The organism is Azoarcus olearius (assembly GCF_001682385.1).
Taxonomy (GTDB): domain Bacteria; phylum Pseudomonadota; class Gammaproteobacteria; order Burkholderiales; family Rhodocyclaceae; genus Azoarcus; species Azoarcus olearius.
The window spans coordinates 2771863-2886316 of record NZ_CP016210.1 but is presented as its reverse complement, the minus strand read 5'-3'; the positions used below and the strand labels follow the sequence as shown (position 1 = coordinate 2886316).

The following is a 114454-nucleotide window of genomic DNA, read 5'->3' as shown; positions in this document are numbered from 1 at the left end:
GCAATGCACCGGATCGTGCCGGTCGCGCAGGTGCCAGATCGCGTACATCGGTAGCGGTGGCGCGGTGAGCGGCAGTTCGCAGCTGGCGAAGTCGCGCATCAGGCTGCTGCGCAGCAGGCCGGGGACGGTGGCGAGCAGGGCGCTGCCGCGCAGGAAGGACGGGATGCCGGCGAAGCCGGGGACGGTGGCGACGAAGCGGCGTTCGATGCCGCGGGTGGCGAGGCCCTGGTCGAAATCCAGTGCTCGGCGGGGCTCATACACCACGGTGACGTGCTCGGCGGCGAGGTAGTCGGCCAGCGAGGCGGGCGCCTCGCGTACCGCGGCGTCGTAGAACACCCGGTAGCTGTCCTCGAACAGGCGCTTGTGCAGGATGTCGCCGGCGTCCGGCGGGCGCGGCGAGATCACGAGGTGGCAGTGGGCATCGCGCAGCATTTCCGGCGTGGGGATGTCGGAGGGGATCACCCTTAGCGCCACGCCGGGCGCGGCGGCGCGCAGGCGGGCGAGCAGGCGCGGCAGCAGCAGGTCGCGCTGGAAGTCGTTGGCGGCGATGGTGAAGGTGGTGCGGAGCGACGCGGGGTCGAAGGCCGGGGCGGCGGCGAAGCGGCGCATGTCTTCCAGCAGCACCCGCGCCTGCACCGCCAGCGCTTCGGCGCGCGCGGTGGCGACGATGCCGCGCCCCGATTTGACGAACAACGGGTCGCCGACGATGGCGCGCAGCTTGCCGAGCAGGTGCGACACGGCGGACTGGGTGACGCCCAGGCGTTCGGCGGCGCGGGTGATCGAGCCTTCCTCCGTTACCGCGATCAGCAGCGCCAGCAGATGGCCGTCGAGATGGGTGTGGTCGGGCGTGGGCGAGGGCGCCGCCGCGGCAGATCGATCGAATTTGCTCATGATTGGAATGAGTTTCCCTGTGTTTATCCGTGAAGTCCAGCCGCCGATACTGATAACCCTACTCACAACAAGGACGAGGAGAGGCGGATGGCCACCCGGCAGAAACGCGAGATTCCCGGCACGTCGATCTTCGACGGCGAACTGGCGCAGAAGGGCTACGCGCTCAACAAGATGTGCTTCTCGTTCAACAGCGCGGACAACCGCGCCGAGTTCCAGCGCGACGAGGCGGCCTACTGCCGCAAGTTCGGGCTCAACGACGAACAGGAAACCGCGATCCGCACGCGCAATGTGCTCGGCCTGCTGGCCGCGGGCGGCAACGTGTATTACCTGGCGAAGTTCGCCGGCATTCTGGGACTCGACGTGCAGGACCTGGGCGCCGCCCAGACCGGCATGACCAAGGAAGCGTTCAAGGCCATGCTCGTGGCCGCGGGGAAATAAGACATGGCAAAGATCGTAGGCAGCATCACCACTTCGCACGTCCCGGCCATCGGCCGCGCCCTCGCCGGCAAGCTGCAGGACGACCCGTACTGGAAGCCTTTCTTCGACGGCTTTCCGCCCGTGCATGCGTGGCTGGAGAAGGTGAAGCCGGACGTGGCGGTCGTGCTGTACAACGACCACGGCCTCAACTTCTTCCTCGACAAGATGCCCACCTTCGCGGTGGGCGCGGCCCCGCAGTACCACAACGCCGATGAAGGCTGGGGCATTCCCACGCTGCCGCCCTATCAAGGCGATCCCGCGCTGTCGTGGCAGCTGATCGAAGACCTGGTGGCGCGCGAGTTCGATATCACCACCTGCCAGGAAATGCTGGTGGACCACGCGTTTTCGCTGCCGCTGAAGCTGCTGTGGCCGGCGTCCGAAAGCTGCCCGGTGCGCACCGTGCCGGTCTGCATCAACACCGTGCAGTACCCGCTGCCCTCGGCGCGGCGCTGCTACAAGCTGGGCAAGGCCATCGGCGAGGCGATTGCCGGCTGGGATGACGACCTGCGCGTAGTGATCATCGGCACCGGCGGGCTGTCGCATCAGCTCGATGGGGAGCGCGCCGGCTTCATCAACAAGGACTTCGACCTCGCCTTCATGGAAAGCCTGATCGCCGACCCCGAGTGGGCGACGCAGTTCTCGATGGAAGAACTGGTGGAGAAGACCGGCACGCAGGGCGTGGAACTGCTGATGTGGCTGGCCGCGCGGGCCGCGCTGCCGGGCGCGGTGCGCAAGGTGCACGCCAACTACCACATCCCCATCTCCAACACCGCGGCGGGGCTGATGGTGATCGAAACGGTAGCCTGAGCGCCGCCGTCCGCTTCCCCTCGTGCCGCCCCGCGCGGCACTCCCGGGCCGGCTCCACCTGTGGGGCCGGCCTTTCTTATGGTGTTGTCGCGGAGAACGGCGATATCAGCAGCCCAGCTATTTCGATCTGCTATAGCTGATAGTGTGACCGAAGTCTTCTACATCACTGGCGGACGCGGCAGACTGTCCTCGGTGTGAAATCGGGTTCGAGAGTCCGGCGTCCGACCGGGCCGAACCCCGTCAGTCAAACGAGGAGACGCTGATGAAAGTCCGTAACCTGGCGCTGGGCATTGCCGCCGCCATGCTGGTTCCTGCCGCCGCCCATGCGCAGGAGGTTGTCCTGAAGGTGGCGCACTTCCTGCCGCCGGTGTCGCCCGCGCACACCAAGTTCATCACCCCCTGGTGCGACAAGGTCGCCGCGGAGTCGCAGGGCAAGATCAAGTGTCAGCTCTACCCGGCGATGCAGCTCGGCGGCACCCCGCCGCAACTGCTCAACCAGGTGCGCGACGGCGTGGCCGACATCGTGTGGACGCTGCCGGGCTACACCCCGGGCCGCTTCCCGGTCTCCGAAGTGTTCGAACTGCCCTTTGTCGCCACCACGCCAGAAGCCACCTCGCGCGCGCTGTGGGACTTCGTGCAGAAGAACGCGATGAGCGAATTCGCCGGCATGAAGCCGCTGGCCACCTGGGTGCCGGGGCCTTACGTCTTCCACTTCCGCGACAAGCAGGTGAAGACGCTGGAAGACCTGAAGGGCATGAAGGTGCGTGCGCCGTCGCGCCTGGGCAACCGCATGCTGACCGCGCTGGGCGCCACGCCGGTGGGGATGCCGGTGCCGCAGATGGCCGAAAGCCTCTCCAAGGGCGTGATCGAGGCGGGCATGATCCCGTGGGAAGTGGTGCCCTCGACCAAGACCCACGAGCTGACCCGCTTCCACGCCGAAGCCTCCGACCAGAACGCCATCCTCACCTCGACGATGGTGTTCGTGATGAACCAGAAGAAGTACGACAGCCTGCCGCCCGAGCTGAAGAAGGTCATCGACAACAACAGCGGGCGTGAAGTGTCGGCCTGGGTGTCCACCCAGTTCAAGGACGCCGACACCGCCGGCCGCGAAGCCACCGCCGCCCGTGGCAACACCATCTACGCCATCGCCCCGGCCGAACTCGCCCGCTGGCGTACCGCCACCAAGGAAGTGGACGACGAGTGGATGAAGGAAGTGGCCGCCAAGGGCGTCGACGGCAAGAAGATGTACGACGAGGCGGTTGGCCTTGTGAAGCAGTATTCAAAGTAAGGACGCGCCGGCGTCCTGCTGGGCACCGGGGTGCCGCGAATCGGATCCCCGGTGCCAATCCAAGTTTCCTGAATCTGTTCTGGAGTCCTTCATGGCTGAGTCCTTGGAGCAGCCCCTCGTCGTTCCGGCGGGACCCGTCGGCAAGACCGTGGAGGTGGCGTGCGCCACGCTCGCGGTGCTTGGCGGCGCCATCTTCATCATCGAGTCGGTGATGTCTGTTGTCAGCATCATCGGCCGTTCCCTCTTCAAGATGCCGGTGCCCGGCGACTACGAGCTGGTGCAGATGATGTCCGCGATGGGCATCGCGATGTGCCTGCCCTACTGCCAGCTGCGCAAGGGCCATGTGTTCGTCGATTTCTTCACGCTGTGGGCGCCCGCCGGCTTGAAGCGCGCCCTCGACGCGATCGCCGCGCTGCTGCTCGCGGCCTCGTCCTTCTTTCTCGCGTGGCGGGTGTGGGACGGGATGCTGGAGATGCGCGAGTACGGCGAAACCTCGATGGTGATCGCGCTGCCGGTGTGGTGGGGCTACATCCCGGTGGTGCCGTCCTTCGTGCTGCTCGGCATTGCCGCGCTGCAGACCTTCATGCTTGAACTGACTTCGGAGACCCGGTCATGACCGGAACCACGATCGGCCTGACGATGGGCGTGGTGATGATGGGCATGCTGGCCCTGCGGGTGCAGATCGGCATCGCCATGTTCCTCACCGGTGCCATCGGCTACGTGTGGGTATCGGGCTGGGACCCGCTGCTCGCGTATCTGAAGAACGCGCCCTATGGCCGCTTCTCGCTGTACGACCTGTCGGTGGTGCCGCTCTTCCTGCTGATGGGCCAGTTCGCCACCCACGGCGGGCTCTCGCGCGCACTGTTCAAGGCGGGTAACGCCTTCATCGGCCACTGGAAAGGCGGCATGGCGATGGCGGGTGTCGGCGCCTGCGCCGGCTTCGGTGCGATCTGCGGTTCGTCGCTTGCGACTGCGGCGACGATGTCGCACGTGGTGATGCCGGAGTTGAAGCGCCACCAGTACAAGGCCAGTCTTGCCGGGGGGGCGCTGGCGGCTGGCGGCACGCTCGGAATCCTGATCCCGCCATCGGTACCGCTGGTGATCTACGCGATCCTCGCCGAACAAAACATCGCCAAGCTGTTCCTGGCCGCTTTCGTGCCCGGCATCCTGGCCGCGGTGGGCTACATGGTGGTGATCGGCATCGTCACGCGGCTCGACCCGGAAGCGGGCGGCCCCGGCAGCCCCAGGCACAGCTGGCGCGAGCGCATCTCCACGGTGATCGACACCTGGCCGGTGTTGCTGATCTTCATGGTCGTGATCGGCGGAATCTACAGTGGACTCTTCACGCCGACCGAAGCGGCCGCGGTGGGCGTCATCGCCACCGGCATCGCGGCGTGGAAGTCCGGCGGGCTCAAGGGCGAAGGGCTGATGCAGTGCATCTACGGCACGGCCACCGGCACCGGCATGATGTTCCTGATCCTGCTCGGCGCGGACATGCTCAACTCCTTCATGGCGGTCAGCCAGATGCCGGCCGAAGCCGCGGCGTGGGTGGAGAGCATGGGCTTCGGTCCCTTCACGGTGCTGTTCGCGATCATCGCCATCTACCTGCTGCTGGGCTGCGTGATGGACAGCCTGTCGATGATCCTGCTGACCGTGCCGATCTTCCTGCCGATCATCCTGGGTATGGACTACTGGGGCCTCGGCCTGGAGGAGAAGGCGATCTGGTTCGGCATGCTCGCGCTGGTGGTGATGGAGGTGGGCCTGATCACGCCGCCGGTGGGGATGAACGTCTATATCATCAGCTCGATGAACAAGGACATCCCGATGGCCACGATCTTCCGCGGCGTGATGCCCTTCCTCGCCTCAGACATCGCCCGCATCTTCATGCTGGTGTTCTTCCCCAGCATCTCGCTGGTGGCGTTGCGCGTGTTCAGCTAGCCGCGCGGCGCGCAGGAGGATGGGAAAAAAAAAGGGCGGTGCCTGCGGGTGCCGCCCTTTTTGTTTGCGCAGGCGGCACAGGCGGAAGCGCGGCTCCGGCGAGAGGCTCAGCTTGCCGGTGGCTCCACCGCCTGTTCCTGCGCGGTCGATTCCCCAAACCGCTCGAACACCAACTGCCGCAGCCAGCGGTTGGCCGGGTCGCGGTGGTAGCGGCCGTGCCAGAAGAGGTTGATTGCGATCTCCGGCAGCTTGGCCGGATGCGGCACCGACACCAGGCCGAAGGGTTCCACGCAGCGGGCGGCGAAGCGTTCCGGCACGGTGGCGATCATGTCGGTGCTCTGCAGGATGTGGCCGACCGCGATGAAGTGCGGCACCGTCAGCCGCACCCGGCGCTGGATGCCGGCGCGCTCCAGCATCGCGTCCACCTGGCTGTGGCCGGTGCCGCCGGACACCACCACCACATGGTCCAGCGCCGAGAAGTTCTCCAGCGTCAGCGGCAGTGTCACCGCCGGGTGCTGTTTGCGGAACATGCAGACGTAGCGCTGGTGGAACAGCCGGCGCTGGTAGAAGCCCGCCTGCAGATTGGGCAGCAGGCCGATGGCGAGATCCACCGTGCCGGCCTCCATTTCGTCGCGCAGCGTGGCGCCGCTGTTGCGCACGGTGCTGATGCGCACGCCGGGCGCGATCTCGGCCAGCGCGTCCATCAGCACCGGCAGGAAGTAGATCTCGCCGATGTCGGTGACCGCCAGCGTGAAGCTGCGCTGGCTGGTGGCGGGGTCGAAGCGGGCCTGCTGGTTGAGTGCGCCGTGCAGGGTGCCGAGCGCGTAGGCCACCGGTTCGGCCAGTTGCAGCGCGAAGGGCGTCGGTTCCATGCCGCGGCCGGTGCGCACGAAGAGTTCGTCGCCGAGCATCGCGCGCAGGCGCTTGAGCGCGTTGCTAACCGCCGGCTGGGTGAGGCCGAGGGTGTCGGCCACGCCGGACACCCGGCGCTCGGTCAGCAACTGGTTGAAGACCACCAGCAGGTTGAGGTCGATGTCGCGCAGTTCCATGTTTCGCAGTATTCAGGTTGGTGATGTGACGTATTCAATCTATTTTATGGATGTATAACACGCCTCGATCCATGATGGCGCCCATCGAACGTTTCATCACCGGGGCCAGCAATGGAACTGCATGTACAGCCGATCGACCGCAAGCTGAACTTCGAGATCGGTGCCAACCTGCTGGAGGTGCTGCGCAACGCCGAGGTGCCGATCTCCTACAGCTGCATGTCCGGTCGCTGCGGCACCTGCCGCTGCGAGGTGCGGGCCGGCGAGGTGCTGGACGCCGGCCCGGCAGCCGGGCGCAGCGGGCGCAACGGCCAGAGCGGCGTGCTCGCCTGTCAGGCGGTGCTCACCAGCGACTGCGTAATCGAAATCCCCGAGCCGGACGAGGTGGTGGTGCACCCGGCCCGCATCGTCAAGGCCACCGTCGCCGCGATCGAGGCCCCCACCCACGACATCCGCCGCCTGCGCCTGAAGCTCGCCAAGCCGCTGGACTTCTCGCCCGGCCAGTACGCCAGCCTGCAATTCACCCCGGAGCACATCCGGCCGTATTCGATGGCCGGGCTGGCGGGCGACGACGAGCAGGAGCTCCAGGTGCGGCGGGTCGAAGGCGGCCGCGTCAGCGCCTGGATCTTCGAGCAGTTGAAGGTGGGCGACGCGCTGCGGGTGTCCGGCCCGCTCGGCACCGCCTACCTGCGCCGCAAGCACGCGGGGCCGATGCTGTGTGTGGGCGGCGGCACCGGGCTGGCGCCTGTGCTCTCCATCGTGCGCGGCGCGCTCGAATCCGGCATGAAAAACCCCACCCACCTCTACTTCGGCGTGCGCAGCCCGCGCGACCTCTACGACGCCGACCGGCTGCAGTCGCTCGCCGACGCATACGACAACCTGACGGTGCACATCGTGGTCGCTACCGGCAACACCGATGCATCGCTGCGCAGCGGCTTGGTGACCGACGCGATTGCAGCCGACCACCGCAGTCTTGCCGGCTGGCGCGCCTACCTGTGCGGCGCGCCAGCGATGGTGGAGGCAGTGGGCTTGCTGGCGAACCGGCTGGGGATTGCGCCGAATCACGTGCATGCGGATGCGTTTTATCCGGCGGCGTGGTGAGGGTGGGTTTCAGTGATTGGACGGCAGGATTAGGTGACGCGTGCGCTCGGAGCGAGGGCTTTTGCTCCCTCCCCTTCGAGGGGGTGAGGACGGGGTTTCGGCGAACATCGCTCGCCGCCGGTCGAACGACGGTGCCCCTGGCACCGGCTACCGGGTTGGCCCGTTTTGCCCCCTCCCCTTCAAGGGGAGGGTTGGGGTGGGGATGGGGTTTCGCTCAGCAGTCGACGCCTTAACCCCATCCCCCTCCTAACCAGTAGTCTCGGCTTCGCCTCGCCGCTCCGCCGGCGGCATCGAGCAGTGCTCGATGAAACCCCGGCTACGCCCCCCTTGAAGGGGGAGGGATCACCCCCGGCTAGCAGTCTCTGCGCTCACCCAAGGACACAAAGCACCAAAACACAAACGAGGAGACACCCATGACCACACCATCCACCGTATTCCCCACCGGCGTCAGCTGGGAAACCGCCGGCACCAGCCGCATCCCCTTCAAGGTCTACACCGACGAGGAAGTCCACAAGCAGGAACTCGAACGCTTCTTCTACAAGGGCCACTGGAGCTACGTTGGCCTGGAGGCGGAGATCCCTGAGCCCGGCGACTTCAAGCGCACGGTGGTGGGCGAGCGGTCGGTGATCATGGTGCGCGACGCCGAGGGCGGCATCCGCGTGGTGGAGAACGTCTGTGCCCACCGCGGCATGCGCTTCTGCCGCGAGCGCCACGGCAACCGCAAGGAATTCGTCTGTCCCTACCACCAGTGGAACTACACGCTGAAGGGCGACCTGCAGGGCGTGCCTTTCCGGCGCGGCGTGAAGCAGGATGGCAAGGTCAATGGCGGCATGCCGGCGGACTTCAAGGTGGAGGACCACGGTCTCACCCAGCTCAAGGTGGCCACCCGCGGCGGCGTGGTGTTTGCCTCTTTCGACCACGAGGTCGAGCCGCTGGAGGACTACATCGGCCCGACCATCCTCCAGTACTTCGACCGCCTCTTCAACGGCCGCAAGCTGCGCATCCTCGGCTACAACCGGCAGCGCATTCCTGGCAACTGGAAGCTGATGCAGGAGAACATCAAGGACCCGTACCACCCCGGTTTGCTGCACACCTGGTTCGTCACCTTCGGGCTCTGGCGTGCCGACAACAAGTCCGAACTCAAGATGGACGCGCACGGCCGCCATGCGGCGATGATCTCGACGCGCGGGCAGGGCGGCAAGGCGGCGCAGGTGACCCAGGTGCCGAGCTTCAAGGAGAGCATGCAGCTGAACGACCCGCGCTTCCTCGACATCGTGCCCGAGCCCTGGTGGAACGGCCCGACCGCGGTGATGACCACGCTGTTCCCGAGCGTGATCCTGCAGCAGCAGGTCAACAGCGTCTCCACCCGCCACATCCAGCCCGACGGCCATGGTTCCTTCGACTTCGTGTGGACCCACTTCGCCTTCGAGGACGATGACGACGAGATGCTGCAGCGCCGCCTGCGCCAGGCCAACCTTTTCGGCCCGGCCGGCTTCGTCTCCGCCGATGACGGCGAGGTCATCGAGTTCTCGCAGGAAGGTTTCGAGCAGAAGCCCTTCCACCGCGCGCTGGCCGAACTCGGCGGCCGCGCGGTCGACCTCCACACCGACCACATGGTCACCGAAACGCTGATCCGCGGCATGTACGGCTACTGGCGCCGGGTGATGGAGGAGGGCGGCGGGCCCGGCGGAAGCACACCGCAGGCTGGCGGTGCGGAGGTGTCCCAATGAGCAGCAACGCGATCGAAATGAACTTCGCCGACTGGTTCGAACTGACCAATCTCTACGCCGACTACGCCCGCGCGGTCGATTCCGGCGACTGGGACCTGTGGCCGGAGTTCTTTACCGAGGACTGCCTCTACCGCCTGGTGCCGCGCGAAAACCACGAACGCGGCTTTCCGCTGGCAACGCTGTCCTTCGACAGCAAGGGCATGCTCAAGGACCGCGTCTACGGCATCCGCGAAACCCTGTTCCACGACCCCTACTACCAGCGCCACGTCACCGGCGCGCCGGTGGTGCGCAAGGTGGAAGCCGTGGCCGGCAGCGTGCGTTGGCACTGCGAAGCCAACTACGCGGTATTCCGCACCAAGCTCTCGGAAGTGAGCACGGTGTTCAACGTCGGCCGCTATCTCGACGTCGTGGAGCGCACCCCGGCCGGCCTCAAGTTCGCCGAGCGCATCTGCGTGTACGACAGCGAGATGATCCCCAACTCCATCATCTATCCCATCTGAACGAAGCCTGACGCCGGCGGCCCGCGGGCTGCCGGCGCGGAGGAGACGACATGAGCAACATCGAATGGATTGCCGCCGCCGAACTGGACGCGGTGCCGCAGGACGACGTGATCGGCGTCGAGATCGGCGGGCGCGACATCGCGCTCTACAGCGTCGATGGCGAGATCTACGCCAGCGACAACATCTGCACCCATGGCCACGCCCGCCTGTGCGACGGCTTTCTCGACGGCCACGAGATCGAATGCCCGCTGCATCAGGGCAAGTTCGACGTGCGCTCGGGCAAGGCGCTGTGCGCGCCGCTCACCGAGGACATCCGCTGCTATCCGGTGAAGATCGAGGACGGCCGCGTTTTCCTCGCGCTCGCGTGAACGCCGCTGCGGCGTCGATTTGATTTCGTTACCCGCGCCGTCGCGGGGCTGAATCCGCGGTCGGGCCGGGAGCCGGTCCGGCACGCGGGCATAACGGAATCGAAGCGATGAAGCGCAAGGCCGCGGGGAAAGGCGGCAGGCAGGACGGGACGAAGGCGGTAGCGGACGCAGCGGCGCCGTCGCGTCTGGCGTGGTGGCCTTGCCGGTGTCGACGATGCGGGTTTCGCTGGAACCGAGGAAGGGCTCGACATCCTGGCGCAGGCGCTCCGGGGTATCCAGCTGTTGTCTGGCGATGGTGGCTGGTTGGCCAATTCCTGCAGCGCCTTTGCCGGGTACCGCCGGATGCGGCTGCCGGCGCCGCTGGAAATTCCGCAATTCCACTCCAGGGACGTTTGGGCGGCCGATCGAGGCCCTGTCTTAAGCCCTTCCGGTGCGGACGCGTCCCCTGCATTGCCGGTCCGTCTGCTGTCTTCGGGGGTAAACCTGATTGTGCTTCGGCGGTCGCTGCCTTTTGCACGACGCGGTCGGCGGCAGCAGGTCTGACGGTCGTCGTTGACCGTAGATTTATTATCACTAGATAATAAAAATCATTCTCAACTGTACTACACAGCCAGCCAGACTGTTGCCGGTCCGCCAGCCAGATTGCCGGGTTTTCCGGCCTTCCTTTCGGAGGCTCCCATGCACACCGTCACTTCATCCGGTTCGATCGCCGACCTCTACCGCAATCATCACGGCTGGCTGCACGGTCTGTTGCGCCGGCGGCTCGGCAACGCTTGCGATGCGGCCGATCTGGCTCACGATGCCTTTCTGCGCCTGATTGCCAAACCGCGTCAGTTCGACAGTGCGGAGGGGGCGAGGGCCTACCTCAGCACCGTGGCCAAGGGTTTGTGCGTCGATTTGTGGCGCCGCCGCGAAGTCGAGCAGGCCTGGCTGGAGGCATTGTCCGCCCAACCGGAAGCGGTGGTGCCTTCGGCCGAGCACTGCGCTGTCATCCTCGAGACCCTGTACGAGATTGACGCAATGCTCGCCCGCCTGCCGGTGAAGGCGGCCCACGCCTTCGTGATGGCGATGGCCTATGGCATGACGGACAAGGAAGTGGCGGGCGAGCTTGGCGTTTCCGATCGCATGGTGCGCAAGTACATGAGCCAGGCCATGTTGCACTGCATGGAGTTGCAGCTGCGTCACGAACTGGAACTGCAGCCACAGCGGACCCCGGCGCTGTCGGAGGGGTGAGGTGAAACCAGGATCATGGTCTGTGTGCGTGCGGCGCCTGGGAGGGGCATTCCCGGGCTTGCGGCGGTTTGGTGGCGAATGACATGGACATCGACGACCCGCAGCCCACTGCCGCTGACGCCGCGATCGCCATTCCGTCGCACGAGGTCATGCAGCAGGCCGCCGAATGGTTCGCGCTGCTTCGATCTGGTGCGGCGACGGGGCAGGACCATGCTGCATGGCAGCATTGGCTCGATTGCAGCAGCGAGCATCGCGGTGCCTGGCAGTACGTCGAAACAATCAGCCGCCGCTTCAATCCGCTGCGTGCCGGGACAGACCCGCGGCCGGCGGTGACAGCCCTCCAGACGCTCGGTACAAAGCGCAGGCAGCGCCGCCAATGGCTCAACGGCATGGCCGCGCTGGCAGGCGTGGGACTGTTGGGTGGTGTGATGTGGCGTCAGACGCCGGCCGGCAGCGTCCTGGCCTGGGCTGCGGATTACCGCAGTGCAAGGGGCGAGATCCGCGACATCGTCCTGGCCGACCAGACTCGCATCTGGCTGAATACGGCGAGCGCATTCAATGTCGACTACCGGCCGGACGTCCGCCGGGTGCGGCTGCTGGCTGGCGAAATGCTGATCAAGACCGCAGCCGACCGCATGAGACCCTTCGCTGCCGAAACCTGTCATGGGACCCTGCGTGCCTTGGGTACGCGATTCGCGGTACGTCTCATCGAGGAGAACACCTTTCTCGCGGTTTATGAAGGCGCCGTCGAGCTGCGGACGGCGGATACCGGCAGAACGCGCGTGATCGCGGCCGGAGAGCAGGTCCGCTTCACCGCTACGGAAATCGCCACCCCCGAGCCGGCCAGCCGCGCACGCGAGGCATGGGCACAGGGGGTGCTGCTGGCCGAGGACATTTCCTTGCGCGAACTGGTAGCGGAACTCGGCCGCTATCGCACCGGCCATCTTGGCGTTTCTCCCGAGGTTGCCGGACTGCGCGTGCTGGGCGGTTACCCGCTGCAGGATACGGACAAGGCACTGGCTATGCTGGAGCGCGTGCTGCCGATCGAGGTCCGGCGCACTTTGCCTTGGTGGGTCAGCATCGAAGCGCGGCGGGAGTGACGGTCGGCGCTGCGGCGATGATCTGACATTTTTTCGGAATGGGTTCCGGTTTTTGCACGCTCGTTCGATTCACGGGATGAAACATCGTCCTGTCGATCAACCTGCCGAGAGAACCCTCAGTGAAGTCCACCGTCGTCCCCGCCGTCACCCCCGTCCAGGCGCATCGATTTATCGCTCGCCGCCTGGAGCTGATCGTCCGTGCCGTCTTCGCCGGCATTCTGCTGAGCCCCGCGGCGCAGATGCCTGCGGCGCAGGCGCAGCAGTCGTCCGCCGCCGTGCGCAGCTACAGTATTCCGGCCGGGCCGCTGACGGTGGTGCTGACGCGCTTCGTCGGCGAATCCGGCATTTTCCTCGCCGGGATGGCCGAACTGGCCCAGGGCAAGGCCAGCCCCGGTCTGCAGGGGGCTTACTCGGTCGGGTCGGGGCTGCAGGCGCTGCTTGCCGGCACCGGCCTCGAGGCCGTCGCATCGCCCAATGGCGAGTATGTGCTGCGCAGGCTTGCCGCGCCTTCGGGGGCAGACATGGTGCTGCCGGCCGTCACCGTGGCTGCGGCTGCAGCCAGCCAGGTTACCGAAGGGACGGGGGCGTATACGGTGAGGTCGGCGAGTACCGCGACCCGGCTGGATTTGTCGCCGCGCGAAACGCCGCAGTCGCTCAGCGTGGTGACCCGCGCCGTGATGGACGACTTCAGCCTGACCAGCGTCAACGACATGCTGGCCACGGCAACCGGCGTCAATGTCGAGCTGGTCGAACCCGACCGGACCTACTTCTCGGTGCGGGGTTTCGAGGTGTCCAATTTCCTTGTCGATGGCATCGGCCTGCCTTTTGCCACTGGCGATCAACTGGGCGATCTCGATACCGCGCCCTACGATCGTGTCGAGATCCTGCGCGGCGCCAATGGTCTGCTCGCAGCCACCGGCAATCCGTCCGGCACCATCAATTTCGTGCGCAAGCGGCCGACGGATCAACTGCAGGCCTCAGCCGCATTGACGCTGGGGTCGTGGAGCAACAGACGCATCGATGGCGACGTCGCGGGGCCGCTCAACGAGTCGGGTTCGCTGCGTGGCCGTCTGATCGCCGCCGCGCAGAAGAAGGATTCTTACCTCGACCGCTACTCGCTGGAAAAGAACGTGTTTTCGGTTGTGCTCGAGGCCGATCTCGCGCCGGACACTTTGCTGACCTTCGGTCATGCGGAGCAGCACAACAGGCCCAAGGGCACGATGTGGGGTGCATTGCCGCTTTACTACACCGACGGTACGCCGACCGACTACTCGACCTCGGCCAGCGTCGGTACGGACTGGACCTACTGGAATACCGACGACATCCACACTTTCGTCGAGTTGAGGCAGAACCTCGCCGATGGCTGGCAGGCAAAGGGAACGGTGATCCGGCGCGAGCTGAAGTCGGACGGAAAACTCCTTTATCTCAGCGGCGTGGCCGATCGCACCACGGGCGCAGGCCTGACGAGCTGGCCGTCGGAATACGATCACACCGAACGTCAATGGGGGAGCGATCTGCATGTGTCCGGCCCCTTCACCCTGGGGGGGCGACGTCATGAACTGGTGCTCGGCGTCAATTGGGCGGAGAGCAAGAACCGTCTGCACTCCAGGGATGACGACACCGGCCTGCCGCTCACCGAGTATGAAGCACTGGCCGGCCACTTCCCGGAGCCGGCTTTCGACGCCGGCCTGACCGGGGCCGCCGCCTTCACCAACCGGCGCAGCAGTCTCTACGCGACCGCCCGCTTCAACCTTACCGATGATCTGAAACTGATCACCGGTGCCAGCGTCACCCGGGCCACCAGCTCTGGCATGCAGTACGGTGTCGTCCACGACTACCGCGAAACCCGGACCACGCCCTACCTCGGCGTGGTCTACGACCTCGACGACCGGCATAGCGTCTATGCCAGCTACGCCGGCATCTTCAGCCCGCAGCACCAGATCGAGCAGAGCGGCAGCGTGATGAGTCCGATCGAAGGGCGCAATGTCGAGATCGGCGCCAAGGGTGAATGGTTCGACCAGCGCTTGAACGGCAGCGTGGCGCTCTTCCGTACCAAGCAGGACAACACCGCCGAGTATGCCGGCTTTGCCAACGGCAGGTCGTATTACAGCGGCGTGGATGCAACGACCACCGGCTTCGAACTGGATTTGTCCGGGCGGGTGACGTCGATCTGGGATATCAGCGCCGGTTACACCCAGTTCCGGCTCGAGGACGAAGACGGCCACGACGTCCGCACCTACGTGCCGCGGCGAACCCTGCGGCTGACCTCCACGGTCAGGATTCCCTTCGTCCCCGGCCTGAAGCTCGGCGCCAACCTGAAATGGCAGGACGACATCCATCGGGACCAGGGCGGCGGCATCGTCACGAAGCAGAAGAGCTACGCCTTGCTCGATCTGATGGCCAGCTACGAGATCGACAAGCACTTCAACCTGATCGCCAAAGTCGGCAACGTCACCGACGAGAAATACCTGAACAGCCTGCTCTGGGCCCAGAGCTACTACGGCGCACCGCTGAACGGCAGCGTGACGCTGCAGTGGAAGTACTGAATCCGGTTTCCAGGCTTGCCGCGGCGGGCGGGGGCGGTTTCTCCCGTCCGCCAAAGGCGGCCTGCGTCCTCGATATCGAAGTGGCACAGTCAAGGGAGTCTTCTAATGACCAGGGATGCGATACACGATTTCGTTGCCATCGGGCTAGGGCCGTTCAATCTGAGCCTGGCCTGCCTGACCGAACCGCTGTCCGATCTGGATGGCGTCTTTCTCGAACGCAATATGGAGTTCAACTGGCATCCGGGCATCCTGATCGACGGGACCACCTTGCAGAATCCCTTCCTGGCCGACCTGGTGAGCCTGGCCGATCCATGCAGCCGCTTCAGCTTTCTGAACTACTGCAAGGAGGAAGGCCGGATCTATGCGTTCTACATCCGGGAGAACTATTACCTGGACCGTACCGAATACAACCGCTATTGCCGATGGGTGGTGTCCCGGCTGTCGAACATCCGCTTTCAGCATGATGTCCGCGAGATCAGGTACGACAAGGAGCAGGCGTGCTATGTGGTGGAGGGCGTCCGGGGCGAGAGCCGCCTGCCGTTCTCGCTGCGTTGCCGCCGGCTGGTGGTCGGTGTCGGCACCTTGCCGGCCTTGCCGCCCTGCTGCGGCGACCGAGGGCACCGTTACCTGCATACGGCCGACTACCTGGACAACAAGCAGGCGCTGCTCCAGCGGCGTTCCATCACCATCGTTGGCAGCGGACAAAGTGCCGCGGAAGTCTATTACGACCTGCTCAAGGCATCCGACGCCCATGACTACAGCCTGACCTGGCTGACGCGCTCGCCCGGCTTCTTCCAGATGGAGAATACCAAGCTCACGCTGGAGATGATTTCTCCGGATTACATCGACTACTTCTATCACCTGCCGGAGGGCAAACGGGAAGCCCTGCTCGGCACCCAGGGCAGCCTCTACAAGGGCGTCAACGCCAGCCTGATCAATCAGATCTACGACCTGCTTGACGACAAGCGCAAACGGGGCACGCTGCGCTCGCATCTGGTCTCGAATTGCGAAGTCCGCGAATGCCGTTACGACCTCAATGACGACAGCTATGACATACGCTTTCGTCAGGTCGACCATGAAGAAGACTATCGCTACCGCAGCGACAGCGTGATCTTCGCCACCGGTTACGAGCACCGTGTACCGGCCCTCATCGACGGCATCCGCGACCGCATCCGTTGGGATGCCAACGGGCGTTACCGGCTGGCGCACAACTACACCGCCGATTTCAATGGCAACGAGATATTCGTGCAGAACGGCGGGTTGCACACGCATGGTCTGACCAATATCGACATCGGCATGAGTTGCCACCGCAACGCCTACATCATCCGCGAGATGACCGGCATCGATTACTACAAGCTGGAGCAACGGATAGCGATACAGGATTTTGCGGTGCCGGAAGGCGCAGGCTTCGTCAGGCTCTCCGAAGCCGGCAGCCTATGAGCCTCAAATTCAACATCATCCTGATGACCGCCTTCGCCGTCATCAGCGATGCCGTCCTGATTCCCTTCTATCCCCAGTTCTTTCTGGGGCGATACGGCGTGGAGAGTGCGGTGCACGTCGGCGCCTATGTTGCCGCCATCTCGATCGCGGTGATGTGCACCTTGCCGTTCTGGGCGCGCCTGAGCCGGCGGGTGGAGCCCCTGCATCTGCTGGTCTATACCCAGTTCGCCGCGGGCTGCTTCAGCGTGCTGAGCTTGTGGGCGCAGGGCGTGGCGGCCTATTGGGTCCTGTCCATGCTGATGTTCATATGCAAGAGCAGCTACCTGCTGATGTATCCCTACCTGATGCGGCTCGAGCCGCCCGAGAAGCACGCGGGAACGATAGGCCTGTTGTCGGTGGTGGTGCATTTCGGCGCCATCTCCGGAGCGGTGGTCGGTGGCTTCGTGATGGAAACCTGGGGACCGTCCGGCAGCATCCTGGCGATGGCGGCGGGGGATTTCTTCCAGATGGCAGTGTGCTTCCACCTGATCCGCAGCGGCCGGATGGTCCGCGTCAACGCGGCGGCAGCGCCTGCGGAAGAGGCGGTCGCTGTCGCGTGGTTCAGGAAACTGCGCATACGGCTTTCCATCCTCCGGTTGGCACTCGTCATGCTGGTTTTCGATGCGGGGGTCTATCTGGTCAGGCCCTTCTTCGCGGTCTATTGGCAGCAGGTCTCCGGTCAGGACAGCGAACTGCTCGCGGGCGCGGCATTCGCCATTCCGGGCGCGGTCGCGGTGCTGGCGCTGTTCATCAACGCCCGTATCCGCGCCAGTGGCGGACGCTTGCCGAACCATACCTCGGGCAATCTGCTGCTCGGCATCGCGGGCTTGCTGCTGCAGGCAGCGCCGCATGTGGAATTGATCGTGATCGGCCGCTGCCTGTACGGCTGGGCGGTGTTCCAGATCGTCGTCAAGCTGGACGTGTTCCTGTTTCGCATGAGTACGCCGCAGCACTATGCGCAGGACTACAGCATTACCAACTTCTTCCAGAATCTGGGCGTCTTGCTGTCGTCATTTGCCGCGGGGGCGGTTGTCGAGCGTTACGGCCTGTCGGTGCCCTTTGTGCTGGGGGCAATCGCCTTTGCGCTCGCTGCCGTGCTCGCCCGCCTGCTCCTTGCGGCGCCTGCCGCCGAGCCGCAGGAAGCGTCCGTCACCGTCCGGGAGGTGCCTGCCCGTGCCGATTGAGACCCCGCATCGCAGGAGCGACTTCCCCGGTATCCATCGCCAGGAGGGGCCGTTCGCGTTTCGACTGCTGCGGATCCCGGAAGACATCCCGATGCTGCATGACTGGTTCACGCGGGATTACGCACGCTTCTGGCTCATGCAGGACAAGGGGGAAGACGAAATCCGGCAAATCTACCAGGACCTGATGAGCTCCGGCCAAGCCACGGCCTATATCGGCCTGTACGTCGGTCAGCCAGCCTTCCTGATCGAATGCTATGACCCGCGCTACGACCGGGTTGCCCAGCACTACCCGGTGAAGCCCGGCGATCTCGGCATGCATCTCTTCATGGGGCCGGCAAAGGAACGGATTGCCGGCTTCACCCTGGCGGCTTTCAAGGCATTGATGCGCTTCATGTTCGTTCATCTGGACGCGCAGCGGATCGTGGTTGAACCGGATGTCGACAACCACAAGATCCACGCCCTGAATCAAGCCGTTGGCTTCACCTGTCATCGCACGGTTGTTTTCGCAGAAAAACTAGCCGGTCTTGCCTTCTGCACCAGGTCGGATTTTGAGAACGCCACGCAGACCCTTCTCGAGGAAGCCCTTTCATGAACGCCGCCATTCCCCAGCCGCTGCTGAAGCAACCTATCGAAGCCACGCTGCACCTGACGCCGGAGGCTTGGGCTGAAGCCAATCGTCGGCTGATACGCAAGGCACTGTCCGAATTCGCCCACGAAGTGATCATCGAGCCCGAGCGGCTGGCCGGTGCCGGTGCAGGAGGCTTCCAGCCATACCAGATTCACTCCGATGATGGCAGCACGCGCTACCGGTTCCAGGCACGGGTGCTGGCCTTGCGCCACTGGCACATTCCGGCGGAGTCCATCCAGCGACTGGTGGACGACGAGTTGCAGGTGCTCGATGCCCTGCAGTTCATCATTGATGTGCGCGGACGGCTCGGCATCAAGGAAGAATTGCTGCCGGTCTATCTCGACGAGATCAGCAGTACGCTCTATGGCGCGGCCTACAAGTACATGAAGGCCGACGCGCCGAGCGCGGCGGCGTTGGCGGACACCGAGGATTTCCAGCGCATCGAGACCGCCATGACCGAGGGGCACCCCGGATTCGTCGCGAATAACGGACGGCTGGGTTTTGGCGCCCTGGATTACCAGGCCTATGCGCCGGAAGCCGGGTCGCCGTTCCGGATCGTCTGGCTGGCAGTGCATAAGGAGAATGCCAGCTTCGCCAGCCTGTCCGATCTGAGCTACCGGCAACTGATCGATGAAGAGCTTGGACGGCCCACCGTCGAACGCTTCGGCGCGATCGTCTCCGGCCTGGGTGAGAACGCGGACGACTACTTCTTCATGCCGGCGCACCCGTGGCAGTGGTTCAACAAGCTGTCCATCGTCTTTGCGTCCTACGTCGCCCGGCGCAAGATCATCTGCCTCGGTCACGGGGACGACGACTATCTGGCCCAGCAGTCGATCCGCACCTTCTTCAACGTCAGCGACCGCAGCAAGCGCTACGTCAAGACCTCGCTGTCCATCCTGAACATGGGGTTCATGCGGGGTCTGTCGCCGTACTACATGTCCGGCACCCCGGCCATCAACGAGTACATCAAGGGCGTGATCGACAACGACGCCTATCTCCGGCGCAATGGCTTCAACATTCTGCGCGAGGTGGCTTCGCTCGGCTTCCGGAATTACTACTACGAAGCCGCCATCGAAGCCGACAGCCAGTACAAGAAGATGTTCTCGGCATTGTGGCGCGAAAGTCCGCTAGCGCTGCTCCAGCCGGGCGAGCGGCTGATGACGATGGCAGCGTTGCTGCATGTCGACCGGAACGGTGCGGCGCTGCTGCCCGAATTGATCCGCCGCTCGGAACTGGGCGTGGTGGAATGGCTGAAGCGCTATCTCGACGCCTATCTGGCGCCTCTGGTGCATTGCTTCTATATGCACGATCTGGTGTTCATGCCGCATGGGGAAAACCTGATCATGGTGCTGTCGGACCATGCGCCGGTGCGGGTGTTGATGAAGGACATCGCGGAGGAGTCCGCCATTCTGGATGTCTCGGCCAGGGATCGACTGCCCGCGGCGGTGCGAAGACTTGCTGTCGATGTACCCGACCGGGTGAAGCTGCTGGCCATCTTCATCGACGTCTTCGATGGCTTTTTCCGCTACCTGAACGAAATTCTCGTCGACAACGCCTGCTGCGGCGAAGAGACGTTCTGGGAACTGGTGGCGGCGTGCATCGCCGGGTATCAGCGCGCTCATCCGGAGCTGGCAGAGAAATACCGTGCGTACGATCTCTTCGCGCCCGAGTTCCTGCATTCCTGCCTCAACCGTCTGCAATTGAGCAATAACCTGCAGATGATCAATCTCGCCGACCCGGCTGCCAATCTGAAAATGGCAGGAAATCTGCACAATCCCATCGCCCGGTTTCGGCCGTGACCCGGTTTCGCATTTTCGGATAGATACTACGGGAGGCCGGAACCATGTCCGACATCGGCAATCGCGCAATGCTTGCGCGCGCGGCGTCACAGCTGCCCGTCGAATGCTATTTCGACGAAAAGCTCTTCGAACTGGAAAAGAGGCTGTTGTTCGATGCAGGGCCGGGCTACGTCGGCCATGAGCTGATGGTGCCGGAACTGTACGACTACCGTTCGCAGGAATGGAACGACCACGCATGCCTGATCGTGCGCCAGGCGGACGGCATCTACGAGATGTCCAACGTCTGCCGTCACCGTCAGGCCATCATGTTGCAGGGAGCGGGCAATGCGGACAGGCTGGTCTGCCCGATCCATCGTTGGAGCTACGGTACCGACGGCCGTCTGGTCGTCGCACCGTATTTTCCGGCGAATCCCTGCCTCGACCTGAGCCGGCGCAAGCTGGAGTGCTGGAAGGGATTGCTGTTCAGGGGGCCGCGTTCCGCGAAGGCCGATCTTGCCGGAATGTCCATGGCCGCGGAGTTCGATTTCACCGGCTACCGGCTGCACCATGTCGAACTGCGTGGGTGCAACTACAACTGGAAAACCTTCATCGAGATCTATCTCGAGGATTACCACGTCGTTCCGTTTCATCCCGGGCTTGGCCGCTTCGTGACCTGCGACGACCTGACCTGGCAGTTTGGCGAATGGTATTCGGTCCAGCGCGTCGGCATCACCGCATTGGACAGACCGGGTTCGGCCACCTATGGCGACTGGCACAAGGCGGTGCTCGACTACTCCGCCGGCCAGACACCACGGCATGGCGCGATCTGGCTGACCTACTTTCCCAACATCATGGTCGAGTGGTATCCCCACGTGCTGGTTGTGTCGACCTTGATTCCGCAGGGCGTCGCCCGGACGCTCAACGTGGTCGAGTTCTACTACCCGGAGGACATCGCGCTGTTCAAACCGGAATTCGCCCGCGCGGAGCAGGCCGCGTACATGGAAACCGGCATCGAGGATGACGACATCGGCGAGCGCATGGATCGTGGCCGGCGGGCCTTGATGCTGCAGGGGCGCAGTGAAATCGGGCCCTACCAGTCGCCGATGGAAGACGGCATGCAGCATTTTCACGAGTTCTACCGACGCTTGATGAGCGGGCATATCTGACATCGCCGCCGCTGAGGGCTGGTACGACCTTTCTTGAACTTCTACGCGATGCGCTTCTTTCTCGTCCGCATGCACCGGTACGCCGGCCTCCCGATGGCCGGTTTCCTGTTCGTCACCGCCTTACGGGGGTCGTCATTTCCCGGGATCACGAACTCGACGTCGAGGGCAGGGCGGGCGCGGGCGCATTGCCGGCAGGCGTGGCCGTGGTCGGGCGCGGACGGTATCCTTCCGACTTTCCACCCGCGGACGGCGTGGCCGGCCGCGTTCCGTTCCGATGCAGAGCACCATCTTGCAGCCCAGCCCTTTGCACGTGCTGTCCATCGTCCCGCCGATGACGCAGCTCAATACGCCTTACCCGTCCACCGCCTATCTCACCGGCTTCCTGCGTTCGCGCGGCATCCACGCGGAGCAGGAGGATCTTGCGCTGGCGCTGGTGCTGCGGCTGTTCTCGCGTGACGGCCTCGCCGCGGTGCGTGCCGCGGTGGAGGCGATGCCGGCGAAGCAGCGCACGCCGATGGCCGCCGGCTTTCTGGAACACTTCGAGCGTTACCACTACACCATCGCGCCGGTCATCGCCTTCCTGCAGGGGCGGGATTCCACCGTGGCGCACCGCATCTGCTCGCGCACCTTCCTGCCGGAAGGGCCGCGCTTCGATGCGCTCGATGTCTATTACGACCCGGAAGGTGGGGACCCGCTGGCCTGGGCGTTTGGCTCGCTGGGCCTGCAGGACCGCGCCCGCCACCTCGCCACGCTCTATCTCAACGACCTCGCCGACGTGCTGCGCGAGGCGGTGGATGCGCGCTTCGAATTCGTCCGCTACGCCGAATCGCTGGCGCGCAGCCAGCCCAGCTTCGAACCGCTGGCGCGCGCGCTCGCGGCGCCGCCGACGCTGGTCGACACGCTGCTGATCGAGCTGGCTGTGGCGGCCATCGAGCGCCACCGCCCGCAGCTGGTGCTGCTGTCGGTGCCGTTTCCCGGCTCGGTGTATGGGGCCTTCCGCATCGCCCAGGCGATCAAGGCCCGCGATCCCTCCATCGCGGTGGCGCTGGGCGGCGGCTTCGTGAATACCGAACTGCGCGAGCTGAAGGACGCGCGGGTGTTCGACTACTTCGACTATGTGACGCTGGACGATGGCGAACGTCCGGTGCTGGCGCTGATCGACCATCTGCAGGGCGGGCGTTCAACGTCGCGCCTGGTGCGCACCTTCGTGCGCGACGCCGACAGCGGCGAGGTCCGCTACGTGAATTTCCCCGAGCCGGACGTCCCCTTCGACGAGGTCGGCACGCCCACCTGGGACGGCCTGCCGCTGGACCGCTATCTGTCCATCCTCGACATGCTCAACCCGATGCACCGGCTGTGGTCGGACGGGCGCTGGAACAAGCTCACCGTAGCGCACGGTTGCTACTGGAAGAAGTGCAGCTTTTGCGACATCAGCCTCGACTATATCTCGCGTTATGAGGGCGCCGCCGCCAGCGTGCTGGTGGACCGCATCGAGGCCATCATCGCCGAGACCGGCCAGACCGGCTTCCACTTCGTCGATGAGGCGGCGCCGCCCAAGGCGCTGCGCGCGCTGGCCGAGGAACTGCTGCGCCGCGGCGTGGCGATTTCGTGGTGGGGCAACATCCGCTTCGAGAAGTCCTTCACCCCGGAGTTGTGCCAGCTGTTGGCCGACAGCGGCTGCATCGCGATTTCCGGCGGGCTGGAGGTGGCCTCCGACCGCTTGCTGAAGCTGATGAAGAAGGGCGTGTCGGTGGATCAGGTAGCGCGCGTCACCCACGCCTTCGCCGAAGCCGACGTGCTGGTCCATGCCTACCTGATGTACGGCTTTCCGACCCAGACGGTGCACGACACGGTGGACGCGCTGGAATACGTGCGCCAGCTGTTCGAGGCCGGCTGCATCCAGTCCGGCTTCTTCCACCGCTTCGCCTGCACGGTGCATTCCCCGGTGGGCAAGAACCCGGACGAATACGGCGTGCGCCTGCTGCCGCTGCCGCCGGTGAGTTTCGCCAAGAACGATGTCGAATTCGTCGACCCGACCGGCGTGGATCACGACGCGCTCGGTGCTGCGCTCAACAAGGCGCTGTACAACTACATGCACGGCATCGGGCTGGATACCGATGTGCGCAACTGGTTTGCCGACAAGGTGCCGCGGCCGCGGGTGGCGCGGCAGTTCATCGCGCGCGCGCTCGCCCAGCAGTAAGCGCCGCCATCGCAACCCCGCTCAATTCAAGCAAGCGATATCCATGAAGATCAATCTCCTTCCCCTCGGCGCCCGCTTCCTGCTCAAGGGCCGCATCCACACCAAGGTCGGGCCGATGACCGCGTCCGATGAAGCGGGGGCCGTCAGCTTCATCCCCAAGCATGCGGTCCTGCAACCTGTGCCGGGTGAGGCACCGCCGGTGCTGCTGGAGGAGTCGCCGAAGGGACTGGACGCGGCGAAGGTGAGGGCGGCTTTCGAGGCCTACCACCAGACCGCGCTGAAGTTGACCGACGCGGCGGGGAAAGCGGCGCTGGAAGAGGCACGCAGGCGCTTTATTGCCGGCATCTGCTGAGAGCCGGCAGGCGCGCGGGGAGGGTTCCCGGCAGCCCGCTTTGGGACTGCCGGGAATGCGTGCACGAAACGCCGCACGCGGAAAGGAGATGCGCAGGGCGCTCCTGCGACCGGGGCGCCCGCGTCAGGACTGCATCAGCGTTGCTGGTTCTGACCGCGTTGCTGGTTTTGATCCTGCTTGGTCTGCTGCTGCTCGGGCTGTTGCTGGTTGGGTTGTTGCTGCTGGCCGGGCTGTTGCTGCTGCCGCCCCGGCTGTTGCTGCTGGGGTTGCTGCTCACGCTGCTGCTTCTGGTCTTGTTGCTGGTTATTTTGCTGGTTCGGCATGATCGTCTCCTCAGGGCAATAGCGCTGGCTGTGCTGCCATCGCTTTGGGAGAGAAGCATTCGGTGTTCCCGGGGAAAGACAGGGGGCGGGCCGGCTGGTGAAGGAAATGTCGTGCAATGGTGCGGCGCTGTGTAAAGAAATTGCACGCTCGTGCCGCGCCGCAGTCCGTTGCAGCGGAAGCCGCCGGCCGCGGCGGCGCCGCGGATTTCCAGTGATCGGCTAGCGGCCCAGCGCGTAGAACTCCGCATTGGGTCGCATGCTGGTCACGTTGGCCAGACGATTGGACATGCCGAAAAACGCGGAGATGCCGGCGATGTCCCAGATGTCCTCTTCGGTGAAGCCGTGGGTTTTCAGCGTGTCGAAATCGGCCTCGCCGACCAGATGCGCGGATTGCGAGACGCGCATCGCGAAATCCAGCATGGCTTTCTGGCGGTCGGTGATATCTGCCTTGCGGTAATTCGTGGCGATCTGATCGGCGATGAGCGGATTCTTGGCGCGGATGCGCAGGATGGCGCCGTGCGCGATCACGCAGTATTGGCATTGATTGGCGCCGCTCGTTGCCACCACGATCATTTCCCGCTCGGCCTTGGTCAGATTGCCCGGCTTTTCCATCAAGGCGTTGTGATAGGCAAAGAACGCGCGAAATTCGTCCGGCCGATGGGCGAGGGTCAGGAAGACGTTGGGAATGAAGCCTGACTTTTCCTGCACCGCCATGATGCGCTCGCGAATGTCGGCAGGCATGTCCTCCAGCCGGGGAACCGGAAAGCGGCTGACGGGGGCTTGGCGGGTCTGCTCCATGTTTCACTCCTCTGCGTGACAAGAATAAATGGACTTGAATGGGCGCTTTCGCGTCGTAGGTATTTAGACCGAGCGTCTAGTCGAGCTTAAAAAAAGGTCAGGCGGGCGGCAAACCCGCAAAGAAGAAATCGGCAAAAACGTCGAGCGGCGCGGCGGATTGCTCGAGCTTGGCGCGCAGCACCGCACCCTCCCAGCCGATCCAGAAGAAGGCGGCGAGTTGTGGCGGATTCGCGCAGGGGGACAGTTCTCCGGCCTGCTGGGCTGCCATCAGACAGGTGGAAAAACGCGTCTGCCAGTCTTCGAAGGTCTCTTTCAGGCTGGCGCGGAAGCTTTCGGGCAGCGCGCCCATTTCCTGCCCGAGGTTTCCGATCAGGCAGCCGCGGCGGTAGGCGTGCCGCGCCATGCCGTCTTTCGCATCGGCGACGAAGGCGCGCAGGCGATCGAGCGGCGAAAGCGCGTCGTTCAGCAGGTGGCGGTCCAGCTTCCTCGCGAAAAACTCGCCATAGCGCTGGATGAGTTCCAGGCCGAAGGATTCCTTGCTGTCGAAGTAATGGTAGAACGAGCCCTTGGGCACGTTTACCCGACCCAGGATTTCCTCGATGCCGGTGGCTGAGAACCCCTTTTCGGTGAGCACTTCCAGGCCCGCACGCAACAGCAATTCACGTGTTCCGATCAGGTCTTCCCGCTGCTTCGGGGGCCTGCCGCGGCGACGGGGGGTAAGGGGCGGCGCATCCATGACGAGATATTGGACTGACTGTCTCGTAAAAACAATCCTTCCCGCGCGCAGCGCATTGTGCCTGCAACGGAGCGGCGGAAACGGAGGCGCCCCCGTGGCCGCCGCTTACTCCGCTTGGAAGCGGCAGGGCATGCCCGTCATGGTGCCGGGCTGGTCGTCGCCCGCTGCGGGGGCGGCGCGGTTCAGCCCGTCACGCCGCGGCGCACCATCTCCACCATCGCGTCGGCAATGTCGCGCGGGCTGCGGCGTCCTTCGCGATACCACAGGTAGATCCAGTTCATGCCGCCGAGCAGGAACAGGCGCAGCAGTGTGCGGTCGGTGCCGGGGGCAACCGGCAGCGCCTTGATGAGGTCACGGAACACTTCCTCGTAGGCTTCGCGGTAGGGCTGGATCTTGGCCAGCAGTTCCTGGTTGCCGGTGAAGGAGAGGCTGTGGCCGGTGATGCGGTCGATCGGCGAGCCTTCGACGATGCCGCTGACGTGTACCTCGCACGCCCGCCGCAGGCGGTCCCACGGATCGCTGCCTTCTTCCGCCGCCGCCTTCACACGCCCCAGCACGCGCTGGAAGCCTTCGCGATGCACCGCCAGGTACAGCTCGTCCTTGGACGGAAAGTAGTGATAGACCGAGCCGGGCAGCAGGCCCACCTTGCGCGCGATGTCGCGGATGGAACTGCGGTCGTAGCCCTGCTCGGAGAACAGTTCGGCGGCGGCGGTCAGGATCACCTGGCGTCGCTCCACCGGCTCGCCGCCGCTGTCGCCGCCAGGCTCGCCGCCGCTGTCGTTGGCGGTTTCACCGCGCGCCAGCCGCGCGCTGAGTTCGCCGCGCTCGAGCAGGCGGCGCTGGTTCTCGGTCAGCACCTCGACGCCGTCACCGGCTTCGTCGGCCAGCGCCTGCAGGCGTTTCACCGCGGTTTCCAGGCCGTGCTTCTGCCAGATGTAGCGCACGCCCGAGGCGGAAATCTGCAGCCCGTCGAGGCGCAGGCGCTCGGCCACCGCGGCCTGGCCGAGTTCCGGTTCGCTGCGGGCGAGTTCGAGGATGCGGCTTTCGACATCGCGATTGTCGTCGGGGGCAGGGGTGCGGGAGAGCGCCTGGTTCATGGTCGATCTGCGAAGTTGGGCCGGCTGTGCGCGGCGTTCGGGGCGGAATCATAGCGAGCGCGGGACGTCGCCGCAGCGCAGGCTTACCCGTAACATAGAACTAACTAATCAATTGAACAAGTGTTTGACAAGCTAGTTTGACGAGGCTACAGTGCAGTCACACCGGCAAGTGCCGGACCGATCGCCAAGAGTGGCACAAGCCGCCGTACCGGTCGGGACGCTGAAGACGTCGAATCAGGAGGAGTCGCAGATGGTCACCCTTTCCCGCCGCCCCGGCGCATTCCGCGCCGCGCCCCATTCCCCACTCGTGCACTGCGCCGTCGCCGGCGCACGCCGCGGCAGCTTCGGCGCGCCCGCGCGCTGAGTTTGCGGCCGGCGTTTCGCCGGTCGTTGTTCACGATCATCGACATCCCGGCCGTGACCGGGAGGGCAGGGGTACGCCATGGATTTTCAGATAGCGCTGTTGCTTGGCCAGGACGGCATCACCAACGGAGCGATCTACGCGCTGCTGGCACTGGCGCTGGTGCTGGTGTTTGCGGTGACGCGGGTGATCTTCATCCCGCAAGGGGAGTTCGTTGCCTACGGGGCGTTGACGCTGGCGATGCTGCAGGCGGGCGCGGTGCCGGCGACGGTGTGGCTGCTGGCCGGGCTGGGTGCGGTGGCGGCGGTGCTGGACGGGCGCGGCGCGCTGCAGTCGGGTAACGCGAAGAAGCTGCCCGGCATCGTCGGCTGGAACCTTGCCTATCCGCTGGCGCTCGCGGGCGTGCTGATGGCGCTGCCGGTCAAGGAGCTGCCGCTGGCGGTGCAGGTGCTGCTCGCGCTCGCGGTGGTGGTGCCGATGGGCCCCTACCTGTACCGCGTGGTGTATCAGCCGATCGCCGCCGCGCCGGTGCTGATCCTGCTGATCGTCTCGGTCGCGGTGCACGTCGGCATGGTCGGCCTCGGCCTGCTCTTCTTCGGCGCCGAAGGCCAGCGCACCCCGGCGTTCTCGGATGCGCGCTTCGAAGTCGGCCCGCTGCTGGTGTCCGGCCAGACGATCTGGGTGATCGTCGCCTCGATCGCGCTGATCGCCGCGCTGTACCAGTTCTTCGAGCGCACGCTGTACGGCAAGGCGCTGCGCGCGACCGCGATCAACCGCGTCGGCGCCCAGCTGATGGGCATCTCGCCCGCGCTCGCCGGCAAGCTCACCTTCGTGCTCGCCGCCTTCATCGGCGCGCTGTCGGGCGTGCTGATCGCCCCGATCACCACCATCTACTACGACACCGGCTTCCTGATCGGCCTGAAGGGGTTCGTCGCCGCCATCATCGGCGGGCTCGGCAGCTACCCGATCGCCGCCATCGGCGCCGTGCTGGTGGGGCTGCTCGAAGCCTTCTCCTCGTTCTGGGCCAGCGCCTACAAGGAAGTGATCGTCTTCACGCTGATCATCCCGGTGCTGCTGTGGCGCTCGCTCACCAGCCATCACCTGGAGGAAGAAGAATGACCGCCCGTCTTCCGATCGAGCCGTCGTCCGCGACCCCCTCCGCCTCCACCCCGGGAGCCTCCACCATGCTTTCGCCCCGCCTCGTGCTCGGCGTCTTTCTCGCGCTGCTGGCCGTGGCCCCGCTGGTGCTGCCGCCGTTCTACGTGACGCTCTTGAACTACATCGGTCTGTACGCCATGGTCGCGCTCGGCCTGGTGCTCTTGACCGGCGTCGGCGGCCTCACCAGCTTCGGCCAGGCCGCCTTCGTGGGGCTGGGCGCCTACACCACGGCGCTGCTGTGCACCGCCACCGATCTGCCCGCCTGGCTCGCCTGGGCGGGCGGCTCACCCTGGCTCGCGCTGGTCGTCGGCCTCGCCTTCACCGCCGTGGTGGCGGTGGTGCTCGGTTCGCTCACCCTCAAGCTCTCCGGCCACTACCTGCCGCTGGGCACCATCGCCTGGGGGATTTCGCTGTACTTCCTCTTCGGCACCATGGAAAGCCTGGGCGGCCACACCGGCCTCACCGGCATTCCGCCGATCTCGATCTTCGGATGGGTGCTCGACCAGGGCGAAGAGATCTACTACCTCATCTGGGTCTTCCTGCTCGCCGCGGTCTTCACCACCCAGAACCTGCTCGATTCCCGCGAAGGCCGCGCGATCCGCGCCTTGAAGGGCGGCATGGTGATGGCCGAAGCGATGGGCGTCGATACCTCGCGCTCGCGCATGATCATCTTCGTGATCGCCGCGCTGCACGCCTGCGCCTCGGGCTGGCTCTACGCCCACATGCAGCGCTTCGTCAATCCGACCCCGTTCGGGCTGCACATCGGCATCGAGTACCTCTTCATGGCGGTGGTCGGCGGCGCCGGTCACGTCTGGGGCGCGCTGGTCGGCGCCGGCGTCATCACCGTGTTGAAGCAGTGGCTGCAGGACCTCCTGCCGCGCCTCTTCGGCCAGTCGGGCAACTTCGAAGTCATCGTCTTCGGCCTGATGATGGTGATCGTGCTGCAACGCGCCCGCGACGGCCTGTGGCCCATCCTCACCAAGCTGGTGCCGGTCAAGGCCAGGCGCAAGACGCTGGACGCCGCCGCCAAGGAACTGCCGCGCCGCGAACTCCCGGGCAAAGGCGAGCTGATCCTCGAAGCGAAGAACGTCACCCGCAAGTTCGGCGGGCTCATCGCCAACAACAACATGAGCCTGGAAGTGAAGGCGGGCGAGATCCTCGCGCTGATCGGCCCCAACGGCGCGGGCAAGAGCACCATGTTCAACCAGATCTCGGGCGTCGACACCCCGACCTCGGGCGAGGTCCTCTTCCGCGGCAAGCCGGTGGCCGGTCACGACTCGCGCGAGATCGCACGGATGGGCATGAGCCGCAGCTTCCAGCACGTGAAGCTGCTCCCGACCATGAGTGTGCTCGAGAACGTCGCCATCGGCGGCCACCTGCGCGGCGACAAGGGCGTGCTCAGCGCCGCCTGGCGCATGGACCGCGAAGAAGAAGCGCGCCTGCTCGCAGAAGCCGCCCGCCAGATCGAACGCGTGGGCTTGGCCGAACACATGTTCGACGAAGCCGGCAGCCTCGCGCTCGGCCAGCAGCGCATCCTCGAGATCGCAAGAGCGCTCTGCTCCGACCCCTGCCTGCTGCTGCTCGATGAGCCCGCCGCGGGGCTGCGCTTCAAGGAGAAGGAAGCGCTCGGCGAGCTGCTGAAGAAACTCAAAGCCGAAGGCATGGCGATCCTCTTGGTCGAACACGACATGGACTTCGTGATGGGGCTGGTCGATCGGGTGGTGGTGATGGAGTTCGGCGAGAAGATCGCCGAGGGCCTGCCCGAAGACGTGCAGAAGGATCCGAAGGTGCTCGAAGCCTACCTGGGCGGGGTGGAGTGATGGCGAACGAAACGAAGAACAAGGTGCTGGAGATCCAGGACCTGTGCGTGGCTTACGGCAAGGTCGAAGCCTTGACCAACGCCAACCTCACCGTGGGCGAAGGCCAGATCGTCACCGTGATCGGCCCCAACGGCGCGGGCAAGACGACGATGCTCTCCGCGATCATGGGGGTGCTCAACTCCAAGGGCAAAGTCGCTTTCGACGGCAGCATCGAAGCGGTGCCGGAAGTCGAACGCATGGTCGCGCGCGGCATGAACCTCGTGCCCGAGAAGCGCGAACTCTTCGGCGAGATGACCGTGGAAGACAACCTCACGCTGGGCGCCTTCCAGCGCTACCGCATGGGCAAGCGCGACCACGGGCAGACGATGGAAGAGGTGTATCACCTCTTCCCGCGCCTCAAAGAACGCCGCAGCCAGCTCGCCGGCACGCTCTCCGGCGGCGAGCGCCAGATGCTGGCGGTGGGCCGCGCGCTGATGGCCAAGCCCAAGCTCTTGATGCTGGACGAACCGAGCCTGGGCCTGGCGCCGCTGATCGTGCGGGAAATCTTCCGGATCATCGCGGAGCTGAGAAAGCGCGGCGTGTCGATCCTGCTGGTGGAACAGAACGCACGGGCGGCGTTGCAGGTGGCGGACTACGCGTATGTGCTCGAGACCGGGCAGATCGCGATGGAAGGGCCGGCGGCGCAGCTGAAGGACGACCCGCGGGTGATCGAGGCGTATCTGGGGTTGGGGGGGAAGCATCAGGAGATGCTGGCGACTTGAGGGCGGCACTTGAGCGAAAGGGTTTTGTCCCTCCCCCTTCAAGGGGGAGGTTAGGAGGGGGATGGGTTGGGCTGCCGCCTGACCCCATCCCCACCCCAGCCCTCCCATTGAAGGGGAGGGGGCAAATCAGGCCAGCCCAGGAGTCTTCGCTTCGCTCCGCCGCTCCGGCGGCGCAGAGCGATGCTCTGCGAAACCCCGCCTACGCCCCCTTGAAGGGGAGGGGGAAAACCGCTCACCCCCTCCATACAAGAACGAATGCAGGCCAGGCAGTAGAAGGAAACAGCAGCAACACCACAAGAACGGCACTCATGCCGTCGGCGGTAGAGGTGAAAGCAGGCCGGACTGCGGTCCGGCATCCATCCTTAGGAGGAATCATGAAGTTCAAGAAACTTGCAGTGGCAGTCTCGGTGGCATCCCTGTTCTCCATGCCGGCCTGGGCCGACATCAACGTGGGGATCACCGTGTCCGCCACCGGTCCCGCGTCCGCGCTTGGCGCGCCGCAGAAGAACACCGTTGCGCTGCTGCCGGCCACCATTGCCGGTGAGAAAGTGAACTGGATCGTCCTCGACGACGCCACCGACCCGACCCAGGCCTCCAAGAACGCCAAGAAGCTGGCCGAGGAAGACAAGGTCGACGTCATCATCGGTTCCTCCACCGTGTCCAACACCATCGCGGTGACCGAGGTTGCGGTCGAGTCCAAGACCCCGCTGCTGGCCCTCGGCCCGGTGGCGACGCTGCCGCCGGAGAAGGATCACTGGGTGTTCCGCATGCCGCAGCACAACCGCATCATGGCCGGCGCCATTGCAGAGGACATGGCGGCCAACGGCGTCAAGAGCATCGGCGTGATCGGCTTTGCCGACCCCTACGGCGAGAGCTTCATGGCCGAAATGAAGAAGGCGGCCGATGCCAAGAACATCCCGCTGACGGTGACCGAGAAGTTCAACCGCGCCGACACCTCGGTGATGGGCCAGGCGATGAAGCTGATCGCCGCCAAGCCGGACGCGATCCTGATCGTCTCTTCGGGCACGCCGTCGGCGCTGCCGCATTCGACGCTGGTCGAGCGTGGCTACAAGGGCCGCATCTACCAGACCCACGGTGCCATCGGCCGCGACGTGCTGCGCGTGGGCGGCAAGGCGCTGGAAGGCGGCATCTTCGTCACCGGCCCGATCGTGGTCGGCGACCAGCTGCCGGATGCGCATCCGATGAAGGCGGCCATCACCGACTACGTCAAGAGCTACGAGGCCAAGTACGGCGCCGGCACCGTGGGCCCGCAGGGCGCTCACCTGTATGACGCCTATCTGATCCTGAACAACGCCGTGCCGACCGCCAAGGCCAAGGCCAAGCCGGGTACGCCGGAGTTCCGCGCCGCGCTGCGCGACGCCATCGAAGGCACCAAGAACGTGGTGGGTGTGCACGGTGTGTACAACATGAGCGCGACCGACCACTTCGGCCACGACAACCGCGCGCGCGTGCTGGTGAAGGTGGAAAACGGCGCCTACAAGCTGATGCGCGCCGAGTAAGACGACAGGCAAGGGAACGGGGAATCCTATGGAAACGGTGATTCGTGACGTTGGCCGGATGTTTGCCAAGCCGGTCGTCAATGTCGAAACGCGCGGCGATGGTTCGCGCATCCTGCGGTCCGGGATTCCGCTTCCCGACACCTATGCCCGCTGCGTCGGCGAGTGGGTGGAGAAGTGGGGCAAGGAAACGCCCGACCAGCTCTTCCTCGCCGAACGCGATGCGGTCAGCGGCGAGTGGCGCAAGATCACCTGGGGCGAGACCCGCCGCCGGGTGATCGGCATCGCCACCTGGCTGCTCGGCCAGAAGCTGTCGGCCGAGCGGCCGGTGGTGATCCTGTCGGACAACTCGATCGAGCACGCGCTGCTGATGCTGGCGGCGATGCACGTCGGCGTGCCGGTCAGCTCGATCTCGCCGGGCAACTCGCTGATGTCCAGGGACCACGCCAAGCTCAAGGGCAACATCGAGCTGCTGCGTCCGGGGGTGATCTTTGCCGATCCGGTGGAGAAGTTCGCCCCGGCGCTGGCGGCGATCCGCGAATTGCATGACGGCGTGGTGATCGCCGGCCGCAACAGCCAACCCACCGCGGGCACCGTGCCCTTCGCCGAAATCGAAGTGGCGCCGGACGAGGCGGCGGTGATGGCGGCGTTCAACGCGATCACTCCCGACACCATCGCCAAGTTCCTGTTCACCTCCGGTTCGGTCGGCGTGCCCAAGGCGGTGATCAACACCCAGCGCATGATGTGCTCCAACCAGCTCGCCAAGGAGCTGGTGTGGCCCTTCCTCAGGGAAAACCGGCCGGTGCTGGTGGAGTGGCTGCCGTGGAGCCACACCTTCGGCAGCAACCACAACCTCAACATGATCTTGCGCTGGGGCGGCACCATCTGGATCGACGATGGCAAGCCGACGCCGGCAGGTCTCGACAAGACCGTGAAGAATCTCAAGGAGATTTCGCCCACGGTGTATTTCAACGTGCCGCGCGCCTACGACATGCTGGTGCCGCTGCTGCGCGAGGACAAGCAGTTGCGCGAGACCTTCTTCGCGCGCCTCAACCTGATCTTCTACGCCGGGGCCGCGCTGCCGCACCACCTGTGGGAAGGCCTGGAGGATCTCTCCGAGCAGACCACCGGCCACAAGGTGACCATGGTGTCGTCGTGGGGCTCGACCGAGACCGCGCCGATGTGCACCGACTGCCACTTCGAGGCCGAGCGCCCGGGCGTGATCGGTGTGCCGGTGCCGGGCACGGCGCTCAAGCTGGTGCCCTCCGCCGACAAGCTGGAAGTGCGGGTGAAAGGCCCGAACATCTTCCCCGGCTACTGGAAGCAGCCCGACATCACCGCCAAGTCCTTCGATGAGGAGGGCTATTACATGATCGGCGACGCCGTCGAATTCCTCGACGAGCGTTTCCCGGAGAAGGGGCTGCTGTTCGACGGCCGCGTCGGCGAGGACTTCAAGCTTCTCACCGGCACCTGGGTGCATGTCGGCTCGCTGCGGGTGGCGGGCATCGACGCGATGAAGCCGGTGGCGCAGGACATCGTGGTGACCGGCCACGACCGCGACGAGATCGGCTTCCTGGTGTTCCCCAACATTCCGGAGTGCCGGACGCTGTGCCCGGACCTGCCGCCGGACGCCGACATCATCGACCTGCTGCTGAACCCGGCGGTGCGCCAGCGCGTGCGCCAGGGCATGGCGCTGATGAAGCAGATCGGCGGCGGCTCCTCCACCTATCCCTCGCGCGCGCTGCTGATGGCCGAACCGCCGTCGGTGGAGGCGGGCGAGATCACCGACAAGGGCTACATCAACCAGCGCATGGTGCTCAACCGCCGTGCCGACCTGGTCGAGTACCTGTACCAGGACGTGGTGGACAAGACGGTGATCACCGTCCATTCCGCCATCTGAGCCCCCCGAGGAAAACGAGAATGAGCGAACAACTGGTCAAGACTTCGTATGGCGACAGCGAGGCAGGGGACAACATCTACACCATCACCCTGGCGCGCCCGGAGAAGCGCAACGCGGTGAGCGACCGCCTGCTGGCCGCACTCGAAGCCGCCCTGATCGCCACGCCGGAAGGCACCCGCGCGATCATCCTGGCGGGCGAGGGCGAGCACTTCTGCGCCGGGCTGGACCTCGCGGAGCACCAGCACCGCGAGCCCTTCGGCGTGATGCTGCATTCGCGCGGCTGGCACCGCATCTTCGACCGCATCCAGAACGGTGGCATCCCGGTCATCGCCGCGATGCAGGGCGCGGTGATCGGCGGCGGGCTGGAACTGGCGACCGCCACCCATGTGCGCGTCTCCGAACCCAACACGATCTACCAACTGCCCGAAGGCCGCCACGGCATCTTCGTCGGCGGCGGCGCCTCGGTGCGGGTGGCCAAGATCATCGGCCCCGGCCGCATGTGCGAAATGATGCTGACCGGCCGCATCCTCGACGCCGACGAAGGCCTGCGCCTTGGCCTCGCGCACTACCTGGTCGGCCCCGGCGAAGCATTGGCGAAGGCGCAACAACTCGCCCGCCGCATCGCCGAGAACGCGCCGATGGCCAACTGGGCGATGGTGTCCGCCATCTCCCGCATCGACAACATGGCCACCGACGACGGCTTCTTCGTCGAATCGCTGACCGCCGCACTGACCCAGACCAGCCCCGAAGTCGCCGAGCGTATCGGCCACTTCCTCACCCGCAAAGGCAAGGGACCGCAAAAATGAGCAATCCGTACTCCGCCTCCGAAGCCGCCGCGCTGACGACGTCCTACGACGACATCTGGCTGGTGGCCGGCCAGCGCACCCCGTTCGCCGACTACAACGGCGTGCTGCGCGACGTCTCGCCCACCGACCTCGGCATCTACGCCGCGCGCGCGCTGTTCGAGAAGAGCGGCATCCCGGCTTCCGCCATCCAGGCCATCGTCGCCGGCAACATGGCGCAGGCGAGTTTCGACGCCTACTTCATGCCGCGCCAGATCGGTCTGTATTCCGGCGTCAATCCCAACGTGCCGGCGGTGCTGGTGCAGCGCCTGTGCGGCACCGGCTTCGAGGCCATCCTGACCGCCGCCGACCAGATCAAGCTCGGCAAGGCCAAGGTGGCGCTGGCGGTCGGCACCGAGTCGATGTCGCGCAACCCGGTGGCCGCCTACACCCACCGCGCCGGCTTCCGCATGGGCCAGGTGGATTTCCGCGACTTCCTGTGGGAAGCGACCAAGGACACGTCCTTCGGCGGCAGCATGGGTGACACCGCCGAGAACCTCGCCAAGCGCTACGGCATCAGCCGCGAGGAAGTCGACCGCTTCGCCGAGCTGAGCTTCTCGCGCGCGGTGGCGGGCTGGGAATCCGGCTACTTCGACGACGAAGTGAGCGCGGTGGTGAATAGCAAGTGGGATCTGGAAGGCTACAACAGCCGCGGCCTCAAGCTTGCCGACCGTGCCGAGCGCTGCGAGCGCGACGGCCATGTGCGCGCCACCTCTTTCGAAACCCTGCAGAAGCTCAAACCCGCCTTCGGCGGCGTGCAGACCGGCGGCAACAGCTCGGCCATCGTCGATGGCGCGGCGGCGGTGATCGTCGCCCACGGCGACTGGGTGCGGGCGAACGGCGTCAAGCCGCTGGCGCGCATCGTCGCCGGCGCCGCGGTCGCGGTGCCGCCGGAAATCATGGGCATCGGCCCGGCCCCGGCCATCCGCGCTGCGGCGAGGACCGCCGGCCTCACCGTCGGCGACCTCGGCCGCATCGAGATCAATGAAGCCTTCGGCGCCCAGTACCTCGCGTGCCAGCGCGAACTGGGTTTCGACACCGAGCGCGGCAATGTCCACGGCGGCGCAATCGCCATCGGCCACCCGCTGGGGGCCTCGGGCGTGCGTCTGACCACGACCGTGGCGCGCGAGCTGAAGGAAGCCGGGGCGCAGTTCGGCGTGTCGTCGGCCTGCGCCGGCGGCGGGCAGGGCGTGGCGATCGTGGTGGAGAACGCGGGCTGAGAGACGGGCAACCGAATAGGCGACCGCGGTTCTGTTCCTCCCCCTTCAAGGGGGGCGTAGCCAGGGTTTCGGCAAGCACTGCTTGCCGCCGGCGGAGCGGCGAGGCGAAGCCGAGACTACCGGCTAGGAGGGGGATGGGGTTAGAGCGGGCGGAAGCGTATGAAACCCCCATCCCCACCCCAGCCCGGGAGTCTCCGCTTCGCTACGCCGCTCCGGCGGCGCAGAGCGGCGCTCTGCGAAACCCCGCCTGCGCCCCCTTGAAGGGGAGGGGGCAGCACCGGCGGCTCTGCCGGACCCGTATTCCCCTTACTCGCAAGTCGCTCTGGCTCACCCCACGAAACCCCTTGCCTTCCCCTCGACCCAACCGAACACACAGGAAACCGCACATGAAATTCGACAACAACACCTTCATCGTCACCGGCGGTGCCTCCGGCCTGGGCGAAGCCACCGTGCGTGCCTTCCACGCCCAGGGCGCCAAGGTCGTGATCGCCGATCTCAATGTCGACCAGGGCGAAAAGCTCGCCGCCGAACTCGGCGAGCGTACCGTCTTCTGCCGCACCAACGTCGCCGACGAGGCCGATGCCAAGGCGGCGGTCGACACCGCGCTGACGCGCTTCGGCGGCCTGCAGGGGCTGGTGAACTGCGCCGGTGTCGGCACCGCCGGCAAGGTGCTGCCCAAGGACGGCGTGATGCCGCTGGGCGACTTCGCGCGCTGCATCCAGATCAACCTGATCGGCTCCTTCAACATGATCCGGCTGGCGTCGGAAGCCATGAGCAAGGGCGAGCCGCAGGCCGACGGCGAGCGCGGCGTCATCATCAACACCGCCTCGGTCGCCGCCTACGACGGCCAGATCGGCCAGGCAGCGTACTCGGCCTCCAAGGGCGGCATCGTCTCGATGACGCTGCCGATCGCGCGCGAACTGGCGCGCTTCGGCATCCGCGTGATGACCATCGCCCCGGGCCTCTTCATCACCCCGATGATGCGCGGCCTGCCGCCGGAAGTGCAGAAGTCGCTCGGCGAAGCCACGCCCTTCCCGCAGCGCCTCGGCGAGCCGGCCGAGTTCGCCAAGCTCGCCGTCAGCATCGTCGACAACGTCATGCTCAACGGCGAAACCATCCGCCTCGACGGCGCCGTGCGCCTCGCGCCCCGCTAACCCACACACGACACGACCATGGCCCGCAGCAACATCTACCGCATGCGCATCGCCTTCTCCGATTGCGATCCGGCGGAAATCGTCTTCTTCGCCAACTACTTCAAGTGGTTCGATACCGCCAGCCGCGAGTTCTTCACCGCCTGCGGCGTGCCCAGCTGGCGCGACACCAAGGCCCAGCGCGGCATCATCGGCACGCCGCTGGTGGACGTGCAGGGCAAGTTCATGAACTCCGCCACCTACGGCGAGGACATCGAGATCGAGTCCCTGGTGGAGACCTGGAACAACAAGAGCTTCGTGATGCGCCACGTCGCGCGGCGCGGTGACACGGTGCTGTGTGAGGGGCGGGAAGTGCGGGTGTTCGCGATCCAGGACCCGGAGAACCCGCTGCGGATCAAGGCGGTGCCGATTCCGGAGGATATTCGGGCGGCGTGTGAGTAGGGGTGGAATGCGGGCGGTGTGAGGCTGGTTTCGGAGGGCCCGGATTGGCTGCAGGCTCCGCGGTTTCGCTCCCTCCCCTTCAAGGGGGTGAAGCAGGGGTTTCGGCAAGCACTGCTTGTCGCCTGCTGAACGACGGAGCGAAGCGCAGGCTCCCGGGTTGGGGTGGGGATGGGGTTGGCTGCAGCGCTGAACCCAACCCCATCCCCCTCCTAGCCAAGTAGTCTCGGCTTCGCCTCGCCGCTCCGCCGGCGGCAAGCAGTGCTTGCCGAAACCCCGGTTACGCCCCCTTGAAAGGGGAGGAACAACCCCCCTTTCCGCCCTTCCGCGACAGCGCAGCTGAAGCCCCCACCCGAACACCAAAAAAGCACCACAAGGAGACCCTCACCATGTTCGACTACACCGCCCCCCTGCGGGACATGCAGTTCATCCTGAAGGAGCTCGCCGGGCTCGACGCAGTCGGCGCGTTGCCCGGCTGCGAGGAAGCCTCGCCCGATCTGGTTGCCGCCATCCTCGAAGAAGCCGGCAAGTTCGCCGCCGGCGTGCTGGCCCCGATCAACCGTCAGGGTGACGAGCAGGGGTGCAGGCTGGAGGACGGCAAGGTGATTGCGCCGGACGGCTGGCAGGAGGCCTACACCCAGTTCAGCGAATCCGGCTGGATCGGGCTGTCGCTGCCCACCGAGTTCGGCGGCCAGGGCCTGCCCAAGCTGGTGTCCACGCCGGTGTGGGAGATGTGGTTCTCCACCAACATGGCCTTCACCATGCTGCCGCAGTTGAACGTCGGTCAGGCCGAGGCACTGCTGATCGCCGCTACCGACGAGCAGAAGCAGACCTGGCTGCACAAGGTGGTGAGCGGCGAGTGGGGCAGCACGATGAACCTCACCGAACCGCAGGCCGGCTCCGACCTCGCCGCCACCCGCGCGCGCGCCGAACCCGCGGCCGACGGCAGCTATCGCCTGTTCGGCCAGAAGATCTTCATCTCCTACGGCGAACACGAACTCACCCCCAACATCGTGCACCTGGTGCTGGCCCGTCTGCCGGACGCGCCGGCCGGGGTGAAGGGGTTGTCGCTGTTCATCGTGCCGAAGTATCTGGTGAATGCCGACGGCAGCCTGGGCGACAGGAATGACGTGCGCTGCATCTCCATCGAACACAAGATGGGCATCCACGGCAGTCCCACCTGCACCATGAGCTACGGCGACAACGGCGGGGCGGTCGGCTACCTGGTGGGGCAGCCCAACCGCGGGCTGGAAACCATGTTCATCATGATGAACGAGGCCCGCTTCGGCGTCGGCGTGCAGGGCGCGGGGCTGGCCGAGCGCGCCTACCAGTTCGCCCTCGGCTACGCCCGCGACCGCGTGCAGGGCCGCGACGCGGTGAGCGGCGAGGCCGGCAAGCCCATCCTCCACCACCCCGACGTCAAGCGCATGCTGCTCGGCATGCGGGCACGGGTGATGGCGATGCGCGCCTTGCTCTACACCGCCGCCGGCTGGTTCGACTTCGCCCACCACAGCGCCGACAAGGCAGTGGCCGACAAGTACCGCCGCTATGTCGACCTGCTGATGCCGGTGGCCAAGGGCTGGTGCACCGAGGTGGGCAACGACGTCTGCGACGAGGCCATCCAGGTCTTCGGCGGCATGGGCTTCGTCGAGGAGACCGGCATCGCCCAGTTCTTCCGCGACGCCCGCATCATCACCATCTACGAAGGCACCACCGGCATCCAGGCCAATGACCTGATCGGCCGCAAGATCCTGCGCGAGAACGGCGCCACCCTGCGCGAGCTGATCGCCGACCTGAGCGCCACCGTGCTGGCGCTGCGCGAGGACGAGCAGCTGGCCGACATCGCCGACGCCTTCGCCGAGACCATCGACGCGCTCGAAACCGCCGCCGACTGGGTGCTCGCCAATGGCAAGGACCGTCTGGCCGACGTGCTCGCCGGCGCGGTGCCCTTCCTCTACCTGCTCGGCACGGTGGTGGGCGGCTGGCAGCTCGCCCGCGCCGCGCAGGCCGCGCGCCGGCGGCTGGTGGAAGGCGAGGGCGACGCCGCCTATCACGCCAGCCTGATCGAACTCGCGCGCTTCTACCTGGCGACGGTCGGCCCGCAGGCAGCGGCCAACGCCGCCACCGTGGGCGAGGCGGGCGGTGCGCTGACCCGCTTCGACGACAGCGCTTTCTGATGGACGCGAAGGAAGCCGGCGTGCAGACCGCGCACTTCGCCTCGCTCGACGCACTGTCGCGTGCCGTGGGCCGCGAGGTCGCGGTCGGCCGCTGGCTGACGCTGGGTCAGCACCGCATCGACGGCTTCGCCGAAGTGACCGGCGACCACCAGTGGATTCATGTGGATGTGGAGCGGGCGCGGACCGAGTCGCCCTTCGGCGGCACGATCGCCCACGGCTTCCTGGTGATCTCGGCGGCGGCGGCGTCGATGCTGGAGGTGGTCCAGGTCGACGGTGCCGGCATGGCGATGATCTATGGGCTGAACCGGGTGCGCTTCGTCGCCCCCGCGGTGGCCGGAAGCCGGGTGCGGGCCCGTATCGTGCTGGACCAATGGACCCCGCGCGCCGAGGGCGGGCAGGCGGATTGGTCGGTGACGGTGGAAGGTGAGGGCGGCGGCAAGCCGGTGGCGGTGTTTGATTTGATTGTGCGGTATGTGGGGGAGGGCTTTCCGTCCCTCCCCCTTCAAGGGGGAGGGGGCGGAGCCGCTGTCTAGCGCCCTATGGTTTGTTGCCTGGTTTAAACGAGAAACGACAAATGAAGATCCTCGTACCCGTAAAACGCGTGGTTGATTACAACGTGAAAGTCCGCGTGAAGGCGGATGGCAGCGGTGTCGATCTGGCCAATGTGAAGATGAGCATGAACCCGTTCGACGAGATCGCGGTTGAAGAAGCGGTGCGTCTGAAGGAAGCGGGCGTGGCGACCGAGGTGGTCGCGGTGAGCTGCGGCGTGGCGGCCTGCCAGGAGACGCTGCGTGCGGCGATGGCGATCGGCGCGGACCGCGGCATTCTGGTGGAAACCGATGTGGAGCTGCAGCCGCTCGCTGTGGCGAAGCTGCTGAAGGCGCTCGCCGACAAGGAAGAGCCGACGCTGGTGATCCTCGGCAAGCAGGCGATCGACGACGACTCCAACCAGACCGGCCAGATGCTGGCGGCGCTCAAGGGCTGGCCGCAGGCGACCTTCGCCTCCAAGCTGACCCTGGCGGCTGGCAAGGCCACCGTCACCCGCGAAATCGACGGCGGTCTCGAAACGGTGGCGATCAGCCTGCCGGCGGTGGTGACCACCGACCTGCGCCTGAACGAGCCGCGCTACGCGACGCTGCCCAACATCATGAAGGCGAAGAAGAAGCCGCTCGACACGGTGAAGCCGGCCGATCTGGGCGTCGATGTCGCGCCGCGTCTCGCCACGCTGAAAGTGACCGAGCCGCCCAAGCGCAGCGCCGGGGTGCGGGTCGCCGATGTGGCCCAGCTGGTCGACAAACTGAAGAACGAAGCGAAGGTGCTCTGATGGCCATTCTTGTCCTTGCCGAACACGACAACCACACCCTCAAGGCCGCCACGCTCAACACGGTGACGGCCGCCGCCAAGATCGGCGGTGACATCCATGTTCTCGTCGCGGGCAGCAACTGCGCCGGCGCGGCCGAAGCCGCTGCCAAGGTGGCGGGCGTCGCCAAGGTGCTGGTGGCCGACGCCCCGCATCTGGACGCCCAGCTCGCCGAGAACGTGAGCGTGCTGCTGCAGACGCTCGCGCCGGCCTACAGCCACGTGCTCGCGCCGTCGACTTCCGCCGGCAAGAACACGCTGCCGCGCGTGGCCGCGCTGCTCGACGTCGCGCAGATCAGCGACATCGTCGGTGTGGAAGCGGCCGACACCTTCGTGCGCCCGATCTACGCCGGCAACGCGCTGGCCACCGTCAAGAGCGCCGACGCGGTCAAGGTCATCACCGTGCGCACCACCGCGTTCGAAGCAGCAGGCGAGGGCGGTAGTGCCGCGATCGAAGCAGTCGCCACCGGCGCGGATGCCGGCCAGTCCAACCTCGTCGGGCGCGAGATCACCAAGAGCGCGCGTCCCGAACTCGGCGCCGCCAAGATCATCGTCTCGGGCGGTCGCGGCCTGGGCAGCGGCGAGAACTACACCACGCTGCTCGAACCGCTCGCCGACAAGCTCGGCGCCGCGCTCGGCGCGAGCCGCGCGGCGGTCGATGCGGGCTACGTGCCCAACGACTACCAGGTCGGCCAGACCGGCAAGATCGTCGCGCCGCAGCTCTACATCGCGGTCGGCATCTCGGGTGCCATCCAGCACCTGGCCGGCATGAAGGACTCCAAGGTGATCGTGGCGATCAACAAGGACCCCGAAGCGCCGATCTTCCAGGTGGCCGACTATGGACTGGTGGGTGACCTGTTCGAGGTGGTACCGGCGCTGACCGCGGCCTGAGCCGGGCGCGTCAGGACGACGGGGCAGGAGCCGCCGCAGCGGGTTCTCCCCGGACTCCGGCAACCCGTCCGCAGCGGCGCGTTGCACGGCGCACTGCCGCCGCGGCCCCTACGCCGTTCAAAGATTCCCCCGGTGGGCGAAGTCTCCTCTTTCTCTCGCGTCCGCCGGTTCCATACCCGCCGACTGCCTTGCAGTTGCGCGGGTATCTTTTTTGGGGGGGGGCACAAAAGACCCTGCGGTGATCACGGGTTGGGGTAGGCGGACGGAAAGTTTTGGTCCAAAGTACGGGCCTTCCGCCCATTTTGTGCACAGCCGCAATGACCACCGTCGTTCCCGTCGGCCAACTGGCCCAACATCTGCAGGACTCCGATGCCGCGCTGGTGGTGGTGTCCTTCTGCGCCGCCTGGTGCGGCACCTGCCGCGAATTCCGTCCGTTGCTCGAAACGCTCGCCGCCGCCGAGCCGCAGGCGGTGTTCTCGTGGGCGGACGTGGAGGACGACGCGGCGCTGGCAGGCGATATCGACGTCGAGAACTTTCCCACGCTGGCGATCTTCCGCGCCGGGCAGCCGCTGTATTTCGGCGTCACGCTGCCGCAGCCGCAGGTGGTGGCGCAGTTGCTGCGGGTGGCGGCCACCGCCTCGGCGCCGCTGGCGAGCATTCCGGAGGAGCTGACGGAGTTTGCCGACCAGCTCTTCGGCGAGCGTTGAGGGGGCGGCCTGTGGCGGGCGCCGGCTTGCGGGCGGCCGGTGACGCGGCGAGTTTGCGAAGCCGGGATCGGCGGAGGCGCGCCCAGTGAACGCGCTGCTCGTGCAACACGGCCCGATGCTGTGGGTGTTCGGTCTGCTCGCCGCCTGCGTGGCGTGCTTCGTCGCCAACCGGCCGCGCATGGACGTGGTCGCGCTGATCGCGCTCGTGGGGCTGGTGCTGGGCGGCACGCTGAGCGTCGGCGAAGCCCTGGCCGGCTTTGCCGAACCCAGCGTGATCCTGATCGCGGCCTTCTTCGTCATCGGTGGCGCGCTGGTCCATACCGGGGTGGCCTATCGCGTGGGTGACTGGCTGGTGGCGCGCGCCGGCAACAGCGAAACACGGCTGCTGGTGCTGCTGATGCTGGCCGTGGCCGGGCTGGGCTCGGTAATGAGTTCGACCGGGGTCGTCGCCATCTTCATCCCGGTGGCGGTGGGCATCGCCGCGCGCCTTCAGGTTCCGGCGGCGCGGTTGATGATGCCGCTCGCGTTCGCCGCGCTGATCAGCGGCATGCTGACGCTGGTCGGTACGCCGCCCAACATGGTGGTCAGCGGCGAACTCGTGCGCTTTGGCGCCGCCGGCTTCGCCTTCTTCGACTTCACCCCGCTCGGCGCGCTCATCCTCGCCTGCGGCATCGGCTACATGCTGCTGGCGCGGCGCTGGCTGGGCGGCGGCGCCACCGCGGCCGCGAGATCCCGCCCGCGCCGGCGCCTGCGCGAACTTGCCCAGCATTACCGCCTGCTCGACCGCGCGCGGCGCCTGCGGGTGAACGACGATTCGCCGATGATAGGCCGCACGCTCGGCGAGCTGCAGTTGCGCGCGCGCTATGGCGCCAACGTGATCGCGATCGAGCGCGAGCGCCAGTTCGGCCAGCAGATGCTGACCACCGCGGCCAACCGCGAAATCCTCGCCGGCGACGTGCTGCTGGTCGATTTCGCCCGGCCCGACCTCGACATTGCGTCCTTCGTCGCCGAAATGCGCCTGCAGGAGCGCGCCTTCCGCAACGACTACTTCACCGACCTGTCGCGCGAACTCGGCCTGGCCGAGGTCGTGGTGCCGCCGGAGTCGGCGTTGATCGGCAAGTCCATCCTCGACCTGCGGATGCGCTCGCAGCGCGGCATCAACGTAATGGGGCTGCGCCGCAACGGCCAGCCGGTGGAAGACGTGCTGAACGAGAAGCTGCGGCTGGGTGACACGCTGCTGATCGCGGGTAGCTGGAAGTCGATCCGCCTGCTGCACACCCAGGCGCACGATTTCCTGGTGCTGACGCTACCGGCCGAGATCGACGAAGCAGCGCCGGCGGCGCGTCGTGCCCCGCATGCCTTGCTGTGCCTGGCGCTGACGGTGGGCTTGATGATCAGCGGCGTCGTGCCCAACGTCATCGCGGCGCTGATCGGCTGCCTGCTGCTGGGCGCGCTGCGCTGCATCGACATGGACACCGCCTACCGCAGCATCCACTGGCAAAGCCTGATCCTCATCGTCGGGATGTTGCCCTTCGCCACCGCGCTGCAGAAGACCGGCGGCATTGCCTGGATTGTCGACGGCCTGCTCGGGCTCACCGGCGAGGCCTCGCCGCGCGCATTGCTGGCACTGGTGTTCGGGCTGACTGCGGTGGTCGGGCTGTTCATCTCGAATACCGCCACCGCGGTGCTGATGGCGCCGATCGCGATCGGCCTTGCGCAGCAGCTCGGCCTCTCGCCGCAGCCCTTCGGCATGACGGTGGCGCTGGCGGCGTCCGCAGCCTTCATGACGCCGGTGTCGTCGCCGGTGAACACCCTGGTGATCGGCCCCGGCAACTACCGCTTCGGCGACTTCGTGCGGATCGGGGTGCCATTCGCGCTGCTGGTCGGCGTGCTGTGCGTGGCGCTGGTGCCGCTGCTGTTTCCGTTCTGAGCCCCCGCGCAAGGGCCGGCCGCGAGATGGGCTGCGACATTCCACGCCCGGCGGATTGTCACGAACGACACAGTCGCCAACCTGTATCCCAGGAAAATGAGGGGCTTAGCGCTGGCGCGAAAATTGAATCCGCTGCCAGCCGTGCTCATACGCTAGGGAGGCGCCATGTCTGAAATCATCCAGTTTCCGCGTCAGGATGCCGGCAAAAGCTCGGACCTCGAAGCCGTCATCGACAAGGCACTGAAAACCATCCCGGAGAAAGACCGGGAAAAGATCCGCTTCGACCTCATCAAGACGGTCGACAGCTATGACGCCTTCTTCACCGAGTGGTCGCTGAGCCTGCCGGCGGAAGGCGACGAGACGCTGAAGAAGCAGATCTATGACATCGCGCATCAGGAACACGACCGGAAGATGCGCATGCTGGCCGACATCATCCGGCTCAAGATCCAGGTGCTGGTCGCGCAGTATCACCAGCGGCGCTATTGATCCTGGACGTCCGCCGCGGATGTTCCCCGGCCCCCGGTGAACACGGAGGTCCGCCATCACGCTGGCGGTGTTCTCAGCGTCCGCCCTGGCCTGATTTGGTCCCGACACGCTGCCTTGTTTGCATAAATTGAACGTCGTACAATTTTGTTCGTCGTTCAGTTAAAGGTGCGTGCCCATGTCCGAACTTCCTCCCGACCGCCGCAGCCGCAAGCGCCAGCAGACCGCCGACCATCTCGTCGGCATCGCCTTCGAACTGTTTGCCCGCCATGGCTACGGCAATGTCACGATGGAGCAGATCGCCGCCGCGGCGGACGTGGCCAAAGGCACGCTCTACAACCACTTCCCCGTTAAAGAAGCGCTGGTACGCCACCGCTTCCACATGGATTTCGGCGCCGTGCTGCCGGAGCTGCTGGCCCGGCTGCAGATGCTGCCCGACTGCGCCTCCCGGCTGCGCGAGTTCGTGCGCCTGAACGCGAGCTACTTCGAGCAGCACCGCGAATACGTCGGACCCTACCTGCGCTACCGGCTCGGCCAACCCATCAACCTGCCCGCCGCCGAGGGACGCAGCGGGTTGGATCGCGTCTATGCGCAGCTGCTGGAAGCCGGCCAGGCGCGCGGCGAGATCCGGCGCGATCTGCCGCTGGCCCACCTCACCGGCTATCTGGTGTTCCTGCATCTGGCCTGCATGGTGGCGTGGGTACAGAAACCCGGTAGTTCGCTGGCGCAGGAGTTCGACACCATGCTCGACCTCTTCCTGACCGGCGCGCTGGCGGAGGTGTCGCGATGAGCGCCGTGCCGCTGCTGATGGATCTGCCCGACGCGGCCGGCCTGACCGCGCTCGCCGGCGGAAAAGGCGCCGGGCTGGGGCTGCTGGCGCGCTACGGCCTGCCGGTGCCTGCCGGGGCGGTGCTGACCACCGCCGCCTACCACCGCGCCGCGGCGGAAACCGGGCTGGCGCTGTTGCCGGATGGCAGCGATGGCGGCGCGCTCGGCGCCCGCCGCGCCGCGCTGCTGCGCGCGCCGCTGCCGGACGCGGTGGCGTACGCGCTGGAGCAGGCGGTGCGCGAGCGCGGCTGGACGGACCTTCCGCTTGCGGTGCGCTCGTCCGCCCCGCAGGAGGATTCCGGCAGCGCGTCCTTCGCCGGCATCCACCACAGCGTGCTCAACGTGGTCGGCGCGGCCGCGCTGGCCGATGCGGTGCGCGAGGTGTGGGCTTCGTTATGGACGCCGCAGGCCGCCGCCTACCGGGCGCGTTTCGGTATCCCGGAGGGCGAGGCCGCGATGGCGGTGGTGGTGATGCCGCTGCTGCCGGCACGGGCCTCCGGCGTTGCCTTCAGCTGCGACCCGGCGAGCGGACGCGAGGACCTTTATGTGATCGAGGCGGTGCACGGCCTGGGTGAAGCGCTGGTCGGCGGACTGGTGGCGGGCGAGCGCACCGTGCTGCAGGAAGACCCGGTGAGCGGCGGGTTTGCCGTGCAGCGCCGCGACGGGGGCGGGCAGGCCGTGCGCGTGCTCCCGGCGCAAGGCGGCGGCACCCGGCGCGAGCCCCTGACGCCGCAGGCTGCGCCGGCGCTGGACGACGCACGCGCCTGCGAGCTTGCGGCGCTGGTGCGCGACGCCGCCCATGCACTCGATTTCGGCGCCCCCTGGTACGACCTGGAGTGGGCTTGGGACGGCGCGAAGTTCTGGCTGCTGCAGGCGCGCCCGGTGACCGCGCGGCCGTGGCACACCTATCCCGCGCTCGCGGGGCAAAACGCGATCTGGTCCAACGGCAACACCCGCGACGTGGTGCCGCTACCGATGCAGGCGATGGACTGGGCGGTGAGCCGCGGGCTGGTCGACCTGTTGCTGGAGGCCGGCTACCGCAGCGCGGGCTTCCCGCTGCTCGCCGGGGCGCGTCGCGCCCGCTTGTTCAACGGCCGGCTCTATCTCAACGCCGCGTTCATCCAGTGGGAAGGCTACGACGGGTTCGGGGTGAGCCCGGCGGCGATGAACCGCCTGCTCGGCGGCCACCACCCGGAGATCCGCGTTACGCCGCGCGACTGGCGGGCACGCCTGAAGGGCCTGGCCTACATGCTGCGCTACCTGGTGCGAACCCCGGCACTGCGCCGGCGCGGCCGCGAGCAGGCGCGGGCCGCGTTCGATATCTGCCGGCGCTGGCGGGCCGAGGACCTGCGCGCGCTGTCGGACGCCGAACTCGCGACCCGGCTTGCCTCCGCCTTTCCGCATGTGCAGGCGCAGGATGGCCTGTTGCTGCTGCAGGGCTCGTCCGGCGGCAATCTGCACATGTTGCTGGAGCTGGTGGAGCGCTACCTGCCGGGCCAGGGCCACAGCCTGGTCGCGGCGCTGATGGCCGGTGGCGAGGGCAGCGTCAGCGCGCGCCAGGGTTACGAGCTGATGGCGATCGCGCGCCGCGCGATGGCGGACCCGCGGGTGTCGGCCTGGCTGCAGGCCGGGGCGCCCTACGACTTCGCCGCGCTGCCGGCGGACGCGCCGTTCCGCACCGAGTTCGCGCGCTTTCTCGATACCTACGGTCACCGCAGCGTGCACGAATCCTATGTGCGCTCGCCGCGCTGGCGCGAGGAGCCGGCCTATCTGCTCGATTCCCTGCCGGCGCTGGCGGCGGTGGACCACGCGGCGCTGGTGCGCCGCCAGCGCGAAGCGGCCGCCGCCGCGTGGGCGCAGCTTGCCGCGGCGCTGCCGCGCAGCCGCCGGGGCTGGGCGCGGCAGTGGCTGAAGGCCGCGCGCGACGAAACGCCGGATCGCGAGTTGGCGCGCAGCGCCATGACGGCCTACGGTGAAGTGGCGCGCCTGCGCCTGCTCGAAGTCGGTCGCCGGATGCAGGCGGAGGGCATGCTGGAGCGCCCCGAGCATGCTTTCGACCTGCTGCCGTGGGAGATGGAGGCCGCGCTGCACCGTCGCCTTGCCCCCGCAGCTTTCCGCGAACGGGTGGCCGAGCGCCGGCACCGCTTTGCCGAATGGGAGCGGCATTGCGCGGCGGACGTGATCGAGGAGGGCAGCGCCCCGCCGGCGCCGGTGGAAGGCGTCGACGCAAGCGCGGCGGCCGGCGGCTGGCGCGGCATCGCGGTCGGCACCGGGCATGTGGAAGGGATCGCGCGGCTGATCGACCATCCGGCGGAAGGCGCGCGCCTGGGGGCGGGCGAAATCCTCGTCGCGCCCGCCACCGATCCCGGCTGGACGCCGCTCTTCCTGCGGGCGGGCGGCCTCGTGATGGAGACCGGCGGCTATCTGTCGCACGGCGCGATCGTCGCGCGCGAATTCGGCATCCCCGCGGTGGTCAATCTGCCGGGCATCCGCAGCGTGCTGCAGGACGGCCAGCGCATCCGCGTGGATGGGCGCAGCGGACGGGTGGAGGTGTTGGCGTGAAGACGGGGAGAGGGCCATGGAGATGAAGCGCATCAGTGCCGGCAAGCTGCGGGCGATCGGCTACGACGCGCGCCAGCGCGTGTTGCGGGTCGAACTCGACGATGGCAGCGCGATCGAGTACGCCGCGGTCGGCGAGGAGGTGTGGCGGCGCCTGTCGGGCTCCGGCTCGGCGTGGAGTTATTACCGCGACAACATCGAAGAGGAATTCGCCGGCAAGCGGGTGGCGGCCAAGGCGTCGCCGAAGGTGAATCCGCTGGACGATCTCTTCAAGTAGCGGGCGGGCCATCAGCGGGCATCGCCCGGCACGTGATGAGCGACCGCGTAGAAGCGCGTCTGCCGCGCATCGCCAGAATCGCTGCTTTCGTGCCGCAGTGCTGGCAATCCCACGTGGCCGGCAGGGTATGATTACCCGGGCTGAGCCATAACAAGGAATACCTCCGTGGGTGAACCGCTCCGGCAGGCGGCTGCGACACCGCCCCGCCGTACCCTCCTGGTCGTAGATGACACGCCGCAGAATCTCGCGGTGCTCGGCGAAGTGCTGAAATCGCACTATCAGGTGCGTGCAGTCAATTCGGGCGAACGCGCGCTTCGTGCCGCCCATACCGAGCCGCGTCCGGACCTCATCCTGCTCGACGTGATGATGCCGGAGATGGACGGCTACGAAGTGCTGCGCCATCTGCGCGAAGACCCTGCCACCCGTGCCACGCCGGTGATCTTCATCACCGCGATGACCGGCTCCGACGACGAGATGCGCGGGCTGGAACTGGGCGCGGTCGATTACATCACCAAGCCGTTCAACCCCTCCATCGTGCTGGCGCGCGTGCGCACCCAGCTGGAACTGAAGGAGGCCCGCGACCGCCTGGCGCGCGAGAACGAGTGGCTGGAGGCCGAAGTGCACCGGCGCATGCGCGAGAACCTGCTGATCCAGGATCTCAACGTGCGTGCGCTCGCCTGTCTGGCCGAGGCGCGCGACAACGAAACCGGCAACCACATCATCCGCACGCAGTTCTACGTAAAGGTGCTCGCCACCCGGCTTCTGCCCAATCCGCGCTTCACCGCCGCGCTGTCCGGCGGACGGCTGGACATCACCGTGAAGGCGGCGCCCCTGCACGACATCGGCAAGGTCGGCATTCCGGACGCGATCCTGCTCAAGCCCGGCCGGCTCACGCCGGAAGAGTTCGAGATCATGAAGACGCACCCGGTCATCGGCGCGGAGGCGATCGAGCGCGCGATGGACCAGGCCCTGGGCGGGGCGGACCGCGACGCGGCCTCGCTGGCCGGCGGTGCGTTCGCGTTTCTCGAGATCGCGCGCGAAATCTCGCTCGGCCACCACGAGAAATGGGACGGCAGCGGCTACCCGGCCGGGCTCGCGGGCGATGCGATTCCGGTGTCGGCCCGGCTGATGGCGCTGGCCGACGTGTTCGACGCGCTGATCAGCCGCCGCGTCTACAAGGCACCGATGAGCCTCGACGAGGCGACCCGCATCATCGTCGAAGGCCGGGGCCGCCATTTCGACCCCGAGATCGTCGACGCCTTTCTCGAATGCAAGGATCAATTTGCCGAAATCGCCGCCCGCTATGTCGATGAAGAGTAAGTTCCGCCTGTTTCACGCCGCGCTGGCGGCGACCCTCGCGCTGAGCGGCGCGCTGCCGCTTGCCGTGCACGCCGGCGACATGCCCGCACCCGCGGCGCCGGCCTTCGTCGAGCGCATTGCCACGCGCGACACGCTGCAGCAACTGCGCGGTGGCGGCTACGTGCTGTATCTGCGTCACGGCTACACCGACAACTCCCGGCCCGACCGCATGCCCGAGGTCGACCTCAACGACTGCTCCACGCAGCGTCCGCTGTCGGCAGAAGGGAAGAAGCTGTCCGAAGGCATCGGCGACGCGATGCGCAAGGCCCGGATACCCATTGGCGAGATGCACATCAGCCCGCTGTGCCGCGTGCGCGACACCGTGAGCGCGGCGTTTCCGCGCTTCCCCGCCCAGATCGACATGCAGCTGATGTACACCGCCAACCTCACCACCGAGCAGAAGGCCCCGATCATCGCCAATACCCGGCGGCTGCTGTCCGCGCCGGTGCCGGCCCGCAGCAACCGCATGCTGGTCGCGCACGGCCCCAATCTGATGGATCTGATCGGCTATTTCCCCAAGGAAGGCACACTGGTGGTGTTCCGGCCTGCGGGCGAAAGCGGCTTCGAATACATTGCCAGCGTGCCGCCGGGGCTGTGGCCCGAACTGCTGCGCTGAACCGAGAGGCCGGAAGGATGCCCGCGGACAAGCGTCGCGTTTCCCACTACCTCTACGTCCTCTTCCTGCCGGTCTTCGTCGTCAGCCTGCTCGCCGGGATCGTCAATCTCGGCTCGTGGGAGCACCTGCGCGACGAGCTGCGCGAGACCAATGCGCAGCAGGCCGAAGAGATCGGGCGTCTCGCGCAGGCGGTGGAATTCGACCGCGAGATCGGCCGCATCCAGCGCACGGTGTCCCGCACGCTGGAGTCCGCCGCCGCCCACCAGCTCTCCGAAGCCGAGGTCTATCGCGTCCACACCGAGGTGGTGAATCGCCTCGCGGCGCTCGAGCGCCAGTTGCCGGTGCTGGAGCAACTGGCGAATTCGCAGCTCGGCGTCTCCGGGCTGCGCGTCGAGTTCGATACCTACCGCAACGCCATCATCCAGGCCACCGACCTTGCCGCGATCGACCCGCCGGGGGCGATGCGCCAGGCCTACCGCGCCTCCCAGTCCTACCTCGAACTGTCCGAACGCACCGGGGAGATGGCCGAGCGCGTGGTGAGCGCCACCGGGCGCCGCACCGCCGGGCAGTACCAGATATTCAACCAGCACGCCGCGCGTATCGCGCTGGTGGGCGGCGGGCTGGTGGCGGCCTTGCTGCTGATCTGGTTCGTGTTCACGCGCTGGCTCAGCCGCCAGGTCGCCACGCTGACCGACACCCTGCAGGCGCTGGCCGGGGGCAATACCTCGCCGCCGACGCTGGCGGCGGTCAGTCGTATCAGCCACAGCGCGCGCAGCGTGCTGCAGGAAATCGCCGCCACCACGCTCGCCTTCCGCGACGCTGTTCTGGCGCGCCGCGCGGGCGAAGCAGCACTGGCCAAGGAGCGCCAGCTGCTGGAAAAGCGCATGCAGGAACTGTCCTGCCTGTACGACGTGTTCCGCCTGACCGAAGGCGAGGCGCCGGACGACGACGCCTGGCTGCAGGCGGTGGCGACGCGGCTGTCGGGCGCCATGCGCTATCCGGAGCGGGCCGCGGCCTGCATCGGCGACGCCGCGGCGCATTACGGCAACCCCGCGGTGTTCGAGCAGCCGGGCGCGCTGATCCTGGAAGTCGATGGCGCCGGCCGGCGCTTGCGGCTCGGCATCGCCTATCTGCAGCCGCTGCCGGCCGAAGCCGGCGAGCCCTTCCTGGCCGAGGAACGCAGCCTCGTGGAAGCGGCCGCGCTGCGCATCGGCAGCGCCTTGCAGCGCCGCCGCATCCTCGCCACCGAGCGCGATACCCAGGCCTTGCTGAAGGCCGTGGTGGCCGAAGCGCCCTACGCGATCGAGCTGATCCGTGCCGACGACCTGAACTACGTCGAAGTGAACGCCGCGGCCTGCCGCCTGCTGGGCTACAGCCGCGAGGAAATGCTGGGCATGAACCTGCGCGACGTGCAGGGGCGGCTGACGCCGGCGGCCTTCCAGGCCCGCATCGACCTCGTCCGCGAGCATGGCGGGGCGCGCTTCGAGAACCGCCGCCGCTGCAAGGACGGACGCCTGCTCGACGTCACGGTGGACGTCACCATCATCCGCCAGGACGGCGTGGACTACCTGGTCGACATCTGGAGCGACGTCACCGCGCAGAAGGCGGCCGAGGCCGAGATCCGCATGCTGTCGATGGCGGTGGACCAGAGCCCCAACACCGTGCTGATCACCGACCTCGACGCCAACACGGTGTATGTGAACGACGCCTTCTCGCGCAACAACGGCTACAGCCGCGAGGAAATCCTCGGCCAGAACCCGCGCCTGCTGATGTCCGGCAAGACGCCGCGCACCACCTATGAAGCGATGTGGCGCGCGCTGGGCGCCGGCGAGCCGTGGAAGGGTGAATTCATCAACCGGCGCAAGAACGGCAACGAACGCATCAAGGCCGTCACCATCGTGCCGCTGCGCGACGACGACGGCTGCGTGTGCAACTACGTGGCGGTGATGGAGGACATCACCGAGCGCCGCCGCATCGAGGAGCAGTTGCGCAAGCTGTCGCTTGCGGTGGACCAGAGCCCGGAAGCCATCGTCATCACCGACCTCGACGCGCGCATCGAGTATGTGAACCAGGCTTTCGTGCACCAGACCGGCTTCAGCGCCGAAGAGGCGCTCGGGCTCAACCCCGCGGTGCTGAAATCCGGCCGCACCCCCGAGGCGACCTACCGCGAGATGTGGGCGCGGCTGGTGCAGGGAGAATCGTGGCAGGGCGAGCTGTACAACCGGCGCAAGGACGGCAGCGAGTACGTCGAACTGGCCAACATCACCCCGGTACGCCAGCCCGATGGCGCGGTGACGCACTATCTGGCGATCAAGGAAGACATCACCGAGAAGAAGCGCACCGCCGAAGAGCTGGAGGCCTATCGCACCCGCCTCGAACAGCTCGTCGCCAGCCGCACCGAGGCGCTGCGGCTGGCCATCGAGCACCAGCAGGCGATCTTCGACACCGCCACCTCCGGCATCGCGCTGATCAAGGACCGCGTGCTGATCCGCTGCAACCGCCGCCTGCATGACATTTTCGGCTGGTCAGACGGCGAGATGGTGGGCAAGTCCACCGCGATCTGGTACGTGGATGACACCGCCTATGCCTTGGGCGGCGACGCGGTGTACAACCGCCTGTGGCAAGGCGAGGCCGTGTGCCGCGAGCAGGAGCTGATGCGACGTGACGGCAGCCTGTTCTGGGCGCGCCTCACCGGCAAGGCGGTGGACATCCACGACCGCAGCAAGGGCACCGTGTGGGTGATCGACGACATCACCACCGAACGCGAGGCTTTCCAGACCGTGCGCAATGCGCAGAAGCTCGCCGAGGACGCGGCGCGCGCCAAGGCCAACTTCCTCGCCAACATGAGCCACGAGATCCGCACGCCGATGAACGCGGTGATCGGCATGACGCATCTGGTGCTCAATACTGACCTCACGCGCCAGCAGCGCGACTACCTGAAGAAGATCCAGGGCTCCAGCCAGCACCTGCTCGGGATCATCAACGACATCCTCGACCTGTCGAAAATCGAGGCCGGCAAGATGGCGGTCGAGCACATCGAGTTCGACCTCGACACCGTGCTGGAAAACGTCACCGGGCTGATCTCCGAAAAGGCCACCGGCAAGGGGCTGGAGCTGATCATCGACGTGGGCAAGACGGTGCCGCGCAGCCTGGTGGGCGACCCCCTGCGGCTCGGCCAGGTGCTGATCAACTACGCCAACAACGCGGTCAAGTTCACCGAGCGGGGCAGCATCGTCATCCGCTGCGACCTCGCCGAAACGGCCGAACGCGACGTCGTGCTGCGCTTCTCCGTCACCGACACCGGCATCGGCATCGAGGCCGAGCAGATTCCCCGCTTGTTCCAGACCTTCGAACAGGCCGACAACTCCACCACGCGCAAGTACGGCGGCACCGGCCTCGGGCTGGCGATCTCCCGCGAACTCGCCCACATGATGGGCGGCGAGGCGGGCGTGGACAGCGAATACGGCAAGGGCTCCACGTTCTGGTTCACCGCAAGGCTGGCGCGCGGCAGCGGCAGCGACCGCAGCCTGGTGCCGGACGCCGATCTGCGCGGGCGCAAGGTGCTGGTGGTCGATGACAACGACCTCGCGCGCGAGGTCATCGGCGACCTGCTGCGCAGCATGAGCTTCGCCGTCTCCACCGCGTCCTCGGGGCTGGAGGCGCTGGACGAAATCCAGCGCGCCAATGCGGCCGGCACGCCCTACGAGGTGGTGTTCCTCGACTGGCAGATGCCCGGCATCGACGGCGTCGAAACCGCGCGCCGCATCAAACGCGCGCTGGCCGCGAGTTCGCCGCGCCTGCTGATGGTGACCGCCTACGGCCGCGACGAGGTGATGAAATCGGCGGCCGACGCCGGCATCCACGACCTGCTGATCAAGCCTGTCACCGCCTCGCTGCTGTTCGACACCCTGATGCGCGCCCTCGGCCGCGCCCGTGGCGACGATGCCCAGGTGCCGGGCGACGCGCTGCGCGGCGCGGACCTCGACGCCATCGCCGGCGCCCGCATCCTGCTGGTGGAGGACAACGACCTCAACCAGGAAGTGGCGGTGGGGTTGCTGGCGGGGGCTGGCTTCGTGGTGGAAGTGGCGGAGAACGGCGCGGTGGCGCTGGACCTGCTTCAGGCGGGCGGGCCTGGCTGCTACGACCTGGTGCTGATGGACATGCAGATGCCGGTGATGGACGGCGTGACCGCCACCGGCGAGATCCGCCGGCTGCCGGGATTCGACACCCTGCCCATTGTCGCGATGACTGCCAATGCGATGGCCAGCGACCGTGAGAAGTGCCTTGCCGCCGGCATGGACGACCACCTCGCCAAACCGATCGACCCGCCCGCGCTGTGGGCCGCGCTGCGGCACTGGATCACGCCCGGCAAGCGTCAGCCCGCCGCGTTGCCGGCGGCCTTGCCGGCCCCGGACGAGGAGGGGGCCGACGTGGTGATTCCCGCCATCCACGGCATCGACCTCGCCCTGGGCTTGCGCAACGCAATGGGCCGCAAGGCGCTGTTCCGCTCGCTGCTGCGCAAGTTCGTCGCCGGCCAGGGTGGTTTCGGCGCGGCGATGGAGGCCGCGCGCGAGTCCGGCGACACGGTGACCGCGGTCCGCTTGGCGCATACGCTGAAAGGCACTGCGGCGCAGATCGGCGCCGGCGAAGTGCAGGCGCTGGCCCAGCAACTGGAGGCTGCGCTCGACCACCGCGAAGGGGAAGACGTGGTCGCGCTGCGGGTGAAGGCGGTGTGCGCCAGCCTGGAACCTCTGGTGCGCTCGATCCAGCGCGCGCTGCCGGCCGAAACCGCCGACCCCCTCCACGCGGGCGAGGCGCCCGATCCCGCCGCGCTGCAGGCCCTGCTGCCAGTCCTGATCGCCCAGTTGGAGCGCGACGATTTCGACTGCGGCACCACCGTCGCCGCCAACGAGGCCGCGTTGCGGGCGTTGCTGGGCGGCGGCTTCCAGCGCTTCGCTGACGCGGTGGAGAACTTCGATTTCGGCGCCGCGCTGGAAGTCCTGCGCGCGGCCACGCCCGCGGCGGGGCTGACGCTTGCCGCGAACGAGGTGGATCAGCGCCAGTAACGCGGATAGCTGCCGCGCTGACGCAGGTTGTTGACCGCGAGTGCCACCACGACGATCAGCACCGAGCCGGCCAGCACCGGCGTCAGCAGGAAGCCGGCGCCGGCATGGCTGGCGAGCACCACCAACGGATCGGCGCCGGCGGGAGCGTGGACTGTGCGGCTCAACTGCATCAGCGCCAGTGCCACCCCCACCGCCACCCCGGCCGCCAGCCAGCCGTCTCCCATCGTATGCAGCACCACCAGCCCGACCGCGCTTGCCACCAGGTGGCCGCCGACGATGCTGCGCGGCTGCGCCAGCGGGCTGTCGGGCAGGCCGAAGGCGAGCACGCAGCTCGCCCCGAAGGGCGCCATTTGCCAGGGGTAACCGGAGAGCTGGGTGAGCCAGCCGGTGAGCGCGATCGCGACGATGGCGCCGGACATCGACGTCAGCACGAAGGCCGGCGAAGGGGCGGCCGGGGCGGCGGAACGGGCGAGGCGGGCGAGCAGGGACATGAGCTTCTCCGGAGGGTGGCAGGGGGCGGGAAAGAAAGTACACCGATCTGTATACAAAACTAAACCGATCTGTGTACTTTTGTCTACCGATCGGTTTACTTCGCCCGCCGCGCCCACCATACTGGAGCCATCACCCCTATCCCGATTGCCCATGACCAAGCAGGAACACCTGGTCGACAGCGCCATGCAGCTCTTTTACCGCCAGGGCTTCCACGCCACCGGCGTGGACCAGTTGAGCAAGGAAGGCGAGGTCACCAAACGCACGCTCTACCGCTACTTCCCCACCAAGGAGGCGCTGGTGCGCGCGGCGCTGGAACACCGCGACACCCTCTTCATGGCGCGCATGCGCGCCGCGCTGGAGGCGAGGCCGCTGCCGGAACGGCCGGCCGCATACGTCGAGTTCGTCCTGGCGTGGACGCAGGAACCGGATTTTCACGGCTGCGCCTTCATCAACGCCGCGGCGGAGTATCCCGCGGCCAGCGACGAGGCCCACGCGGTGGCGGCGGCGCACAAGCAAGCGATCCGGGCCTACCTCGAGCGCATCTGCAGCGAGGCGGCTCTGGCCGATCCGCAGGCGGCCGCCCGACAGCTCTTCTTGCTCGGCGAAGGACTGACCGTCGCGGCCCAGGTTGCCGGATACGACGAAGGGCTGGCGGAGACGGCTCGCGCGATGGCGGTCGCGCTCGGCCCGGGCTGACGATTGCTGGGACCGTCCGGGCCCCGGCGCAGGGCGAGCGCTGCGCTCCTACTGCGATAGAAATAGGACGGCGGGAATGTGATATACCTCCCGGCTTCCTTCATACCGGTGGCAAGCATGGTCAAAACTGCGCATACGCATCCCGTCGTGTTCGGAACCGAGGACATTCTCCGCAGCCTGTGCGACTCCGTCGCCAAGGTGCTGACGGTCGCCACCGGCAGCCGGATCCACTACGCGAGCATGGTCCAGCGCATCCACAAGACCTGCCTGAAGCCGGATATCGGCTGCTTCGTGCTGTTCGACGGCGGCTTTTCCGGGTTGGTGGTCATCAACTTCTCGGCCGCTGCTGCAATGGAGTTGTACGAGCAGTACATGCTCAACATGGGGATGGGGCGCGAGGGCCTCGCCACCGCCTTCACCTCGGACGAGGTGGGCAACGTGATGGGCGAGCTGATGAACCAGAGCGTGGGCGACTTCACCGGCAAGATCTCGCGCGAGCTGCAGACCCAGATCACCCAGAACCAGCCCAAGATGCTGGCGCTGACCAAGCAGGTGATGCTGAGCGTGGACACCCACCTCGATCGCCCGGAGGCACGCCGGGTCAGTTTCTACACCGGCCGCAACAACATCTTCTATCTCGAACTGGCGATCGACCGCACCGAGTTCATCCAGCTCAACGAGTTCGCCGCCGACGAAGCGCCCGATCCCGATGCGCTGATCGAGCAGGCCCATGCGGCCGGCGCGGGCACCGCTGACAATGCGGCGCCGGCGGAGGCCGCCGCCGATGACGACGCCGACGCGCTGTTGAAATCGCTCGGGATGTAATCCGCGGGTCAAGCCGGGGGCTGCGCGGTGCGTAGCCGGGGCGCGAGGCGTGGATGGCTTTCCTCGCCGAAGCGCCACAGCAGCGCGCCGGAACCCGCCATCGCGATCGCGACGAACCAGAACGCGGCTTCCAGCCCGCCGCCCAGGTGGGTGACCAACCCCAGCGCGACGCCGCCGATGGCGTAACCCAGATCGCGCCAGAAGCGGTAGATGCCGATGGCCGAGCCTCGCCACGCCGGCGCCGCGAGGTCCGCGACCGCGGCCGACAGGTTGGGATAGAGCAGCGCCATGCCGGCCCCGGTGACCGCGGCCGCAATCGTCCAGGCGGCGAGGCCGTGGGCGAGCGCCATCAGCGCCACGCCGCCCGCGCAGATCCACATCCCCCACACGTTGGGCGGCTGGCGGCCGATGCGGTCGGACAACTTGCCGGTGAAGATCTGCGCGCATCCCCACACGACGCCGTAGGTGCCCACGATCCAGCCGATCTGACGCAGCGGCAGACCGCGCTGGAACAGCAGCGCCGGCAGGCAGGCCCATACCAGCGCGTCGACGAATTTCTCCACCAGCCCGGCCTGGCTGAGCGCGGCGAGGCGGCGGTCGCGCCATGACACCTTCAGGAAGATTTCGCGCGTGCCCGGCACGGGTCCGGCAGGGCCGGCGGCGCCGTGGGCCCAGGGCAGCGTTTCGGTGACGCGATGGCCCAGCAGCAAGGCGAGGGCGATCACCGCAAGCCCGAAGCCGAGCAGGGTTTCGCGCACCGGGGCGAGTTCGGCGAGGTAGGCGGTGGCGAGGCCGGCCAGCGCCACGCCGAGGTAGCCGGCGAGTTCGTTGAGGCCGACGGTCAGGCCGCGCTCGTCGGCGCGGGTGAGGTCCAGCGCGGCGGTCTGGGTCATCGACCAGGCCAGGCCCTGGTTGATGCCGAGCAGTAGCATCGCGGCGACGATCCAGTTCCAGCCGGGGGCGTACCAGACCAGCAGCGGGATCGGCAGCGCGATCCACCACCCCAGCAGCAGCACCCGGCGCCGGCCGATGCGTTCCGAAAGCCGCCCGGCGACGAAGTTCATCGCGCCCTTGACGACCCCGAAGGCGACCAGGAAGGCCGCCAGCAGGCCGAAGGCGTCGCGCGCCACGCCGAATTCGGACTCCGCCAGCGCCGGAATCACGGTGCGCGTCATGCCCAGCGTCAAGCCCACGAACAGGACCTGCAGCAGCCACTGGCCAACGCGCGGTGCATGGAGGGCAAGCCCATGTTCGCGGGTGGAGGCGGGCGGGGTGTCCATCACAGCACGTCGAGCGGAATTTTCAGGAAGCGCTTGCCGCTGGCGTCCGGCGGCGGCAATTCGCCGGCGCGGATGTTCACCTGGATGGCGGGCGCGATCAGCGCGGGCAGTCCCAGCGTGGCATCGCGCGCGCGCCGCCTGGCGGCGAATTCCGCCTCGCCGATGCCGTCGCGCACATGGATGTTGGCAGCGCGCTGCGCGCCCACCGTGGTTTCGCACGCGGCGGCCCGACCGGGCGGCGGGTAGTCGTGGCACAGGAACAGCCGGGTTGCGGGCGGCAGCGACAGCAGGCGCCGGATCGAGCGGTACAACAGCGCCGGATCGCCGCCCGGGAAGTCGCAGCGCGCGGTGCCGACGTCGGGCATGAACAGGGTGTCGCCGACGAACACCGCATCGTCGCCGATGCGGTAGGCGAGGTCGGCCGGTGTGTGGCCGGGCACCTGCATCGCCACCGCGGGCAGGCTGCCGATGAAAAAGCGCTCGCCGTCTTCGAACAGGTGGTCGAACTGGCTGCCGTCGATGCGGAATTCCGGTTCCAGGCTGAAGGCCTCGCGGAAGGTGGACTGCACCTCGCCGATCCGCGCGCTGATGCCGATGCGCCCGCCGCTGCGGCGCCGCAGGTAGGCCGCCGCGGACAGATGGTCGGCATGGGCGTGGGTTTCGAGCAGCCACTGCACGCGCAGCCGGTGCGCTTCGACGAAGGCCAGGATGCGGTCGGCGGCGGTGGTGGAGGTGCGGCCGGAGGCAGCGTCGTAGCCGAGCACCGAGTCGATGATGGCGCAGTCGGCGCCGTCGGTCTCGAACACCACGTAGCTGAAGGTGGCCGAGGCGGGATCGAAGAAGGCTTCGGTGCGGAGCATGGGTGGGGGTGTCCTTTCAGACGAAGTGGCGGGCGAACAGTGCGGCGGCAACCGCCAGCACGGTCCAGGCGAAGATGCGCTGCAGCCACTGCCACGGCAGCCTGGCCGCGGTCAGCCGCCCGGCAAACATGCCGCCCGCGGTGCCCGCGATGAAGGCCCAGGCGGAGGGCGCGAGGCTCGCTCCGGCGGCGAGCGAACCCGCAACGGTGGCGCTGCTGACGAGCGCGATGACCGCGAGCGAGGTTGCTGCGCTTGCCTGCATCGTCAGATCGCTGAACTGGCGGAACGCGGGCACGATCAGGAAACCACCGCCGACGCCCAGCATGCCGGTGAAGAGTCCCGCCGTGGCACCGATGCCGGCGAGCGTGGCGGAGCAGCGCAGATTCCAGCGGAAGCGCCCGGTCAGCCGGTTGATCATGCAGTTGTGCTCCGCGTGGGCGTCGTCGGCGGCGCGGCCGGCCGCGCCCGCCTGGCGCAGCATCCGCACCGCGATCACCACCATCACCGCGCAGAACGCGACGATCAGGACGCGCACCGGCAGATGGTGCGCGAGCCACATGCCGAGTGGCGCACACAGGGCGCCGACCGCGGCCATCAGCGCCGCTGCGCGGTAGCGCACCAGGCCGCGCCGCAGTCCGGCAATGCAGCCCATGGCGGCAGCGCCGCCAACCGCGACCAGCGCAATCGGCGCGGCCTCGGGCAGGCTGAGGCCGAGGCCGAGCACCAGCGCCGGGACGGCCAGTACGCCGCCGCCGGCGCCGGTGAGGCCGAGCACCGCGCCCACGGCGGCGCCGAGCGTGAAACCAAGCAGCATCGTGAGGTATCCAGGGGGAAGGCAGGGCCTTCCAGCCCGCGGCGCAACCGCCGGCCGGCCGGAACGCGTCGGGCTCAGTAGCTCTTGTAGGGCAGGAACTTGCCCGACAGCACCACGTTCACGCGGTCGCCCTTGGGGTCGGATTCGCGCTGGATGTCCATCGAGAAGTCGATCGCACTCATGATGCCGTCGCCGAATTCCTCGTGGATCAGCTCCTTGATGGTGCTGCCATACACGCTGACGACTTCGTACCAGCGGTAGATCAGCGGATCGGTCGGCACGGCGGTGGGCAGCGAGCCCTTGTAGGGCACGATCTGCAGCCAGGCGATGGCTTCGTCGGACAGCTCGAAGAGCTTGCCGATGGTTTCGGCCTGGGCCTTGTCGAAAGTCATCTGGCCGAGGCAGCCGGCCGTGGTCCATTCCTTGGACAGGCCGATCGCTTCGGCCACCTGCGACCACTTGATGCCCTTGCGGACCTTGGCGGACAGGATCATAGCGGTGACTTCGCTGCGGTTCGAGATCATGGGATTCTCCGGTTTTCTCGTGGTGGGGATGGGATGGGGTGGGGCGCGGCCTCAGGCCACCGCGCTGATCGGGGTCTGGGTGCGGCGGTCGCTGGCGCAGCCGGTTTCGTCGTCGCATTCGGTGATGCCAGGGCGGACGACGTGGGTGACCGCCAGCTCGCTGAGCTTTCCCGACAGATCGCCGCCTGCGACCGCCTGCTGGATGGTCTTCGAGCGATGCACGAGGAAATCCACCAGGTGATTGCGGATGCAGTAGAACTGCGGGTCGTGGTGCATGGTTTCGCGGCTGCGCTCGCGCGGCAGCGTGTTCACCACGATCTCCGCGATGCGCGCCTTGGGGCCGTTGCTCATCAGGAAGATGCGGTCCGCCAGCAGGATGGCTTCGTCCACGTCGTGGGTGATCATGAACACGGTCTGATGCGTGGCGACGCAGATCTTCAGCAACTCGTCCTGGATCACGCCGCGGGTCAGCGCGTCGAGCGCGCCGAAGGGCTCGTCCATCAGCAGCATCTTGGGTTCGACGGCGAAGGCGCGGGCGATGCCGACGCGCTGCTTCATGCCGCCCGAGAGTTCGGACGGCTTCTTCTTCGCCGCGTGCGACAGGCCGACCATCTCGATGAAGCGTGCGCCGTGCGCGGCGACCTGCTTGCGCGACCAGTCGGGATGGCGCGAGCGCACCGCGAAGGCGATGTTCTCCTCCACGGTCAGCCACGGCAGCAGCGCGTGGCTCTGGAACACCACGCCGCGGTCCAGGCTGGGGCCGGCGACTTCGCGGCCGTCCATCACCACGGCGCCGCCACTGGCTTCCTCCAGCCCGGCCAGCACGTTGAGGATGGTGCTCTTGCCGCAGCCCGAGTGGCCGATGATGCAGATGAACTCGCCGCGCTCGATGTCGAAGCTCACGTTTTCGAACACCGGCGGCTGATCGGCCCGGTAGCGCTTGGAGAGCCCATCCACCTCGACGAAGGCGTGGGTGCCGGCGGGGCGGGAGCCGGTGCGCGGGAGGTCCTTATTCGGCATACGTCACCTTCTTCTGCAATTGGGCAAACATCAGGTCCAGCGCCATGCCGACCACGCCGATGACGAGCACCGCGAAGATCACGTTGGCAAGCGACAGGTTGTTCCATTCGTTCCACACGAAGTAGCCGATGCCGGTGCCGCCGATCAGCATCTCGGCCGCCACGATCACCAGCCAGGCGATGCCCATGGAGATCCGCATGCCGGTGATGATGGTGGGCGCGGCGGCGGGCAGGATCACCTCGAAGGCCTTGCGCAGCGGGCTCACTTCCAGCGTGCGGGCGACGTTGAGCCAGTCGCGGCGCACGTTGGCGACCCCGAACGCGGTGTTGATCAGCATCGGCCAGATCGAGCAGATGAAGATCACGAAGATGCCGGACACCGAGGAGTCCTTGATCGTGTAGAGCGCGATCGGCATCCACGCCAGCGGCGAGATCGGCTTCAGCACCTGGATGAACGGGTCGAGCGCCTTGTGCAGCAGCGGCGACATGCCGATCACGAAGCCCAGCGGGATCGCCACCGCCATCGCCAGCAGGTAGCCGAGGCCGACCCGCATCAGCGAATGCGCGAGCTGGATGCCGATGCCCTTGTCGTTGGGGCCGTTGTCGTAGAAGGGGTCGCGCAGGTGTTCCAGCGCGTGCGCGGCGAACTGCGACGGCGTGGGAAAGCCGTCGTTCTTGTGCGCCGCCGCCTGTCCCGTCGTCGGCAGGCCCATCAGCGCGGCGTATTCGGCTTCTTCGGCCGTCATCACCGCGGCCGCCTGGGGCGCGTGGCGGGGCGTGGTGCCGAGCTGCCAGATGCCGAGCAGCGCCGCGAACAGGAAGGCCGACAGCATCGCCGCGCGTAGTCTGAAGGAGGCTTTCATCGCCGTGCTCCTCAGGCCTGCTCGTGCTTGATGGCGAAGCTGTCGGCGTAGGCCTTGGCCTTCGCCGGGTCGAACTCGCGCCCCATGATGCTGAACTTGCGATAGCCGCTGGCCGCCGCTTCGGCCGGGATGTCCTGCCCCAGCTCCTTCATGCGGGCGCGCGCGTCGGTCAGCAGGAAGACCTGCTCGGCCAGCGCCTTGTAATCGACCTCGCCCTTCACATAGCCCCAGCGCTTCATCTGGGTCAGCATCCAGGTCGCCATCGAATACCACGGCATCGGATCGAAGTCGGCGCGCTCCGGCTCGTTGCGCACGTTGCCCAGGCCATCGGCAAAGCGGCCGCTCAGCGCCTGCAGGATCACCGTCTCGGGCTGGTTCAGGTAGTTGGGCGCGGCGATCGCCTTGGCGATTTCGGCGCGGTTCTCGCGCTTGCGGGCGCTGGCGGCGGCGTTGAGGATGGCGCGGTAGAGCGCGGCGAAGCTGTTGGGGTTCTGCTCGATGAAGCCCTGCGCCACGCCGAACGAGCAGCACGGATGGCCGTTCCAGATGTCCTTCGACAGGATGTGGATGAAGCCGATCTGGTCATAGACCGCACGCTGGTTGAAGGGGTCCGGCCCGAGGAAGCCGTCGATGTTGCCGGCGCGCAGGTTGGCGATCATCTCGGCCGGCGGGGTCACACGCAGCTGCACGTCGCGGTCGGGGTCGAGGCCGTGCTCCGCCAGGTAGTAGCGCAGCAGGAAGTTGTGCATCGAGAACTCGAACGGGATCGCGAACTTGAAGCCCTTCCAGTTCTTCGGGTCGCGGTTGTCCTTGTGCTTCATCGCCAGCGTGATCGCCTGGCCATTGACGTTCTGGATGGTGGCCACGCGCATCGGCTGCGCGGCAGAACCCAGCCCCATCGAGATCGCCAGCGGCATCGGCGCGAGGAAGTGGGATGCGTCCAGCTCGCGGTTGAGCATCTGGTCGCGCACCAGGGCCCAGCCGGCGGTCTTGCTCAGCGTGACGTTGAGCCCCTGTTCCTTATAGAAGCCCATCGGGTCGGCCATGATCAGCGGCGTGGCGCAGTTGATCGGGATGAAGCCGATCTTGAGGTCCTTCTTCTCCAGCGGCCCGACCTTGTCGAGCGCCATCGCCTGCAGGTCGGAAATCGGCATCACGCTGGCGATCGCCGCCACCGCGGCCTGGGCGCCCACCGCCTGCAGGAAGCGGCGGCGCGTGGCGTCGTGCGGGAACAGTGCCTTCACCGCCGCGGCTTCCACAAAGTCGGCCGACAGCGTTTCCGCCGCCTCGCCGCGCCGCGCGCGTGCCGCCGCGGCTGCGGCATCGTGTTCGTGCTGGCTGCCGTGCTGGCCGCAGGAGCAGCCGCCCAGCTTGGAATCGGCGGCGTAGGGGCGGTACAGGTTTTCGTCTCTCATGGTCTGGGCACCTATCTCTCTGAAGGGGGGATTCGTGTCGTCTGCTGCGCGTGTTCTGGGTTTCTCAGGCGGCCAGGCGCTGGCGGGCCTTGCCGACTTCCAGCCGCGCGACCGGCTGGCCGCGGTGCCATTGCTGCATGTGCAGGTAGTCGTCGCGCGCCTCGAGCACCTTCCAGTCGCCGCCGTTGCAGGGCTGGCCGTGCAGCGCGATCGGCAGCGAGCGGGTCTTGAGCCGGATCACCGGCTGCTGGTGGGCGTAGCCGGCATGGGGGCGCCCGAGCACCGCGTGGGCGATGACCTCGGCCTGGCGCGCGATGGGCTCGATGAAGCGGCAGGGCGCGCCTTCCATGCTGATGCAGTCGCCCAGCGCATAGACATCCTCGGCGCTGGTGCGCAGGCTGCGCGGATCCACGACGATGCCGCGTTCGAAAGCCAGGCCGGCGCCGCGGGCGAGACGGCCGTCGGTGACGAGGCCGGTGGCGGCGACGATCTCGTCCACCTCCAGCTGCAGCCCTTGCTCGGTCCGGAGCTGCTTGCTGCCGTCGGCCGCGGCGCGCACCTCGGCCACGCGGGCGCCGCCGACGAAGCACACGCCCTGGGCTTCCAGCGCCTGACGCAGGCGATCCGTGGCCGGCGCCGGTAGCAGCGCGGCCAGCGGTGCATCATTGACGTCGAGCAGGGTGACGGCGTGCCCGGCGCGGGCGAAATCCTCGGCCAGCTCGCAGCCGACCATGCCGGCGCCGACGATGGCGACGCGGCGGGCGCTGCCGTCCAGGCAGTTGCGCAGACCGGACCAGCCGGCAAGGTCGTTCACCCGCCAGCACAGTTCGGCCGGAAGGCTGGGCGGCAGCGCGGGGCGGGCGCCCTGCGCCAGCACCAGCCGGGTGTAGGGCAGCGTGCCGCGGGTGGTGCGCAATTGATGCAGCGCCGGCGAAAGGCCGACCACGTAGGTTTCGGGCAGCAGGCGCACGCCGAGCCGGCGCGCGGCTGCGGCGGCGGATTCGCGTACCAATCCGGCGCGGTCGTCGCCCCGGCTGAGTGCGATCGACAGTTCCGGCTTGTGGTACCGGTCCGCCGCGCAGGCGCTGATCAGCGTAATCGGCACGGCGGGGTCCAGCGCGCGCAGCGCCTCGGCGGCAGACCAGCCGGCGGTGCCGGCACCGACGATGACGACGCCCGGCGTGCGCGCCGGCGCGCTCGCCACCATGGGCGGCTGCGCCGCGAGCACCGGTTCGTAGGGTTCGAAGTCGGCCTTGACCACGCCGCACAGCGGGCAGACCCAGTCGTCCGGGATGTCCGCGAAGCGGGTGCCGGGGGCGATGCCGCTGTCGGGGTCGCCTTTCTCCTCGTCATAGACGAGGCCGCAGGCGCGGCAGAGGAATTGTTTCCAGGGGGTGTTGGCGCGGGCGTTCATGCGGGCATGGCCTCCGCCGACAGTCGGGCCATTTCCCAGCGCAGGTGCTTGATCGCCGGCGTGACGATGGCGATGAAGTGCGCCTCGCGGATGCGGCGCTGGGGGGCGGAGTTCATCAGGTAGCCGCGCGCGCCCTGGTGCATCAGCGCCGACTGCGAGGCGCGCAGCGCGAACTCGGCGCCCTGGGTGCGGGCGTCGAGCACGTCAAGCAGGTAGTCCTTGCTGCCGTCGTAGGGGGTGAGCGCGAGCCGGGCCACGCGGGCGCCGAGTTCGTCGAACTCGGCCTGCAGTTCGTCCGGGCGGTCGTGCAGGTATTGATTCACATGGCCGAGCACCGGCTCGACCTCGCGCATCGAGGCGATGCTGCCTTCTGCGACGCCCACCGCCATGCCCGCCTGCAGCAGCACGAAGGCGGCGCGGATGCGGGCGATGAAGGGGCGCGCGGGGTCGGCGATCAGGCTGTCCTCGCCGACGAAGTAGCCGTCGAGCCGCACGCCCCAGGTGCTGGTGCCTTCCATGCCCGAAAACGCCGGGCACGGGCGCAGCACCACTTCATCGGTGAAACGCAGCAGGAACATGATCTCGTGCGACAGGCTGCCGTCGTCGCGATACACCCCGGCGATCGCACCGCAATACTGGCCGCGGGCGATGTGGCTGACCCAGGGCAGCGCGCCGCTGACGCGGTAGCCGCCCGGCACGCGGGTGGCGCGCAGCAGCATCTTCTCGATGCCGGCCAGCGCCTTCATCGGGTTGGACAGCGCGGTGCCGCCGAAGGTACGGCCGGCAACATGGTCGTCGAGCGCGCCACCGGTCAGGGCCGGGTTGCCCGACTGTTCCATGTACAGGCCGCAGACATCGTGGCACCAGGTGAGGAAGCCGGTAGCGCCGCAACTGCGGCTGATGACCCGCATGGCGTCGAGCGCGAGCCCGAAGCGGCGGCCGTTGCGCTCCAGGTGGGCGCCGAACGCGCCTGCCTTGCCGAGCGACGCCATGATGTCGAGCGGGTAGTGCCCTTCATGGTCGATGCGATAGGCCGCATCGGCCAGAGGGCCGTCGGCGATGGCCGCGACCTGCTCCATCACCCGGTCGTCGGACCAGGTCGGATCGAAGGTCGCGGGATGGGCTGCTGCAGTCTTCATGGCGTTCTCCGCGTGGGCAGGGTGTTCGGCGCGGGCGGCGCTCAGTCGGCCAGTTCGATGCTGAACGGGATGGGGTTGCGCATCGTGTTGGCGACCGGGGAGTAGAAGTTGGCGTGCTGGACGATTTCGTTCAGCTGCTCGCGGGTGGCTTCACCCTCGATGACGACCTTGACGCGGATCTCCTGGAAGCCCATTTCCTCCGGCTTGCGCTCCGCGCCGCCGGCGCCCCACGCTGCGGTGTTGCCGATGTCTGCTTCGAGGAAGACTTCGAGGCGGGACAGCTTGATCTGGCGGTAGGTGGCGACCGCGGTGATGCCGACGCTGAGGCAGCCGCCGAGTGCGGACAGCACGATTTCGCCCGGTGCGGGCGCGGTGTTCTCACCGAACAGGTGCAGGGGTTCGTCGACGATCACCGGGTTGTGGATGCCGACGTAGCTCCACGAGCGGAACTGGCCCTGCATCACGGTGTGCACCTTGTTGGTGCCGCGGCGCTCCGGGTTGTCGCGCCCGGCGGCGGCAAACTTCAACAGCCCGTCGCGGTCGATCGGGCGCAGGTAGGTGGTGGCGGTGGTGGTGCTCAAGACGTTCTCCTCAGGGAAAGTGGGGCGGCGCTTCCGCTTGCCGCTCTCGGTCCATCGCAATCACGATGGACTCGCAGTCCCTTCAGCAACGCCTGTGCCAGTCGTGCGTAGTGCTTCTTAAGATGTTGTTATGAATTGGAAAAATGAAGGTTTGTGCGATATCGGACGCAGCGCGGGCCGAATTGCGGGTGTCTCCACATTGTTAACAATGTAAACAATGTGGAGACATTTTCAGGGTCAAGGAAGCTCAGGCGCCGTCTGCATCCAGCACCAGCTTCTGCCACCGGTAGGCGAACTGGCGGCCCGTCAGCCCGAGCATCTGGGCCGCGCGCGACTTGTTGCCGCCGCACTGCGCCACCGCCTCGCGCAGCGCCTCGGCGCTGTGCGAGTGGGCAGGCACGTAGGGGCGGACCACCGCAGCGCCGAACGGCACGGCCGCCGCAGGAACCGGCGCCGCGAGGGCTGGTGATGCATCCGGTGTCGCGGCAGCTTCGCGCCCGGGCATGAAGCGCTCGATGTCGCGTGCGCTCAGGATGGGCTTTTCGGCCAGCAGCACGATGCGCTCGATCAGGTTGGACAGCTCGCGGATGTTGCCCGGCCACGGATGCGCCTCCAGCCGGGAGAAGGCGTCGGGCAGCAGGTTGACGTTGCGCTGGTTGGCCTGGTTGGTGCGGCTGAGGAAGTGCAGCGCGAGCGCGCGGATGTCTTCCTTGCGTTCGGCCAGCGAGGGCAGACGGATCGGGATGACGTTGAGGCGGTAGTAGAGGTCTTGGCGGAACAGTCCGCGCGCCACCTCCATTTCGAGGTCGCGGTTGGTCGCCGCCACCAGGCGCACGTCGATGCGGATCTCGCGTTTGCCGCCCAGTCGGGTGATCGTGCCCTCCTGCAGCGTGCGCAGCAGCTTGCCCTGCATCGGCAACGGCAGTTCGCCGATCTCGTCGAGGAAGATGGTGCCCTGGTTGGCCTGCTCGAACATCCCTTCGCGGCTGTTGCTGGCGCCGGTGAACGCACCGCGTTCGTAGCCGAACAGCTCGGACTCGAACAGCGTGTCGGGTATCGCGGCGCAATTGACCTTGATGAAGGGCTTGTCGCGGCGCGGGCTGGCGAGGTGCAGTGCGCGCGCGAACAGTTCCTTGCCGGTGCCGGATTCGCCCAGCAGCAGCACGCTGGCGGTGGCGTCGGACACCTTTTCCAGTTCGGATATGGCGCGCAGCAGCGGGGCGGAGGTGCCGATGATGCCGTAGCGCGCGGTCTCGTGTTCCAGCGCGTGCATCAGGATCTCGTTCTGCTCCTCCAGCTCGCGCGTCTTCGCTTCCAGCATCGCGTGCAGCTGCAGCAGCTGGCCGATCAGCGTGGCGAGGATGCGCAGCAGCGACAGGTCGTCCGCGATCGCGCGGTTGCGGCGGCGGATGCGGTGGCAGGCGAGCACGCCGACCGTCCGCTGCTCGATGCGGATCGGCAGCGCGATGAAGGCCACCGGGCCGGGCGGCAGCTTGTCGCGTTCCACCGCGCGCGCGAGGAAGTTCTCGTCGCGGTCGATGTCCTGCACGATCACGAGCTGGCCGTGCTTGAGCACGCGGCCGGTGACGCCTTCGCCAGGGCGGTACTGGCCGCGCGCGATTTCCGCGCGGGTCAGCCCGTAGGCGTAGCGGATGCGGCACAGCTCGCCATTGTCGTCGAGCAGCACGACGCGGCCGCGGTTGAGGCCGAGCAGTTCCGACATCAGGTGCAGGATCTCGCGCAGCACCACGTCGGGCGACAGGCTCTTGCCGACCAGGCCCATCACCTGCTGCATCAGCAGCATTTCCTGTTCGCGCCAGAAGGCGGGCGAACCCTCGTTATCGGTCACGGCGGGGGTGGGCGTACTCATGGGGCGTGTTTACCACGCCGGGTGCAAGGGGCCAACAGGGCGCGGGGCGCGATGCCCTGACCGGCACCGCGCCCCGCTGCCGGTCAGGGCAGCAGGAACACGCTCTGCTCGGTCACCGCGGTGGGCGGACCGTCGAGCGCCTCGATGTCGAAGCGGATCGGCTGCGCGCCGGACTTGCCGGGTTCGGGCCGGGCGGCCACCGTCAGCGGCACGGGCAACACGCTGCCGCTGGCGACCTGGAAGGTGTCGTTACCGGTGAGGCGGGCGCCGGCGGGGCCCTCCACCCGGATGCGGAAGGCGCGCGGTTCTTCCAGCATGTTCACCAGCTTCAGCGTGTAGGTGTTCTCGATGCTGCCGTCCGCGGCTTCCTGCAGCAGCGCGTGGCGGTCGCGCAGCACGTCCACCTGCAGCGGCACGCGGTGCGCGAGCATCCAGGCGCCGAGTAGCGAGAACACCACCAGCGTGGCGAGATAGACCTGCGCGCGCGGCCGGCGTAGGCCGTCGAACAGGGTGGGGGCCGGGGTGGCGCGCGGCGCGGCGAGTTCGCGTTCCGAGGCGAAGCGGATCAGTCCGGCCGGCGCGCCGACGCGCTCCATCACGTCGTCGCAGGCATCGGCGCACAGGCCGCAGTTGATGCACTGGTATTGCAGGCCGTCGCGGATGTCGATGCCCGTGGGGCAGACCTGCACGCACAGGCTGCAATCCACGCAGTCGCCGCGTCCGGCGGTGGGCCGGCCGGCGAGGGCGGGCGCGGCGACGGCGGCAGGCGCACCCGCGGTCGCCATCCGTGCGGCGGCCGTGCCGCGCTGGCGGCGGGGTTCGCCGCGGCGGCCGTCGTAGCTGATCGTGCGGGTGTCGGCGTCGAACATCACGCCCTGGAAGCGCGAGTAGGGGCACATGTGCATGCACACCATCTCGCGCGCGAAGCCGGCCTGCAGGTAGGCGAAGGCGGCGTAGAAGAACACCCAGAAACCTTCCCAAGGGCCGAGTTCGCCGGGGCCCAGGTTGAACAGCAGCTCACGGATCGGGGTGAAGTAGCCCACGAAGCTGATCCCGGTCCACAGCGCGATCGCGCCCCAGATGGCGTGCTTGGTGCCCTTGATCGCCAACTTGCGCGCGCTGGGCGGCGCCTGGTCCAGCCGCATGCGCGCCAGATGGTCGCCTTCGACCTTCGCCTCCACCCAGCGGAAGATCGCGGTATAGACGGTCTGCGGACAGGCGAAGCCGCAGAACAGCCGGCCGGCGAGCGCGGTGACGAGGAACAGCCCGGCCGCGGCGACGATCAACAGCAGCGCCAGCAGCAGTGCGTCCTGCGGCCACAGCACCAGCCCGAAGAGGTAGAACTTGCGCTCGGCGATGTCGAACAGCAGCGCTTGGCGGCCGTCCCACTGCAGCCAGCAGGCGCCGTAGAAGATCAGCTGGGTGAGCCACACCATGGCCCAGCGCCAGGTGTTGAAGCGGCCGTGGGTGGTGCGCGGGTGGATCTGTCCGGTGTTGCGGTAGAACTCGATGCGGGCGCCCTGGGCCCGGGTGGAAGGGGTGTGCATGGAGAGCATCCTCGCCGCGGCCCGCAGCGCGTCTGAATGGCGGTGTTCGGGGCGGCGGGAGGAGTAGACCACTGCGCCTGAGTGGGTAACAGTCTCAGTCTGTCGTGTTTTTGAGCATAACAGTTGGGGGCGAGGAGGCCGCGGCTGGACGGGCCGCCGGGCGTTGCCGGCTCCAACTGCGGCGGTGGTGCCAGCCGCTAGAATCGAGGTCACGCCTTTACATAGACGCCATGAATATCCAATCGGTAGACCTCAATCTGCTCAAGATTTTCGAGGCGGTATATCTGGAGCGCAATGTCAGCCGCGCAGCGGTCCGGCTGGAACTGACGCAGCCGTCCGTCAGCCACGGCCTGACCCGTCTGCGACTGCTGTTCGGCGATCCGCTGTTCGTACGGACCCGTTCGGGGGTGGAGCCCACGGTCGTGGCCGACCGCATCGCCGGCCCGGTGCAGCAGGCGCTGCGCGTGCTGCAGACCACCCTGGACGAGCATGCGCACTTCGAACCCGCCAGCTCCGGCCGTACCTTCCGCCTGCACATGAGCGACTTCGGCGAGGTGATCTTCCTGCCGAAGCTGATGCGCGCATTGCTGGAGCGCGCGCCCGGCGTACGCATCGAAACGCGGCAACTGGGCGGAGTGGAGCTTGCCGCTGCGCTCGACAGTGGCCAGATCGATCTCGCGATTGGTTATCTGCCCGTCCTCGACCAGGGCTTCGAGTGTCGCCATCTGCTGGCCGACGAATATGCGGTCATCGCGCCCCGTCACCTGATCCCGTCCGGTGGCAAGGGGGAAAACGCCTTCAACGGACTCGACTTCATCGCCGTGACCTCGCATCCGCAGACGCTGGCCATCCTGCGCGAATGCGGCCTGCTCGAGCGGGTGAAGCTGTGGGTGCCGCATTTCATGGTGGTGCCGGCGATCCTTGCCGAGCGCAACTTCGCAGCCGTCGCCCCGCGCGAGGTGGTGCATGCCTTCCGCCCGCGCAGTCGCGTGCGCAGCTTTCCCTTGCCCGCGCTGCAACGCGGTATGGACGTCAATCTGTACTGGAACCGGCGCTATACCGGCGACCCCGGACATGCCTGGATGCGCGAACTGGTTGCCGACCTGTTCGACCGCGAGCGCAAATAGCCGCATCCTCCGATGAGGAGGACGCCCGGCGGCGTTCCGCCATTATCGACGCCATCTATATCTCACGTATCGCCTGCTGAATTGCCGCTCCCCGCCTGCGCTCCTAAGGTGACGACCAACCGACACCGGTATCACCCAGGAGAGGAGACGAATGTACACAACGGGTACGGCATTTCTCGAGGCGCTCCACGAGCGTGGCGTCCGCCATCTGTTTGCCAACCTGGGCAGCGACCATCCCGCCATCGTCGAGAGCATGGAGGAGGCGAAGGCCGCATCGCGCGAGGTGCCCGCGCTCATCACCTGTCCCAACGAGATGGTGGCGCTCAGTGCGGCCCAGGGGTACGCCCAGGTCACCGGTCAGCCGCAGGCCGTGCTGGTCCATGTGGAGTGCGGCACGCAGGCGCTCGCGGGTGCAGTGCATAACGTCGCCAAGGCGAGGGTGCCGGTGCTGATCTTTGCCGGCGCGTCGCCCTTCACCCAGGAAGGCGAGTTGCGCGGCAGCCGCAACGAGTTCATCCAGTGGATACAGGATGTGCATGATCAGCGCGGCATCGTGCGCGGCTACACCCGCTACGACAACGAGATCCGCACCGGCCGCAACGTCAAGCAACTGGTCTATCGCGCGATGCAGATTGCCTGCAGCGACCCGAAGGGGGCGGCCTACCTGACCGGGGCGCGCGAGGTCATGGAAGAGGAAGTGCCGCGGGTCGAGCTCGACGCCGGGCAGTGGCAGGCGATCGCCCCCTGCGCGCTGCCGGAGCAGGGGCTGCAGGCGCTGATCGCGGATCTCGCGGCCGCCCGTCATCCGGTGGTGGTGACGTCCTTCCTCGGCCGCAGCGCCGCCGCGGTGGCGGAGCTGGTGAAGCTGGTGGAGCGGCTCGCGATTCCGGTCATCGAGTCGGTGCCGTCCTATGTGAACATTCCGGCCGATCACCCGATGTACCTCGGCAACCAATGGAATGCGCCGCGCCAGAACGAAACCCTGGCCGCAGCCGACCTGGTGCTCGTAATCGACAGCGACGTGCCCTGGATTCCGCTCGTGAACCGTCCGAGCGAGGATGCGCGCGTGTATTACATCGACGTGGATCCGCTCAAGGAGCAGATGCCGCTGTGGTACATCCCGTCGCGTCAGGTATTCCGCGCGGATGCGGCCACGGCGCTGGCCCAGATCAACGCCGGTCTCGCCGGGGTGGCGCTCGATGCCGATCTGGTGGCGGCGCGGCGGGAGCGGGTCACGGCGCTGCATCGCCGGCGCGACGAACTGCTGAGGGCGCGCGAGGTGGCGGGCGAAACCATCACCCCGGCCTATCTTGCCGCCTGCGTGCGCGACTTCATCGATGACGACACCATCGTCTGCAACGAAGGCATCTCGAACTACGAAGCCATCATCGACCACCTCGGCATGCGCCGCCCCGGCAGCATGATCGCCAGCGGCGGCGGCTCGCTGGGCTGGAACGGCGGCGCGGCCATCGGCGTGAAGCTGGCCCACCCGGACAAGACGGTGGTCGCGATGTGTGGTGACGGCAGCTACATGTTCACCGTCCCCTCCAGCGTGCACTGGATGGCGCGCCGCTATGCCACGCCCTTTGTCCAGATCGTGTTCAACAACGGCGGCTGGAAGTCCCCCAAGTTATCGACCCTGGCGGTGCATCCGGACGGCTACGCCAGCCGTTCGTCCGACCTGGGTGTGAGTTTCGACCCGCCCGCCGATTACGCCGGTATCGCCGCCGCGGCCGGCGGTGCCCTGGCGCTCAGGGTGTCGCGCCCCGAGGCGCTGCGGGACGCCCTGGCCCAGGCCTTCGCCGCCGTCCGTGGCGGCCGCTCCGCCGTGCTGGATGTTCAGCTCGACCCCCTGTAGTCCCCGTCGGGTGCAGACGCCCGACCCAACAAATCAGACAGGAGACATCAACATGCATACGCTCATGGATCACGCAGTCTGGCAGGACAAGCTCATGTGCGACGGATGGCGCGCGAGCGAAGCCCGGGCGGCGGTGACCGACAAGGCGACTGGCGAGCAGATCGGCAGCATCGGGGTGGCCGACGCGGAGTCGGTGGTGCGCGCCGCGGCCCTTGCGCGCGCCGCCCAACCGGCGTGGCACGCCATGCCCTACGAGGATAGGGCGGCCATCTTCCGCAAGGCGGCGCGGCTGGTCGAAGAGCAGTGGGAGGAACTGGCCACCTGGATCGTGCGCGAATGCGGGGCCATCCGTCCCAAGGCCGACGTCGAACTGAAGGCGGCGGTCGGCATCCTGTACGAGGCGGCCGGCATGCTCACCGAGCCGCAGGGGCTGCTGCTGCCGAGCAATCCGGGGCGCATGAGCTTCGCGCGGCGCTTGCCCCATGGCGTGGTGGGCGTGATCGCTCCCTTCAATTTCCCGCTCATCCTGGCCATACGCGCGGTGGCGCCGGCCCTGGCCACCGGCAACGCGGTGGTGCTCAAGCCGGACCTCCGCACCGCGGTGTCGGGCGGCGTGTTGATCGCCCGCATCTTCGAGGAGGCGGGCTTGCCGCCGGGCGTGTTGCACATGCTGCCGGGCGGGGCGGATGCGGGCGGTGCGCTGTGCACCGATCCCAACATCGCCATGGTGGCATTCACCGGGTCCACCCGCGTCGGCCGCACGGTCGGCGAATTGTGCGGACGCCACCTCAAGAAGGTTTCGCTCGAACTCGGCGGCAAGAATTCGCTGATCGTGCTCGACGACGCGGACCTCGATCTCGCCGCCGGCTGCGCGGCGTTCGGCGCCTGGTTGCACCAGGGCCAGATCTGCATGGCCACCGGCCGCATCCTGGCGCATGAGTCGATCGCCGAACAGCTGCTTGCGAAGCTGGCCGAAAAGGCCGACCACCTGCCGGTGGGCGACCCCGCCAGCGGCCGCGTGGCGCTCGGGCCGATCATCAGCGACGGGCAGTTGCGCCAGATCGATGCCGTCGTGAAGGACAGCGTGGCCGCTGGCGCCAGGCTGTGTGCCGGCGGCACCTACGACCAGCTGTTCTACCGGCCCACCGTGCTGGGCGGGGTGAAGCCGGGCATGCGTGCGTTCGAGGAGGAGATCTTCGGGCCGGTGGCCTGCGTCACCACCTTCCGCGACGAGGACGAAGCCGTGGCCCTGGCCAACGCCACCGAATACGGCCTCTCGGCCGCGGTGATCTCGCGTTCGACCGGACGGGCGCTGGCGCTCGGCAATCGCCTCAATACCGGCCTGCTCCACATCAACGATCAGACCGTGGCGGACGAGCCCCATGTCCCATTCGGCGGCCGGGCTGCCTCGGGCAACGGCGGCCGCGTGGGCGGGCCGGCCAATTGGGAAGAGTTCACCCAGTGGCAGTGGGTCACCGTCAAGGATACGCCGCCGGCCTATCCCTTCTGATTCCGCATCGGCCGCCCGCGCCCGCCCGATGGCAGGCCGCGGGCCGTACAGGAACACCGGCCCCGATCGAACGTGGCCGGCATAACGCGAGGAGACAAAAAAATGAACTTCAAACGCAATGCAGTCGCGCTGGCCACGCTCTGGGGCAGTCTGGCAGGTGCCGCGGTCGCTGCAGACGAGGTGGTGCTGAAGGTGCACCACTTCCTGCCGCCCAGCGCCACGGCGCACAAGAACTTCATCGAGCCCTGGTGCGCGAAGATCGCGGCCGAGTCGGCCGGCCGGCTCAAATGCCAAATCTATCCGGCGATGTCGCTGGGTGGAACGCCGCCTCAGCTGTTCGACCAGGCCAAGGACGGCATCGCGGACATCGTATGGACGGTGCCCGGCTACCAGGGCGGCCGTTTCCCGGTCACCGAACTGTTCGAACTGCCGTTCATCACCCGCAGCGCCGAGCGCAGCAGCCCGGTGGTGTGGAACATCCTCACCAAGTACGCGGGCGATGAATACAAGCCGGTGAAGCCGCTCATCTTCCACGTCCATGACGGCGCGCAACTGCACACCACCAGCAAGCCGATCAAGGTGCTCGCGGATTTTCAGGGGATGAAGCTGCGTGCGCCGACCCGCCAGTCGACCCGGCTGTTGAAGGAACTGGGGGCGACGCCGATCGGCATGCCGGCGCCGCAGGTCACCGAGGCCCTGTCCAAGGGCGTGGTCGACGGCGCCATGCTGCCGTGGGAGGTGGTGCCGCCGCTGAAAGTGCATGAGGTGGTCAAGTTCCACACCGAAACCGACGAGTCGATGCCGATGCTGTCGAACACGGTTTTCGTGTTCGCGATGAACCCGGCCCGTTATGAAAAGCTGCCGCCGGAGCTGAAGAAGGTGATCGATGCGAACAGCGGGGTCGAAGCCTCCGCATGGGTCGGCAAGGTGTTTGACGAAGCACGCGTGGTGGGCAGGAAGCAGGCGCAGGAGCGCGGCAACGTGATGTACGAGGTGCCGGCGACCGAGCGGACGGGCTGGTTGGTGGCCGGCGAGCGGGTGGCGGCGCAATGGGTGGAGGAAACGGCGGCCAAGGGCTTGCCGGCGAAGGACATCCTGGCCGAGGCCAAGGCCGCGATCAACGCGCGCCAGGGGCACTGAGCGGTCCGGCGCACCGCCGGCCGCGGGCAGCCCACGGTCGGCGATGCGGCGGATGTTCCCCGCGCAACGCTGTTGGAGAAAACATGACGAATCACGACACGGCGGCAGACACGGTGCCGCGCGTCCTGATGCTTGGGGCGGGGGCAATGGGTTCCCTGTTCGGCGGCTTGCTGGCCGAGGTCGGCGTGCCAGTCACGCTGGTGGATATCAACGCGACGCACCTCGCCGCCATCCGCCGCGATGGCCTGCGACTGGTGACCGATAGCGGCGAGCGGCGGGTGCGGCTCGATGCCTGTCGCCCGGACGACGTGCACGAGACGCCCGACCTGATCGTGGTGTTCACGAAGGCCATGCACACCGATGCCGCGCTGGACGGCATACGGCGCTGGATCGGACCGGAAACGCGCATCCTCAGCCTGCAGAACGGTCTGGGCAACGGCGAGCGGATCTGCGCGCATGCGGCGGCAGATCGTGTGGCGATCGGGATGACCACCTGCCCGGCCGACCTGTGCGGTCCCGGCCATGTCGAATCGCACGGCCAGGGAAAAATCCGCTTCACCCGCTTGGACGGCGGTCAGGACGACGCCCTCGAGCGCCTTGCAGCCCTGTTGCGTCGCGCGGGCCTCGACTGCGCGATCGATCCGATGGTAAACACCGCGATCTGGGAAAAGGTCGCCTTCAACGCGGCCTTGAACAGCATCTGCACGGTGAGCGCCTGTCCGGTCGACGCCATCGGCCGCACGCCGGGGGCGCAAGCCCTAGCGCTGGACATCGTGGATGAAGTCCTCGCGGTGGCGCGTGCCGAGGGGCTTGCGGTCGATGCGGACCGGGTCCGCGCAAGCGTGCTGCATGCCATCGGTCATCATGTCGGCCACAAGCCGTCGATGTTGCAGGACGTGCTTGCCGGGCGGCCCACCGAGATCGAGGCCATCAACGGGGCGGTCGTGGCACGGGCCGGGTTGCGGGGCATCGCGACGCCGGCGACCCGAGCCTTGCTGGCCCTGGTCAGGCTCGTCGAGGCTGGTCGCAGTACGCCCTCGGCCTGACCGGCCGAGATCCCCACGCTTTTGAATGAAGAATGAATGGATATCGATGACTTGCGCCGGCAGGCGCGGCGCTTCCTGCCCCGGTTCGTATTCGATTTTCTGGAGGGCGGGGCAGGGGATGAAACCTGTCTGCAGGAGAACCTCGCCGCGCTGCGCAACATCAGGCTGTGGCCGAGCGTGCTGCGCGACACCTCCGGGATCGATACCTCGATCGAAGTATTCGGTGAGCGCTGGCGCCTGCCATTTGCCGTCGCGCCGACCGGGTTTAACGGACTGCTCCGGCCCGACGGCGACATCCTGATCGCGCGCGCAGCGGCGCGCGCCGGCGTTCCCTTTAGTCTGTCCACCGCATCCAATACGCGCCTCGAGGAGGTGGCAAGGCAGGCGGATGGGCTCCGCTGGTTGCAGCTGTACGTGATGGGCGACCGTTCGATCGCGGAGCAGATCATGCGGCGCGGTTGGGACGCCGGCTACCGGGTACTGGTGCTGACGGTGGATGTGCCTGTAAACGGGTATCGGAAGCGCGATATCCGCAACGGTTTCCGGCTGCCGTTCCGGCCGGGCCTGATGACCGCCCTCGATCTCGCCCGTCATCCGCGCTGGATATTGCAGTTCGCGGGGCGGCGGTTCCCGAATTTCGCCAACCTCAGCGAACACCCGGATACCGCGGCTTCGGCCCAGGTGCAGGCCGCACTGCTCAATCGCACGATGGACAGGACGCTGGCGTGGGAGAGCCTGAGCTGGGTACGGGCCCACTGGAAGGGGCCGGTCGTGGTCAAGGGCGTGCTGCACCCGGACGACGCCGCGCGGGCGGTCGCCGAAGGCGCGGACGGCATCGTGGTGTCCAACCACGGCGGCCGGCAGCTGCAGTCGGCCCCCGCCGCGATCGAGGCCCTGCCGCTGGTGGTCGAGCGCGTCGATGGCGCGGTTCCCGTGTTCGTGGATGGCGGATTCCGCTCCGGCGAGGATGTGGCGAAGGCGCTCGGCAGAGGGGCGAAGGCGGTGTTCCTCGGTCGTCCCGTTCTGTACGGTCTGGCCGCCGCCGGCGAGGCCGGCGTGGACCGGGTGTTCGACTGGCTGCGGGAGGACCTGGAACGGACCATGATCCTGATGGGACGACGGCGCATTGACGAACTGGCCACCGGGTGGCGACCGTGAGGTGGGTTGCGAAGGCCGGCCCCAGGTCGAACGGAAATGGGTCGATCAGGGTGAAATCCACCGCCTAGACTCAAGGAGTCCGACACTTCCCGGGAGCAGCGGCCATGGCGATGCAGATTTTTGTGAATCTCGCGGTCAAGGACCTTCAGCGCACGATCGCGTTCTTCGAGCGGCTGGGTTTCGGCTTCGATGCGCGCTTCACCGACGACAACGCCACCTGCATGGTGGTGAGCGACGGGATCTACGTGATGCTGCTGGTCGAGCCTTTCTTCCAGACCTTCACCCCGCGTCCGGTGGCCGATGCGCGCGCCACCACCGAGGTGCTGATGTGCCTGGGGGTGGAGAGCCGCGCGCGGGTGGATGAGCTGGTGGCCGCCGCGGTGGCCGGCGGCGGGCGCACGCTGAAGCCGGCGAAGGACCACGGCTTCATGTACGAGCACGGCTTTGAAGACCTGGACGGGCACCTGTGGGAACTGGTGTACATGGAGCCGGAGGGGGAGAGCGCCGCTCCGGCCGCGTGAATCCGCCGCTTCAGCGCGCCAGTTCTCCCAGCCGGCGCATCGCGCGCTCGATCTCCCCGCTCCACGGGTGGCCGAAGTTGAGGCGGATGAAGTTGGCGTACTCGCGCCCGGCGGAAAAGATCGGCCCCGGCGCGATGCTGATGCCTTCGTCCAGCGCGCGCCGGTGCAGCGCCAGCGCGTCGGTGCCGGCGGGCAGCTCCACCCACGAGAAGTAGCCGCCGCGCGGTCGGGTCAGCCGCGTGCCGGCGGGGAAATGGCGCTCCACCGCCGCCGCGAGCGCCGCCTCCTGGATTTCCAGCGCGCTGCGCAGGCGGCGCAGGTGGGCGTCGAACGCGCCCTGGCGCAGGAAGTCGGCGATCGCGATCTGTACCGGAATGGTGGTCGCGAGGCTGGCCGACAGCTTCAGCCGCTGCACCTTCTGCGCGTAGCGCCCGGCCGCGACCCAGCCCAGCCGGTAGCCTGGCGCGAGGCTCTTGGAAAAACCCGATACGTGCAGCACCAGCCCGTCGTCGTCCAGCGCCTTGGTCGGCAGCGGCGGCTGGCGGTCGAAATGCAGCTCGGCATAGGTGTCGTCCTCGATCAGCGGCACTTGATGGCGGCGCAGCAGGTCGAGCAGCGCCGGACGCGACGCGTCGGGCACGCAGGCGCCGGTGGGATGCTGGAAGTTCAGCATCAGCATGCAGGCCTTCACCGGCTGGGTGGCGAGCGCGGCCTCCAGCGCCGGCAGGTCGACGCCGTCGCGCGGGTGGGTGGGCAGCTCGATCACCTTGAGGCCGCGGCGCTCGATCATCTGCAGGATGGCGTGAAAGGTGGGCGACTCGATGGCCACCAGGTCGCCCGGCTGGGTGGTGGCCTCAAGCGACAGGTTGAGCGCTTCCATCGCACCCGAGGTCACGACGATCTCGCCGGGCGAGACGGTGGCGCCGGCGGCGAGATAGCGCAGCGCGATCTGGCGGCGCAGCTCGTCGTTGCCGGGCGGCAGGTCGGTGACGGTGGCGCGCGGGTCCATGTGGCGCGCCGCGGCCGCCAGGCAGCGCGCCAGCTTGTCGAGCGGAAACAGCGCCGGGCTGGCGAAGCTGGAACCGAGCGGCACCACCGCCGGGTCCTTCACCGCGTCGAGGATCTCGAAGATGAAGTCGCTCACCGCCAGCGCGCGGCTGGCGGCCTGCGGCCGACTCATGTCCGGCTCGGCCAGCGTGCCCACCGGGCGGCTGCGCACGTAGTAGCCGGACTGCGGCCGCGCCTCGATCAGCCCGCGGCTCTCCAGCAGGTAATACGCGCGCAGCACGGTGGATGGGCTGAGCCGCTGCGCCTCGCACGCGCGCCGCACCGAGGGCAGCCGTTCCCCGGCGCGCAGCACGCCGTCGCGGATGCGCTGTTCGATGTCGAGGACGAGGCGGTCGTAAAGCTTCATGAGGCGGGGCGTGGAACGGCGGCGGGAGCGGCGAGGGTAGCGCAGCCGGCAGCGGATTGCAGGGGTGCGCGCGGCGGCGGTGGGGCGGATCGCGATCGACCGCCACGGATGCCGCGGCGGCAAACGCCTGCCGGAGCCTCGGGGCCGCGGCCCGGCGGACCTAGTACGCGCTCCGCGCCGGGCGGTCGTGCGGGATGGCGGGCTGCTCGCGGGGGCGCGCGAGCGGGCGCGGTTCCGCCCGCGGCAGCCGGGTCCGCTCCACCAGCGTTGCGCGTTCGCGCGCCGCGGCCGGCGGGCGGATGTCGAACAGTGCGGCGAGGTTCGCGTCCGGCGCGTGGCGCGGGCGCAGCGCCGAGGCGGGGCCGGTCAGCAGCGGGGTGACGCCGGGGCCGTGGCCGCTCACCGTGCTGTCGCCGTGCACGATCACGCCGATGGTGACCCGGCCCGTGCGGTACAGCGGGCCGCGGCGGGTGTCGGCGTCGATGATCGCGACGAGGTCGCCGAAACGCAGGCTGCCCAGGCGGTAGCGCGCACGCGTCGCGGCATCTGCGAGCTGGATGTCGTAGTCGCCACGCCACGCGGTGTTCTTGCCCAGGCCGGAGCCCATCAGCCGTGCCGGTACCAGGTGGGTTACCGGCACCCGCAATGCGCCGTCGCGCGTGTCCAGTCCCCAGCGCCGCAGCAGCGCGGGGGCGCAGTTCAGCACCTCCACGCAGGGGTGCTCCGGCAGGCGCAGGCCGAGGCCGCAGGAGACGATCTGCACGCGGTCGCCGATGCGCAGGCGCTGCAGCACCGCGGTGGGAAAATCCACCAGCACATGGTTGATGCCCCCGTGCTTGCCGGTGACCAGCCCGCGGCGGCCGGCGCAGGGGCCGCTGACCACCTCGGCGAGGTTGCCGACGCAGGCATAGGTCATCAGCGCGGTGTTGGGGCCGTCGCGCGGGCCCACCACTTCGCGGCTGTTGTTGTGCAATGCCACGCCGGGCTCGATGTGGTCGCCCGCCAGTCCCACGCAGAGGTCGCCGATGCGGCGGTTGAGCACGATGCCGCCGGTGCCCGGCAGTACGCGCGGGGTGCCGTCGTAGCCCACCCGGTAGGCGCTGGCGCGGCCCACCGGATGGGCGATCTGGCCGAGCACGCTGACCGCGACCAACTCGTCGCCGTTGATGCGCGGGCCGCGCGCGGCGGAGGGGGCGGGGCGGGTGCTCATCGCCAGCCTCCCCCCGCGAGAAAGGGCTGGCCGCCGCGCAGGCGCTGGTTCATCACCTCGGCGCGATAGGTCTCGAAATCGACCGCGGCGGCGTCCTGGCCGAGCGCGCGCGCGGTGTTGCGCACCACCGCGGCGGCGCTGTGCAGCAGCGCAAGGCGGCCCGGCAGCGAGGGCGGCAGCCCGCCCAGCTGGAAGACCACCCGGATGCGGCGCGGCAGGCCGGGGCGGGCACCGCTGCCGCCCAGTTCGTCGCGCTGGCGGCGCAGGCTTTCGATGTCGGCCTGCACGCGGCGCGCGAGCGCGCTCGCATCGAGCCGCCCGCCGCGCATCACGCCCGGCAGGTGCACGTACTTGCTCTCGACCACGCTGCGCGGCGCGCCGCTCGCCGGGCCGAGGTTGAAGCGCGGCAGCACGTCGGGCCGGGTGCTGTCGCGGCGCGCGGGCAGGGTGCGGAATTCGACCCGCACGTCCGCGCCCTGGCGGCGCCCGCGGCGCCCGAGGCAGAAGCGCTGGCCGAGCACCATCTGTGCGCACATGCCGCGCGCGTTGTTGAGCCGCACCGGGTCCACCGGCAGGCCGCGGCGGGCGAGGTTTTCCAGCTGGGCGGCCTGCGCGCAGCGCGCCCGCATGCGGGCGTTGTCGGCCGGGGTGCAGGCGTTGCGCCATGCCGGGTCGGCGTCGTCGGCACGGCCCCAGGCGCGCACCAGGTCTTCGATGACGTGGTCGCTGAAAGCATCGACGCTGCGGGCGAGGGCGGGGCGCATGGCGAACTCCTGCGGCGGTCAGACGTAGTACCACCAGCCGCGCGCGGCGTCCCACGGGTCGGGCGGCGCGGCCGGGGCGGGCGCGGCGGGGGCTTCGGCGATGGCGAGGGTGGCGGTGGCGTAGCCGGCCAGGTCCGCGTCGCCGTAGCCGGCGTCGTGGTCGCCCGCTTCGGGCCCGGCGGGGTAGCTTGCGAGGCCGGGGTGAAGGCCGGGGTAGGGGCTGCCCTCCGCAGGCGCGGCGGGGCGGCCGCCGGGGTCGTCCGCGCCGTCGAAAGCGGGCAGCAGCGCGTCGGCCGGTTGCGGCAGGCTCAGATGCAGCGCCACCAGCCGCGGCAGTTGCTGGGCCACGCCGGCCAGCCCGGCGGCGGCGAGCGCGTCGCGCAGCAGCGCGCGTTCGTGGGCGAACAGCGATTCCGCCGGCATCGGCTGCAGGGCGTTGACGGTGGCGCCGATGCGGCCCAGCGCCTGCACCGGCCACGGCGCCGCGTCGCCCACTTCGGCGGTCAGCACCAGCGCGCCATCGAGCGCGGCCGATACCGCCAGGGTGTCGAGGCTGGTTTCGAGCGGGTCCCAGGCCGGCGGCCAGGCAAGACGGCCGACGCTGGCAGGCGGATTGCGCCGCAACGCGGCTTCGGCCAGCGCCTCGTAGCGGCGCAGCAGGCCCGCATCGGCTGCGTCCTGCAACTGGGAGTCGGCCAGTTTGTCGCCGATCCAGCGAAAGCGCCACGAGCCGGCGTCGGTCACGTCGCGCAGCGCGATCCACGCGCGCAGCACCGGCGCCAGCGGCTGCAGCGGCGCCTGTGCGGCGGGCGCGGCGGCCAGCCGCGGCAGCAGCAGCTCGCTGGCGTCGATCAACTGCCAGAAGGCGCGCGTCAGCCAGGGTTCCACCACCTGCGCCAGCCGCAGCGCGAACATCAGGCCGAAGGGCGAGCCGAGCACCAGCGCGGGATCGAGCACGCAGGTGAGCTTCTTCCTGCGCACCGTCACCTGGAAGTCGTCCGCGCCCATGGCTGCCTCCGCCGGTTTACACGCTGGCCGGCTGCGGCACGCCGAGCACGCCGCGCAGCGCCGGCGTCACGCCGGGGAAACCGCGGCCTTCGGGCGTCATCCGGTAGGCGGCCAGCCAGGCTTCGGCATGCGCCCCCATCGGCCGCACCACGCTCTGGAACAGGATGGGGTCGATCGCGGTGCGGAAGTCGTTGTCGGCGACGAACTGCAGGATGCGGCGCCCGCTCTCCGCCATCTTGGCGCGCTGCGAGGGCTCGGCGACCCCGCCGAGGTAGCGGTTGGAGACAATCTCGATGACGTCCCACTTGGTGTTGGCGTCGAAGGCCTTCTTGATGTCGGGTGCGTCCAGCAACTGCAGCACCGACTTGAGGTAGTGCCCGGCCTCCATCGCCAGCGCGAAGATGTTGCCGTAGGTGGAGCGGTCGAGGGCGTAGCGCAGGTCCAGCCCGATGCGCTGCACGGTGGCGACGCTGCCGAAGGGGCGCTGGTCGATCAGTTGCCCGCCGCGGATCACCTCGCCGATCAGCAGGTCGCGGAAGTACTGCCCGAGCGCGACCATGAAGCCGACCAGCTGGCGGTGGAAGTTGCGGTTCACCACCGCGCCCGCCGGCGCCTGCGCGGTGCCGTAGTTGAAGGCGCGGCGGTAGGCGACCATGCGGTCGCGCACCGAGTAGCGCAGCGGCTGCCACTTCTGCAGCAGGTACAGCCCGCGCGCGCCGGGGCCGCGCTGGATGCGCATCTTGCCGAGCCGGAACAGGCGCAGCAGCACATCCACCACCTGGAACACCTTCATGCGTTCGTGCTGGTAGATGAAGTACAGCTCGGCCGCGGCGTGGAGCTGGCTGGGCACCACGGAGTCGTCGAAGTCCGGCTGCACGTGCGGGTAGCCGATCGCGTCGAAGCCGGCGCCGCCGTTGGGGCCGAGGCCGATGAGGTCGAAGAAGCCGCCATCGCCGTCGGCGCCGTTCTTGGCCATCAGCTCGCCGAAGCGTTGCTCGAACTGCATCGCCGCGGCGTCGCGCTGCTCGGGTGGCAGCGACGCCAGCTGCTCGTTGAGGAAGGTCTCCCACAGGCGCTGGATGGTTTCGGTGGTCTGGAAGTTCATGTCACGCTCCTTGCGGCGCATCCTGCAGCTCGGTCATCGCCCGCCATTCGAAGGCCACCAGTTCGGCTACCCGTGCGCGGCGTTCGGGCTCGAAGTCGCGGTTGTCCAGCTTGCGGAACTGGCGGGTGAAGTCCGCCAGCAGCGAGCTGTGGGCCGCTTCGAGCAGGCGCTGAAGTTCCACCGTGCTGTCGGCCTCGCGCTCGCGCTGCAGGCGTTCGTTGATGCTCTTGAGCGTGGGCTGGTCGAGATCGCACAGCGCGTCGCGCACCTGGCCGACGCGCGCGAGCACCCGGAACGCGAGGTTGGACACGGTCGTGGGCGGGGTGGTCGGCGCGGGGTTGATGCGGCTGACCGCGTCGGTGAGCAGCTCGATGCGCTGGACCAGTGCGACCAGCCCGGCGGCGGCCTTGTCGCCGAGGGCATCGACCCTGGCGGGCAGCGCCGCTAGCGGTGCCAGCGTGGCGAGCGCGAGCGTTGCCTGCTCCAGCGCGCTGAAGGGGACGCCGCCGCGCGGCTGGGCGGGGTCGAACGGGCGGTCCAGCGCCGCCAGTGCGCGGAAAGCGGGCCCGACGGCACTCGGGCGGCTGACGGGCGGTGGCAGGGTGCCGAAGCCGGCGGACTTGTTCAGCATGGTCGTTCTCCTTGGCGCGGATCTGCTTACGGCAGCCAGGCGACGATGTCGTCCAGCGACTCTTCGAGGTGGCGCGGCATGCGCGGATCGGGCACGTAGCAGCCGAACGGCACCTGCTGATCGAGCGGCAGCGCGGCGGTGGCCTGGGCAAAGTAGTCGAGCGCGCGGTCGCCCAGCTGGTACAGCACGCCCGGCGAGAAGGCCGGCAAGGCGTCGTCGAACACGCGCGCGGCGCTCACGCAGCCGCTGGTCATCTGTTCCACCACCGGGCGCCACTGCTCGTCGGTCTGGCGCTGCAGGCACAGCTCGTCGTGCAGCACGGTGGCGAAGCGCTGCGGCGTGGGGGCGCCGCCCAGCCAGGCGAGGTTGTTGTTGAGGCTGTTGAGGTAGGTGGCCTCGGTGGTGGTCCACCATTCCTGCTGCGGATAGGGGTTGGGCAGCGCGCCGGCGTTGGGGTTGGGCGGCACCGGCCGCAGCAGGGCGCGCACCGCGTTGAGCTCGTTGGCGATCAGGCCGTTGTCGGCGAGCGGGGCAAGGAAGGCGGGGCGGTTGAGCGGCCCGCCGCCCGGCGTCGGGTTCCACGGATAGAGCGGCAGCCCGCCGGTGGGCGCCGGGTAGTTCAGTGCGTTGGCCGGCAGCAGCGCGTCGATCAGGTGGCTGAAGGCGGCGGCGCGCGTCTCCGGCAGGCCGAGGTCGGCATCGCCCACGCAGTAGTAGTCGATCGCGCGGTCCAGCGTGAACAGCAGCTTGTCGAGCACGATCTGGGTCAGCACATGGTTGTCGTCGCAGGTGCACTGGGTCAGGCAGTCGAGCAGGCGGGCGAGCGTGCCGCGCCGGTTCACCAGTTCGATCAGGCGGCGCTCGGCCGCGGACACGGTGGCGGCGCCGTACAGCCCGTAGTTGAGCACCGTGGGCCGCGCGACCCGCAGCAGGCGGAAGCCGCCGCCGGCGACGAAGCCGTCGAGGAAGAGCATCAGCGCCTCGTGCAGCGTGGCGAGTTCGTGCGAGGCCGGGGCCACCTGGCGCAGCGTGGTCTGCACGAAGCGTTGCAGGCGGTTGAGCGGCGCCCAGGCGGTGGCGCCGACCGCGCGCAATCCGGTGGGCGCGCCGCCGCCGGCGAGCTGGATCAGCTCGTCCATGGTGCGGGCGAGTTCGGCCTCGTTCATCAGCGCGCGCAGGTCGCCCTGGCCGCGCGCTTCCAGCACCGTGCTGAGCTGGCGGTAGGCGCGCAGCCCGCGCGGCCAGTTGCCGCCGGCCGATGCCATCGCCGCGAGGCCGTCCACCTGGCGCAGCGCGTTCAGCACCGCGTCGCGGCGTGCCTGCAGTTCGCTGTAGGGCGCTTGCAGCAGGAAGCGGCCGCCGGCAAAGCCGAGGTTGGCGATGGATTCGCCCATCAGCACCAGGATCACCGCGGCGGCCTCGTCCAGGCTGGTGGCGAGGTTGCGGAAGCTGCGGTTCAGCGCCGGGGTCAGCGCGCCGATCAGGCGCGACAGCCGGGCGTAGTCGCCAAGCTGGCGGCGCATCGCGAAGGCGGTGTCGCGCCGGTGCGGGTCCAGCCCGTAGCGCGCCGCGGCCACGCCTTCGTCGATCGAGCGCTGGATCACCTGCTGCCAGCCTTCGAGTTCGGGGCGGATGTCCTTGGTGAGGTTGTCGCTGATCAGCATCTGCAGGTCCTGCCGCACGTCGTCGGTGGCCTGCTGGAGGTCGATGTGGGTGGCTTGCGGCGGCGGCAGCTCGCCGCTGCGGGCCTGTGGCGTCTGCAGGAAGGGCAGGCCGCGGGCCTCGCCCTCGATCGCCTGCGCGCGCAGGTCGCCGCGGTAGCGGTCGCGCAGCGCCTGGGCGATCTGCTGCGGGTCGCGCGGGTCGCCCACCTTGAGTTCGCGCCGGATCAGGTTGTCGATGGCCTGGCGCTGGCGGTCGCCGCTGCTGGCAACGGCGGTGCCGGCCGCGTTGGCGGCGGTGGCGCCGTAGGGGCTGATGGCGGGGGCGGTCGGGGTCATGTTCGCGTCCTCTCGGGTGGCGGTTCGGTCGGTGAAGCGGGCGGCGCGGGGCGGTCAGGCCACCAGCCGCAATGGCGGCCGGGGCGCGGGGGGCGGTGCGTTGCGCGGAGCCGCGCGTGCGGCGCTGTCGCGGATGCCCGCGTTCAGGATCTCGATCACGCAGCGCGCGAGCCGCTGCGGGTCGGTCCGGTGCGCTTCCAGGGCGTAGTGGGCGGCGCTGACCAGGTGGCGCGGCGGCAGGCCGGGGTCGCGCTCCTGCGCCAGCTGGCGCGCGCCGGCGCGGATCGCGGCTTCGTCCGCGGCGCTGAACGGGATGATGTCCGCCAGCGCGCGCTGGGCGAGGTTGCGCCGGGTCTGGAAAGCGATTTCATCCACGATCGCCGGCACCACGCGCGGCGCGCTCTGCATCAGCGCGGCGGGAATGCGGTGTCCGCGCGCGGGGCGGTAGAGCCCCTGCCAGACCCGCAGCAGCCGGGTGCCGTGGCGGTCGAAACCGAGCCGGCGCAGCATCTCGGCCAGCAGATAGACCCGCAGGTAGGCAGTGGGGTGCGCGCCGCCGGGGCGGTAGGTCATCGTGCGCGGCTGCGGATGGGCGAGGAAGTCGGTCATGCCCCACGCGGCGGCCGGTCCGCCGAGCAGGATCGCGGCGAGGTCGGCGAAGATTTCCTTGTGCCAGCGGCCGTACACCGTGGTCAGGAAGGGGTCGCGGGTGTCGCCCATCACGCGCCGCAGCACCGCCTGGCGGTTCTCCTGCCAGATGCCGAGATCGGCCTGCAGGTTGTGCGCGACCTCGTGCAGGAAGACCGACTGCCAGGGCTGGTCGCGGTCCCACGGGATGCGGATCAGCGGGAAGGGGTTGGCCTCGCCGAGCAGGCGGGTGAGCTGCACGCCGCGCCGCATCGTCGCCGGCGAATAGCCGTGCTCCATGTAGCACACCGGCTTGAGCAGCGGCCCGTCGAAGATGCGCGGCGCGGCCTTGCGCACCGCTTGGTAGCAGTCCTGCGCGATCACGTCGTGGGCGGCCAGCGCCGGGCCATAGCTGGTGCCGCGCTGGGCGAAGACCTCGTAGAACATGCCGAACAGGCGGCGCGCGCGGTCCAGCTCGCGCTCCACCAGCGCGATGTCGATCAGCACCCGCTGCGGCGGGCGCTCGTGCCAGTCGCGCCGCAGCGGCGCGAAACGGGCGCGGATGCGGGCTTCGACGCGGGCCAGCCGCGCGTTGGCCGCCTCGAAATGGCGCGGCGATGGCGCGTAGGGCATGTCCTGCGGACGCAGGCCGACAAAGGCGTTGTCGATCCGGGCGAGCCGGCTCAGGCGCGCCGACAGCCCGGTGATCTTCGCCTGAAGAAAGCGCCGCAGGTCCATGTCCGGCTCCCTGGCGCGTGCTCAACGCGGCCGCACGGTGATCGTCACCGGCCCGCGCACCGTGATGCGGCGGCGGCAGTGCGGGCAGGCGCCGCCGCCCACCGCGACGCGACGCGGGGCCGTGGCCGCGAGCGCGCGGCGGGCGGCCGGTGCCACGGTGCGTGCCACCACCTGCGCAGCCTGGCCGCGCGGCGTCACGCGGCGTGCTGCCGGCACCAGCGGCCGCGCCAGCCGGCGCACCGCCTGGGGCTGGCGCGCAACCTGGCGGGCCGCGCGCTGCACCACGCGGGCGGCGGCGCGGGGCGGCAAGCCGCGGCCCTGCACCACGCGCCGGGTGGCGGTCACCGCGCGCGCCACGGCGCGTGCGGCGGGCGGCCCCTGGCGCCGTGCCGCGGTGCGCACGGCCTGCGCCACGCTGCGCACCGCGGCGCGGCGCACCGGGGCGGCGGCGCGCGCCACCTGCGGCACCGCGCGGCGGATCACCATGCCGGCAAGTACCGGCGCAGCGGCGTCGATCGCGTCGTCATCCAGCCCATCGACCAGTTCGTCGAAGGCTTCGAACTCGTCCGCGCCGTCGGCAAGCAGGCGGCCGGCGACATTGGCGAGGCGGCCGATCATCTGTGCCTGCGGAATTGGCAGCGCGCTGGCGATCGGGCCGATCACGCGCGCCGCCGCGCCCACGCCGCGGCCGACCTGGCGGGCCACGTTCATGGCGCCGCTCGCGAGCCGGCGCAGGCGGCGGAAGAACTCGTCGCCGTCGGCGGCGTCGAGCGCATCGGCCACCGCGTCGTCGAGCGCGTCGATGCTGTCGTAGCCGTCGTAGTCGCCGGCGTCGTCGCCCGCGTCCCACTCGTCCATGCCCTCGTAGTCGTCGATCGCGTCGATGCCCATGTCCTCGTCGTAGTCGTCATAGGCAGCGGGGCCGCCGGCGATGCGGCCGGTGAACTCGTCGCCTTCGTCGCCGCCGTCCCAGTCGTCACTGGCGTCCTCGTAGTCGTCATAGTCGTCGGCATGTCGTGCCGGGCCTTCGGCGGCCTCGTCGAACAGGTCGTCCATCACGTCGGTGTCGAATCGGTCCATGGTGTGCTCCTTGCGGTCCCGGGTCAGCGGGGGGTGATCGTGAGCGTGGCCGGCCCACTGATGTGGTAGCGGCGCCCGGGGACGAGGCGCGCGCTGGGGATGCCGTGGCCGAGGTGGGTCGGCCGCGATAGCGGGGCGGGCGGGCGCTGCTGCGCGAGGCGCCGCACCATTCCGGGGTTGCGGGCGACGCGGCGCGCCGTCTGCGGCAGCCCGCGGCGCACCACCTGGGCGGCCTGTTGCGGCGTGGCGACGCGGCGCTGCGCGACCCGCGCAGCAGAGCGCGCGAGACCGGGCAGCGCGCGCACCGCCTGCGGCCCGCGCGCCCGCACCAGTTCGCGCGCGGCAGAGGCCACGCCGCGCACCAGCGCGCGCCGCCCGGCGTGCGTCAGCTGGGCGACGTTGCGAAAGCCCAGCCCGCGCGCTGCGGCCCGCGCCGCAAGCGCGACCGCCGCCGGCAGGGCCTCGTCGACGCCGTCTTCCAGGTAGAGATCGGCAACCGCGTCGAAGGCGTCGTCGGCGCCGAGGTTCTGCCCGAGCAGCTGGCTGAGCTGGCCGAACAGCCCTTGCGCACCGCCCGCGGCCTGCCCGAGCGAGCCGGACAGTCCGCGTGCATGCCCCGTCGCGCGGCCGACGCCTTGCGCGACCCGGCCCGCCTGGCCCAGCGCCGCGGCGGCACCGGGCGCGCCGAGCATGCGTGCCAGGCGCGCTGCCGCCGCCGCGGCGGGTGATACGGCGCCGGCCACGCGGCCCACCTGGCCCGCCACCGCGCCGGCGCGGCGGGCGATGTTGCGCACTGCGCCCGCGCCCGCACCGGCGGTGCCGAGGCCGCGGCCCACCACGCTGGCGGCGCGGCCCAGCCCGCCGAGCAGGCGGCCGAGGAATTCATCGTCGTCGCCGGCATCCAGGCCGTCGGCAATCTCGTCTTCGAAGGCGTCCCATAGCGCCGTGTCGTCGGCGCCTTCAGCTTCGTCGGCCATCGCGTCGGTGCCGTCGCTTGCGCTGTCGCCGGCGAACGGGTCCGCGCCGGGCGTGCCGTCGCCGAACAGGTCGGCCTCCGCCTCGTCGCCGCCATAGTCGCTGCCGGCTTCGTCGAAGCCGGCAAGCGCCTCGCCGGCGTAATCACCCAGCAGCGCGTCGTCGGTCGCGGCGGCCTCGTCCATCAGGTCGGTGTCGAATGGGTCGTTCATGGCGCGTCTCCGCTGACAGTGCCGCCGGCTGGTCCGGCGGCGCGGCAGCCGCGCTGGCGGCGGCTACGAACCCACTCTAGGTGGCGCCGGCGCGGCTCGAAATCGTCCGTTGCCGGTGGCGCGGAGGGGGCGGCACGGCGGTACGCGTTCCGCCGCGGCAGGGGGTTTGCGCAGGCGCCGAAGGAGCGGGATCAACGCAGGCGCGCGCCGGCACTCGCCCGTTCGGGCGAGTCCGAGTTGGGGGGACGCGCAGCCTTGAATTCGCCGGGAGCAGGTGCCACAACGAATCAGGGCCGTCCGGACGCCTATGACCGGGGAATTCCGACCGCGGCGCAGGTGCAGGCACCTGCCCGTGCGTGGCGTGGTCGGAGGCCGCCGACAGAGGGAGATTCCATGCAAGCACACTGCGCTCGCCGAGCGCCGGCGGGACCCTGCGTATTCGGGGACAGCTGGTGTCGTTGAGCAGTCCCGGCTCCGGCGCAGGCGCCGCGCCGGCGACGGATGCGGCGCCCGGCGTCGCGGCCGAAGCCGAGCTGGTGGCCCATCTGGAACTCGCCGGCCGCCGCTGCCGGGTGCTGAGGGTGGACGGCTGCGTGCCGGGCCACCAGGTTTCGCCCGGCGGCAAGGGCGTGCGGTTGACCTACGTGAAGGACGAGATCGCCCATTTCGACTTCCAGGGCCACCGTTACGCGGTGGTGGCCGAGGCGCCGCCGCGGCCGCGACCTTCACCCGGCAAGCGTCCGCCGGCGCCGGCCGACATCCGCGAACTGCTGACCAGCCGCGAGCTGCAGGTGGTGCAGTTCGCGTGCATGGGCTACCTCACCAAGCAGATCGCCGACCGCCTGCACATCAGCGAATTCACCGTGCGCTCCTACCTCAAGTCGGTCTACGCCAAGCTGGGCGTGCGCTCGCGGGCGGCGATGGCGTGCTGCTACATGCAGGCGCTCAAGCAGGTAGACGCCGGCGAGGAATAGCGCCGGCGGCGGGTGGCGCGACCCGGGCTCGCCGTTTGCTCGCCTGTCCATGTCATCGGCTTAAGGGAAATCCCGTCTGTGCAGCACCGCAGCAGTGGTGGAATGATCCATCTGGCTCATCGGTGCGCGCTCGCGGACGAGGGGGAAGACCAGGGAATGCTGCCTGAAACATTTACACGGCATGGACGGGCGCCAGCCGGGGACGCAGGGTGGTGATGCGTCTCCAGAGCTTTCTCACCCGCCTGATGTGGGCCTCGATGCTGCCGCTGATCGTCCTCGCGGCCTGGCTCGCGCTGGCATCGCTGCGCGAAACGCGGGAGAACCGCGACCGCGAGGCGGCCAACCTCGCGCGCAACTTCATGACTGCAATCGACCAGACCGTGCGTGCGCGGATCGGCGCGCTGACGGTGCTGGCGCACTCGCCGCTGGCGGACGACCCGGCCCAGCGCTCGGCCCTGTACCGCGAGGCCGAGGGCCTCAAGCACAGCTTCGGCGGCGAGGTGATCCAGGCCGACCTGCAGATGCAGATGCTGTTCAACACCCGCGTACCCTATGGCAGCGAGTTGCCGCGCCTGCCACGCCCGCGCGGCCGCGCGGCGGCGCCCACCGCGGTGGAGACCGGCCAGCCCGCGGTGGGCGACCTGTTCGTCAGCCCGTTCAGTGGCAACCGCGTGGTGGCGATCGCGGTGCCGAGCATGGACAACGGCCGGCCGCGCTTCGTGCTGCTGACCGTCGTCGAGGCGGCGATGTTCCAGCAGCGCATCGAGCAGGTGTCGCTGCCGCAGGGCTGGGCGTTGATGCTGGCCGACAGCACCGGCGAACCGATCGCGAAGGTGGGCGAGGAACTGGAGGCCGACGAGATCGCCGGCGGGCGCAGCTTCGAGGCCAGTTCGGAATATTCCGGCTGGCGCGTGGTGCTCGACATCCCGCGGCGTGAATACCACGCCCCGGTGATCCAGGCCGCGTCGCTGCTGCTGGCGGTGATTGTGGGCGCGGTGGTGGCGGGCGCGCTCGGCGGACGCGCCGCCAGCCGCCGGCTGAGCGCGGAGGTGGAGACGCTTGCGCGGGCGCGCAGCGCCCAGCGCCCGGCGCTGCACATCCGCGAATTCGAGGCGGTGGCGCGCCTGCTGGCCGATTCCGACGCCGAGCGGCGCGCCGTGGCGGTGGCGCTGGAGGACAGCGAACGGCGCTTCCGTGCCACCTTCGACCAGGCCGCCGTGGGGCTGGCGCTGGTGTCGCCCGAAGGCCACTGGCAGCGGGTGAACCAGCGGCTGTGCGACATCGTCGGCTATGCGCGGGACGACCTGCTGCAGACCTCCTTCCAGGACATCACCCACCCGGACGACCTCGATCTGGATCTGGCGCAGATGAAACAGGTGCTGGCCGGCAAAATCAGCACGTATTCGATGGAAAAACGCTATCGCCGCGCCGACGGCAGACTGGTGTGGGTCAACCTCACCGTGTCGCTGGTGCGCGACGACGACGGTGCGCCGGATTACTTCATCTCGGTGATCGAGGACATCCAGCGCCGCAAGGAGGCCGAAGCCGCATTGCTGGCGCGCGAACAGACGCTGCGCGAGGCCCAGCGGCTGGCGGGGCTGGGCAACTGGTCGTGGGACCTGCGGACCAACCAGCAGGTCTGGGCGGACGAAATCTACCGCGTGTATGGGCGCGACCCGGCCAAGGGCCCGCTGCCCTACGAGGAGGTCTCGCGCCAGTGCAGTGCCGAGAGCTGGGAGCGCCTGAACGCCGCTGTCGAGCGTTCGCTGGAAACCGGCGAAGGCTACGAATGCGACGTGGAGTTCGTGCGGGAGGACGGCTCGCACTGCTGGGCGACGGTGCGCGGGCAGCCGGTGCGCGACGCCAACGGCGTGATCGTCGAACTGAAGGGCACCGTGCAGGACATCACCGAGCGCATGGAAACCGCCGCCGCGCTGCGCGAACTCAACGCCAGCCTGGAGCAACGCGTGGAGGCGCGCACCGCCGAGCTGACCGCCGCCAACAAGGAACTGGACAGCTTCGCCTACGCGGTGTCGCACGACCTGCGCTCGCCGCTGCGCGCGATGAGCGGCTTTGCCCAGGCGCTGCTGGAGGATTACGGCGACCGCCTGGACGCCGACGGGCACGGCTTCCTCGACCAGATCATTCTCGCGAGCCGCAAGATGAACGACCTGATCGAGGGCATCATGGAGCTGTCGCGCAGCACCGGCGGCGAACTGCATCGTGACGACATCGACGTCTCGTCCATGGCCGGCGCGATCCTCGCTGACCTCGCGCGGGTGGACCCGGATCGTGCCGTACAGGTGGAGGTGGCGCCGGGGCTGCGCACCCGCGGCGACGCGCGCATGGTGGAGGCGGCGCTGCGCAACCTGCTCGGCAACGCGTGGAAATACACCGGCAAGAGCCCGGAGCCGCGTATCGCCGTGGAGTACGCGGAGGTCGACGGCCTGCCCGGCTTCTGTGTCGTCGATAACGGTGCCGGTTTCGACATGGCCTACGCCGAACAGCTGTTCAAGCCCTTCCGCCGCCTGCACCGGCAGGACGAATTTCCCGGTATCGGCATCGGCCTTGCCACCGTGCAGCGCATCGTCCGCCGCCATGGCGGCGAGATCCGCGCCGAGGGCCATCCGGGCGGCGGCGCGCGCTTCTGCCTGACACTGACGCCGCGCGACGGAAGGCGCTGAACATGAGTCCGCGGCGGCGCTTCATCCTGCAGGCCACGGCTGCCTATGCCGTGCTGACGCTGGCCTGGATCCTGATCTCCGACCGCGTCATCGCCGCGCTCGCCGACGTCGAGCAGGTGATGTGGCTGTCGAGCGCGAAGGGCGTTTTCTACGTCGTTGCCAGCTCGGTGGGGGTGGGCCTGATGTTGCGCGCGGTGCCGCCGGGCACGGCGGGCGAGGGTGCGACGCTGCTGGATGCACTGACCGCCGGCCTGTCGCCCGACACGGTGCCGCGCTGGGTGACCTATCTGTTCGCCGGCGCGGCTTCACTCATCATTCTGGTGGTGCGTGAGCGCCTGCTCGACCTCTATCCCGCCAGCCCGATGCTGGTGCTGTTCATGCTGCCGATCACGCTGAGCGCGCTGTTCGGCGGCGCCGGCCCCGGCCTGCTCGCCACGCTGGTGGCCGCGGTGGGCGTGGCCTACCCGATGCTGCCGGTGGCGCGCCATGTGCTGGTCAACGCCTACGGCGACGTGCTCGACTGGGGCTTGCTGGTGGCGAGCGGGCTGGCGGTGTGCCTGCTCAGCGAGGTGCTGCGGCGCTCGATTGCGCGCGTGGAAGTGCACCGCCGCCTGCTCGACACCATCATCTCCGGCACGTCGGACGCGATTTTCGTCAAGGACACGCGGGGCCGCTATCTGCTGGCCAACGCGGCGATGGCCAGCTATGCCGGGGACGAGGGGCGGGTGCTGCTGGGGCAGGACGACACCGCGCTGCTGGATGGCGATTCGGCTGCCAAGGTGATGAAGAACGACCGCGAGATCATGCTGGAGAGGCAGACCCGAACGCTGGAGGAGCAGCTCACCACCCGCGGCGGCCGGCCGTTGGCGTTCCTGGTGACCAAGGGCCCGGTGCTCGACGACCAGGGGCGCGCCGTGGGCGTGTTCGGCATCGGCCACGAAATCACCGAGCGCAAGCGTGCCGAAGCGGAAATCCGCGATCTCAATGCCGACCTGGAGCGCCGCGTGGGGGAGCGCACCGCCGAACTGCAATCCGCCAACCGCGAGCTGGAAGACCTCGCGTACGCGCTCACGCACAACCTGCGCGCGCCGCTGCGTGCCATCAATGGCTTTGCCCGGCTGCTGCTGGAAGGGCACGCCGAGCGCCTGAACGCGGAGGCACGCGACGAACTGATGCAGATCCAGCGGGCCGGAAGCCGCATGGGCGACATGCTGAACGGCATCCTGGCGCTGTTGCGCTCCACCGGAAAAGGCCTGACGCGCACAGAGATCGACCTCTCGGCGCTGGCTTTGCGGCGCATGGCCGATCTGCGGGAGGCGGAGCCCGAACGGCGACTGCAAATCGAGGTGGAGCCCGGACTGGTGGTCCATGGCGATCCGGAGATGCTGCAACTCGCGGTGCTGCACCTGATCGACAATGCGTGGAAGTTCACCCGCGGGCGCAACCCCGCGGTGATCCGGCTGAGCGGCGAGGCCGGCCCCGGTTTTCGCCGGATCTACATCAGCGACAATGGGGTCGGATTCGACATGGCGCACGCGCAGCGCCTGTTCAATCCCTTCCAGCGGCTGCACCGCGAGGACGAGTTCCAGGGGCTGGGCATCGGACTGGCCACCGTTCAACGCATCCTGCGCCGCCACGGCGGCGACATCGAGGCCCGGGGCGCTCCGGGCGAGGGTGCGACCTTCTGCATCTATCTGCCGGACTCGAACGGCAGCGGAGACAAGTCATGACGACCCAGAGCCCGATTCTGCTGGTGGAAGACAACGCCCAGGATGAAATGCTGATCCTGCGTGCGCTGAAGAAGATCAATGTGGCCAACGGCGTCGACGTGGTGCGCGACGGCCAGCAGGCGCTGGACTACCTGTTCGGCGAAGGCGAATTCGCCGCGCGCGCCGGCGCGCCGCTGCCGGCGGTGGTGCTGCTCGACATCGGTCTGCCGCGCCTGTCGGGCCTGGAGGTGCTGGCGGCCTTGCGCGCGCGTCCGCAGACCCGGCTGATGCCGGTGGTGATCCTGACCTCGTCCGACGAGGATCGCGACCGCCACAGCAGCTACGAAAACGGCGCCAACAGTTTCGTGCGCAAGCCGCTGGAGTTCGGTGAGTTCGCCGAAACCGTGGCGCGGCTGGGCGCCTACTGGGTGCTGACGAACCAGCCGCCCAACGCCTGAGCCGCGGGCCGGCTCAGAGCTGGTTGTCGCGGTCGCGCTCCATCTGCTCGCGATGTTGGCGGGAGCGGTCCTGAGGCGAACGGCGGTCGGGGTCGGGCGGGCGGTCACGCATCACGTCACGCAGGACATCGCGCGGCTGCTCGCGTTCGCGCGTCTCACGGCGTTTCTCCAGCTCGCGGCGCTCTGCGCGTTCGCGGCGTTCCTCCAGTTCGCGCCGCTTGGCGCTTTCCTGGCGCTCTTCGCGCGCCTCGCGCCGCTCGCGCTCGCGCAGGTCGCGTTCGCGCGCTTCGCGCTCGCGGCGGTCGCGCTCCCATTCGCGCTGGCGGGCCTCGCGTTCGCGTCGATCGTCCTCCCGGTCGCGGTAGCGGTCGCGATAGCGGTCGTTGTCATGGTCGTGCCAGCTGCGGGTCGGCGGCGGGCGGTAATAGCGCGTCCCCGGCGGGGCCCAGCGCCCCGGCACCCATTCGTGGCGGTGGCCGGTCCATGACCAGTAGCCGTCCAGCCAGATGTAATCCACCGACGGCGGATAGCCACGGTATTCCACGCGGGGCGGCGGCGCGACGATGACGGTCTCGTCGTCGTAGTAGTAGCCGTCGTCGTACGGCGCGACGGCGCAGCCGCCCAGCAGCAGCGCGGCCAGCAGGGCCGGAGCCCAGCTGCGGCGTTTGTCCATCCAAGGCGTCTTCATGCCAGGCCTCGCAGGGCCGCGGCGCGGCCGCGGCAGAAAAAGGCGCCCCACGCGGGGCAGGTCGTCATTGTCAATCCGCCAGACCCCTCCGCGGGTGGGGTTCGCTTCGGCTGCGCGAGGGGTGACGGTTGATGCTGCGGTTAATAGCGCAGCTGGGAGGCCTGCGCGGTTACCACCCACCAACACTTTGTAAAGCGGCGTTTCGTAGTGGCGATCACTGCCTTTCGTCGTAGCCGGAAGATCTGCCGGGCACATGCGTCATTCCGCATCCGCGAGCGCTCGGGGCGGCAACCTCATCTAGCGCGAACGGGTTATATTGCCCTGCCAAACCAGCCACTTGCGATCACCATGTATATTCCAGCGCACTTTGCCGAGCCGGACCCGGAGAAACTGCACGCGCTGATGCGCGCGCATCCGCTGGCCACGGTGGTGACAACGTCATCGGCCGGCCTGAGTGCCGATCATCTTCCCTTGCACATCGCCATGGCCAGCGATGGCCGTCTGCTGCTGCGGGGCCATGTGGCACGCGCAAATCCGCTCTGGCGCAACGCGGTCGACGGGGTTGCGGCGCTCGCGGTGTTTGCCGGCCCCGAGGCCTACGTGACGCCCACCTGGTATCCCGCCAAGCGCGACCACGGCCGCGCGGTGCCGACCTGGAACTACGCCGTGGTGCATGCGCACGGCAGCCTGCGTGCAATCGACGACCCGGCGTGGCTGCGTTCGATGCTGGCGGAACTGACCGCCGCCCACGAAGGCGCCCGGCCGCAGCCCTGGACGCTGGACGATGCACCGTCCGACTACATCGACGCGATGTTGCGTGCCGTGGTCGGGATCGAGATTGAAGTGCAGCGGCTGGAAGGGAAGTCCAAGGCCAGCCAGAACCAGCCTGCCGCGAACCGCGCGGGCGTGATCGAGGGCCTGCGCGGGGAAGGGCGCGAGCAGGCGCGGGCGATGGCCGGTCTGGTGGAGGAATCGGCCCCGCCGCGCTGAGCGCGCGGGTCAGCCGGCCAGCGCGTCGCGAACCCAGCCGTTGGCCTGGCGGGCGTCGAAACCGTTGCCGTATTTCGCTTTCAGCGCGGCCATCACGGCGCCCATCGACTTCGGGCTGCGGTCGGCGAGGCCGGCTACCGTGGTGGCGATGAAGGCCTTGACCTCGGCTTCGTCGGCCATCGGCGGCAGGTAGCCGGTGAGGATGGCGGACTCCTCGCGCAGCGTGGCAAGGCGCGCCTCGTCCTTGATTACCGCCATCGCTTCCTGGTTGTTCTTCAGGAACTTGCGGATGGTCTGCTGCACCTCGTCGTCGGTGCTTTCGCGGTTGCCGGCGTTCTTGCCGACCATCTCGGCCTCGGCGATGAGGGTGCTCAGCAGCGTGGCGCGCACCGGCGCGGCGGCTTTGCGCGCGAGCAGCGCGTCCTTCTTCAGTTGGGCAAGCAGGCTCATGGTGTTCTCCGGAATAGGGCGCCGCGGCACGGGGCCGGCGGGCAGGGCAGCCCGATAGTATCGGCGAAATCACCGCCCTGCGTCCCGCCTACCAGGCGATCGCCTCGCCGTCGCGGAAAAAGCCGCCGTTCGGACCGTCGCCGGGCAGGGTGGCGAGCCAGATCACCGTGGCGATGCCTTCCTCGGCCGAACGCGGCGCGTCCGGGCCGCCGAGGTCGGTACGGCACCAGCCGGGGCATACCGCGTTGACCTTGATCCCGCTGCCGGCCAGCTCCGCCGCCAGGATGCGCGTCAGCGCGTTGAGCGCGGTCTTGGACATCCGGTAGGCCGGCGCGCCGCTGCCCATCTCCGCCAGTTGCCCCATGCCGGACGAGACATTGACCACGCGGCCGGCGGTGCTGGCGCGCATCAACGGCACCAGCGCCTGCGCCATGCGCAGCGCACCATACAGGTTGGTTTCCAGTGTGCGGCGCAGCAGCGCGAGCGGCATGTCGAGCACGCTGGCGTTGAAGCGCTCCACCGAGATGCCGGCGTTGTTGATCAGGACGTCCACCCGCCCGAAGCGGCGCGCCAGCCAGTCGCGGAAGGCATCCACCGAGGTGTCGTCGGTCACGTCGAGGCGGCGCAGCGCGATGTCGTGACCCTGGCCGCGCAAGGTCGTGCGCAGGGATTCGAGATCGTCCGCGTTGCGGGCCGTCGCCACGACGAGATAGCCGGGCCGGGCGGCAAGGTCCAGCGCCGCGGCGCGGCCGAGGCCGCGGCTGGCGCCGGTGATGACGACGATGGACGGACTCATCATGGCGCGCCTCCGTGGGATCCATGGCAGGTTGACCACGGGCCGGCGGCGACGATCCGGCGGCGCTGTTTCAGCCGGTTGGCCGACGCCTGGCGCACTCGCGCGTTCTTGCGGGTGCCGTGCTGCAGTGCATGTTGCTCCGCAAAAAAACCACGGCATTCCCGTGGCTAATGGCATGAAACTGGCTATGCTCCGCGCTGCATGCATCCAACGGAGTAGGTCGGGATTTACCCGTGGCGACTGGTTTCAGCTAAGCTCATGCAGTCTGAATAACCCGCCACTGTTGCGCATCGAGCCGCGGACGGTGGCTTGAGGCGGGCCTCTCCGAGATGCGATCGATTAGTGCCAGAGTCGTAGGCGGAATGGAAAACGAGGCGATCCCGTTGCAGTCGCTCCAGCCGGACGAGATCCGCAGTCTCGCCCGGCTCGCGTACGTGCTCGACCAGCATGCGATCGTCAGCGTCACCGACGCGGCGGGGCGGATCATCGACGCCAATCCCTTGTTCTGCGAAATCAGCGGTTACAGCCGCGACGAACTCCTCGGCCGCAACCACCGGATGCTGAAATCGACCCGCCACGGCGCCGAGTTCTATGCCGGCATCTGGGCCACCATCGCGGGCGGCCGCACCTGGCACGGCGAAATCTGCAACCGGCGCAAGGATGGCAGCGAGTACTGGGTTCGCTCCACCATCGTCCCGTTTCCCGGGCCGGACGGCCGCCCCGAGCAGTACATCTCCATCCGTACCGACATCACCGCGGTCAAGCAGCAGCAGCAGGCCCTGCTGATCAGCGAGGAGCGGCTGCGGCGCGGCCAGGCGGCGGCCAACATCGGCACCTGGGACTGGAACATGGTGACCGGCGAGCTGTTCTGGTCCGAACGTATCGCGCCGTTGTTCGGCCTGCCGGAGGACCTGCGCGAGACGCGCTACGCCGCCTTCCTGTCCGCCATCCATCCCGACGACCGCGAGCACGTGCTGGCCGCGGTGCGGGCCACGGTGGATGAGGACCGCCCCTACGAGGTGGAGCACCGCGTGGTGTGGCCGGACGGCACGGTGCGCTGGCTGCTGGAGCGCGGCGCCGTGACGCGCGATGCCGAGGGCAACGCGGTGCACATGCTGGGCGTGGTGCAGGATATCCACGAGCGCAAGATTGCCGAGCTGAGCCTGGCCGAAAGCGAGCAGCGCCTGCGTGAAACCCAGGCGCGCTTCAGCTTTGCGGTGGAAGGCGCCGGCGACGGGGTGTGGGACTGGGATGTGGCCTCGGGCCGCATGATGTATTCCGGCCACTACGAGGCGATGCTCGGCTACGCGCCGGGCGAGATCGAACCGAGCGTCAAGGCCTGGATGCGCAGCGTGCATCCCGCCGACATCGCCAGCGCGCAGGCGCGGATGATGGATTATCTGGGCGGCCGGCTGCCGACTTTTTCCACTGAATACCGCCTGCACTGCAAGGACGGCGGCTACAAGTGGGTGCTGTGCCGCGGCACCGTGGTCGAGCGCGAGCCCGACGGCCGCGCGCGCCGGTTGATCGGCATCCACAGCGACATCTCCGAGAGCAAGGCGGCAGAAGAGCGGTTGGCGCTGTTCCGCCGCGTGATCGACGCCAGCAGCCAGTGCGTGGGCATTGCCGACGGTACCGGCCGGCTGCTGTACCAGAACCGCGCCCACGCCCGCCTGCTCGGCTACGAGGATGATGAGATCGCCGGCATGCCGGTGGCGAGGCTGCTGCCGCTGGACGATGGCGGGGTGCTCGCGGCGCAGATCTTCGGCATGGTCCAGGACGCCCGCGGGCTGGTCGGCCAGCTGCCGATGCGGCGCAAGGACGGCACCGTGTTCACCTCGTTCAGCAACATCGGCTTCGTCAAGGACGCGCGCGGCCAGACCCAGTACATCTTCAACATCTTCACCGACTTCACCGAGGAACTCGCGCGCCGCAACGAGCTGGCCGAGGCCAAGGACACCGCCGAGCGCGCCAACCAGGCCAAGTCCGACTTCCTGTCGAGCATGAGCCACGAACTGCGCACGCCGATGAACGCCGTACTCGGCTTTGCCCAGCTGCTGGAGTGCGACGACACGCTGAACGCGGACCAGCGCGACAACGTGGCGGAAATCCTGAAGGCCGGCGGGCACCTGCTGACCCTGATCAATGAGGTGCTCGATCTGGCCCGCATCGAGGCCGGCCGCATCGACCTCTCGCTGGAGCCGGTGGCGCTGCGTGAAGCGGTGGACGATTGCCGCCAGCTGATCCAGCCGCTGGCCGCCGCGCGCGCGATCGTGCTGGAGATGTCGCTGCCGGACGAGCTGGTGGTGCGCGCCGATCGCACCCGGCTGAAGCAGGTGTTGCTCAACCTGCTTTCCAACGCGGTGAAGTACAACCGCGAGGGCGGCCGGGTGAGCCTGGCGGCGCAGTGCCGAGAGGGCCGGCTGCGGCTGTCGGTGAGCGACACCGGCGCCGGGATTGCCCCCGAGCGCATGGCGGCGCTGTTCGAACCGTTCGAACGGCTGGGCGCCGAGGCCTCCGCGATCGAGGGCACCGGCATCGGACTCACCATCACCCGCCGGCTGATGGAGTTGATGGGTGGGGAGATCGGCGCAGAGAGCCGCGTCGGCGAGGGCTCGACCTTCTGGATCGAGCTGTTCCTGGACGATCCCGCAAGCGGGGTGCTGGCGCCGCTCGGCGAGGTCGAGCCGGGCGCCGCGCCGGAAGTGGTCGAGCGGCGCATCCTGTGCGTCGACGACAACCCGGCCAACCTGAAGCTGGTGGCCCAGTTGCTCGGTCGCCGGTCCCACATCCGGCTGACGAGCGCCCACACGCCCGAGCTGGGGCTGGAGCTGGCGCGGGTGCACCGGCCGGATCTGATCCTGCTCGACATCAACATGCCCGGCATGGACGGCTACCAGATGCTGGCCGAGCTGGCAGCGGACGAACGCCTGCGCCACGTGCCCGTGATTGCCGTGACCGCCAACGCGCTGCCGCGCGACATCGAACGCGGGCGGGCCGCCGGATTCGCGGATTACATCGTCAAACCGCTGGTCATCGACAGCTTCTTCGCGGCGATCGACCGCTGCCTGAACCGCGGCGTCGGCCAAGCCGGCGCAGCGGCACAACCTTGAGGCATCCATGCCCGCAACGCTGACATCCACTGCCCGCATCCTCGCGATCGACGACGAGCCGGCCAATCTCAAACTGCTGGAGAAGATCCTCGGCAGCCAGGGCTACGGCACCTGCGCGCTGGTGCAGGACCCGCGCGAGGCGGTGGCCCGCTACCTGGAGGTCAAGCCGGACCTGATCCTGCTCGACATCAACATGCCGCACCTGGACGGCTTTGCGGTGATGACGCAGTTGCAGGCGCTGCAGGATCCGCTGCTGCCGCCCATCGTCATCCTCACCGCGCAGGCGGGGCGCGAATTCCTGCTGAAGGCGCTCGACCACGGCGCGCGCGACTTCGTCGCCAAGCCTTTCGACCGCGTCGAGCTGCTGATGCGGGTGCGCAACCTGCTGGAAGCCCAGCTCGCCGCCCGCCTGCTGCACGACCGCCAGGCGGTGCTGGAAGATATGGTGCGGGTGCGTACCGCCGAGCTGCAGGAAACCCGCCTGAGCGTGGTGCGGCGGCTGGGCCGCGCGGCCGAATACCGCGACAACGAAACCGGCGTGCACATCGTGCGCATGAGCCGCTGCTGCGCGCTGCTGGCCGCCCGCCTGGGCTGGAGCGCCGACGCCTGCGAACTGATCCTGCACGCCAGCCCGATGCACGACATCGGCAAGATCGGCATCGCCGATGCCATCCTGCTCAAGCCGGGGCAGCTCGATCCGGACGAGTGGGAAATCATGAAGAGCCACACCATGATCGGCGCCGAACTGCTCGCGGGCGATGACTCCGAACTGTTCCGGATGGCGCGCGAGATTGCGCTGACCCACCATGAAAAATGGGACGGCAGCGGCTATCCCCACGGCCTCGCGGGCGAGGCGATACCGCTCGCGGGCCGCATCGTGGCGGTGGCGGACGTGTTCGATGCGCTGACCTCGCGCCGTCCGTACAAAGGACCGTGGACCACGGAGGCGGCGGTGGACTTCATCCGCGAGCGCGCCGACAGCGCTTTCGACCCCGCGGTGGTCGAGCACTTCCTCGCGGTGCTGCCCGAGGTCGCCGCCATCCGCAGCGCCAGCCCCGATCCCGATTAGCGCCTGCCCGGTAAACGAGAAGGGGCGCAGCCCTGAAGCCGCGCCCCGTGTTGCTGCCCTGCCAGCCGTCGATTACTCGAAGGTCGGGTCGAACGGCAGGCCGACGTAGTTCTCGGCGATGGTCGTCTTGCCGGCGGTCGAGCCCATCAGGTAGTCGAGTTCGGCGAGCTGGATCTTGTGCTCGATCGGGTCCTCGTTGAACTTGTGCATGATCGAGGTGAACCACCACGAGAAGCGCACCGCGGCCCACACGCGGCGCAGCGCGGTCTCGGAGTAGCGGTCGAGCAGGTCGGTGCGGCCTTCCTTGTAGTAGGCGATCAGCGCGGTCGACAGGTAGTACATGTCCGACGCGGCGAGGTTGAGGCCCTTGGCGCCGGTGGGCGGCACGATGTGGGCGGCGTCGCCGACCAGGAACAGGTTGCCGAAGCGCATCGGCTCGGTGACGAAGCTGCGCAGCGGCGCGATGCTCTTCTCGATCGACGGGCCGGTGACCATCTTTTCGGCGATGTGCTCGGGCAGGCGGCGGCGGATTTCGTCCCAGAAGCGCTCGTCCGACCAGTCTTCCACCTTCTCGTCGAGGCCGACCTGCAGGTAGTAGCGGCTGCGGGTGTGCGAACGCATGGAGCACAGCGCGAAGCCGCGCTTGCTGTTGGCGTAGATCAGTTCTTCATGCACCGGCGGGGTTTCCGACAGCAGGCCCAGCCAGCCGAACGGGTAGATGCGCTCGTATTCCTTGAGCTTGTCGCGCGGCACCGAGGCGCGCGAGGCGCCGTGGTAGCCGTCGCAGCCGGCGATGTAGTCGCAGTCGATGATGGTCTGCTTGCCGTCCTTGTGGAATTCCAGCTTGGGCTTGCCGTCCATGTAGCCGACCGGATGGACGTCGCGCGCCTCGAAGATCACGGTGATGTTGTTGTCCTTCAGCACCGCGTCGTAGAGATCCTTGGTGAGTTCGGTCTGGCCGTACACCATCACCTGCTTGCCGCCGGTGAGGGAGGCCATGTCGATGCGTTCCTCGCGGCCGTCGAAGGTCAGCACGATGCCGTCGTGCAGCAGGCCTTCCTTGTCCATGCGGGTGCCGACGCCGGCCTTGCGCATCAGGTCGGCCATGCCCTGCTCGAGGATGCCGGCGCGGATGCGGGCCTCGACGTATTCACGGTTCTGGCGTTCGAGGATGATGCTCTTGATACCGGCCTGGCTGAGCAGGCGGGCCAGACACAGGCCCGAGGGGCCGCCGCCGATGATGCCGACTTGGGTTTGCATGTCTCTCTCCGGTTGTGGAAACACGTCGCGCGATTCGGTGCGCGGACAGGCCCACTATAGGAGCGGGGGAGGGCGGGCGCTTGAACTCGCCGGGGTCATCACTTGTACTTTTCGCAAATTCGATTAGGCTCGGTTCCAGATCACTCAAGCAGCCGCAGGACCGCCGGTGGAAGAAAAAAGCATCCCTACTTACAAGCTGTTCGGCGAACAGCAGCTGTGGCCGACGCCCGAGCCGATCCACTACGAGACGATCGCGGACCGCAGCGCCCTGTACGATTGGGAAATCACCCCGCATAGCCACGACAACCTGCTGCAGATCCTCTTCCTGCAGGAGGGCGGCGCCGGCATGACGCTGGAGACGCAGGCCGCGCCGCTGGCCACGCCCTGCGTGGTGATGATGCCGCCGCGCCAGGCCCACGGCTTCCGCTTCTCCAGCGACGTGGTCGGCCACATCGTCACCATTCCCTACTTCCTGCTCGGCGAACTGCTGGCGCTGGCGCCGGAGCTGAAGGGCCAGCTCGACACCGCGCTCTACATTCCGCTGGAGGACGACGAGGAGGCGCTGGCGCTGATGCGCATGTGCTTCGGCCGCATCGCGCGCGAATACGCCGGCGGCGAGCCCGGCCGCCTGAGTGTGCTGATGGCTACCCTGGGGCTGGTGGTGGTGTGGCTCGCGCGCGCCGCCGGGGCCTCCACCGGCGCCGGCAGGCAGGACCGCGTGCGCCACCGCATCGAACGCTTCCTCGACCTGATCGAGCGCCACTTCCGCGAGCGGCAGCCGCTCGCCTTCTACGCCGGCCGGCTGGGGGTATCGACCGCCCAGCTCAACAACAACTGCCGCAGCGAGACCGGCGCCAGCGCGCAGCAGATGCTGCACGACCGCCTGCTGCTGGAGGCACGCCGGCTGCTGGCGTATTCCGACCTCGACGTCACCGCGATCAGCTATTCGCTCGGCTTCCGCGATCCCGCGTATTTCTCGCGCTTCTTCGCGCGCCGGCAGGGCATGTCGCCGTCGGCATTCCGCGACGCCAACCGGCAGCGTTAGTCCACGACCGCCGAGTCCCCGCTCTGCGCGGACTGCTTCTTCAGCCGGTAGTTGAGCTGCGGCCGGGTCATGCCGAGCATGCGCGCGGCGGCGGCAAGGTTGCCGTTGGCGCGCTGCACTGCGCGCTGCAGGATGTCCTGCTCCAGCGCCTCCAGCGAGATGCCGGCGTCGAGTACCGCGTCGGTGAGGTTGCGGCCACCGCTGCCGCTTGCCTGCTCGCCCAGCTTGCCGCTCTTGTCGATGCAGGCGTGGCTGGCGGGCGTGGGGATGGCGCCGACGAAGAGGTGTTCGACCTCCACCCAGCCGTTCTGCGGCGCGAGGATGACGCCGCGCTCGATGACGTTTTCCAGCTCGCGCACATTGCCTGGCCAGCGGTGGCTCTTCAGCGCCAGCATCGCCTTGTCGGTGATGCCGGCAACGCGCTTGGCGTGCAGCGAACAGAAGCGCGCGGTCATTGCCTCGACCAGCGGCGGGATGTCGGAGGCGCGCTCGCGCAGCGGCGGAATCGTCACCGGATAGACGTTGAGCCGGTAATAGAGATCGCGGCGGAAGCGGCCGGCGGCCACCGCGTCCTGCAGATCCACGTTGGTGGCGGCGACCAGGCGCACATTGATCTTGCGGATGCGCTCGTCGCCGAGGCGCTCGATCTCGCCTTCCTGCAGCACGCGCAGCAGCTTGGCCTGCGCGGGCAGCGGCAGTTCGCCGACCTCGTCGAGAAACAGCGTGCCGCCGTCGGCGCGCTCGAACTTGCCGGCGCGCGAGGCGTGGGCGCCGGTGAAGGCGCCGCGTTCGACGCCGAAGAGTTCGGATTCGATCAGCTCGTCGGGCAGTGCGGCGCAGTTCACCGCGATGAAGGGCGCGTCTTTGCGCGGGCTCAACTCGTGCAGCGCGCGTGCGAAGCGTTCCTTGCCGACCCCGGTTTCTCCCAGCAGCAGCACGCTGACGTTGGTGGCCGCCGCCTTGGTGACCAGCTCGTAGGCGCTGCGAAAGCCGCCGGAGGCGCCGATGAGGTTGGGGATGCGGCGCGGGCAGGCGATGCTCTGCCGCATCGCTTCGACTTCCTCGCGCAGTTCCAGCAGGCGGCCGACGATGGAGTCGGCCTCGAAGTAGGGCGTGAGTTCATGCGCGTCCGGCCACTCTTCGGCGGGCTTGCCGACGATGCGGCAGTGGCCGCTGCCCATCGCCGCGCATTCCACCTCGCGGAACAGGATGAAGCGGCCCATGAAGGCGGAGGTATAGCCCGAGGCGTAGCCGATCATCATCCAGCACACCGGGTGGTCGACCTCGCCGAACTGCTGGACGTGGACCTCGGCCTCCCACGACTGGCGCCAGATGAATTCGCCGTAGAACTTGCCGGCGTCGCCGTCGATGTCCAGCTTCACCGGCTCGACCTCCACGCAGCCTTCCAGCATGTGCAGCTGGGGGCCGACCACGAAGGCGTCGACCAGCGAGCCGGCGCCGCGGATCTTGCGCGCGAGTTCCGCATCGCGCAGGCCGGAGGCGAAACCCATGCGGGTGAGGATGCGGCGCGCCTGCTCGGCGCCGACCGAGTCGATCAGCTCCTTGCGCAGTTCGGACAGCGCGGCGCTGTGCAGCAGCACCATGCGGTGCTCGCCCAGCCAGATCAGCCCGTCCTTGTCGGAAAAGCGGAGCAACTGCCGCAGGTCGGCGTTCTCCGGGTAGCGGATTCCCTTCACGTCTCCTCCTTGCGCCGGTGCCGCACGCGGTCCGGCTTCGCCTCTGCGGGCGTGGCGTCGGGCATCGGGGCCCGTCCGTCTTGTGGTCAGCCGTAACGATACCCCAGCTTTCCGGCCGCGCTACGGTCCGGCGGCTGATCGGATTGATCGGCGGGATTTTGACACGAAATGATAATCTCGAGATTATTGCTTTGGCCGGCACGATTCTTGGATGAACGGCTGCAATCCGGCGCCGCGTTCGACCGGATCATCATTCCAACCACATCACGCCGGCACGCATCGGCGGGAGGAGACGACACGATGGACAAGCGCTATTCCGTCCTCATCCAGGACAACGGCGAAACCTTCGCCTGCGACGGCCGCGACAACCTGCTGCGCGCCATGGAGGCGCTGGGGCGGCGCGGCATTCCGGTGGGTTGCCGGGGCGGCGGCTGCGGCGTGTGCAAGGTGCGCGTCACCGCGGGTGACTTCGAAACCCGCAAGATGAGCCGCGCCTGCATCAGCGAGGACGAGGAGCGCGCGGGCGTGGTGCTCGCGTGCCGCGTCTTTCCCGCCAGCGATCTCGCGCTGCAGGTGGTGGGCAAGCTGAACAAGGCGATGTGCGCGCCCCGCCGCTGAGCACCGCTGTCCTTCCGGACTGCCGACGGCCGCCTCCCGCAAGGGGGCGGCCGTCGTGCTTTTGGCGCACTCCGCGCCGTGCGTCCGTGCTGCGACGCGCAAAGCCGAGTTGATCATTTGATCAACTGATAAGTCGGATTGATCAAATGATTCATCGATTTTCTTGTTCGGCTTTTCGAAAAAATATCGAGAAAAACAAAAATCGCTGAACTAACAGGGGCTTGCTCCAACTGGCACGCGGCTTGACTGAGAAGGGCACGGCGACCCCGCCGGATCGACCAAAACCGCAGGAGTGCCTCATGCCCGCAACGCAGCCCGCAATCGACATCAGCCGCAAGTTCGTCCGCCTGATTGAACAGCGCGCCGACGGTCTCGTCGAGTTCGAGTTCGCGATCGGGGAACCCGAACTGTGCGCGGAGATGCTGCTGCCCGTCGCCGCCTTCGAGGCCTTCTGCGAACGCAACGCCGTGGTCCGCCTGCCGCCCCACGGAACCGCGCAGGACGACAACGCGGACGACTGGGGCTGGACGCTGCGCCACGCCACCCAGCAGCGCTTTCGCTGACGATCCGGCCACCCGGACATTCCACAAGGCCGCGTCCAGCGGCTGACGACACGCTCATCACCAGGAGGAGACCCAGATGCATATCGACTTGCGCACCGTGAGCATCAAGCCACTGCGCCACACCTTCGACCACGTTGCCCGCCGCATCGGCGGCGACAAGCCGGCCTCGCGCTATCAGGAAGGCACCTTCGACCTGCAGGCGACCGACAACTTCCACTACCGGCCGACCTGGGACCCGCAGCACGACATCTTCGACGCCAGCCGCAGCGCCATCCGCATGGCCGACTGGTACGCCTTCAAGGACCCGCGCCAGTTCTACTACGGCGCCTACACCCTGGCCCGCGCCAAACAGCAGGACACTGCCGAGTCCAACTTCGACTTCGTCGAAAGCCGCGGCCTCGCTGCCGATCTGCCGGTGGAACTGCGCGACACCGTGTTGAAGCTGCTGGTGCCGCTGCGCCACGTGGCCTGGGGCGCCAACATGAACAACGCCGCGATCTGCGCCTACGGTTACGGCACCGCCTTTACCCAGCCCTGCATCTATCAATCGATGGATCAGCTCGGCATCGCCCAGTACCTCACCCGCGTCGGCCTGCTGCTGGGCGATGTCGAGGTGCTCGACGACGCCAAGGCGGCGTGGATGAGCGACGACGCCTGGCAGGGCCTGCGCCGCTACGTCGAGGACAGCTTCGTCGTGAAGGACCCGTTCGAACTCTACGTGGCGCAGAACGTCGCGCTCGACGGCCTGCTGTACCCGCTGGTGTTCGAAGCCATCGTCGATGACGTGCTCGCCGCCAAGGGTGGTACCGCGGTGGCGATGCTCACCCAGTTCATGACCGACTGGTACGGCGAAACGAAGAAGTGGGTGGATGCCACGGTGAAGACCGCCGCGGCCGAATCCGCCGCCAACAAGGCGCAACTGGAAAAGTGGATCGCCCACTGGCGCGACCGCGCGGCAGTCGCGCTGCTGCCGGTGGCCCGCATCGCGCTTGCCGGCGGTGCCGACGCAGCGCTCGAAGACGTCGTCCAGCAGTTCAACACCCGGCTGGCCAAGGCCGGCGTGGCCCTCTGAGGAGCGCGCGATGTCCACGGTTTTCATTGCCCTGCAAGCCAACGAAGACACCCGCCCGATCGTCGAGGCGATCACCGCCGACAACCCGCAGGCACGCATCAACGAAGCGCCGGCGATGGTGAAGATCGACGCCGAAGGCCGGCTCACCGTGCGCCGCGCCAGCATCGAGGAACGCATCGGCCGCGACTTCGACCTGCAGGAGCTGCACATCAACCTGATCTCGCTCTCCGGAAACATCGACGAGACCGACGACGAACTGACGCTGAGCTGGCACGCCTGAGCGCGGCGCACGAGAAAGGAGACACCACATGGACATGCAAGTCGCCAAGAAGAAGCTCGGCCTGAAGGAGAAGTACCAGGTCATGACCCGCGGCCTGGACTGGGAGCCGTCCTACCAGAAGAAGGAGGACATCTACCCCTACGCCAGCTACGAAGGCATCAAGATCCACGACTGGGACAAGTGGGAAGACCCGTTCCGCCTGACCATGGACGCCTACTGGAAGTACCAGGCGGAAAAGGAGCGCAAGCTCTACGCCATCATCGACGCCTACGCCCAGAACAACGGCCACCTCGGCGTCACCGATGCGCGCTACATCAACACGGTGAAGCTCTTCCTCACCGGCGTCAGCCCGCTGGAATACATGGCCCACCGCGGCTTCGCCCACGCCGGCCGCGCCTTCCCCGGCGCCGGCCCGCGGGTGGCGTGCTTGATGCAGTCGCTGGACGAGATCCGCCACGCCCAGACCCAGATCCACGCGCTCTCCAACTACAACAAGCACTACAACGGCCTGCACGACTTTCGTCACATGCACGACCGGGTGTGGTACCTCTCCGTGCCGAAGAGCTTCTTCGACGACGCGGTCACCGCCGGCCCTTTCGAATTCCTGGTGTCGATCGGCTTCTCGTTCGAGTACGTGCTGACCAACCTGCTGTTCGTGCCCTTCGTCTCCGGCGCCGCCTACAACGGCGACATGGGCACGATGACCTTCGGCTTCTCCGCGCAGTCGGACGAGGCGCGCCACATGACGCTGGGCCTCGAGGTGATCAAGTTCATCCTCGAACAGGACCCGGACAACCTGCCCATCGTGCAGCGCTGGATCGACAAATGGACCTGGCGCGGCTACCGCGTGCTGACGCTGGTGGCGATGATGATGGACTACATGCTGCCCAAGCGGACGATGAGCTGGAAGGAAGCCTGGGAGGTGTATTTCGAGGAGAACGGCGGCGCGCTGTTCAAGGATCTGGCCCGCTACGGCATCAAGATGCCCAAGTGCGCCGAGACCATCGCGCTGGAGAAGGATCACCTCTCGCACCAGGCCTGGGGCACCTTCTACAACTACGGCGCCGCGGCCGCCTTCCACACCTGGGTGCCGGAAAAGGAAGAGATGGACTGGCTCTCGGCCAAGTACCCCGAGAGCTTCGACAAGTACTACCGGCCGCGCCTGGAGTTCTGGCGCGAGCAGGCGGCCAAGGGCAACCGCTTCTACAACAAGACGCTGCCCATGCTGTGCCAGACCTGCCAGATCCCGATGCTGTTCACCGAGCCCGGCGACCCCACCAAGATCTGCTACCGCGAGGTCGATTACCAGGGCACCAAGTACCACTTCTGCTCCGACCACTGCAAAGAGATCTTCGAGCACGAGCCGGAGAAATACGTGCAGTCCTGGCTGCCGGTGCACCAGATCTACCAGGGCAACTGCTTCCCCGAAGGCACCGATCCCACCGCCGAAGGCTTCGACCCGCTGGCTGCGGTGCTGCAGTACTACCACCTGGAATTCGGCCGCGACAACCTGGATTTCGAGGGCTCGGAGGACCAGAAGAACTTCGATGCGTGGCGGGGGCAGGCGACGAAGAACGTTTGAGGCGGGGCTGGGCGGGGCAGGGGATGCTGTCTCCTCGCCCTTCAAGGGGGCGGAGCAGGGGTTTCGGCGAGCGTAGCTCGACGCCTGCGCAGCGGCGAGGCGGAGCCGAGACTGGTTTGGGCCTGCTGTCTCCTCCCCCTTCAAGGGGGAGGTTGGGAGGGGGATGGGGTTCAGGGTGCGCCATGCCTAACCCCATCCCCACCCCAGCCCTCCCCTTGAAGGGGAGGGGGCAAAACAGACCAGCCCGGGAGTCTTCGCTTCGCTCCGCCGCTTCGGCGGCGCAGAGCGAGGCTCTGCGAAACCCCGCCTACGCCCCCTGGGAGGGGAGGGGAGCAAGTCAGGCAAGCCCGGGAGCCTCCGCTGCGCTCCTTCGTTCAGCGCGGGAAACGATGTTTGCCGAAACCCCCGCTCACCCCCTTGAAGGGGAGGGGCCCAACGCCGCCCGCCGCCCGCTGCCCGCATCACTGAATTGTTGAACACCCAAATAACGAGGAGACCCGACATGGCCGTCGCTGCCATCGGCAAATACGAATTCGCGCCCGCCGACGCGATCGAGAAGTTCCACGGTGCCCAGCTGCTCTACATCGGCTGGGAAGACCACCTGCTGTTCTGCGCCCCGTTCGCCTTTCCCTTCCCGCCGACCATGCCCTTCGGCGCTATCGTCGAGCAGGTGCTGCCGGGCTCGTTCGGCTACCACCCCGATTTCGCCCGCATCGACTGGGCGAAGGCGGAGTGGTTCAAGTCCGGCAAGCCCTGGCAACCGGACTTCAGCAAGTCGCTGGCGGACAACGGGCTGAAGCACAAGGACGTGATCCGCTTCCGCACGCCGGGGCTGACCGGGATTGCGGGGTCGTGCAGCTGAGAGTGCTTTTGCTCCTCCCCCTTCAAGGGGGAGGTTGGGAGGGGGATGGGGTTCCGTCCAGCGCTGCGATAACCCCATCCCCACCCCAGTCCGGGAGCCTCCGCTGCGCTCCGTCGTTCAGCGGGCGGCAAACGATGTTTGCCGAACCCCCCGCTTCACCCCCTTGAAGGGGAGGGAGCAAACCGTCTCCCCTGACCGGACTACACACCATGACCTACGAACTCACCATAGAACCCCTCGGCCAGACCATCGAAGTCGAGGAAGACCAGACCATCCTCGACGCGGCGCTGCGCGCCGGCGTCTGGCTGCCACATGCCTGCTGCCACGGCCTGTGCGCCACCTGCAAGATCCAGGTTGTCGAGGGCGAGGTCGAGCACGGCGAGGCTTCCAGCTTTGCGTTGATGGACTTCGAGCGTGACGAGGGCAAGGCGCTCGCTTGCTGTGCACGGCTGCAGAGCGATGTCGTCATCGAGGCCGAGATCGAGGAAGAGCCGGACGCCGAGAGCATCCCCGTGCGCGACTTCCACGGCACCGTGTCCCGCATCGACAGCCTCACGCCGACGATCAAGGGCGTGTTCGTCACGCTCGACGAGCCGATCCATTTCCAAGCCGGCCAGTACATCAACTTCGAGATCAACGGCGGCGAATGCAGCCGCGCGTTCTCGCTCGCCAATGCGCCGGCGACCGGACGCGAAGTGGAACTCAACATCCGCATCGTGCCGGGCGGGCAGGGCACCACCTGGGTGCACCAGCAGCTCAAGGCCGGCGACCGGGTGAAGCTCGCCGGCCCCTATGGCCGCTTCTTCGTGCGCAAGTCAGCCCCGGAAGGCTTGATCTTCATGGCGGGTGGCTCGGGACTGTCGAGCCCGCGCTCGATGATCCTCGACCTGCTCGC

At 68.1% G+C, this 114454-nt stretch carries 100 protein-coding genes (2 of these 100 running past the window's edge); 65 read left to right on the top strand and 35 right to left on the bottom strand.

Translation table 11 applies throughout. From position 1 onward, the window contains the following. Positions 1 to 891, bottom strand: the 5' portion of a protein-coding gene (locus tag dqs_RS13210; protein WP_065340777.1) for a LysR family transcriptional regulator. Its footprint begins 72 nt before the window's first position; only the first 891 of its 963 coding nucleotides appear in the window; its start codon is at positions 889 to 891; its stop codon lies off the left edge, out of view. 87 nt (positions 892 to 978) lie between these two features. Here dqs_RS13210 and dqs_RS13205 point away from each other — a divergent pair, with 87 nt between their 5' ends. The 5 genes from dqs_RS13205 to dqs_RS13185 all read left to right on the top strand — a co-directional run bounded on the left by dqs_RS13205 (position 979) and on the right by dqs_RS13185 (position 5401). Beyond that, positions 979 to 1329: a protocatechuate 4,5-dioxygenase subunit alpha gene (locus tag dqs_RS13205; RefSeq protein ID WP_011766250.1), complete on the top strand. Its 351-nt coding sequence runs from the start codon at positions 979 to 981 to the stop codon at positions 1327 to 1329. A 3-nt stretch (positions 1330 to 1332) separates the two neighbouring features. Beyond that, the gene (locus tag dqs_RS13200; protein WP_065340776.1) at positions 1333 to 2175 is read left to right on the top strand and encodes a class III extradiol dioxygenase family protein; all 843 of its coding nucleotides are present in this window, start codon (positions 1333 to 1335) and stop codon (positions 2173 to 2175) included. A gap of 262 nt (positions 2176 to 2437) precedes the next feature. Further along, positions 2438 to 3463, top strand: coding sequence for a TRAP transporter substrate-binding protein (locus tag dqs_RS13195; protein ID WP_065340775.1), 1026 nt, complete (start codon positions 2438 to 2440; stop codon positions 3461 to 3463). 91 nt (positions 3464 to 3554) lie between these two features. Beyond that, complete coding sequence (locus tag dqs_RS13190) at positions 3555 to 4079, top strand: TRAP transporter small permease (RefSeq protein WP_065340774.1); 525 nt, start codon at positions 3555 to 3557, stop codon at positions 4077 to 4079. Further along, positions 4076 to 5401 carry a TRAP transporter large permease gene (locus dqs_RS13185; RefSeq protein ID WP_065340773.1) on the top strand — a complete coding sequence of 442 codons (1326 nt, stop codon included), beginning with the start codon at positions 4076 to 4078 and terminating at the stop codon, positions 5399 to 5401. The genes dqs_RS13190 and dqs_RS13185 overlap by 4 nt, the downstream gene beginning before the upstream one ends. Positions 5402 to 5508: 107 nt before the next feature. Here the strand turns inward: dqs_RS13185 and dqs_RS13180 are convergent, their stop codons facing one another. Beyond that, a complete protein-coding gene (locus dqs_RS13180; RefSeq protein WP_065340772.1) occupies positions 5509 to 6450 on the bottom strand; it encodes a LysR family transcriptional regulator in 942 nt (313 codons plus the stop codon). A gap of 111 nt (positions 6451 to 6561) precedes the next feature. On the opposite strand from dqs_RS13180, the gene dqs_RS13175 reads away from it, so the two are divergent. The 14 genes from dqs_RS13175 to dqs_RS13110 all read left to right on the top strand — a co-directional run bounded on the left by dqs_RS13175 (position 6562) and on the right by dqs_RS13110 (position 23812). After that, complete coding sequence (locus dqs_RS13175; protein WP_065340771.1) at positions 6562 to 7548, top strand: 2Fe-2S iron-sulfur cluster-binding protein; 987 nt, start codon at positions 6562 to 6564, stop codon at positions 7546 to 7548. Positions 7549 to 7961: 413 nt separating this feature from the next. After that, the gene (locus dqs_RS13170) at positions 7962 to 9278 is read left to right on the top strand and encodes an aromatic ring-hydroxylating dioxygenase subunit alpha (RefSeq protein ID WP_065340770.1); all 1317 of its coding nucleotides are present in this window, start codon (positions 7962 to 7964) and stop codon (positions 9276 to 9278) included. Further along, positions 9275 to 9778 (top strand): aromatic-ring-hydroxylating dioxygenase subunit beta, encoded by a 504-nt coding sequence (locus dqs_RS13165; protein WP_084018512.1) that lies wholly within the window; start codon positions 9275 to 9277, stop codon positions 9776 to 9778. The genes dqs_RS13170 and dqs_RS13165 overlap by 4 nt, the downstream gene beginning before the upstream one ends. A 50-nt stretch (positions 9779 to 9828) precedes the next feature. Beyond that, a complete protein-coding gene (locus dqs_RS13160; RefSeq protein WP_065340769.1) occupies positions 9829 to 10146 on the top strand; it encodes a non-heme iron oxygenase ferredoxin subunit in 318 nt (105 codons plus the stop codon). A gap of 678 nt (positions 10147 to 10824) precedes the next feature. After that, complete coding sequence (locus dqs_RS13155) at positions 10825 to 11379, top strand: sigma-70 family RNA polymerase sigma factor (protein ID WP_011766240.1); 555 nt, start codon at positions 10825 to 10827, stop codon at positions 11377 to 11379. 83 nt (positions 11380 to 11462) lie between these two features. After that, complete coding sequence (locus dqs_RS13150; protein ID WP_179947990.1) at positions 11463 to 12479, top strand: FecR domain-containing protein; 1017 nt, start codon at positions 11463 to 11465, stop codon at positions 12477 to 12479. 119 nt (positions 12480 to 12598) lie between these two features. Beyond that, a complete protein-coding gene (locus tag dqs_RS13145) occupies positions 12599 to 15025 on the top strand; it encodes a TonB-dependent siderophore receptor (RefSeq protein ID WP_065340768.1) in 2427 nt (808 codons plus the stop codon). Between the two features lie 105 nt (positions 15026 to 15130). Then, a complete protein-coding gene (locus dqs_RS13140) occupies positions 15131 to 16465 on the top strand; it encodes a lysine N(6)-hydroxylase/L-ornithine N(5)-oxygenase family protein (protein WP_065340767.1) in 1335 nt (444 codons plus the stop codon). Positions 16466 to 16488: 23 nt separating this feature from the next. Further along, the gene (locus tag dqs_RS13135; protein ID WP_221405612.1) at positions 16489 to 17688 is read left to right on the top strand and encodes an MFS transporter; all 1200 of its coding nucleotides are present in this window, start codon (positions 16489 to 16491) and stop codon (positions 17686 to 17688) included. Then, positions 17678 to 18280 carry a GNAT family N-acetyltransferase gene (locus tag dqs_RS13130; protein ID WP_221405611.1) on the top strand — a complete coding sequence of 201 codons (603 nt, stop codon included), beginning with the start codon at positions 17678 to 17680 and terminating at the stop codon, positions 18278 to 18280. Before dqs_RS13135 ends, dqs_RS13130 begins: the two co-directional genes overlap by 11 nt. Continuing rightward, a complete protein-coding gene (locus dqs_RS13125; protein WP_065340765.1) occupies positions 18277 to 20115 on the top strand; it encodes an IucA/IucC family protein in 1839 nt (612 codons plus the stop codon). Before dqs_RS13130 ends, dqs_RS13125 begins: the two co-directional genes overlap by 4 nt. A gap of 44 nt (positions 20116 to 20159) precedes the next feature. Next, positions 20160 to 21260: an aromatic ring-hydroxylating oxygenase subunit alpha gene (locus dqs_RS13120; RefSeq protein WP_065340764.1), complete on the top strand. Its 1101-nt coding sequence runs from the start codon at positions 20160 to 20162 to the stop codon at positions 21258 to 21260. Between the two features lie 274 nt (positions 21261 to 21534). Continuing rightward, positions 21535 to 23460 carry a B12-binding domain-containing radical SAM protein gene (locus dqs_RS13115; RefSeq protein ID WP_065340763.1) on the top strand — a complete coding sequence of 642 codons (1926 nt, stop codon included), beginning with the start codon at positions 21535 to 21537 and terminating at the stop codon, positions 23458 to 23460. A 43-nt stretch (positions 23461 to 23503) separates the two neighbouring features. Then, a complete protein-coding gene (locus dqs_RS13110; protein ID WP_065340762.1) occupies positions 23504 to 23812 on the top strand; it encodes a hypothetical protein in 309 nt (102 codons plus the stop codon). Between the two features lie 134 nt (positions 23813 to 23946). Here dqs_RS13110 and dqs_RS13105 read toward each other — a convergent pair whose 3' ends face one another. The 4 genes from dqs_RS13105 to dqs_RS13090 form a co-directional block, all read right to left on the bottom strand. Beyond that, positions 23947 to 24135, bottom strand: coding sequence for a hypothetical protein (locus dqs_RS13105; protein ID WP_050976133.1), 189 nt, complete (start codon positions 24133 to 24135; stop codon positions 23947 to 23949). Positions 24136 to 24354: 219 nt separating this feature from the next. Beyond that, complete coding sequence (locus dqs_RS13100) at positions 24355 to 24933, bottom strand: peroxidase-related enzyme (RefSeq protein ID WP_065340761.1); 579 nt, start codon at positions 24931 to 24933, stop codon at positions 24355 to 24357. Positions 24934 to 25030: 97 nt separating this feature from the next. Then, positions 25031 to 25669 (bottom strand): acrylate utilization transcriptional regulator AcuR, encoded by a 639-nt coding sequence (acuR, locus tag dqs_RS13095; protein WP_011766232.1) that lies wholly within the window; start codon positions 25667 to 25669, stop codon positions 25031 to 25033. 182 nt (positions 25670 to 25851) lie between these two features. Then, positions 25852 to 26766 (bottom strand): TetR/AcrR family transcriptional regulator, encoded by a 915-nt coding sequence (locus dqs_RS13090; RefSeq protein ID WP_011766231.1) that lies wholly within the window; start codon positions 26764 to 26766, stop codon positions 25852 to 25854. A 442-nt stretch (positions 26767 to 27208) separates the two neighbouring features. Between dqs_RS13090 and dqs_RS13085 the strand changes: the two genes are divergently transcribed. From dqs_RS13085 to dqs_RS12980, 22 genes are all read left to right on the top strand, one after another. Continuing rightward, on the top strand, positions 27209 to 28246 hold the full coding sequence (locus dqs_RS13085) for a branched-chain amino acid ABC transporter permease (RefSeq protein WP_011764047.1): 1038 nt from the start codon (positions 27209 to 27211) through the stop codon (positions 28244 to 28246). 65 nt (positions 28247 to 28311) lie between these two features. Next, positions 28312 to 30105: a branched-chain amino acid ABC transporter ATP-binding protein/permease gene (locus dqs_RS13080; protein WP_065339477.1), complete on the top strand. Its 1794-nt coding sequence runs from the start codon at positions 28312 to 28314 to the stop codon at positions 30103 to 30105. After that, positions 30105 to 30866 carry an ABC transporter ATP-binding protein gene (locus dqs_RS13075; RefSeq protein ID WP_011764049.1) on the top strand — a complete coding sequence of 254 codons (762 nt, stop codon included), beginning with the start codon at positions 30105 to 30107 and terminating at the stop codon, positions 30864 to 30866. The genes dqs_RS13080 and dqs_RS13075 overlap by 1 nt, the downstream gene beginning before the upstream one ends. Positions 30867 to 31240: 374 nt before the next feature. Further along, complete coding sequence (locus dqs_RS13070) at positions 31241 to 32386, top strand: ABC transporter substrate-binding protein (protein WP_011766229.1); 1146 nt, start codon at positions 31241 to 31243, stop codon at positions 32384 to 32386. Between the two features lie 28 nt (positions 32387 to 32414). Further along, positions 32415 to 34283, top strand: coding sequence for a feruloyl-CoA synthase (locus tag dqs_RS13065; RefSeq protein ID WP_065340760.1), 1869 nt, complete (start codon positions 32415 to 32417; stop codon positions 34281 to 34283). A gap of 20 nt (positions 34284 to 34303) precedes the next feature. Then, a complete protein-coding gene (locus tag dqs_RS13060) occupies positions 34304 to 35089 on the top strand; it encodes a crotonase/enoyl-CoA hydratase family protein (protein WP_011766227.1) in 786 nt (261 codons plus the stop codon). Next, the gene (locus dqs_RS13055; protein WP_011766226.1) at positions 35086 to 36345 is read left to right on the top strand and encodes a thiolase family protein; all 1260 of its coding nucleotides are present in this window, start codon (positions 35086 to 35088) and stop codon (positions 36343 to 36345) included. The genes dqs_RS13060 and dqs_RS13055 overlap by 4 nt, the downstream gene beginning before the upstream one ends. 386 nt (positions 36346 to 36731) lie before the next feature. Then, positions 36732 to 37499, top strand: coding sequence for a 3-hydroxyacyl-CoA dehydrogenase (locus tag dqs_RS13050; RefSeq protein WP_011766225.1), 768 nt, complete (start codon positions 36732 to 36734; stop codon positions 37497 to 37499). Positions 37500 to 37517: 18 nt separating this feature from the next. Continuing rightward, positions 37518 to 37937: an acyl-CoA thioesterase gene (locus dqs_RS13045; protein WP_011766224.1), complete on the top strand. Its 420-nt coding sequence runs from the start codon at positions 37518 to 37520 to the stop codon at positions 37935 to 37937. Positions 37938 to 38323: 386 nt separating this feature from the next. Beyond that, positions 38324 to 40111, top strand: a complete 1788-nt coding sequence (locus dqs_RS13040) for an acyl-CoA dehydrogenase (RefSeq protein WP_065340759.1) — start codon at positions 38324 to 38326, stop codon at positions 40109 to 40111. After that, complete coding sequence (locus dqs_RS13035) at positions 40111 to 40644, top strand: MaoC family dehydratase (protein WP_065340758.1); 534 nt, start codon at positions 40111 to 40113, stop codon at positions 40642 to 40644. The genes dqs_RS13040 and dqs_RS13035 overlap by 1 nt, the downstream gene beginning before the upstream one ends. Before the next feature lie 41 nt (positions 40645 to 40685). After that, on the top strand, positions 40686 to 41435 hold the full coding sequence (locus dqs_RS13030) for an electron transfer flavoprotein subunit beta/FixA family protein (protein ID WP_065340757.1): 750 nt from the start codon (positions 40686 to 40688) through the stop codon (positions 41433 to 41435). Continuing rightward, complete coding sequence (locus dqs_RS13025) at positions 41435 to 42361, top strand: electron transfer flavoprotein subunit alpha/FixB family protein (RefSeq protein WP_065340401.1); 927 nt, start codon at positions 41435 to 41437, stop codon at positions 42359 to 42361. The genes dqs_RS13030 and dqs_RS13025 overlap by 1 nt, the downstream gene beginning before the upstream one ends. A gap of 317 nt (positions 42362 to 42678) precedes the next feature. Then, entirely contained in the window at positions 42679 to 43068 is a 390-nt protein-coding gene (locus dqs_RS13020) for a thioredoxin family protein (RefSeq protein ID WP_011766220.1), read from the top strand. Positions 43069 to 43153: 85 nt separating this feature from the next. Then, positions 43154 to 44998 carry an SLC13 family permease gene (locus dqs_RS13015; RefSeq protein ID WP_011766219.1) on the top strand — a complete coding sequence of 615 codons (1845 nt, stop codon included), beginning with the start codon at positions 43154 to 43156 and terminating at the stop codon, positions 44996 to 44998. 165 nt (positions 44999 to 45163) lie between these two features. Continuing rightward, the gene (locus dqs_RS13010) at positions 45164 to 45484 is read left to right on the top strand and encodes a hypothetical protein (protein ID WP_011766218.1); all 321 of its coding nucleotides are present in this window, start codon (positions 45164 to 45166) and stop codon (positions 45482 to 45484) included. A gap of 175 nt (positions 45485 to 45659) precedes the next feature. Beyond that, positions 45660 to 46271, top strand: coding sequence for a TetR/AcrR family transcriptional regulator (locus dqs_RS13005; protein WP_065340756.1), 612 nt, complete (start codon positions 45660 to 45662; stop codon positions 46269 to 46271). Beyond that, the gene (locus tag dqs_RS13000) at positions 46268 to 48871 is read left to right on the top strand and encodes a PEP/pyruvate-binding domain-containing protein (protein ID WP_065340755.1); all 2604 of its coding nucleotides are present in this window, start codon (positions 46268 to 46270) and stop codon (positions 48869 to 48871) included. The genes dqs_RS13005 and dqs_RS13000 overlap by 4 nt, the downstream gene beginning before the upstream one ends. A 16-nt stretch (positions 48872 to 48887) precedes the next feature. Beyond that, a complete protein-coding gene (locus dqs_RS12995; RefSeq protein WP_011766215.1) occupies positions 48888 to 49145 on the top strand; it encodes a KTSC domain-containing protein in 258 nt (85 codons plus the stop codon). A 165-nt stretch (positions 49146 to 49310) separates the two neighbouring features. Beyond that, positions 49311 to 50465, top strand: coding sequence for a response regulator (locus dqs_RS12990; RefSeq protein ID WP_011766214.1), 1155 nt, complete (start codon positions 49311 to 49313; stop codon positions 50463 to 50465). Continuing rightward, positions 50455 to 51120, top strand: a complete 666-nt coding sequence (locus dqs_RS12985) for a histidine phosphatase family protein (RefSeq protein ID WP_065340754.1) — start codon at positions 50455 to 50457, stop codon at positions 51118 to 51120. Before dqs_RS12990 ends, dqs_RS12985 begins: the two co-directional genes overlap by 11 nt. A gap of 17 nt (positions 51121 to 51137) precedes the next feature. After that, positions 51138 to 56186, top strand: a complete 5049-nt coding sequence (locus tag dqs_RS12980; protein WP_065340753.1) for a PAS domain S-box protein — start codon at positions 51138 to 51140, stop codon at positions 56184 to 56186. On the opposite strand, the gene dqs_RS12975 is transcribed toward dqs_RS12980, so the two are convergent. Next, positions 56174 to 56677, bottom strand: a complete 504-nt coding sequence (locus tag dqs_RS12975) for an HPP family protein (protein ID WP_065340752.1) — start codon at positions 56675 to 56677, stop codon at positions 56174 to 56176. The two genes, dqs_RS12980 and dqs_RS12975, sit on opposite strands and share 13 nt — an antisense overlap. A gap of 151 nt (positions 56678 to 56828) precedes the next feature. Here dqs_RS12975 and dqs_RS12970 point away from each other — a divergent pair, with 151 nt between their 5' ends. Both dqs_RS12970 and dqs_RS12965 read left to right on the top strand, forming a co-directional pair. After that, positions 56829 to 57374 carry a TetR/AcrR family transcriptional regulator gene (locus tag dqs_RS12970; RefSeq protein WP_065340751.1) on the top strand — a complete coding sequence of 182 codons (546 nt, stop codon included), beginning with the start codon at positions 56829 to 56831 and terminating at the stop codon, positions 57372 to 57374. Between the two features lie 117 nt (positions 57375 to 57491). Further along, positions 57492 to 58199: a DUF3334 family protein gene (locus dqs_RS12965; protein ID WP_011766209.1), complete on the top strand. Its 708-nt coding sequence runs from the start codon at positions 57492 to 57494 to the stop codon at positions 58197 to 58199. An 8-nt stretch (positions 58200 to 58207) separates the two neighbouring features. Here dqs_RS12965 and dqs_RS12960 read toward each other — a convergent pair whose 3' ends face one another. The 12 genes from dqs_RS12960 to ccoG all read right to left on the bottom strand — a co-directional run bounded on the left by dqs_RS12960 (position 58208) and on the right by ccoG (position 71525). Further along, the gene (locus dqs_RS12960) at positions 58208 to 59479 is read right to left on the bottom strand and encodes an MFS transporter (protein WP_065340750.1); all 1272 of its coding nucleotides are present in this window, start codon (positions 59477 to 59479) and stop codon (positions 58208 to 58210) included. Then, entirely contained in the window at positions 59479 to 60339 is an 861-nt protein-coding gene (locus dqs_RS12955) for an MBL fold metallo-hydrolase (RefSeq protein ID WP_065340749.1), read from the bottom strand. Before dqs_RS12955 ends, dqs_RS12960 begins: the two co-directional genes overlap by 1 nt. A 16-nt stretch (positions 60340 to 60355) precedes the next feature. Then, positions 60356 to 61153, bottom strand: a complete 798-nt coding sequence (locus tag dqs_RS12950; protein WP_065340748.1) for a sulfite exporter TauE/SafE family protein — start codon at positions 61151 to 61153, stop codon at positions 60356 to 60358. 74 nt (positions 61154 to 61227) lie between these two features. Beyond that, positions 61228 to 61677, bottom strand: coding sequence for a cyanase (gene cynS, locus dqs_RS12945; RefSeq protein ID WP_065340747.1), 450 nt, complete (start codon positions 61675 to 61677; stop codon positions 61228 to 61230). A gap of 51 nt (positions 61678 to 61728) precedes the next feature. Then, positions 61729 to 62697, bottom strand: coding sequence for an ABC transporter ATP-binding protein (locus tag dqs_RS12940; RefSeq protein ID WP_065340746.1), 969 nt, complete (start codon positions 62695 to 62697; stop codon positions 61729 to 61731). Further along, a complete protein-coding gene (gene ntrB / locus dqs_RS12935; protein WP_065340745.1) occupies positions 62687 to 63559 on the bottom strand; it encodes a nitrate ABC transporter permease in 873 nt (290 codons plus the stop codon). The genes dqs_RS12940 and ntrB overlap by 11 nt, the downstream gene beginning before the upstream one ends. Positions 63560 to 63570: 11 nt before the next feature. Beyond that, on the bottom strand, positions 63571 to 64974 hold the full coding sequence (locus dqs_RS12930; protein ID WP_065340744.1) for a CmpA/NrtA family ABC transporter substrate-binding protein: 1404 nt from the start codon (positions 64972 to 64974) through the stop codon (positions 63571 to 63573). A 64-nt stretch (positions 64975 to 65038) separates the two neighbouring features. Continuing rightward, a complete protein-coding gene (locus dqs_RS12925; RefSeq protein ID WP_065340743.1) occupies positions 65039 to 66388 on the bottom strand; it encodes an FAD-dependent oxidoreductase in 1350 nt (449 codons plus the stop codon). Next, positions 66385 to 67527, bottom strand: a complete 1143-nt coding sequence (locus tag dqs_RS12920; protein WP_084018503.1) for an acyl-CoA dehydrogenase family protein — start codon at positions 67525 to 67527, stop codon at positions 66385 to 66387. Before dqs_RS12920 ends, dqs_RS12925 begins: the two co-directional genes overlap by 4 nt. A gap of 41 nt (positions 67528 to 67568) precedes the next feature. Further along, positions 67569 to 68108 (bottom strand): OsmC family protein, encoded by a 540-nt coding sequence (locus dqs_RS12915; RefSeq protein ID WP_065340741.1) that lies wholly within the window; start codon positions 68106 to 68108, stop codon positions 67569 to 67571. A gap of 247 nt (positions 68109 to 68355) precedes the next feature. Continuing rightward, positions 68356 to 69978, bottom strand: coding sequence for a sigma 54-interacting transcriptional regulator (locus tag dqs_RS12910; RefSeq protein ID WP_065340740.1), 1623 nt, complete (start codon positions 69976 to 69978; stop codon positions 68356 to 68358). Between the two features lie 83 nt (positions 69979 to 70061). Continuing rightward, on the bottom strand, positions 70062 to 71525 hold the full coding sequence (ccoG, locus tag dqs_RS12905) for a cytochrome c oxidase accessory protein CcoG (protein ID WP_065340739.1): 1464 nt from the start codon (positions 71523 to 71525) through the stop codon (positions 70062 to 70064). Positions 71526 to 71755: 230 nt separating this feature from the next. Between ccoG and dqs_RS12900 the strand changes: the two genes are divergently transcribed. From dqs_RS12900 to dqs_RS12870, 7 genes are all read left to right on the top strand, one after another. Next, positions 71756 to 72652 carry a LysR family transcriptional regulator gene (locus dqs_RS12900; protein WP_084018500.1) on the top strand — a complete coding sequence of 299 codons (897 nt, stop codon included), beginning with the start codon at positions 71756 to 71758 and terminating at the stop codon, positions 72650 to 72652. A 151-nt stretch (positions 72653 to 72803) separates the two neighbouring features. Beyond that, positions 72804 to 74510, top strand: coding sequence for a thiamine pyrophosphate-requiring protein (locus dqs_RS12895; RefSeq protein ID WP_011766204.1), 1707 nt, complete (start codon positions 72804 to 72806; stop codon positions 74508 to 74510). A 52-nt stretch (positions 74511 to 74562) separates the two neighbouring features. Next, entirely contained in the window at positions 74563 to 76020 is a 1458-nt protein-coding gene (locus tag dqs_RS12890; RefSeq protein ID WP_065340738.1) for a benzaldehyde dehydrogenase, read from the top strand. Between the two features lie 102 nt (positions 76021 to 76122). Further along, positions 76123 to 77160, top strand: a complete 1038-nt coding sequence (locus dqs_RS12885) for a TRAP transporter substrate-binding protein (RefSeq protein ID WP_065340737.1) — start codon at positions 76123 to 76125, stop codon at positions 77158 to 77160. A gap of 83 nt (positions 77161 to 77243) precedes the next feature. Beyond that, the gene (locus dqs_RS12880; protein ID WP_065340736.1) at positions 77244 to 78206 is read left to right on the top strand and encodes a ketopantoate reductase family protein; all 963 of its coding nucleotides are present in this window, start codon (positions 77244 to 77246) and stop codon (positions 78204 to 78206) included. A 36-nt stretch (positions 78207 to 78242) separates the two neighbouring features. After that, positions 78243 to 79364 carry an alpha-hydroxy acid oxidase gene (locus dqs_RS12875; protein ID WP_065340735.1) on the top strand — a complete coding sequence of 374 codons (1122 nt, stop codon included), beginning with the start codon at positions 78243 to 78245 and terminating at the stop codon, positions 79362 to 79364. Between the two features lie 104 nt (positions 79365 to 79468). Then, positions 79469 to 79885 carry a VOC family protein gene (locus tag dqs_RS12870; protein ID WP_011766199.1) on the top strand — a complete coding sequence of 139 codons (417 nt, stop codon included), beginning with the start codon at positions 79469 to 79471 and terminating at the stop codon, positions 79883 to 79885. 10 nt (positions 79886 to 79895) lie between these two features. Here the strand turns inward: dqs_RS12870 and dqs_RS12865 are convergent, their stop codons facing one another. From dqs_RS12865 to dqs_RS12820, 10 genes are all read right to left on the bottom strand, one after another. Further along, positions 79896 to 81299, bottom strand: coding sequence for an aminotransferase-like domain-containing protein (locus dqs_RS12865; protein WP_065340734.1), 1404 nt, complete (start codon positions 81297 to 81299; stop codon positions 79896 to 79898). Positions 81300 to 81459: 160 nt separating this feature from the next. Further along, positions 81460 to 82509 (bottom strand): DUF4438 domain-containing protein, encoded by a 1050-nt coding sequence (locus tag dqs_RS12860; protein WP_065340733.1) that lies wholly within the window; start codon positions 82507 to 82509, stop codon positions 81460 to 81462. After that, the gene (locus dqs_RS12855) at positions 82506 to 83273 is read right to left on the bottom strand and encodes a hypothetical protein (protein ID WP_065340732.1); all 768 of its coding nucleotides are present in this window, start codon (positions 83271 to 83273) and stop codon (positions 82506 to 82508) included. The genes dqs_RS12860 and dqs_RS12855 overlap by 4 nt, the downstream gene beginning before the upstream one ends. A gap of 18 nt (positions 83274 to 83291) precedes the next feature. Continuing rightward, the gene (locus tag dqs_RS12850) at positions 83292 to 84281 is read right to left on the bottom strand and encodes a hypothetical protein (protein WP_065340731.1); all 990 of its coding nucleotides are present in this window, start codon (positions 84279 to 84281) and stop codon (positions 83292 to 83294) included. 16 nt (positions 84282 to 84297) lie between these two features. Beyond that, positions 84298 to 85386: a hypothetical protein gene (locus dqs_RS12845; RefSeq protein ID WP_065341731.1), complete on the bottom strand. Its 1089-nt coding sequence runs from the start codon at positions 85384 to 85386 to the stop codon at positions 84298 to 84300. A gap of 1 nt (position 85387) precedes the next feature. Then, positions 85388 to 86017, bottom strand: a complete 630-nt coding sequence (locus dqs_RS12840; RefSeq protein WP_065340730.1) for a hypothetical protein — start codon at positions 86015 to 86017, stop codon at positions 85388 to 85390. 26 nt (positions 86018 to 86043) lie between these two features. Further along, on the bottom strand, positions 86044 to 88017 hold the full coding sequence (locus tag dqs_RS12835) for a hypothetical protein (protein WP_065340729.1): 1974 nt from the start codon (positions 88015 to 88017) through the stop codon (positions 86044 to 86046). 54 nt (positions 88018 to 88071) lie between these two features. Next, entirely contained in the window at positions 88072 to 89382 is a 1311-nt protein-coding gene (locus tag dqs_RS12830) for a hypothetical protein (RefSeq protein WP_011766191.1), read from the bottom strand. Positions 89383 to 89403: 21 nt separating this feature from the next. Then, positions 89404 to 90462 carry a hypothetical protein gene (locus dqs_RS12825; RefSeq protein ID WP_065340728.1) on the bottom strand — a complete coding sequence of 353 codons (1059 nt, stop codon included), beginning with the start codon at positions 90460 to 90462 and terminating at the stop codon, positions 89404 to 89406. A gap of 23 nt (positions 90463 to 90485) precedes the next feature. Further along, on the bottom strand, positions 90486 to 91649 hold the full coding sequence (locus dqs_RS12820) for a hypothetical protein (RefSeq protein WP_065340727.1): 1164 nt from the start codon (positions 91647 to 91649) through the stop codon (positions 90486 to 90488). A 452-nt stretch (positions 91650 to 92101) separates the two neighbouring features. On the opposite strand from dqs_RS12820, the gene dqs_RS12815 reads away from it, so the two are divergent. The 4 genes from dqs_RS12815 to dqs_RS12800 all read left to right on the top strand — a co-directional run bounded on the left by dqs_RS12815 (position 92102) and on the right by dqs_RS12800 (position 97474). Next, the gene (locus dqs_RS12815; protein ID WP_157108189.1) at positions 92102 to 92623 is read left to right on the top strand and encodes a helix-turn-helix transcriptional regulator; all 522 of its coding nucleotides are present in this window, start codon (positions 92102 to 92104) and stop codon (positions 92621 to 92623) included. A 215-nt stretch (positions 92624 to 92838) separates the two neighbouring features. After that, the gene (locus dqs_RS20985) at positions 92839 to 95307 is read left to right on the top strand and encodes a sensor histidine kinase (RefSeq protein WP_065340725.1); all 2469 of its coding nucleotides are present in this window, start codon (positions 92839 to 92841) and stop codon (positions 95305 to 95307) included. Between the two features lie 2 nt (positions 95308 to 95309). Next, positions 95310 to 97037: a sensor histidine kinase gene (locus tag dqs_RS12805; RefSeq protein ID WP_065340724.1), complete on the top strand. Its 1728-nt coding sequence runs from the start codon at positions 95310 to 95312 to the stop codon at positions 97035 to 97037. Further along, on the top strand, positions 97034 to 97474 hold the full coding sequence (locus dqs_RS12800) for a response regulator (RefSeq protein ID WP_011766185.1): 441 nt from the start codon (positions 97034 to 97036) through the stop codon (positions 97472 to 97474). The genes dqs_RS12805 and dqs_RS12800 overlap by 4 nt, the downstream gene beginning before the upstream one ends. 13 nt (positions 97475 to 97487) lie before the next feature. Here dqs_RS12800 and dqs_RS12795 read toward each other — a convergent pair whose 3' ends face one another. Further along, entirely contained in the window at positions 97488 to 98162 is a 675-nt protein-coding gene (locus tag dqs_RS12795; protein WP_157108188.1) for a YXWGXW repeat-containing protein, read from the bottom strand. 348 nt (positions 98163 to 98510) lie between these two features. On the opposite strand from dqs_RS12795, the gene dqs_RS12790 reads away from it, so the two are divergent. Then, positions 98511 to 99152, top strand: coding sequence for an FMN-binding negative transcriptional regulator (locus dqs_RS12790; RefSeq protein WP_065340722.1), 642 nt, complete (start codon positions 98511 to 98513; stop codon positions 99150 to 99152). Positions 99153 to 99161: 9 nt separating this feature from the next. Here dqs_RS12790 and dqs_RS12785 read toward each other — a convergent pair whose 3' ends face one another. Next, complete coding sequence (locus dqs_RS12785) at positions 99162 to 99602, bottom strand: GatB/YqeY domain-containing protein (protein ID WP_011766182.1); 441 nt, start codon at positions 99600 to 99602, stop codon at positions 99162 to 99164. A gap of 88 nt (positions 99603 to 99690) precedes the next feature. Further along, positions 99691 to 100401, bottom strand: coding sequence for an SDR family oxidoreductase (locus dqs_RS12780; RefSeq protein ID WP_065340721.1), 711 nt, complete (start codon positions 100399 to 100401; stop codon positions 99691 to 99693). A gap of 359 nt (positions 100402 to 100760) precedes the next feature. Here dqs_RS12780 and dqs_RS12775 point away from each other — a divergent pair, with 359 nt between their 5' ends. Then, positions 100761 to 103511, top strand: a complete 2751-nt coding sequence (locus tag dqs_RS12775) for a PAS domain-containing hybrid sensor histidine kinase/response regulator (protein ID WP_065340720.1) — start codon at positions 100761 to 100763, stop codon at positions 103509 to 103511. A gap of 7 nt (positions 103512 to 103518) precedes the next feature. Beyond that, positions 103519 to 104580: an HD-GYP domain-containing protein gene (locus tag dqs_RS12770; protein ID WP_065340719.1), complete on the top strand. Its 1062-nt coding sequence runs from the start codon at positions 103519 to 103521 to the stop codon at positions 104578 to 104580. A gap of 72 nt (positions 104581 to 104652) precedes the next feature. Here dqs_RS12770 and pobA read toward each other — a convergent pair whose 3' ends face one another. Beyond that, on the bottom strand, positions 104653 to 105840 hold the full coding sequence (gene pobA / locus dqs_RS12765) for a 4-hydroxybenzoate 3-monooxygenase (protein ID WP_065340718.1): 1188 nt from the start codon (positions 105838 to 105840) through the stop codon (positions 104653 to 104655). A gap of 166 nt (positions 105841 to 106006) precedes the next feature. On the opposite strand from pobA, the gene dqs_RS12760 reads away from it, so the two are divergent. Continuing rightward, complete coding sequence (locus tag dqs_RS12760; RefSeq protein WP_065340717.1) at positions 106007 to 106885, top strand: helix-turn-helix domain-containing protein; 879 nt, start codon at positions 106007 to 106009, stop codon at positions 106883 to 106885. Here dqs_RS12760 and dqs_RS12755 read toward each other — a convergent pair. Together dqs_RS12755 and dqs_RS20940 are read right to left on the bottom strand one after the other, a co-directional pair. Beyond that, positions 106882 to 108582: a sigma-54-dependent Fis family transcriptional regulator gene (locus tag dqs_RS12755; RefSeq protein ID WP_065340716.1), complete on the bottom strand. Its 1701-nt coding sequence runs from the start codon at positions 108580 to 108582 to the stop codon at positions 106882 to 106884. The two genes, dqs_RS12760 and dqs_RS12755, sit on opposite strands and share 4 nt — an antisense overlap. Positions 108583 to 108668: 86 nt before the next feature. Further along, entirely contained in the window at positions 108669 to 108890 is a 222-nt protein-coding gene (locus dqs_RS20940; RefSeq protein ID WP_169823516.1) for a hypothetical protein, read from the bottom strand. On the opposite strand from dqs_RS20940, the gene dqs_RS12750 reads away from it, so the two are divergent. The 7 genes from dqs_RS12750 to dqs_RS12720 all read left to right on the top strand — a co-directional run. Continuing rightward, complete coding sequence (locus dqs_RS12750; RefSeq protein WP_011766175.1) at positions 108883 to 109200, top strand: 2Fe-2S iron-sulfur cluster binding domain-containing protein; 318 nt, start codon at positions 108883 to 108885, stop codon at positions 109198 to 109200. The genes dqs_RS20940 and dqs_RS12750 overlap by 8 nt on opposite strands. Positions 109201 to 109499: 299 nt before the next feature. Then, the gene (locus tag dqs_RS12745) at positions 109500 to 109763 is read left to right on the top strand and encodes a phenol hydroxylase subunit (protein WP_065340715.1); all 264 of its coding nucleotides are present in this window, start codon (positions 109500 to 109502) and stop codon (positions 109761 to 109763) included. 76 nt (positions 109764 to 109839) lie between these two features. Next, the gene (locus dqs_RS12740; protein ID WP_065340714.1) at positions 109840 to 110835 is read left to right on the top strand and encodes an aromatic/alkene monooxygenase hydroxylase subunit beta; all 996 of its coding nucleotides are present in this window, start codon (positions 109840 to 109842) and stop codon (positions 110833 to 110835) included. Positions 110836 to 110845: 10 nt separating this feature from the next. Next, positions 110846 to 111115 (top strand): MmoB/DmpM family protein, encoded by a 270-nt coding sequence (locus tag dqs_RS12735; protein ID WP_011766172.1) that lies wholly within the window; start codon positions 110846 to 110848, stop codon positions 111113 to 111115. 28 nt (positions 111116 to 111143) lie between these two features. After that, complete coding sequence (locus dqs_RS12730; RefSeq protein ID WP_011766171.1) at positions 111144 to 112697, top strand: aromatic/alkene/methane monooxygenase hydroxylase/oxygenase subunit alpha; 1554 nt, start codon at positions 111144 to 111146, stop codon at positions 112695 to 112697. A gap of 502 nt (positions 112698 to 113199) precedes the next feature. Beyond that, positions 113200 to 113559: a phenol hydroxylase subunit P4 gene (locus dqs_RS12725; protein WP_065340713.1), complete on the top strand. Its 360-nt coding sequence runs from the start codon at positions 113200 to 113202 to the stop codon at positions 113557 to 113559. Positions 113560 to 113768: 209 nt separating this feature from the next. Then, positions 113769 to 114454: the 5' portion of an NADH:ubiquinone reductase (Na(+)-transporting) subunit F gene (locus dqs_RS12720; RefSeq protein WP_065340712.1), read on the top strand. 370 nt of this gene lie beyond the right edge of the window; 686 of the gene's 1056 nt are visible here — the first part of the coding sequence; the start codon lies at positions 113769 to 113771; its stop codon lies off the right edge, out of view.

What these genes read in the sequence shown, in the direction of transcription:
- dqs_RS13090 (WP_011766231.1), bottom strand. Translation starts at nt 26,766, where the DNA reads ATGAACCAGGCGCTCTCCCGCACCCCTGCCCCCGACGACAATCGCGAT.
- dqs_RS13070 (WP_011766229.1), top strand. Translation starts at nt 31,241, where the DNA reads ATGAAGTTCAAGAAACTTGCAGTGGCAGTCTCGGTGGCATCCCTGTTC.
- dqs_RS13105 (WP_050976133.1), bottom strand. Translation starts at nt 24,135, where the DNA reads ATGCCGAACCAGCAAAATAACCAGCAACAAGACCAGAAGCAGCAGCGT.
- dqs_RS12740 (WP_065340714.1), top strand. Translation starts at nt 109,840, where the DNA reads ATGCATATCGACTTGCGCACCGTGAGCATCAAGCCACTGCGCCACACC.
- dqs_RS12730 (WP_011766171.1), top strand. Translation starts at nt 111,144, where the DNA reads ATGGACATGCAAGTCGCCAAGAAGAAGCTCGGCCTGAAGGAGAAGTAC.
- dqs_RS12975 (WP_065340752.1), bottom strand. Translation starts at nt 56,677, where the DNA reads ATGTCCCTGCTCGCCCGCCTCGCCCGTTCCGCCGCCCCGGCCGCCCCT.
- dqs_RS13010 (WP_011766218.1), top strand. Translation starts at nt 45,164, where the DNA reads ATGTCTGAAATCATCCAGTTTCCGCGTCAGGATGCCGGCAAAAGCTCG.
- dqs_RS12870 (WP_011766199.1), top strand. Translation starts at nt 79,469, where the DNA reads ATGGCGATGCAGATTTTTGTGAATCTCGCGGTCAAGGACCTTCAGCGC.
- dqs_RS12925 (WP_065340743.1), bottom strand. Translation starts at nt 66,388, where the DNA reads ATGAACGCCCGCGCCAACACCCCCTGGAAACAATTCCTCTGCCGCGCC.
- dqs_RS13200 (WP_065340776.1), top strand. Translation starts at nt 1,333, where the DNA reads ATGGCAAAGATCGTAGGCAGCATCACCACTTCGCACGTCCCGGCCATC.
- ntrB (WP_065340745.1), bottom strand. Translation starts at nt 63,559, where the DNA reads ATGAAAGCCTCCTTCAGACTACGCGCGGCGATGCTGTCGGCCTTCCTG.
- dqs_RS13085 (WP_011764047.1), top strand. Translation starts at nt 27,209, where the DNA reads ATGGATTTTCAGATAGCGCTGTTGCTTGGCCAGGACGGCATCACCAAC.
- dqs_RS12960 (WP_065340750.1), bottom strand. Translation starts at nt 59,479, where the DNA reads ATGGACACCCCGCCCGCCTCCACCCGCGAACATGGGCTTGCCCTCCAT.
- dqs_RS12840 (WP_065340730.1), bottom strand. Translation starts at nt 86,017, where the DNA reads ATGCTGAACAAGTCCGCCGGCTTCGGCACCCTGCCACCGCCCGTCAGC.
- dqs_RS12800 (WP_011766185.1), top strand. Translation starts at nt 97,034, where the DNA reads ATGACGACCCAGAGCCCGATTCTGCTGGTGGAAGACAACGCCCAGGAT.
- dqs_RS12735 (WP_011766172.1), top strand. Translation starts at nt 110,846, where the DNA reads ATGTCCACGGTTTTCATTGCCCTGCAAGCCAACGAAGACACCCGCCCG.
- dqs_RS13175 (WP_065340771.1), top strand. Translation starts at nt 6,562, where the DNA reads ATGGAACTGCATGTACAGCCGATCGACCGCAAGCTGAACTTCGAGATC.
- dqs_RS12820 (WP_065340727.1), bottom strand. Translation starts at nt 91,649, where the DNA reads ATGAACGACCCATTCGACACCGACCTGATGGACGAGGCCGCCGCGACC.
- dqs_RS12745 (WP_065340715.1), top strand. Translation starts at nt 109,500, where the DNA reads ATGCCCGCAACGCAGCCCGCAATCGACATCAGCCGCAAGTTCGTCCGC.
- dqs_RS12955 (WP_065340749.1), bottom strand. Translation starts at nt 60,339, where the DNA reads ATGCTCCGCACCGAAGCCTTCTTCGATCCCGCCTCGGCCACCTTCAGC.
- dqs_RS13120 (WP_065340764.1), top strand. Translation starts at nt 20,160, where the DNA reads ATGTCCGACATCGGCAATCGCGCAATGCTTGCGCGCGCGGCGTCACAG.
- dqs_RS12830 (WP_011766191.1), bottom strand. Translation starts at nt 89,382, where the DNA reads ATGGACCTGCGGCGCTTTCTTCAGGCGAAGATCACCGGGCTGTCGGCG.
- dqs_RS13185 (WP_065340773.1), top strand. Translation starts at nt 4,076, where the DNA reads ATGACCGGAACCACGATCGGCCTGACGATGGGCGTGGTGATGATGGGC.
- dqs_RS12860 (WP_065340733.1), bottom strand. Translation starts at nt 82,509, where the DNA reads ATGAGCACCCGCCCCGCCCCCTCCGCCGCGCGCGGCCCGCGCATCAAC.
- dqs_RS12790 (WP_065340722.1), top strand. Translation starts at nt 98,511, where the DNA reads ATGTATATTCCAGCGCACTTTGCCGAGCCGGACCCGGAGAAACTGCAC.
- dqs_RS13155 (WP_011766240.1), top strand. Translation starts at nt 10,825, where the DNA reads ATGCACACCGTCACTTCATCCGGTTCGATCGCCGACCTCTACCGCAAT.
- dqs_RS12785 (WP_011766182.1), bottom strand. Translation starts at nt 99,602, where the DNA reads ATGAGCCTGCTTGCCCAACTGAAGAAGGACGCGCTGCTCGCGCGCAAA.
- dqs_RS13065 (WP_065340760.1), top strand. Translation starts at nt 32,415, where the DNA reads ATGGAAACGGTGATTCGTGACGTTGGCCGGATGTTTGCCAAGCCGGTC.
- dqs_RS12750 (WP_011766175.1), top strand. Translation starts at nt 108,883, where the DNA reads ATGGACAAGCGCTATTCCGTCCTCATCCAGGACAACGGCGAAACCTTC.
- dqs_RS13180 (WP_065340772.1), bottom strand. Translation starts at nt 6,450, where the DNA reads ATGGAACTGCGCGACATCGACCTCAACCTGCTGGTGGTCTTCAACCAG.
- dqs_RS13150 (WP_179947990.1), top strand. Translation starts at nt 11,463, where the DNA reads ATGGACATCGACGACCCGCAGCCCACTGCCGCTGACGCCGCGATCGCC.
- dqs_RS12875 (WP_065340735.1), top strand. Translation starts at nt 78,243, where the DNA reads ATGGATATCGATGACTTGCGCCGGCAGGCGCGGCGCTTCCTGCCCCGG.
- dqs_RS13045 (WP_011766224.1), top strand. Translation starts at nt 37,518, where the DNA reads ATGGCCCGCAGCAACATCTACCGCATGCGCATCGCCTTCTCCGATTGC.
- dqs_RS12855 (WP_065340732.1), bottom strand. Translation starts at nt 83,273, where the DNA reads ATGCGCCCCGCCCTCGCCCGCAGCGTCGATGCTTTCAGCGACCACGTC.
- dqs_RS13030 (WP_065340757.1), top strand. Translation starts at nt 40,686, where the DNA reads ATGAAGATCCTCGTACCCGTAAAACGCGTGGTTGATTACAACGTGAAA.
- dqs_RS12890 (WP_065340738.1), top strand. Translation starts at nt 74,563, where the DNA reads ATGCATACGCTCATGGATCACGCAGTCTGGCAGGACAAGCTCATGTGC.
- dqs_RS12910 (WP_065340740.1), bottom strand. Translation starts at nt 69,978, where the DNA reads ATGAGTACGCCCACCCCCGCCGTGACCGATAACGAGGGTTCGCCCGCC.
- dqs_RS13005 (WP_065340756.1), top strand. Translation starts at nt 45,660, where the DNA reads ATGTCCGAACTTCCTCCCGACCGCCGCAGCCGCAAGCGCCAGCAGACC.
- dqs_RS13040 (WP_065340759.1), top strand. Translation starts at nt 38,324, where the DNA reads ATGTTCGACTACACCGCCCCCCTGCGGGACATGCAGTTCATCCTGAAG.
- dqs_RS12885 (WP_065340737.1), top strand. Translation starts at nt 76,123, where the DNA reads ATGAACTTCAAACGCAATGCAGTCGCGCTGGCCACGCTCTGGGGCAGT.
- dqs_RS12780 (WP_065340721.1), bottom strand. Translation starts at nt 100,401, where the DNA reads ATGATGAGTCCGTCCATCGTCGTCATCACCGGCGCCAGCCGCGGCCTC.
- dqs_RS13000 (WP_065340755.1), top strand. Translation starts at nt 46,268, where the DNA reads ATGAGCGCCGTGCCGCTGCTGATGGATCTGCCCGACGCGGCCGGCCTG.
- dqs_RS13075 (WP_011764049.1), top strand. Translation starts at nt 30,105, where the DNA reads ATGGCGAACGAAACGAAGAACAAGGTGCTGGAGATCCAGGACCTGTGC.
- dqs_RS12920 (WP_084018503.1), bottom strand. Translation starts at nt 67,527, where the DNA reads ATGAAGACTGCAGCAGCCCATCCCGCGACCTTCGATCCGACCTGGTCC.
- dqs_RS13025 (WP_065340401.1), top strand. Translation starts at nt 41,435, where the DNA reads ATGGCCATTCTTGTCCTTGCCGAACACGACAACCACACCCTCAAGGCC.
- dqs_RS13195 (WP_065340775.1), top strand. Translation starts at nt 2,438, where the DNA reads ATGAAAGTCCGTAACCTGGCGCTGGGCATTGCCGCCGCCATGCTGGTT.
- dqs_RS13190 (WP_065340774.1), top strand. Translation starts at nt 3,555, where the DNA reads ATGGCTGAGTCCTTGGAGCAGCCCCTCGTCGTTCCGGCGGGACCCGTC.
- dqs_RS12845 (WP_065341731.1), bottom strand. Translation starts at nt 85,386, where the DNA reads ATGAACTTCCAGACCACCGAAACCATCCAGCGCCTGTGGGAGACCTTC.
- dqs_RS13135 (WP_221405612.1), top strand. Translation starts at nt 16,489, where the DNA reads ATGACCGCCTTCGCCGTCATCAGCGATGCCGTCCTGATTCCCTTCTAT.
- dqs_RS12795 (WP_157108188.1), bottom strand. Translation starts at nt 98,162, where the DNA reads ATGAAGACGCCTTGGATGGACAAACGCCGCAGCTGGGCTCCGGCCCTG.
- dqs_RS13050 (WP_011766225.1), top strand. Translation starts at nt 36,732, where the DNA reads ATGAAATTCGACAACAACACCTTCATCGTCACCGGCGGTGCCTCCGGC.
- dqs_RS12880 (WP_065340736.1), top strand. Translation starts at nt 77,244, where the DNA reads ATGACGAATCACGACACGGCGGCAGACACGGTGCCGCGCGTCCTGATG.
- dqs_RS12805 (WP_065340724.1), top strand. Translation starts at nt 95,310, where the DNA reads ATGAGTCCGCGGCGGCGCTTCATCCTGCAGGCCACGGCTGCCTATGCC.
- dqs_RS13140 (WP_065340767.1), top strand. Translation starts at nt 15,131, where the DNA reads ATGACCAGGGATGCGATACACGATTTCGTTGCCATCGGGCTAGGGCCG.
- dqs_RS12865 (WP_065340734.1), bottom strand. Translation starts at nt 81,299, where the DNA reads ATGAAGCTTTACGACCGCCTCGTCCTCGACATCGAACAGCGCATCCGC.
- dqs_RS12970 (WP_065340751.1), top strand. Translation starts at nt 56,829, where the DNA reads ATGACCAAGCAGGAACACCTGGTCGACAGCGCCATGCAGCTCTTTTAC.
- dqs_RS12980 (WP_065340753.1), top strand. Translation starts at nt 51,138, where the DNA reads ATGCCCGCGGACAAGCGTCGCGTTTCCCACTACCTCTACGTCCTCTTC.
- dqs_RS13205 (WP_011766250.1), top strand. Translation starts at nt 979, where the DNA reads ATGGCCACCCGGCAGAAACGCGAGATTCCCGGCACGTCGATCTTCGAC.
- dqs_RS12950 (WP_065340748.1), bottom strand. Translation starts at nt 61,153, where the DNA reads ATGCTGCTTGGTTTCACGCTCGGCGCCGCCGTGGGCGCGGTGCTCGGC.
- cynS (WP_065340747.1), bottom strand. Translation starts at nt 61,677, where the DNA reads ATGATCTCGAACCGCAGCGAAGTCACCGCTATGATCCTGTCCGCCAAG.
- dqs_RS12895 (WP_011766204.1), top strand. Translation starts at nt 72,804, where the DNA reads ATGTACACAACGGGTACGGCATTTCTCGAGGCGCTCCACGAGCGTGGC.
- dqs_RS12770 (WP_065340719.1), top strand. Translation starts at nt 103,519, where the DNA reads ATGCCCGCAACGCTGACATCCACTGCCCGCATCCTCGCGATCGACGAC.
- dqs_RS13060 (WP_011766227.1), top strand. Translation starts at nt 34,304, where the DNA reads ATGAGCGAACAACTGGTCAAGACTTCGTATGGCGACAGCGAGGCAGGG.
- dqs_RS12995 (WP_011766215.1), top strand. Translation starts at nt 48,888, where the DNA reads ATGGAGATGAAGCGCATCAGTGCCGGCAAGCTGCGGGCGATCGGCTAC.
- dqs_RS13115 (WP_065340763.1), top strand. Translation starts at nt 21,535, where the DNA reads ATGCAGAGCACCATCTTGCAGCCCAGCCCTTTGCACGTGCTGTCCATC.
- dqs_RS12725 (WP_065340713.1), top strand. Translation starts at nt 113,200, where the DNA reads ATGGCCGTCGCTGCCATCGGCAAATACGAATTCGCGCCCGCCGACGCG.
- dqs_RS13080 (WP_065339477.1), top strand. Translation starts at nt 28,312, where the DNA reads ATGCTTTCGCCCCGCCTCGTGCTCGGCGTCTTTCTCGCGCTGCTGGCC.
- dqs_RS12940 (WP_065340746.1), bottom strand. Translation starts at nt 62,697, where the DNA reads ATGCCGAATAAGGACCTCCCGCGCACCGGCTCCCGCCCCGCCGGCACC.
- dqs_RS12985 (WP_065340754.1), top strand. Translation starts at nt 50,455, where the DNA reads ATGAAGAGTAAGTTCCGCCTGTTTCACGCCGCGCTGGCGGCGACCCTC.
- dqs_RS13035 (WP_065340758.1), top strand. Translation starts at nt 40,111, where the DNA reads ATGGACGCGAAGGAAGCCGGCGTGCAGACCGCGCACTTCGCCTCGCTC.
- dqs_RS12850 (WP_065340731.1), bottom strand. Translation starts at nt 84,281, where the DNA reads ATGGGCGCGGACGACTTCCAGGTGACGGTGCGCAGGAAGAAGCTCACC.
- acuR (WP_011766232.1), bottom strand. Translation starts at nt 25,669, where the DNA reads ATGGATGCGCCGCCCCTTACCCCCCGTCGCCGCGGCAGGCCCCCGAAG.
- dqs_RS13165 (WP_084018512.1), top strand. Translation starts at nt 9,275, where the DNA reads ATGAGCAGCAACGCGATCGAAATGAACTTCGCCGACTGGTTCGAACTG.
- dqs_RS20985 (WP_065340725.1), top strand. Translation starts at nt 92,839, where the DNA reads ATGCGTCTCCAGAGCTTTCTCACCCGCCTGATGTGGGCCTCGATGCTG.
- dqs_RS12965 (WP_011766209.1), top strand. Translation starts at nt 57,492, where the DNA reads ATGGTCAAAACTGCGCATACGCATCCCGTCGTGTTCGGAACCGAGGAC.
- pobA (WP_065340718.1), bottom strand. Translation starts at nt 105,840, where the DNA reads ATGCAAACCCAAGTCGGCATCATCGGCGGCGGCCCCTCGGGCCTGTGT.
- dqs_RS12835 (WP_065340729.1), bottom strand. Translation starts at nt 88,017, where the DNA reads ATGACCCCGACCGCCCCCGCCATCAGCCCCTACGGCGCCACCGCCGCC.
- dqs_RS13020 (WP_011766220.1), top strand. Translation starts at nt 42,679, where the DNA reads ATGACCACCGTCGTTCCCGTCGGCCAACTGGCCCAACATCTGCAGGAC.
- dqs_RS12930 (WP_065340744.1), bottom strand. Translation starts at nt 64,974, where the DNA reads ATGAGAGACGAAAACCTGTACCGCCCCTACGCCGCCGATTCCAAGCTG.
- dqs_RS12825 (WP_065340728.1), bottom strand. Translation starts at nt 90,462, where the DNA reads ATGGACCGATTCGACACCGACGTGATGGACGACCTGTTCGACGAGGCC.
- dqs_RS12775 (WP_065340720.1), top strand. Translation starts at nt 100,761, where the DNA reads ATGGAAAACGAGGCGATCCCGTTGCAGTCGCTCCAGCCGGACGAGATC.
- dqs_RS12900 (WP_084018500.1), top strand. Translation starts at nt 71,756, where the DNA reads ATGAATATCCAATCGGTAGACCTCAATCTGCTCAAGATTTTCGAGGCG.
- dqs_RS13125 (WP_065340765.1), top strand. Translation starts at nt 18,277, where the DNA reads ATGAACGCCGCCATTCCCCAGCCGCTGCTGAAGCAACCTATCGAAGCC.
- dqs_RS13055 (WP_011766226.1), top strand. Translation starts at nt 35,086, where the DNA reads ATGAGCAATCCGTACTCCGCCTCCGAAGCCGCCGCGCTGACGACGTCC.
- dqs_RS13100 (WP_065340761.1), bottom strand. Translation starts at nt 24,933, where the DNA reads ATGGAGCAGACCCGCCAAGCCCCCGTCAGCCGCTTTCCGGTTCCCCGG.
- dqs_RS13170 (WP_065340770.1), top strand. Translation starts at nt 7,962, where the DNA reads ATGACCACACCATCCACCGTATTCCCCACCGGCGTCAGCTGGGAAACC.
- dqs_RS13110 (WP_065340762.1), top strand. Translation starts at nt 23,504, where the DNA reads ATGAAGATCAATCTCCTTCCCCTCGGCGCCCGCTTCCTGCTCAAGGGC.
- dqs_RS13160 (WP_065340769.1), top strand. Translation starts at nt 9,829, where the DNA reads ATGAGCAACATCGAATGGATTGCCGCCGCCGAACTGGACGCGGTGCCG.
- ccoG (WP_065340739.1), bottom strand. Translation starts at nt 71,525, where the DNA reads ATGCACACCCCTTCCACCCGGGCCCAGGGCGCCCGCATCGAGTTCTAC.